The sequence below is a fragment of the Bacillus cereus group sp. BceL291 genome, from assembly GCF_051776705.1.
Lineage (GTDB): Bacteria > Bacillota > Bacilli > Bacillales > Bacillaceae_G > Bacillus_A > Bacillus_A cereus.
In genome coordinates this window covers 1-114,106 of sequence record NZ_JBPWAP010000002.1, presented here as the reverse complement: position 1 = coordinate 114,106, position 114,106 = coordinate 1, and the positions used below count along the sequence as shown (strand labels likewise).

Below are 114,106 nucleotides of genomic sequence, written 5' to 3'. Positions count from 1 at the left end.
ATCTGCAATGCCCATCACATTAGAATCTTGCCCAGTTACAACGCAACAATCACACCCTTGTGCATCCTGTTCTGAGTTAAGTGTAACAACTTCATGACCTTGTTGTTGAAGAGCTTGTTGAACGTCTGTTAATGAGTTTTCAACGCCAATTCTAGCCATAATTATCACCTCCTACCATCTAATTGCTAGTATGCTCAAGTTCACTGCATATATTTATGAAAAGACGGTAGGAAGTAAATCTTTGTTTAGTCGTTATATACGCCAGTAAGCATTTGACTAACGAATTGATCGTTTAATGTATCTTGTGCTGAAGAAGTATTTGAATGGATGTCGATTGAAGCAATAAAATGATTATGTTCTTTCGTATTTGGTTCTACCTCTACGTAATTATCGAATTTACAAAAACCTTTCGTATCCATTAGATCAAATAATTGCAGCATTTCTACTACCTCTTGTCTCGTTCCTTTAATTTGTACACACGCCATATTTATTTCCTCCTTTATTTTGACAAATTGTTTTTTAAAAATAGGATTATGATTACGAAATGAAAAATATGAATGTTATTTTTAGACAGCGCTATTTTTGTTATTTTCCCCCTTTTTCAGCAAAAGTCGTTATATATCCCCGGATTTATAAAATCGGACGTCCGTTTATTGAATACAATAGATTCGTATCAATTGATGAAAATCCTTCTTTTAAACAAATATTTTTTTAGTGGAAATTGGCGAAAAAAATTTTTTGACTTTTTGTAAACGTTAACAATGTTGTTAAATCAGTATAAGCAAAGAAGTACGTATGATTAAAAATTATAAATTTTCTAAAAATTCACTTGATTTATTTAGAAAGGAGAGTAAACTAGGAAACAATAAAAAATTCATAGAACATAGGAGGCGCTTCTAGTGAATGAGCAATGGATTTTCTTAAATGGAGAATTTGTTCCAAAAGATGAGGCAAAAGTTTCAGTATATGATCATGGCTATTTATATGGCGATGGAGTGTTTGAAGGAATTAGAGTTTATAGCGGTAATGTTTTCCGTTTGAGAGAGCATCTTGTCCGGCTGTATGAATCAGCAAAATCAATCCTTTTAGAAATTCCATATTCATTAGATGAAGTAACAAATATTGTTGTTGAGACGATTCGACAAAATAAATTATCTAATGGATACATTCGCCTTGTTGTATCAAGAGGAGCAGGAAATCTTGGATTGGATCCCGATTCATGTAAGAAGCCGAATGTAGTAGTAATTGCAGAACAATTATCTTTATTCCCACAAGAATATTATGAGAAAGGGATTCCAGTTGTAACAGTTGCAACGCGCCGAAATCGTCCCGATGTTTTATCCCCTCAAGTAAAATCTTTAAATTACTTAAACAATATTTTAGTTCGTATTGAAGCGAAATTAGCTGGAGTACAAGAAGCACTTATGTTAAATGATCAAGGATATGTAGCTGAAGGATCAGGAGATAACGTGTTTATTGTTAAAGGAAATAAATTAATTACACCACCAAGTTCTGCTGGAGCGTTAGAAGGTATTACACGAAACGCCATTTTAGAAATCGGCGAAAAACTTGGGTATGACGTAAGAGAAGAGTTATTTACAAGACATGATGTATATGTAGCTGATGAAGTGTTTTTAACAGGAACAGCTGCTGAAGTGATTGCTGTTACGACAGTAGATGGTAGAACGATTGGCTTAGGGCAAACAGGTCCACATACGAACCGTTTATTAAAAGAGTTTCGTAAGTTAGTTGTAGAAGATGGAGAGAAAATTTACGAAGAAAATAAAGTTGGATAACAACTTTTTTAACATAAGAAAGCGTTGATAGGGAGGAGTAGTTGATTGTGAAGCCTCACAGAGAGTCGGTGGTTGCTGAAAACCGATGGTTCACGTCGACGAACATCGCCCTTGAGTGCTAAGCTAAAGCATTTGTCTAGGCTTAGACGGTAGCTCCGTTATTAGCTAGATCCATTTATGGATCACTGAGGCAAGAGTATTCTTGCGAAGAAGGGTGGTACCGCGAAATCTTTCGTCCCTTCAGCACATAGCTGGAGTGTGGACGTAGGATTTTTTTATTGTATAAAAGTTTGAAAAAGGGGGCTTATAAGAACAATGTCTTCAAAAACGGAAGAGAAACTGGCAACTGGTGCACAGCTATTGTTAGAAGCGCTAGAAAAGGAAGGCGTAGAAGTGATTTTCGGTTATCCGGGTGGTGCCGTTTTACCTCTCTATGATGCATTGTATGATTGTGAAATTCCGCATATTTTAACAAGGCATGAGCAAGGGGCAATTCACGCTGCTGAAGGGTATGCCAGAATTACAGGGCATCCAGGGGTTGTAATTGCAACGAGTGGGCCAGGTGCTACAAATGTAATTACGGGTCTAGCTGATGCGATGATTGATTCATTGCCACTTGTAGTATTTACAGGCCAAGTAGCAACAACGTTAATTGGGAGCGATGCTTTTCAAGAGGCAGATATTATGGGACTTACGATGCCAGTGACAAAACATAACTATCAAGTGCGAAAGGCCTCAGATTTACCTCGAATTATTAAAGAAGCATTTCATATTGCTAAAACTGGAAGACCAGGACCAGTCGTTATTGACCTTCCGAAAGATATGGTAGTCGAGAAAGGTGAGCAATGTAGCAATGTACAAATGGATTTACCGGGATATAACCCTAATTATGAACCGAATCTACTTCAAATAAACAAATTACTCAAAGTAATTGAAACCGCAAAAAAACCGTTAATTTTAGCTGGAGCGGGTATATTGCATGCGAAAGCTTCGAAAGAATTGACAAATTTTGCTCGTAAATATGAAATCCCTGTTGTGCATACATTACTTGGTCTTGGTGGTTTTCCACCAGATGATGAACTATTTCTAGGGATGGGAGGAATGCATGGTTCTTATACAGCCAATATGGCGTTATATGAATGTGACTTACTCATTAATATAGGCGCGAGATTTGATGATCGGCTTACAGGGAATTTAGCTTATTTTGCTAAAGGGGCTACTGTTGCGCATATCGATATCGATCCAGCAGAAATCGGGAAAAATGTGCCAACTGAAATTCCTATTGTTGCAAGTGCTAAGCGGGCATTGGAAGTATTACTTGAACCAGAAGGGGGAAAAGAAAATCATCATGAATGGATCACTTTATTAAAGGGGAGAAAAGAACAATATCCATTCTCTTATAAAAGAAATTCTGAAAGTATTAAGCCCCAATACGCAATTGATATGTTATATGAAATTACGAAGGGAGAAGCGATTGTAACAACAGACGTTGGGCAACACCAAATGTGGGCAGCCCAATATTATCCGCTGAAAAATCCAGATAAATGGGTAACTTCTGGTGGATTAGGAACGATGGGGTTTGGATTTCCAGCAGCAATCGGTGCGCAAATTGCAAAGCCTGAAGAATTAGTTATTGCAATTGTTGGTGATGCTGGGTTTCAAATGACTCTACAAGAATTAAGTGTATTAAAAGAACACGCTTTACCCGTTAAAGTATTTATTTTAAATAATGAAGCTTTAGGAATGGTAAGACAATGGCAAGATGAATTTTACAATCAAAGATATTCACATTCTTTATTACCATGCCAACCAGATTTCGTCGCTCTTGCGAATGCATATGGCATAAAAGGTGTTCGTATTGACGATCCACTTCTTGCAAAGAAGCAAATCCAGCATGTTATTGAATTACAAGAGCCAGTCGTAATTGATTGTCGTGTACTTCAATCAGAGAAGGTTATGCCGATGGTTGCGCCAGGAAAAGGTGTTCACCAAATGGAGGGAGTGGAAAAAGGGTGAAGAGAATTGTTACAGCGACAGTTCGAAATCAAAGTGGTGTTTTAAACCGAATTACAGGGGTTATGACACGAAGACATTTTAATATTGAAAGTATTTCAGTAGGTCATACAGAATCATCAGATATATCGCGAATGACGATTGTTGTACACGTTGAAAGTGAACAGCAAGTGGAGCAGTTAATTAAACAACTGCATAAGCAAATTGACGTACTGAAAGTATCAGATATTACAGAAGAAGCGATGATTGCTAGAGAGCTTGCTCTTATTAAAGTAGCAACTTCTGTAGCGAGGGCAGAATTATATAGTTTAATTGAACCGTTTCGAGCCGCTGTAATAGATGTTGGGAAGGATTCCATAGTTGTGCAAGTAACAGGTACGCAAGACAAAGTAGAAGCGTTAATTGAATTACTTCGTCCATACGGTTTGAAAGAAATTGCTAGAACAGGTGTAACAGCATTTACACGTAGTATGAAAAAACAAGATAAGCAAGTTATGTTAATTCAATAATCATTTAAATATAGGGGGAAATGAAAATGGCAAAAGTTTATTATGAGAAAGATGTAACAGTAAATGTATTAAAGGAAAAGAAAGTAGCAATCATCGGATATGGCTCGCAAGGTCATGCACATGCGCAAAATTTACGTGATAACGGATTTGATGTAGTAGTAGGTTTAAGAAAAGGTAAGTCTTGGAATAAAGCGAATGAAGATGGATTTTCTGTATATACAGTAGCAGAAGCAGCGGAAAAAGCTGATGTAGTAATGATTCTACTGCCTGATGAATTACAACCAGAAGTATATGAAGCTGAAATTGCACCAAATTTACAGGCTGGAAACTCCCTCGTGTTCGCACATGGATTTAATGTTCACTTTGATCAAGTAAAACCACCAGCTAATGTAGATGTATTTCTAGTAGCGCCAAAAGGACCGGGGCATCTCGTACGCCGTACGTTCGCCGAGGGCGGGGCTGTTCCTGCATTATTTGCAGTATATCAAGATGCAACAGGAGTTGCGACTGAAAAAGCACTTTCTTATGCTGACGGAATTGGAGCAACGAGAGCTGGTGTACTAGAAACGACGTTTAAAGAAGAAACAGAAACAGATTTATTTGGAGAGCAAGCTGTACTCTGCGGCGGAGTGACTGCACTTGTAAAAGCAGGGTTTGAAACGTTAGTTGATGCAGGATATCAGCCTGAACTTGCATATTTTGAATGTTTACATGAACTGAAGCTAATCGTTGACCTTATGTACGAAGGTGGACTTGAAAATATGAGATATTCAGTTTCAGATACAGCGCAGTGGGGAGACTTCGTATCAGGACCACGCGTTGTTACTGAAGATACGAAGAAAGCGATGGGGGCAGTATTAGCAGAAATTCAAGATGGTACATTTGCAAGAGGCTGGATTGCAGAGCATAAAGCAGGAAGACCAAATTTCCATGCGACAAATGAGAAAGAGAATAAACATGAAATCGAAGTAGTTGGACGTAAATTACGTGAAATGATGCCTTTCGTACAGCCGCGAGTAAAGGTAGGGGTTAAATAATATGAAGCAGGTTTTGTTCATGGATACAACGCTTCGTGATGGCGAACAATCACCAGGAGTAAATTTAAATGAACAAGAGAAATTACAAATTGCTAGGCAATTAGAGAGGCTTGGTATTCATGTAATGGAAGCTGGATTCGCGGCAGCTTCCGAAGGTGACTTTCAATCGGTAAAACGTATTGCGAATACAATTCAAAATGCTACGGTTATGAGTTTAGCTAGAGCGAAAGAAAGTGACATTCGAAGAGCATATGAAGCTGTGAAAGGTGCTGTATCTCCTCGTCTACACGTATTTTTAGCTACGAGTGATATTCATATGAAATATAAACTTTGTATGTCAAAAGAAGATGTGTTAAATAGTATTCATCGCTCGGTTACGCTTGGAAAATCATTATTTCCGACAGTACAATTTTCTGCAGAAGATGCGACAAGAACATCGAGAGCATTTTTAGCTGAAGCAGTAGAAATTGCAATTCGAGCAGGAGCGAATGTAATTAATATTCCGGATACAGTTGGATATACGAATCCAGAAGAGTATTATTCTCTTTTTAAATACTTACAAGAATCCGTTCCATCATATGAAAAAGCGATTTTTTCTTGTCATTGTCACGATGATCTTGGTATGGCAGTAGCAAATTCGTTAGCTGCGGTTGAAGGAGGAGCATTGCAAGTAGAAGGAACGATTAATGGCATTGGAGAAAGAGCAGGGAATGCAGCGTTAGAAGAAGTTGCGGTAGCTCTTCATATTAGAAAAGATTTTTATAAAGCAGAGCCTTCAATGACTTTAAAAGAAATTAAGGCGACGAGTATATTAGTAAGCAGGTTAACGGGTATGGTTGTACCGAAAAATAAAGCAATCGTTGGAGCGAATGCATTTGCTCATGAATCGGGCATTCACCAAGACGGGGTTTTAAAAGAAGTAACAACTTATGAAATTATCGAACCAGCGCTTATAGGAGAATCTCAAAATCTCTTTGTACTTGGGAAACATTCTGGCCGTCATGCGTTTACGGAAAAAATGAAAGAGCTTGGTTATGAATTTACAAATGAAGAGCGAGATGCGGCATTCGAAGCATTTAAAAAGTTGGCTGATCGTAAAAAGGAAATTACTGAAGAAGATTTACGCGCACTTATGCTTGGTGAAGCAGCATTTGCAGCTCAGCAATATAACATTATGCAATTACAAGTGCATTTCGTATCAAATAGTACACAATGCGCAACAGTTGTGCTGAAGGATGAGGAAGGAAATGTATATGAAGATGCAGCCACTGGTTCTGGTAGTATTGAAGCGATATACAATGCGATTCAAAGAATTTTAGGATTAGAATGTGAATTGGCAGATTATCGCATACAATCTATTACACAAGGTCAAGATGCACTTGCTCACGTTCATGTTGAATTAAAAGAAGGTAGTCACCAAATATCAGGTTTCGGAGTTGCGCAAGACGTATTGGAAGCGTCGGCGAGAGCTTATGTCCATGCAGCAGGGAAATTAAAATCTCTTATAGCGCTTGTGAAATAAATATTTGATAGGTGAGAGAAGCTTTCCTCACCTATCAAATTAAAGTTCTGAAAATTCAGTTAAAAGGAGTGTTAAAAATGGAAAAACGTATCGTTTGTTTAGCTGGTGATGGTGTTGGTCCAGAAGTAATGGAAAGTGCGAAGGAAGTATTGCATATGGTAGAAAGGCTATATGGACATCATTTTCATTTGCAAGATGAGTACTTTGGTGGTGTTGCTATCGATTTAACTGGGCAACCATTACCACAGCGAACACTTGCCGCCTGTTTAGCGAGTGATGCGGTTTTACTTGGAGCAGTAGGTGGACCAAGGTGGGATAGTGCGAAAGAAAGGCCTGAGAAAGGATTATTAGCATTAAGAAAAGGACTCGGTGTATTTGCGAATGTTCGCCCTGTAACGGTAGAAAGTGCAACTGCACATTTATCACCATTAAAAAACGCTGATGAAATTGATTTCGTTGTCGTTCGTGAATTAACAGGCGGAATTTATTTTTCTTATCCGAAAGAGCGAACGGAAGAAGTGGCGACAGATACACTTACGTATCATCGCCATGAAATTGAACGTATCGTTTCGTATGCTTTTCAATTAGCGAATAAGAGGAAGAAAAAAGTAACATCTATTGATAAAGCGAATGTTTTAGAGTCTAGTAAATTATGGAGAACTGTGACAGAAGAAGTAGCACTTCGCTACCCAAATGTGGAAGTAGAACACATTTTAGTAGATGCAGCAGCTATGGAATTAATTCGGAATCCAGGAAGATTTGACGTTATTGTAACGGAAAATTTATTTGGTGATATTTTAAGTGATGAGGCTTCAGTATTAGCTGGATCATTAGGAATGCTTCCATCAGCAAGTCACGCTGAAAAGGGGCCTTCATTATACGAGCCTATTCACGGATCAGCACCGGATATTGCGGGGAAAAATAAGGCGAATCCAATTGCGATGATGCGTTCTGTTGCAATGATGCTTGGGCAATCGTTCGGATTAACGAGAGAAGGATATGCAATTGAAGAAGCAGTTTCTGCAGTCCTTAAATCAGGAAAATGTACAGCAGATATCGGGGGGACTGAAACGACAACTTCATTTACAAAGGCAGTTATTCAAGAAATGGAAGAGCAAGCGTTAGTAGGGAGAGGAAGATAATGGGGAAAAGGTTACTAGATAAGCTTTGGGAAAGACATGTAGTTGCGACTAATGAAAATGGATTGGATTTATTATATATCGATCTACATCTTGTTCATGAAGTAACGTCACCGCAAGCCTTTGAAGGCTTGCGGCTTACAAATCGAACAGTCCGCAGACCAGATTTAACATTTGCAACGATGGATCATAATATTCCAACGAAAGATGTTTGGAATATTACCGACCGCATTGCGAAGCAGCAACTAGATACACTTCGGGAAAACTGTAAACAATTTCAGGTGCCATTAGCGGATATCGGAGATGAAGAGCAAGGGATCGTTCATGTAATAGGACCAGAACTTGGACTCACACAGCCAGGAAAAACGATTGTTTGTGGTGATAGTCATACAGCAACACACGGTGCTTTTGGCGCACTAGCGTTTGGTATTGGTACGAGTGAAGTGGAACATGTATTGGCGACGCAAACGTTATGGCAACGAAAGCCGAAAGCGATGGGCATTGAGTTAAAAGGAAAGTTACCGCAAGGTGTTTATGCGAAAGATATTATTTTACACCTTCTTTCAAAGTACGGAGTAGCAGTTGGAACAGGTTACGTAATGGAATTTTACGGAGAGGCCATTCATGCTATGGATATGGAAGAGAGGATGACGCTTTGCAATATGGCAATTGAAGGGGGAGCAAAGGCTGGCATTATTGCACCAGATGAAAAAACGGTTGCTTACGTAAAAGGGCGTAAATATGCACCGAAAGACTATGAATCTATTAAGAAAAAATGGTCAGAACTTTATACAGATTTAGATGCAGTTTATGATTTGCATATTCTAGTAGATGTTACGGATTTAGCACCGTACGTTACGTGGGGAACAAATCCTAGTATGGGTGTTCGGATCGATGAGAAATTGCCAGAAAAGCATGATGCAAATGACGAAAGAGCGTTTTCTTATATGGGATTGAGTCCCGGACAAAGTACGTATGACATTCCAGTTCAACATGTTTTCATTGGATCTTGTACAAATTCCAGGCTTTCTGACTTAGAAATTGCTGCATCTGTCGTGAAAGGTAAAAAAGTAAAAGAAGGTGTGCGAGCACTTGTTGTACCTGGATCTCAAAGGGTAAGAGAAGCAGCAATGCATAAAGGATTACATCGCATATTTGAAGAAGCTGGATTTGAATGGAGAGAGCCCGGATGCTCAATGTGTCTAGGTATGAATCCAGATCAAGTGCCTGAAGGGGAACATTGTGCCTCTACGTCAAATCGCAATTTTGAAGGAAGACAAGGAAAGGGAGCACGAACGCATTTAGTTAGCCCTGCAATGGCGGCAGCGGCTGCGTTATATGGTCATTTTGTTGATATTAGAAAGGAGAGTTATGATGGAGCCATTTCGTATTCATAAAGGTACTGCCGCAGTACTGATGAATGATAACATTGATACAGATCAAATTATTCCGAAGCAATATTTAAAGAGAATTGAAAGAACTGGGTTTGGGAAGTTTTTATTTGATGAGTGGCGATATGATAATAATCGCCAAGAAAACCCTAATTTCCCGCTTAATGCACAAGAAAGAAAAGGAGCCAGTATATTAATCACAGGCGATAATTTTGGATGTGGCTCGTCAAGAGAACATGCTCCATGGGCACTTGCTGATTATGGTTTCCGCGTTATTATCGCTGGAGGATTTGCCGATATCTTTTATATGAATTGTATGAAAAATGGCATGTTACCGATTGTAATGGATAAAGATATGCGTGAACAACTTGCTAAAACAGATGCGAGAGAACAAATCATAGTTGATTTAGAAAATGAAATAATGACAACGAATACGCATAGATTCCATTTTACAATCGAGAAAATGTGGAAAGAGAAGTTATTAAATGGTTTAGATGAAATTAGTATTACAATGCAATATGAACAAGAAATAAAAGAGTATGAAAGAAAAGTGGCTTTACATTAAAAAAATGACGGAATATTAAAAATGTATTTACATTCAAAATTAACTGTTATATACTATGTGAAAATCAGAGGAGAAAGGGAGTAAGTATTATGAATATCGTGCAATCTATTACAATGCTTACACAACTACATCATCATACATGAAACCCTTGAACCTAGCGTGAAAACGTGTAGGTACAAGGGTTATTCCCGTTGTACCTACACTCTACTGAAGAGCCTTGTAGGTATTTTGTCTACAAGGCTCTTTTTATTTTCGGCTTAGGGGAATGAAATAGGCATACATTAGAAGGGGAAAGGTGTGAAAATTTAGATGACAAAATGGAAACGGGCAAATCCGAATGGAACGAGAGATTATTTATTCGAAGAATGTACGTTAATTGAAGAAGTAGAACAAAAATTAAGGCTTACTTTTTTAGAGAGAGGTTATGAAGAAATAAGAACACCTACAATTGAATTTTATGACGTTTTTGCATTTCAAAATAGACCGATAGATGAAGAGAAGATGTATAAATTTTTTGATGAAAAGGGAAGGATTATCGTTTTACGTCCAGATATGACAATTCCTTTAGCGAGAGTTATTGGAACACAGAGATGGGATACGCCACTTAAAGTGACGTATAGCGGGAATGTATTTCGAGCGAATGAATCCCATTCTGGAAAATATAATGAAATCGTACAAAGTGGTATTGAAGTTATCGGGATTGATAATGTAAGAGCTGAAATTGAATGTGTAATAAGTGTCATTCAAGCACTTCAAAAGTTGAAGGTGCAATCTTTTACAATTGAGATTGGGCAAGTACAGTTATATAAATGTATTGTAAAAAAACTCTCCATCCATGATGAAGAAGAAAGGGTACTTAGAACGTATATAGAAAGTAAAAATTATGCAGCCCTCTCAAATTTTATCGGAGAAAAGAAATTAAATCGATGCGATGAGACAGTAAGGTTACTTGAGAAATTGCCAAGGCTATTTGGAAATTTAGAAGTTATTGAGGAAGCAGAAAAGCTTGCTTCAAGTAATGAAATGAAAATGGCAATTGCAAGAATAAAAGAAATGTATGAAACAATTGAAACGTTAGGATATGGTTCTTACATATCAATTGATTTGGGCATGATTCAACACTTAGATTACTATACGGGTGTTATTTTCAAAGGATATATATATGAAATTGGAGAAGAAATCGTTAGTGGCGGAAGATACGATGAGCTAATTGGCAATTTTGGAGAAATGCTGCCAGCTGTTGGACTCGCGGTACAAGTAAATCAAATTGTGAAGGCGCTGCAAGAGCAGCAAGAACCATATGAACGAAATCAAATTGATATTGTGATTCATTATGAGTTAAATAGATTAGCGGAAGCAGAAAGGCTACGAAATTTACTTCGAAAGGATGGGAAAAATGCTTGGTTATCTCTATTCTCTAATTTAAGCGATACCCTTCAATTCGCAAGAAAAAATAAAATAGGAACGGTCGTTGAGGCAAAGAATGAATACTTAGTGGAATATGTATGGAATGAGAAATGGGTAGTCCAGAAAGAAGGAGAGGCTTCATGCGTAACATTCAAATTGCGTTAACGAAAGGAAGATTAGAAAAACATGTCATTCCACTTTTTGAGCAGATTGGAATTGATTGTTCCGAGCTCAAAAATAAAGGTCGGAAGCTTGTATTTCAAAGTAAAAATACAAATATTTCATTTATTTTAGTAAAAGCGGTTGATGTTGCTACTTATGTAGAACATGGGGTAGCTGATATTGGCATCGTTGGAAAAGATATTTTAATGGAAAACGAGAAAGATATTTATGAGATGCTGGATTTAGGAGTGGGGATTTGTAAGTTTTGTGTGGCTTCTATTCCTACGTATAATCCGAAGAGTTACCGAAAAAAAAGAATTGCTACGAAATACCCGCATATTACTTCTACTTATTTTCATGATAAGGGAGAGGATGTAGAAATTATTAAAATAGAAGGTTCTGTAGAAATCGCTCCTCTTCTTGGATTGGCGGATGCAATTGTAGATATTGTTGAAACAGGAAAAACATTACAAGAGAATGGACTCATTGTATTTGAGGAAATGCACTCTATATCAGCTCGGATGATTGTGAATAAGGCAGCTTTAAAAACTAAAAAAGACGAAATATTCAGTATTATAAATATGATGGAGCAAGAAATCTTATCAGGGAAATAGGAGGATTTAAAGTGGAAATCATTTATGAAGATTTTAAGGAGGCATTATCTAAAATAAAAGTGCTAAGAGAAAACGCTAATATAATAGAAGAAACTGTTCAAAGAAGTGTAAGAGAAATCATTAGAAATGTAAGGGAAGGAAAAGATGAGGCTTTATCTTTCTATACAAAAAAGTTTGATGGTGTAGAGATGAAAGATTTTCGTGTAAGTGAAGAAGAAATACAGCAAGCGAGTATGTTTGTAGAGAATTCATTTTTAGAAGCTTTAAAAGAGGCGAAGAAAAACATTGTTTCGTATCACGAAAAACAAAAGAAGTATTCAATCCTCGATTGTGAAAGTAAAGGCATAATTAGAGGGCAGCTTATTCGGCCATTAGAAAATGTAGGTGTATATGTACCAGGTGGGACAGCTTCATATCCTTCTTCAGTATTAATGAATGTATTGCCGGCGAAACTTGCAGGTGTGAAAAAAATTGTAATGGTAACACCGCCGAGGAAAGGGGGAATTGATCCTCATATATTAGCTGCTGCAAATCTTGCGGGAGTAGATGAAATTTATACGATAGGTGGCGCACAAGCAATTGCTGCTTTAGCATACGGGACGGAATCGATTCCGAAAGTGGATAAAATAGTTGGACCGGGAAATTTGTACGTCGCTCTAGCGAAACGAGAAGTATACGGGATAGTAAATATCGATATGATTGCTGGTCCATCAGAAATTGTAGTTGTCGCGGATGAAACAGGTAATGCAAAATATATCGCAGCGGATTTATTATCGCAAGCAGAGCATGATGAGAGAGCAACGGCGATTTGTATTACAACGAATGTGGAACTAGCTAAAGAAGTAGAAAAAGAGGTAGAAAGACAGTTAGAAACGTTACCAAGAAGTGAAATTGCACGTGAATCAATAAATAGAAATGGAGCCATCTTTATTGTTGCTTCTTTAGAGGAGGCACTAAAGTTATCAAATGAAATTGCTCCAGAACATTTAGAGTTACATATAAAAGAACCGATGAATGCTCTAGATTATGTGAAACATGCAGGCTCTATTTTCCTTGGGCCATATGCACCTGAACCGCTCGGGGATTATTTGGCGGGACCGAATCATGTATTACCAACGAGCGGAACGGCAAGATTTTTTTCTCCGTTATCAGTCGATGATTTCGTGAAAAAATCAAGTTTTATTTCTTATACAGAGGAAGCGTTAAAAAATGTACAGCATCATATTGTAGAGCTTGCAAATAAAGAAGGGTTACATGCACATGCGAGAGCAATCCAAATAAGGTTTGAGGAGGAAAAATAATGCGTCAGTCCAGTCAAGCACGTGAGACGACAGAAACAAAAATTAAATTAAGTTTGCAGCTTGATGAAAGTACGAGTGTATCTATTCAAACGGGGGTTGGTTTTTTCGATCATATGCTGACTTTATTTGCTAGACATGGAAGATTTGGATTGCAAGTTGAGGCAGAAGGTGATGTATTTGTCGATGCACATCACACCGTTGAAGATGTTGGAATTGTACTCGGAAATTGCTTGAAAGAAGCATTGCAAAATAAAGAAGGAATTAATCGTTACGGTTCCGCGTATGTACCGATGGATGAATCTTTAGGATTTGTTGCAATTGATATAAGTGGACGCTCATATTGTGTATTTCAAGGGGAATTAACAAATCCGAAGCTCGGGGATTTTGATACAGAATTGACGGAAGAATTTTTTAGAGCAGTTGCACATGCTGCCAATATTACATTACATGCGCGCGTTCTATACGGAAGTAATACACATCACAAAATTGAAGCATTATTTAAAGCTTTTGGTAGAGCGCTTAGAGAAGCGGTCGAAAAAAATGCCAACATTACTGGTGTAAATTCAACGAAAGGGATGTTGTAATTGATTGCCATTATAGATTATGGAATGGGGAATATTCGCAGTGTAGAGCAAGCATTAAAATATATTGGCGCAGAGTACATTGTAACGAGTGATAAAGAAGAGATATTGAGAAGCGATGGCGTGATTCTACCGGGAGTAGGTGCATTTCCGAAAGCGATGGACGTATTAGAAGAAAGAGATTTAGTGTGTGTACTAAAAGAAGTTTGTGACATAGGAAAACCACTCCTTGGTATATGTTTGGGCATGCAACTTTTATTTGAACGAAGTGAGGAACTAAAAGATTGTAGCGGGTTAGGTTTACTACCAGGGGAAATTCGTAAGTTAAAAGTTTCTTATAAAATTCCTCATATGGGATGGAATGAATTAAGGAAGGAAAGAGAATTTCCGCTTTGGAATGGATTAGTGGATGGTTCTTTCGTGTATTATGTTCACTCATATTACGCGGATTGTCCAGATGAAATTGTATGCGGAGTAAGTGATTATGGCATGCAAATACCAGGGTTTGTCGCGAAAGGAAATGTATTTGGTGCACAGTTTCATCCAGAAAAAAGTGGCGAAATTGGCATGCAAATATTAAAAAATTTTCAAGGAGTGGTAGAAGCATGGAAATCTTCCCAGCTATCGATTTAAAAGAAGGGCGATGCGTTAGACTTTATCAAGGAGAGTTTAGTAAAGAAACGGTGATGAATGAAGATCCGGTAGCGCAGGCGATCATATTTGAAAAGCTTGGAGCGGAAATACTACACATTGTTGATTTAGACGGTGCAATTGCTGGCGAGTCGTTAAATTTGCCCGTCATTGAAAAAATCTGCAAGGCGGTACCTATTCCTGTGCAAGTGGGAGGAGGAATTCGTTCACTTGTAACGGTGGAGAAGTTATTGTCAGCAGGTGTAGAAAAAGTGATTTTAGGAACAGCAGCTCTTTATGATAAGTCATTTTTAGAGGAAGCAGTTCGTCTATATAAAGAGAAAATCATTGTTGGAATTGATGCGAAAAATGGTTTCGTAGCAACGAGAGGTTGGCTTGATCTGTCTGAAATTTCTTACGTTAGTTTAGCGAAACAAATGGAAAGTTTAGGTGTTCAAACGATTGTGTTTACAGACATTTCGAAAGACGGGACGCTTGCAGGTCCAAATTTTGAACAATTAGCGATACTTCAAAAAATTGTGGGCATTCGTCTCATCGCCTCTGGAGGAGTGGCATCTATTCAAGATGTGAAAAAGTTAAATGATATGAATATATATGGTGTCATAATTGGAAAGGCGCTTTACGAGAAAACGATTGATTTAGAAGAAGTGTTACAGGTAACGAAGTTATGTTAGCGAAACGAATCATTCCATGTCTAGATGTGAAAGAAGGGCGAGTCGTAAAGGGTGTAAATTTTATAGGATTACAAGATGTCGGTGATCCGGTTGAAATAGCTGAAGCATATAACGAGGCAGGGGCAGATGAAATCGTATTTTTAGATATTACAGCGACTCATGAAGGAAGAAAAACGATTATAGATGTTGTAGAAAAAACAGCAGCTAAAGTATTTATTCCTCTTACGGTTGGCGGGGGGATTTCAAGTGTGAAAGATATGTACAATTTACTAAGAGCTGGAGCAGACAAAGTTTCAATAAACTCAGCGGCAGTGCGAAACCCGAAGCTTATAGAAGAAGGGGCAGAACACTTTGGATCACAATGTATTGTCGTGGCAATTGATGCTAGAAAAGTAGCAGAAGGTAAATGGAACGTATACGTCAACGGCGGAAGAGTTGACACAGGAATGGATGCCATAGAATGGGCGAAGCGTGTTGTTAAACTTGGGGCAGGTGAAATTTTGTTAACGAGTATGGATGCAGATGGAACGAAAAGCGGATATGACCTTCGTTTAACAGAAGAAATTTCAAAAAGTGTTTCCATTCCAGTCATCGCATCAGGGGGCTGTGGTCATACGGATCACATTATAGAAGTTTTTCAAAAGACAACAGTTGATGCAGCGTTAGCGGCATCCATCTTTCATTATGGTGAGGCGACAGTGCAGAGTGTAAAGCGAAAATTAAGAGATGCAAATGTTGAGGTGCGGTTATGAAACCTAATTTTTCAAAAGGATTAATACCAGCAATTGTCATCGAAGAAGGTACGAAAGAAGTTTTAATGCTAGCTTATATGAATGAAGAAGCATATGAAAAAACGTTAGAGACGAAAAGGACATGGTTTTATTCTCGTTCGAGGCAGTCGTTATGGAATAAGGGGGAAACATCAGGGAATCTTCAATATGTGCAATCTTTATATTTGGATTGTGATCAAGATTCAATTGTTGTGAATGTGAAACAAGTAGGACCTGCTTGTCATACGGGAGAGAAGACATGTTTTCACTATCAAATTATATAGGGGGATACATATGGAAAATGCCTTTAAGTTGCTGTATAAAACAATTGAAGAACGAAAGGAAAGCCCACTTCCTGAATCGTATACAAATTATTTATTTTCAAAAGGAGAAGATAAAATTTTAAAGAAAATTGGTGAAGAGTGTGCTGAAGTAATTATCGCATGTAAAAATAATGATAAAGAAGAAGTAGTGAAAGAAATGGTTGATGTATTTTATCACTGTTTCGTTTTATTAGCTGAAAAAAATATTACATTGGAAGATGTCATGCGAGAGGTGAAAGAACGAAATGGAAAGCTTTCGAGAGTTGGGGATAGAAGGGAAATAGATACATTATAAGGGGGAATGTATATGAAAGTAGATTATCATCTTCACTTAGAAGAAGGACCGTATTCAATAGGATGGCTTGCTAAAATAAATGAAGCGCTGGAACGTTATGAACCGCTTCAAGAAAGGCATTCTATTGATTGGCTTATGAAAACACAAGAGCGTTTGCAAAAGCGTGTGAAGGAAGGGCCATTTACAACAGAATGGATGGACCTCTATTTAGAAGAAGCTGTGCGAAAAGGTATAACAGAAGTTGGGATTGTTGATCATTTATATCGTTTTCATGAAGCGAAAGGATATTATGAAAAATATGTAGATATTAGTGATTCTAAGCTCGGTCGTATACAGAAGGAATGGTTAGATCAAGTAAGGGTAGTTTCACTGTATGATTTTACAAAGGTCATTGAAGAGGCGAAAGAACGATGGAGTAAAAGAGGTGTCACACTTAAACTTGGAATTGAAGCGGATTATTTTATTGGTTGTGAAGGAGAGTTAAAAGAATTATTAGCGCTAGGAGACTTTGATTATATAATTGGTTCCGTTCATTTTCTAAATGGCTGGGGATTTGATAATCCAGATACGAAAGAATATTTTGAGAAGCATGACCTACGCGCATTATATGATATGTTTTTTAAAACAGTTGAGAGTGCGATTCGTACCGAGTTATTTGATATTATCGCTCATCTTGATAATATAAAGGTATTTAATTATCGATTGGATGAGAATGAACAGCTTTCTTATTATGAGGAAATTGCCTGTGCGTTAGTAGAAACGAATACGGCAACAGAAATAAATGCAGGATTATACTATCGTTATCCTGTTCGTGAAATGTGCCCAAGTCCACTATATTTACAAGTATTAGCTAAGTATGGTGTTCCAATTACGATTTCTTCGGATGCCCATTATCCAAATGATTTAGGGAATTATGTACAAGAAAATGTACAAACATTACTAGCTCACGGTGTTACTCAGGTTGCAACATTTACGAAGCGAGCAAGAGTAATGAGGTCGCTTGAAGAAGAAGTAACAAATTCAAAATGAAACGCAATTTTTTGATGAAAACCGTCCTTTTTGTTCAAAATAAGAAAGAATGAAAAGGAGGGTAAGAAATGGCGAAACAACAAAATAAACAAAATGTACAAGGTGCACAGCAACAAGCTTATACTTCTGAAACGAATGCTGAATCTCAATCGGTTATTGAGGAGCAAATTAGCGATACGGTTGCAGAAGGAACGATTGATGTGAAGCTTGGAAAAGAATCGCAGGAAAAATCGTAAGAAAAGGGGAGAGTTGCATCTCCTCTTTTTTCATGGAAAAGTGTCGATTTTTAAAACTATAATCAAATTCCTTGGTTTTTATATGTGGATTTCTTACAATGAAATATAAGAGATATCTTATTTTCTATAGAAGAGGTGTTAGTAGTGGCAAAAATATTAGTAGCGGGAAAAATTCCGGAAATTGGATTAGAACTATTAAAAGATCATGATGTAGAAATGTACGATAAAGAGGAGTTAATTTCTATAGATGAATTAACAGAGCGTGTAAAAGATAAAGATGCATTGTTAAGTTTACTTTCGACAAAGGTGCCAAAAGAAGTTATTGATGCAGCGCCTCATTTAAAGATTGTTGCAAACTATGGTGCTGGTTACGACAATATTGATTACACGTATGCGGGCGAAAAAGGAATTGCAGTTACGAATACACCGAAAGTATCAACGGAAGCGACTGCAGAATTAACATTTGCACTTCTTTTAGCAGCGGCGCGTAGAATTCCTGAAGGGGATACGTTATGTCGTACGACTGGATTTAACGGATGGGCACCGTTATTTTTCTTAGGACGAGAAGTTCATGGTAAGACAATCGGAATTATAGGTCTTGGAGAAATCGGGAAGGCTGTTGCAAAACGTGCGAAAGCATTTGGAATGGATGTTTTATATACAGGGCCAAATCGTAAGCTTGAAGCTGAAAGTGAGCTGGGGGCAACGTATGTGATGTTGGAAGAATTATTACAAACAGCAGACTTTATTACAATTAACTGTGCTTATAATCCAAAATTACATCATATGATTGATGAAGAGCAGTTTAAAATGATGAAGAAAACAGCGTATATTGTAAATGCTTCACGTGGACCAATTATGAATGAAGCAGCACTTGCTCATGCATTAAAAACGAATGAAATTGAAGGAGCAGCTCTTGACGTGTTTGAATTTGAACCGAAAATTACAGAAGAGCTAAAAGAATTAAAGAATGTAGTACTTGCTCCACACGTAGGGAATGCAACATTTGAAACTCGTGATGCGATGGCTGAAATGGCTGTCAGAAATATTTTAGCTGTATTAAACGGCGAAGAGCCAGTAACACCTGTAAATCAAAAGGTATTAGTTACAAAATAAAAAGAAACCTTCCGGACTCGGAAGGTTTTCTTATTTTTCTTTATTCGCTTTTTTAGACGGTCTTTGTCTAATGAATTGAGATAACATGTACAAAATATATAGTGGAATGGCAATGAATAAGAAAACAGAAAAATTTCCAAATCCTGTTTGATACATTGTAATAATGATTCCAACTAAAAATAGTGTAATAATGATGCTATATCGTGGAATTGGTACATCTTTTAAACTTGGGATACGAATGCGGCTCACCATTAAAAATGCGAACGTTACAAATACGGTAATAAGAACGATTTTTGGAATGGTATGTGAAAATAATGTTAAGAAAGCAACAAGCCCTCCCGCTGCTGTAATCGGTACTCCAGTGAAATATTTCATTGAAGTAGAAGATGGTGTTACATTAAATCGTGCTAAACGATATGCTCCGAAAAGAGGGAATAATCCCGCTATGTATAATCCGATGATTCCGTAGTTTGAGAAAGATGTGTAATACATTAAAACAGCTGGTGCTGCACCAAATGTTACGACATCTGCAAGCGAGTCGAGCTCTTTTCCCATTTGTGAATCAACACGTAATAAACGAGCAACACGACCATCAAGACTATCTAACATCATCCCGATAAGTACTAAAATAGCAGCTGATTTATAATATCCTAAAGATGCATAGCCGATTGATAAAAATCCGCTATATAAATTTCCGAGCGTAAATAAGTTTGGAATAGCTGCTCTATACAAAATCTGATCCCTTGCTTTCTGTAATAAATTCTTAATTAGTGTATGAAAGTTTACTTATTTTATCATACCATAAATTTATTCCTCATACGAAAGAAATTACCAATTTGTGAAAGAGTTCATAGAAGGATGGTTTGAAAATTAAGTGAAAATAAAAAGAGGAAGCAACTTGTATAAAGTTGCTTCCTTTACTATTCAAATTTCGTTGTCATCGTTCCAGTTTTATATCGATTATTAGGATCGAAGCGTAATAAATCTCCATAAATTAATTTATCGGAGAGTTTTAATTCTGTTTTTGCTTTTTCAATATACGGCTGACATAGCGTCATGTCAGCTTCTTCACCCGTACTTCTTTTGTAGCACATATTTTTTGTATAAACATACTCTTCAGAAACAAAGCTACCATCACGCATTACCATAAGCGGGTCTTTCTCTTTAATAAATAAGTCAGTTCCAAATTCAACGGATTTATTTGTTTTAATACCAAGTAAATGAAGGAGCGTTGGCTTAATATCAATTTGACCGGATACTTTAGAAACAACTTTTCCTTCTTGGCCAGGCACATGAATAATAAGAGGGACTCGTTGTAATTGCATAGAATCGAATGGTGTAATAGTATCTTTTCCTAGGAACTGTGCCATAGCTGCGTTATGGTTTTCGGAAATACCGTAATGATCACCATAGATGACAATAACGGAATTATCATACAATCCTTCTTCTTTTAATTGTTTAATAAATAATTTAAGAGCTTCATCTGTGTAACGAACAGTTGGGAAGTAGCGGTTTACAACACCACTTTCCGAGTTGAATTCATCAACATATTGATCTTCCGGATTTAGAAGAAATGGAAAATGATTTGTTAATGTAATAAATTTTGTATAGAACGGTTGCGGTAAAGATTTTAACTTTGGAATAGATTGTTCAAAGAACTCTTTATCTTTTAATCCCCAACCGACAGACATTTGCTCCGTTCCTGCGTAATCATTTAAATTAAAGTAACGATCATATCCAAGCGCAGGATACATTACATCCCGATTCCAAAACGTTTTATCATTTGAATGGAAGACGGCAGAAGAATATCCGTATTTCTTTAATTGTTCTGGTGTCGCTGTGTATTCATTTGTTGCATGAGTAAAGAATACAGAACCACGATCTAGCGGATAAAGTGAGTTTTCAACGATAAATTCAGCATCAGAAGTTTTACCTTGTCCAGTTTGATGATAGAAGTTATCGAAATAGAAACTATCCTTAATAAATTCATTTAAAAATGGTGTAATTTCTTTTCCATTTATTTTTTTATTAATAACAAAGCTTTGTGTAGATTCCATTGAAATTAAAATTACATTTTTACCTTTTGCAGCTCCAAATAAGTTTTTATCAACTTGTTTGTCTTTTGAGTCTGTATAGTTTTTAATTTCAGAAAACCCATCCCCACTTGCAAATACACGCTCAGCTGAGGACTTGGATTGAAGCGTAATATCAAATAGATGATATGTGTATAAACCTAAATTCTTCACGACAGTTTGACGGTCAAATGAGCGTGAGAACATTTGTGGTTTATAAATAACTGATACAACAATTTGTAGTGCTAATAAAGCTGTTACACCGCTAAAGAAAGTTCGCTTCTCTGAGCGGGAAAGTGGTGTTTTGTCGCCAAATGATGGGAATTTACGCGAAATAAACATTAAAATAATTGCATCTGCAAATAAAAGTAATGTTTTGTACGTAAAGAGTTCTTTTATACTTGTCCCTAAATCAGCCATATTGTTTGTTTGGAATAAAACTGGGAAAGTAACGAAATCGTTATAGAACCCATAAAACATTGCGTTTCCAAATAAAATAAATGACAGTATAAAACTGATTCCAATTATAATTCGGTTTCGGTGCTTAGATGCAAGTAAAGCTAAGCCGAAAAATAAAAGTAACGCAGCTAGTGGATTGATAAAAAGCATGAATTCTTCAAAGAAATTATCAATTTTAATATCAAATGCTAGCTTGTACACAATATATGTTTTAATCCATAGTAAAACGACTGCAACGAGTGCAAATCGCAGTTTTGGAAACAGATGTTGTAGCATAATATACTCCTCTCCTAAAAAGCATGACAGTTCTTGAGAGTCAGTTTGCTAAACGACTCATTTTATATATACGAACAGTCCTTTGTTATTATGATTATTATACTATGAGTATCATTATACGAAAATAAAAGAAGGTTGTGGGCTTTTTTATAATAATCGAGTAGAAAAAGAGTGGTGGGAGACAATAAAACAGAATTTCTATGTATGATAATTATCGTACGCAGAAAGAATCGCGTGATAATACGGAGGTTATAATGCGAAAATTATTATATTTTATAGCATGCAGTAGTGTTATACTTTTCACTTCACCGAGTGTGTCGGTAGCCCAATATGATGCACCTCTTATGGAAGATGCACTTTATTCTGTTTTATTTCCAAAAATAAATAAAGCAATTGAAAAACAATATGGAAGTTTGAAACCTTATCAATGTCCTAAAATTATTAGTTTAAAAAAAGTGTATAGCGGTACATATTTATTTCAAGCAAGTATTGAAGTGACAAAGTATGAACGTGTTGCTGGGAAAATTGCTCCACCATTTGAGAAGGTAACGATTACATTTAATAACGAAGAAGGCGAATGGGAAGTAACAAAGGTATTAGTAAAGCGCTTACCAGACGATACGAAATTAAACTGCAAAAAAACAATATAAAAAATTGTTTGACAAATAAAATGGTCCTTTGGTATTGTTAATAGCAACAATTAGATGTTTGAAAATTAAATAGACTTACCTCATCTACTCTCAAAGGTAGAGGCCGCGATAGGAAAGAGTAAGCTATGGGAGATTTAATGGAATCTGTGATCATAGGTTGAAAGGGACTATTGCCGAAATATAAGAATAACCATCTTATTCATATATTGGGACTGCATTGAATAAATGTAGTACTGTCATAAGATTTATTTTATGGAGAGCTATTTGGAGATGTTGATGCGGTTTCTTATTTTGAGGAGATAACAACTCGTTTATTTTTTCAATATATATTTTTCCTAATAAGAAACGCGTGTGAACATTGTTCCGCGCGTTTTTTGTCTATCTAAAAGCGTGCTGCAATGAATAGAAGATTGGGGTTATGAGTTTTAGAGGAAATAAGGGAGGAATTTAAATGTATTTACACGGCACAAGCCGAATTAATGGGCAAGGACACTTAGAAATTGGAGGGTGCGATACGACGCAGCTAGCAAAGCAATACGGAACACCACTTTATGTATACGATGAAGAGTCTATTCGAGGAAAATGCCGAGCATTTCATCGTGCTTTTAAAGAAAGTGGTTTCTCTTATCAAGTAGCATATGCAAGCAAGGCGTTCTTGTGCATGGAGATGTGCCGAGTAGCTCGTGAAGAGAATATGTCATTAGACGTTGTCTCTGGGGGAGAATTATATACTGCGCTCCAAGCAGGATTTCCGGCATCACGTATTCATTTTCATGGAAATAATAAAACAGAAGAAGAAATAGTGATGGCTCTTCAGGCGAATATCGGTTGTTTTGTCGTAGATAATTTCTTTGAATTAGAAGTTTTACACGATTTAGCGATGCAACATGGAAAGTTTGTGAACATATTAATTCGTGTAACGCCTGGAGTAGAGGCGCACACACATGAATATATTACGACAGGCCAAGATGATTCGAAATTTGGATTTGGCGTTTCAAACGGTCAAGCGATGCAGGCAATTAGATTTGCTTTACAAAAATCCAATTATAATGTGCTAGGGATCCATTCACATATTGGATCGCAAATATTTGAAACAGCTGGTTTTGTTCGAGCGATTGAAGTTCTTCGCCAATTTTTAGTAGAAGTGAGAGAGCAAACAAACTATGTAGTAAAAGTGTTAAATGTAGGCGGGGGATTTGGAATACGCTACACAGAGTCAGATACACCATTAACTCTTGAGACATATGTGCGAGCTGTAACAAGTGCAGTGAGAGAACAATTTACTGTATGTGAATATCCATTGCCAGAAATATGGATTGAACCAGGACGTAGCATTGTAGGTGATGCTGGGACAACAATTTATACAGTTGGATCTGTGAAAGATATTCCTGGTATTCGGAAATATGTATCAGTCGATGGTGGAATGACAGATAATTTAAGACCTGCTTTATATAGCGCGCGTTATGAAGCGATGTTAGCGAATCGAGGGAATGATGAGAATGAGGAACTCGTTTCGATTGCCGGGAAATGCTGTGAGAGTGGAGACATGTTGATTTGGGATATTCATTTACCGAAAGTCGTTGCTTCTGATTTACTAGCAGTTTCCTGTACAGGAGCATACGGGTACTCGATGGCGAATAATTACAATCGGATTCGAAGACCAGCCGTTGTCTTTGCAAAAGGCGGAACATCGCAAGTAGTTGTGGAACGCGAAACATATGAAAATATTATTGGGAACGATCGCATACGTATTAAAGAACTTGTCTAAATAGGAAAAGGAGTTGTTCGTATGGGCAATTCCTTTTTTATAAAATAAAATAATTAAAATATATCGGAAAACTAGGATTGAAAAAAATCAGAATTGTGATAAAATACAAATACAAAGCTTATCAAGAGAAGCGGAGGGAACTGGCCCGAAGAAGCTCGGCAACCTGCTTATAGAAAGCAAGGTGCTAAATCCAGCAAAATGGGATCCATTTTGAAAGATAAGGTAAAATATATTACCGAACAGTCTTTTCGAAATGGGAAAGATTTTTTTTATGAATAAAAAGGGGGGGCTGTTCGCGTGAGTGTACGGGAACATTTTGATGAAGTATCCGAGAAGATTGAAGCGATGCTTGCTGATATGAAATATGGTTCAATTACAATTGTTGTGCAAGATGGAAAAGTAATTCAGTTAGAGAAAAGTGAAAAAGTACGTTTAAAGTGAAAAGCGCTGACTAGAAAAACTAGAGGCGGTTTTAACCTATTTTCATTAGGTTAAAACCGTCTTTTTGCCTTTACAGGGGGAAAAAACATGTTGACGTATGAAACGTGGGAAGAAAATGTTGTTTCGTTTTCGGAAGAAGATGAAACAAAAGGCGCGCTATCAGTATTAAAGTGGGCTTATAAAGAATATAAAGATGAAATCGTCTACGCATGTAGCTTTGGGGTGGAAGGTATGGTATTGCTGCACCTTATAAACCAAGTAAATCCATCTGCTAAAGTTGTATTTTTGGATACAAATGTTCATTTTCAAGAAACATATGAATTAATTCAAAAAGTGCGGAGGCGATTTCCTTCATTAAATATTATAGAAAAACAACCGGAACTTACGCTTGATGAACAAGAGAAGTTGCATGGTGAGAAATTATGGGAAAGTAATCCGAATCTTTGTTGTAAGATTAGAAAAATTTTACCGTTAGAAAAATCATTAGCAGCGGAAAAAGCGTGGATATCGGGCTTAAGAAGGGAACAATCAGAAACACGTAAGCATACAAAGTTTATAAATCAAGATCATCGTTTTCAATCTATTAAAGTTTGTCCACTCATTCATTGGACGTGGAAAGAAGTTTGGCGATATGTATACAAACATAGCTTGCCGTATAACCCGTTGCATGATGTTGGCTATCCAAGTATTGGGTGTGAGAAATGTACGTTACCTGTAGGGGATGGTGGCGATTCAAGAGATGGTAGATGGGCTGGGAAAGTGAAAACCGAATGTGGTCTTCATTACCAATAAGATGAATCTTGAAATAAAGCTAAGAGAGGATATAGAAAAATGAGCATAGTAAACGAATTAGTAAACCGTATAGATGAGACATATGACGTATCACAAATTGAAAAAGAAATTAAATTAGACAATATTGCGTTAAGTGATTTAGAACTATTGGCGACAGGTGGATATAGCCCCCTTACTGGTTTTTTAGGGAAGGAAGATTATGATTCAGTTGTAGAAACGCTTCGTTTAGCAAATGGTAGTGTGTGGAGTATACCGATTACATTACCAGTAACAGAAAAAGTCGCAGAAAGCCTGAAGGTTGGAGAGGAAGTAAAGCTTGTCAACAATGGAAATATATACGGTGTCATTCAAATAGAAGATATTTTTGTACCAGATAAAGAAAAAGAAGCGTTACTTGTATATAAAACAACGGATGAGGCTCATCCAGGAGTGAAAAAATTATATGAACGACCAAACGTTTACGTTGGAGGAACTATTATTCTAACAAAACGCTTTGAAAATAATCAATTTCCTTCTTATCATTTAGACCCAATTGAAACGAGGGAAGCATTTAAAAAACGTGGGTGGAAAACAGTGGTCGGATTTCAAACGAGAAACCCGGTACATCGTGCCCATGAGTATATTCAAAAATCTGCTCTTGAAATTGTAGATGGTCTCTTTTTAAATCCGCTCGTCGGAGAAACGAAATCGGATGATATTCCTGCTGATGTAAGAATGGAAAGCTATGAAGTACTTCTTCAAAAATATTATCCGAAAAATCGTGTCTTTTTAAGTGTATTTCCTGCTGCCATGCGTTACGCAGGACCAAGGGAAGCGATATTTCATGCGTTAGTAAGAAAGAATTTTGGATGTACCCACTTTATAGTAGGGCGTGATCATGCTGGAGTAGGAGATTATTACGGAACGTATGAAGCGCAAGAAATCTTCACAAATTTTACGATAGAAGAGTTAGGAATTACACCACTATTCTTTGAACATAGTTTTTACTGCACGAAATGTGAAGCGATGGCTTCAACGAAAACATGTCCGCACGGAAAAGAAGATCATGTTATTTTATCGGGTACAAAAGTAAGAGAATTATTAAGAAACGGTGAGATTCCGCCAAGTACATTTAGTCGTAAAGAAGTAGTGGAAGTGCTAATTAAAGGATTGAAAAAAGAAGTAGTAACAGAATAGGGAGAGAACGAGATGGATACGAATATTACTTGGCATACAGCTTCGGTTTCAAAAGATGAGAGAAGAGCGAAGAATGGACATCATAGTTTTGTAATTTGGTTTACTGGTTTATCAGCTTCGGGTAAATCTACAGTAGCGAATGCGGTCGCTCGTAAACTGTTTGAAAGGAATATTGGAAATTATGTGCTGGATGGGGATAACATTCGTCACGGTTTAAATAAAGACTTAGGATTTTCTGAAAGTGATCGCATGGAAAATATAAGACGTATTGGCGAAGTGGCAAAGTTATTTGTAGATCAAGGAACAGTTGTCCTTACAGCATTTATTTCACCATTTCGAGTGGACCGTAAACAAGTAAGAGATTTATTAGCGGCAGATGAATTTATTGAAATTTTTGTGAAGTGTCCGATTGAAGAGTGTGAGAAACGTGATCCGAAAGGACTTTATAAAAAGGCAAGAAAAGGTGACATTAAGGATTTCACAGGTATTGATTCGCCTTATGAAGAGCCAGCACAAGCGGAATTAATTGTAGAAACGCACAAATATTCTATTGAAGAATGTGCGGAACAAATCGTGAAGTATTTACAAGAGCGTAGTTTTATATAGGGGGATAAACAATGAGTTATGAAAAAGTATGGGCTAACAATGAAAAATTAAATCAGACGGAGAAAAATAAATTAGAAAAAGATGGCTTAGAAATTTTTAATGATATTCCTTACTATGCGGAAAATGGATTCGAATCTATTCCAAAAGAAGAGTGGGATGCCTTTAAATGGGCAGGATTGTATTTACAACGTCCAAAAGAAGCTGGTTATTTTATGATGCGGGTAAATATTCCGTCAGGGATTATTACAAATGCACAGGCAGAAGTGCTTGCTTCTATCGCTGAAGATTATGGACGTGATGTAATAGATATTACGACGAGACAAGCGATTCAGTTTCACTGGTTGGAAATTCAGCAAATTCCAGATATTTTTAATAGATTAGCGAGAGTTGGATTGTCTTCAGCTGGAGCGTGTGGTGATATAACGCGTAATATTACAGGTAATCCGCTTGCTGGCATTGATGCAAATGAATTATTTGATACAACGCATATTGTAAAAGAAGTATACGATTACTTCCAGCATAATGAAGAGTTTTCTAATTTACCACGTAAATTTAAAATGTCTATTAGTTCTAATATTTATAACTCAGCAAACGCAGAGATTAACTGTGTTGCATTTACACCTGCTACGAAAGAAATAGATGGTGAGAAAAAAGTTGGTTTTCATATAAAAGTAGGTGGAGGATTATCAGCCCGTCCGTATTTAGCTGAGGAATTAGATGTATTCGTTTTACCAGAAGAAGTGAAGGCGGTGGCGATTGCAATTGCTACTATATTCCGTGATTTTGGATATCGTGAGAAACGTCATTTAGCGCGTTTGAAATTTCTTGTTGCGGACTGGGGAGCAGAGAAATTTAAAGAGAAACTAATAGAGTATACAGGGCCTTTACAAAGTAAAGGGGAAAGTGCACTCAAAGGATGGAATGCAGGCTATTTTTATGGTGTTCAAGACCAAAAACAAGAGGGATTAAAATATGTAGGTTTTAATGTACCGGTAGGTCGTTTACATGCAGAAGAAATGTTTGAGGTTGCAAGAATCGCAAAGCAATATGGAAATGGACAAATTCGTACATGTAATTCACAAAATTTCATTATTTCGAACGTTCCTCCGGAAAATGTAAAAGGATTACTTAGTGAACCGCTGTTTGAAGCGATATCTGCAAGCCCGAAATCATTTATTGGTCATGCGGTTTCATGTACCGGTATTGAATATTGTAATCTTGCACTAGTAGAAACGAAAGAAAGATTACGTCAAATTGCAGAATACTTAGATACACAAATTGTACTCGATGTTCCAGTTCGAATTCATATGGTAGGCTGCCCGAATTCATGTGGTCAACGTCAAATTGCTGACATTGGGTTACAAGGGGTGAAAATGAAAACGAAGGAAAAAGGCATTGTTGAAGCGTTTGAAATATACGTAGGTGGAACATTGTTAGATGGCGGTGCCTACAATCAAAAGTTAAAAGGAAAAATAGATGGCGAGGATTTACCTGATGTACTTGCATCATTTATAAGTTATTTCAAAGAGAATAAATTACCAGCCGAGACATTTTATGATTTTGTAGGTCGTGTTGGTGTAGATACATTACAAATAGCGTTAAATAACGTGTTAGAAGAAGTCATAGCGTCTTAGGAGGGACGATATGGATTTATATCGATTTGAAGCTGTATTAGTGAGTGATATTGTTCCGATAGTTGTTGTTGCTCAAGGTGAAGAACAGGCATTTAAGCTTGCGGAGATTGAGCTTGAAAAGCATTTTTTACCGTTGCCAGAGGTAAAAGAGATTTCTTTGTTTGAAAAAAAGAAGATTCGAAAAGGTGCGGCATTTGTTATTCATGAGTAGAGATCAGTAATACGAAAAAATAAAAACTTCCATTCTTATATACGAATGGAAGTTTCATTTTAATAGAAGAAATGAGGAGAGATGATGGGAAAGGTTTATATTGTTGGAGCGGGTCCTGGCGATCCAGATTTAATTACTGTTAAAGGGTTGAAATGTATTGAGAAGGCAGATGTTATTTTATACGACCGACTTGTGAATAAAGAGCTGCTTTCACACGCAAAGCCTGACGCGGATTTAATTTATTGCGGAAAACTCCCGAATTATCACACGATGAAGCAAGAGACAATTAACACGTTTCTTATTAAGTATGCGAAAAAAGGAAAAGTTGTAACGAGGCTTAAGGGCGGCGATCCATTTGTGTTTGGTAGAGGGGGAGAAGAAGCTGAAGCATTAGCAAAGCAAGGTGTACCATTTGAAATCATTCCTGGTATTTCAGCTGGAATAGCTGCTCCTGCTTATGCGGGCATTCCAGTGACGCACCGTGATGCAAGTGCAAGTTTTGCTATTGTGACTGGGCATAGGAAAGAAGGTGCTGAAGAAGAAGTGAAATGGGAGAGTTTAGCGAAAGGTGTAGAGACTTTAGCGGTATATATGGGGGTTAGTAATTTGCCCTACATATGTGAGCAACTTATGAAGCATGGAAAAGATAAAAGTACGCCAGCTGCTATTATTGAGCAGGGGACGACGTCTATGCAACGCACAGTTGTTGGAACGTTAGGGACAATTGTAGATGTTGCGAAAAAAGAGCAAATTCAAAATCCGAGTATGATTGTAATTGGAGAGGTTGTCCGTTTTAGAGAAAAAATTCATTGGTTTGAGAAGCAGACAGAAAATGCTTATCAAGTAAGTGGAGTGTTGTAAAATGAAAGCCGTCTTATATATATGTCATGGAAGTCGTTTGAAGACAGCGAAAGAAGAGGCGATTCAATTTATTACATCGTGTATGAGCCGTATAGAAGCGACTATTCAAGAAGTTTGTTTTTTAGAGTTAGCGAATCCTTCTATTGAAGATGGTTTTCGTACATGTGTGAAGCGTGGGGCCACTGAGATTATTGCTATCCCTGTTTTTTTATTAGCGGCAGGGCATGTAAAAAAAGATATCCCTTTTGAATTGGAAAAGTTAACTAATCAATTTTCGGATGTTAAAGTGACCTATGGTAATCCGTTTGGTGTATCAAAAACACTTGTTAAATCGGTGTATAGCGGAAGTGGCATCGAACAGGAAGATAAAAATGAAGTGACGTTACTTCTTGTTGCAAGAGGGAGCAGTGATCCTGAAGTATTAAGAGATATAAACTGGATTGCTTCTTTATTTCAAACAAAAGAGAAGGTTAAAAAAGTAGAAGTTTGTTATTTAGCGGCTGCAGAGCCAAAATTTGAGGAGAAGTTAAAGGAAGTTGTAGAACAAAAAGAAAAGAACATCGTTGTACTGCCTTACTTGTTATTTACAGGTTTACTTATGAAACATATTGAGAAAGAAGTGCGCCAATATGAATTGGGAGAGATAAAAATCAGTCCATATTTAGGGAAGAATGAAGCGTTTCAAGATATGTTAATTCAGAAAACGACGGAGTTATTGAAAGGAGATCAGTATGTATCCACTTACAGTGCGAGTTAATGAGAAACGCGTTGTTGTTATTGGTGGGGGAAAAGTTGCAGGATTTAAAATTATTCCTTTACTCAAACAGGGTGCGGATATAGTTGTGATAAGTCCAGAATTAGATGCGAATTTAGTAAAACTTGTGGAAGAAAAGAAAATTCGTTGGTATCAAAGAGAATATGAGAAAAGTGATATTAAAAGTGCTTTTTTAGTTGTTGCAGCGAGTAGTGATTCAATATTAAATGAACAAGTTGCTGAAGATGCCGCCGAGAATCAATTAGTAAATGTTATTACAAATCCGGAAAGTGGTAATGTTCATTTTCCGGCAGCAATTCATCGTGGTTTACTTAATATAGCAGTTTCTACTGGGGGAGCGAGCCCTAAGCTCGCAAAAAAAATTCGAGATGAGATTGCAAATAAATATGATGAGACATATGAATCGTATTTAGATTTTTTATATGAAGTAAGGGTGAAGTTAAAAGATTTACAGTTAGAAAAGAGAGAGCGAAATATATTGCTCCAAGAAGTGTTGAAATCAGTATATGTGCAAAACGAGGGGAAAAGAGAAAGTTTTTTACGAGAATTAGAGGAAAAGGTTTTAAAATAATAAAAGATAAAGTGAGCTTTACAAATATAAAAATATAATTTATAATCACAAGTAACTTCAATAGATAAAATCGATGAGCAAGAAGAGTACGTATATTTGATGCGTTCAGAGAGCTGGGGTTAGGTGGGAGCCCGGTACGATAAAATATACAGAATGGGCTTGCGAGAGGTATGTTGAACATTGTAGTAGGCAACCCGGGTTCCGCCGTTAAAAGGATAGAGTATCGGAATTATTCCTGTACTTGAACAAGTGGGATTTATCAATCCAATTGAGGTGGTACCACGGTATTTATATTACATATATCGTCCTCTACATGCATATTTGCGTGTAGGGGACTTTTTTATTTTCTAAAGGAGGTGTGCGAGTATGAAATGAAAGTGTATAATTAACAAAAGTTTAAATATTCAGAAAAGGAGAATTTATGATGAAAGAAACACAGCAATGGACGTCGAAAATAGGCTTTGTACTCGCAGCAGCCGGAGCCGCAGTAGGTCTTGGTGCGATATGGAAATTTCCATATGTTGCAGGTAATGGCGGGGGAGGCGCATTCTTCCTTGTATTTTTACTATTAACTTTATTTATAGGTATGCCTCTTTTAATAGCGGAGTTTGTTATTGGACGTAGCACGCAAAAAGAGGCCGTTACAGCTTATAAAGTACTAGTGCCAAATAGCAAAGTATATCCTTGGATTGGTCGTATGGGAGTTGTTACTTGTTTTAGTGTACTATCTTTTTATAGTGTTGTAGGTGGATGGATTTTACTTTATTTATATTATAGTGTGACAGGAAGTTTCTGGAATGGAGCAGCTGATTATGGACAATTGTTCGGTGAAACGATTTCAAATCCGTTAAGTGCGATTGGAGCACAATTTATCTTTATGCTTTGTACAATTTTTGTCGTAAGTAAAGGTGTAGAGAAAGGTATAGAAAAGGCAAGTAAGTACATGATGCCGCTATTATTTATTTTATTTATTGCGATTATTGTTCGTGCGTTAACACTCGATGGTGCTTTTGCTGGAGTAGAGTTCTTCTTAAAGCCAGATTTTTCAAAGCTTACAGCAGATACGATTTTATACGCGATGGGACAATCTTTCTTCTCACTAACAGTAGGTGCCTCAGTAATGGTCACGTATAGTTCGTATTTAAAGAAAGAGGAACATTTAGCGAAATCAGCAACATCTATTGTAAGTTTAACTGTTTTTGTTACAGTACTTGCAGGATTAGCAATTTTCCCAGCGATTTTCGCATTAGGAGTAAAACCAACTGAAGGACCAGGATTACTGTTTATCGTCCTTCCAGCAGTATTTGCAAAAATACCATTTGGTCAATTTTTCTTTATTATGTTTTTAATTTTATTCTTCTTTGCGACTTTAACATCAGCAATTTCAATGCTTGAAATTGTAGTAGCATCTGTTGCGAAAGGTAATGAGAAGAAGCGTCCGTCAGCATCATTATTAATCGGTATTCTTATTTTTGCAGTCGGTATTCCATCAGCTTTATCATTTGGGATTATGAGTGACGTGAAAATATTCGGGAAAACATTCTTTGATTTAGTTGACTTTTCGGTAAGTAACGTATTGCTGCCGTTAGGAGTACTAGCTATTTCATTATTTGTACCAAATAAAATGAGTAAAGAGTTATTGATGAAAGAATTAGAAGTGACGGAAACGAAGGGGAAAACGTTATTTAACATTTGGTTCTTCTTACTTCGTTATGTTATTCCGGTAACTGTAATAATTGTATTTTTAAATGCGATAGGTGTATTTAAAATGTTTGCATAAAAAAAGGCGGGGATCTCCCGTCTTTTTTTATGTGGATGTTGATGAGTGTAATAAACGATTATATGCTTTATAGGCTGTAGTGACTGCAAGGAATGAACCGATTAAAAATAATACTGAGCCGCCAAATGTAAATATCCGGCCAATATACGTCTCTCTAGCTTCTTCTATTTTTTGTTGTAATTGCGTATTCATATTGATCACCCCGTAAACTATAGGCATTTAGTTATAGTCTATGTAGAATGCCTATATTGTGTGAAGTGTAAATAAAAAACCTCGGTAGGTACCGAGGTTTTTTATAATCCGATATAAGGAGATGGGTCAACTGCGTTTGTCTTGCCGACATTCCATTCTCCAAGATGAAGTTCAAAGTGTAAATGTTGTCCGTATGATTGGCCCGTATTCCCCATAAATCCAAGCTGATCGCCTTGTTTTACAGTTTGTCCATTCGATACAGAACGGCTATTCATATGAGCATATACTGTCGTATATGTTTTTCCGTTTATACGGTGAGATAAATACACTACGTTTCCGTAACTAGATGATAATTCTGAGCGAATAACAACGCCATCTGCAGCAGCGATAATTGGAACCGTTCCCGAAGCGGCGATGTCAATTCCTTTATGATTATCTAAAGAACGTACACCAAATCCGGAAGTTTTTGATCCAGCTGCTGGTTTGATAAAGCCACCGATATTTGTATCATGTGGTGTTGGGGCCGCTTGAGTTGCTTGAGCAGATTTAGTAGCTTGTTGTTTGCGAGCCTCTTCTGCCTGGCGAGCTTCTTCCGCTTTACGAGCTTCTTCGGCACGTTTTTCTTCTTCAATTGCTTTTTGAACAGCTTGACGTTGATTTTCTAAAATGCCTTTGGATTCTTCTAATCCTTCAATCTCTGAATCTACTTTTGCTACTTTCGTATGTAGATCGTTAATAAGAGTTTGCTGCTGCTGTTGGTTATTTTGTAATTCTTGCTGTTTTTGTTCTAGTTTTTGTTCAGATTCTTTCAGTTGTTGTTCTTTTTTCTCAACAGCCTCTTTTTCTGACGTTACAGCATTTTGATCAGATGTTTGTTTTTTTACAATATCTGTATCGTTGTTTAATATTAAACTTACGGAGTACATATTATCAACAAGATCAGCAATGTTTGTAGAGTTTGTTAATACTTCTGTAATGATATTGGTACGCGGTTTTTCTTGCATAGATTGTAACCGTTGTTTAATAACTTCCTGACGTGTATCTATGTTTGTTTGTAATTGTTCTATATGTTTCTTTTTGTCAGTAATTACTTGTTGTGTTTTGCTAATTTCTTTTTTTGTATCATTTAATTCAGTCTCGTTTTTATTAATAGAAGTAGTTAATTCATCAATTTTCTTCTGTAATTCTTGAATTTCTTTTTCTATTTGTTCTTTCTCGACTGATTTATTTTGTAAGTCACTTTGTTTGCCTTCTAATTCAGATTGAATGTTAGATAATTTATCTTGATTCGTTTCAGCGTATGCAGGTGAAAGTAACGGGGAAGCAAAAATCGTTCCTGCTGCTAAAACACTAAACGCTGCAAATTTCTTTTTCATTGTTGTCTGACTCCTTTCCCTATGAATGTTATATATCATAAGAAGAGGGGTGTCTATCGTTGTAATCATAATGTAAAGAAAAATTTATAAAATTGCTAAGTTTTGTCGGAATTTATCATTTTTCAACTGTAATTGTCATAGTACATACATTTTATTCATATGTGTAACAAAGGTATATTTTGGAATTAATCTGTAAAATGAAGAAGGAAAGTAATCGTTTTTATGAGGTGAAATATTACTTGGAAAGCTAATAAAACACTAGTGAGGAATCGTTCTCATGTTAGGTTTTCTGACATGGGTCTGCTTTTTGTCAAGAAAATTATTTGTGTTCGGGCAAAGTTATTTTGTTGTCAGATTTAAATTTTTGATTTATGATTTTTAACAGGGACAAAATGTAGTGAATTGTCGAATAATATGTAATACTCTTAATTTCTTAGTTTTATAGAGATAGAATGAGAGATAGAGTGACACATCGAAGAGGGGGTTACAACAAATATGAAAAGAATAGGACTTGCATGGCAAATATTAATAGGGCTTGCGCTTGGTATTGCGGTTGGGGCGATTTTCTTTGATAATCCAGCTGTTGTGAAGTACTTACAACCAATTGGTGATATTTTCATCCGATTAATTAAAATGATCGTTGTACCGATTGTTGTAGCAAGTATTGTTGTTGGGGTTGCTGGTGTTGGCGATGTTAAAAAACTAGGTCGACTAGGCGGAAAAACAATTCTTTACTTTGAAATTATTACAACAATTGCAATTATTGTTGGTCTATTAATAGCGAATATTTTCCAACCAGGAAAAGGCGTAAATATGGAGCAGTTAACAAAGACAGATATTTCGAAATATACACATACGACAGAACAAGTACAAAGTCATTCATTTGCAGATACATTTGTAAATATTGTTCCAACGAACATTATGAAGTCGTTAGCTGACGGAGATATGCTTGCTATTATCTTCTTCTCTGTACTATTTGGTTTAGGTGTAGCAGCAATTGGTGAAAGAGGAAGACCAGTTCTTCAATTTTTCCAAGGTGTAGCTGACGCAATGTTTTACGTAACAAACCAAGTTATGAAATTTGCACCATTTGGTGTGTTTGCACTAATTGGTGTTACAGTTTCTACATTTGGTCTTGCTTCATTAATTCCATTAGGGAAATTACTAATTGTCGTATATGGAGCAATGATCTTCTTCGTCGTAGTTGTCTTAGGACTTACAGCGAAAATATTTGGAATCAACATTTTCCAATTCTTTAAGATTTTAAAAGACGAGCTGATCTTAGCGTATTCTACAGCAAGCTCAGAAACAGTTTTACCAAAAATCATGGAGAAAATGGAGAAATTCGGTTGTCCGAAAGCAATTACATCTTTCGTTATTCCGACAGGTTATTCATTTAACTTAGATGGATCAACTTTATATCAAGCAATTGCGGCTCTTTTCTTAGCACAAATGTACGGTATTGATTTATCTATTACACAACAAATTACATTATTGCTTGTATTAATGGTTACATCAAAAGGTATCGCAGGTGTACCGGGCGTATCATTCGTTGTATTATTAGCGACACTTGGTACAGTAGGTATTCCACCTGAAGGCTTAGCGTTCATTGCTGGTATTGACCGTATTTTAGATATGGCTCGTACAGCAGTTAACGTTGTAGGAAACTCTTTAGCAGCTGTAGTTATGTCTAAGTGGGAAGGTCAATATGACGCTGAAAAAGGACAAGCTTATTTAAAAGAGATTTCTGAAAAGGGTCAAGCGGCTTAATTATAATATGAACAAGCTCTCACATAATATGTGGGAGCTTTTCTGTATATAGAAGAGGAGCAGACATAATGAAACGTAAATATGGTGACGGTTCTTCGTGGAAGAGGCTAATAGAAAAGAGTTATACGGTTAAGCAAGTGGAAGAGGGAATGCTCGGAATACTGGATATAAAAAAAGTGAGAGAGCCTAGTTGTAAAGAATATGATGGTGAAGAACTTTGTATTGCAGCGGATCAGTATACGTGGATTCAATATTTCATAGACGGGAAAAACTTTGCGATTACCGCTATGTTAGATGATCAGAAAAAATTAGTGCAATATTATATCGATGTGGCGAAAGAATATAAAATAGACGATCGTGGTTTACCGTATTTTGATGATTTATATTTAGATGTAGTATTATTACCTAGCGGTAAGGTGTATGTATTAGATGAAGAGGAGCTAGAGGATGCTTATAAAAGTGGTGATGTCACGAAGGAAGAGTATGAGTTAGCTTGGTACACTACGAAATGGATATTAGCAACAATAAAAAATAATGAATTTTATTGGATTTCAATGTTGAAAGAAGAAATAGAAAAGTTAAAATGATTGTTGTATTCGAATTTTTGTATAATTACCAAAAAAATCTATACAAAAAATAATTGACTTTTGTTTTGTAAGCGAGTAAAGTTAGGAAAGAAATTATTATTAAAAAATAAATATGAAACCTTCTTATAAAGAGAGGCGGAGGGACTGGCCCTACGATGCCTCGGCAGCGGACTCGATTTCAGAGTGCTGTGCCAAATCCAGCAAGCGTGTGCTTGAAAGATGAGAAGAGTGTTTCTTATAGATGTATAAGACCTCTTCTCATCGGAAGAGGTCTTTTGTTATTCATTAGAAAAAGGTTGAAACTAGGGAGAGATGATACTTTGAAAGAAACGAGAGGAAATGGTTTAGCTTTATTACCACTTGGGATATTTTTGGCGCTATTTATTGGTTCTGGAATTATTACAGGTGATTTCTATAAATTGCCGATACTTGTAGCGATCTCAATTGCTGTAGGAGTCGCTTTAATGATGAATCGTAAAGAAAGTTTTAATGTGAAAGTAGAGCGGTTCGCTAAAGGTGCAGGGAATCCGGATATTATGATTATGGTATTAATTTTTGTGCTTGCAGGTGCATTTTCTGAAACTGCTAAAGGAATGGGCGGAGTAGACTCAACTGTTAATTTAGCATTAACTATTTTACCGCCAGGATTTATCGTAGCTGGAATCTTTGTTATTGGTGCATTTATTTCATTAGCGATGGGAACTTCAATGGGAACAATTGCAGCATTAGCGCCGATTGCTGTAGGTATTAGTGGTCAAACTGATATCTCAATTGCGCTTGCAATGGCTACTGTTGTTGGCGGAGCGATGTTTGGTGATAATTTATCATTTATTTCAGATACAACAATCGCAGCTGTTCGTTCACAAGGAACAGAAATGAAAGATAAGTTTAAAACGAACTTTTTAATTGTGTTACCAGCGGCTATTATTACAATTGTGCTATTAGTAATAGTTACTTCAGGAAGTGACACGCAAATTAAAGCACATAGCTTTGATTGGATAAAGATTTTACCGTACGCAGGAGTACTTATTACAGCGCTACTTGGCTGGAATGTACTTATTGTATTAACTGGTGGAACTGTACTATCTGGTGTTATCGGTCTTATAGATGGAAGTTACACGTTAGAAAGTTTCTTTAAAAGTGTAACGACTGGAATGGGCGGTATGATGGAGTTAGTATTACTTGCTATATTAATTGGCGGTATGGTTGAATTAATCCAATATAATGGTGGTATTCAATATTTAATGAATGTATTAACACGTAATATTCGTTCGAAAAAAGGAGCGGAATTTGGTATTGCTGGTTTAGTGAGTATGACGAATATGTGTACAGCGAATAATACGATTTCAATTATTTTTACAGGCCCGCTTGCAAAAAATATTGCAGATCAATATGAAATAGACCCTCGTAAATCAGCGAGTGTATTAGATCTTTTCTCATGTTGTGTGCAAGGATTAATTCCGTACGGTGCCCAAATGTTAACGGCAGCAGGATTTGCAGCGTTATCTCCAGTTGAATTGTTACCGTATGCATTTTATCCAATTTTAGTTGGAGTATGTGGGATTGTTTCTATTTTAATTGGGTTTCCAAGGTTTTCGAAAGTAGCTAAGAAAAAAGAGTATCATAAAACTGCTTAATTTAATATGAATGTTAGTAATTAAAAAACGTGCAGAGAATAGACTCTGCACGTTTTTTGCGTAAAGGGCTGAATATGACTCGGTCTTAAGTCTGAGTAGAAAACGGTTCTTAAGCTCGTTATGGAAAGATGAAAAAATAGTTAAGATAAGAGTATCAAATCGAAGGGAGGCAAGCACAAGATGAAACAATTTCTAGCGTTTATCGCAGCCGGTATTTTGGCTTTAATTGCTCTTGGTAGTCTTGCTGGTATTGTAGGATTCGCAATCGGAGCAGGAGTTGTATATTGGAGCTATAAATCATTTGTGCGAGCTAAATCATTTTTTGGAAAGTTAGCTTGGGGTATTGTTGGTTTAATCGGTTTATCCATTGCACTTTCTCATTCGCCAGCATTAATCGGTATCGCTGCTTTAGTGGTTTTATACTACGGATACCGTGAGTGGAAAAAAGAAAAAGATGTAGTTGTTGAATCTGCTCCAGAAAGTTCTAAATCATATAGCAACTTTGAAGATGAGTGGAACAAATTAATGAAAAACTAAAACAATAAATCAAATTATAATTAAAGTAGAAGAGAGGAAGATTTATAATGAAACAATCTTTATTCGGACGTGTACGCGATGCAATTTTAGCTGATTTTCATAACGTGTTAGATGAGAAGGAAAGAAAAAATCCAATTGCGATGTTAAACCAATATTTACGTGATAGTGAGCGTGAAATAACAAAAATTGAGAAGTTAATTGAGCGTCATAAAACATTAAAATCTAACTTTGCTCGTGAGCTTGAGCAAGCACGTTATTTCGTTAATAAAAGATCAAAGCAAGCTATCATTGCTCAAGAAGCAGGTGAATTACAATTGCACGAACGTGCGTTAGAAGAGGTAGCTTATTATGAAGGGCAAGTAACTCGATTAGAAGAAATGTATGCAGGTGTTGTAGAGCAAATTGATGAGTTAGAGCGTCGTCTTTCTGAAATGAAAAATAAATTAAAAGAAATGCACGCAAAGCGTATGGAACTAATGGCACGTGAAAATATGGCACATGCAAATCGTCGTATGAATACTGCGATGCATAAAATGGATGAAAATAATCCATTCTTACGATTTGAAGAGATTGAAGATCATATTCGTGACTTAGAAACTCGTATGAATGAAGAGCATGAGCGTGACACATTTGATATGAAAATTGCAAAACTTGAGCGTGAAATGAAAGAAAAGAATGATGTATCGTTAACGAAAGAGTTAACAAAATAATAGTAGTATATTATAAAACAGGCTTATGATATAGTGATAGGAGAAAAGGTGTTGGAAAGCAATGCCTTTTCTTCTATGTATATGTGACAAGAAGGGGGGAGCTGAAATGAAGAAACATTTTTCAAAGACACAATTAATGGGGATGCTCCTCATCATATTTGGGTTCGGTCTTTTTCTTGATATGATACTTGGACATTTTGAACCAGGTGGTCTCATTTTTGCATTTATTATGCTTATGTTTGGAAGGCATTATCGTAAAAAGAATCGTTATGTACGGGGAAATGTATTTTTATTTGTTGGTGGTATCGTATTTTTATTCTTCTTATTTTCATCAGCAGCATTTGTTCTTGTCGTATTTGCTTGTTTAGCTTTAATTGGTTATCAATTGATTCAACAAGGGCATCAGCAAAAAGCAATGAAGGTTGAAATTAAAGAAAAAGGGATGATAGACGAAGAGAAGCAAATATATCGTACAGAACCATATTTGAAAAATATGTTTGTAGGCAATGTGCGAATGATGGATCATATTTATGAACTTGAGGATATTAATGTTCAATATGGTGCTTGTGATGTGGAAATAGATTTAACAACTGCTATGATTCCAGAAGGGGAAACGGTAATTGTTATTCGAGGTGTCGTTGGTAATATTCGTTTATATGTGCCATATGATATTGAACTTTCTTTAAATCATTCTGTTATTGTCGGGCGTGTGCTCTTGCCAGGTCATGAAGAGACAGGGTTTAACCGCAATGTTACATTTAGAACAGAGCAGTATAAAGAGGCTCCTCGACGTATTAAAATTATTTCTTCGCTTGTCGTAGGCGACACGGAAGTGAGGAAAGTATAATGAAGAAACAAAAAAATATTTCGTGGATGTATATTCGTTATTCTATGTTGTCCTCTGTTAGTATCGCACTCATTTGTACAATTGTATATGTATGGAAAAGCGAGCAACAAGTGTATGATTTATTATGGAAGGAATCCATCGCTTCTGTTCCAATTGGCTTGTTTATTATGACTACAAGTTTACTTATCGGGGGAATTGTAGGATATGCAATCGGTTACTATATAGAGCAGCGTATACAAGGATTAAATACGTTTCTATTTGAAGTAGAGCGAGGGAATTTTCCGAGCGATGTTTCGTTTACTGCAGATGATGAATTTCATGAAGTGGAACGAAAAGTAATCGTTCTGGCTCGTCGATTAGAGGAGCAAGCTGGACTCTTTCAAAAAGTAACGAATGAACGAGCTCATTGGAATGAAGAGATGAGACAAGAAGCGATTTCTCAAGAAAGGCATCGTTTAGCAAGGGAGTTGCATGATTCAGTAAGTCAGCAGCTTTTCGCAATGTCGATGATGATGTCAGCGATTAATGAACAAATAACTGAATTTCCAGATGTGACAAAAAAACAATTGCAACTTGTTGAAAATATGGTTGTAAATGCTCAATCAGAAATGAGAGCATTGCTCCTTCATTTACGTCCTGTACAATTGGAAGGTAAGAAACTGACAGAAGGTATAGAGGAATTATTAACGGAATTATCGCGAAAACAACATATGAAAATTGAATGGCTTATTGAGCCAATAGAATTAAAAAAAGGTGTAGAAGATCATTTATTCCGTATTGTGCAAGAAGCGCTATCAAACACGTTGCGACACGCGAAGGCAAAGAAAACAGAAGTGCGCCTTCGAAAAATTGATCAATATGCGATTTTAAAAATCATTGATGACGGCGTTGGGTTTGAAGTAGGGGTTAATAAGGCTGGTTCATATGGCCTAAGATCGATGCAAGAGCGTGTTCATGAAATTGGTGGGACACTCAAGGTACTTAGTTTCCCGGCCAAAGGTACACAAATAGAAGTAAAAGTACCGATTATGATTGAGAGAGGAGGAGAAGTATGATAAAAGTATTGCTTGTCGATGATCATGAAATGGTTCGTATGGGTGTATCGGCATATTTATCTACACAGCCAGATATTGAAGTAGTAGGGGAAGCTGAGAATGGAAGAAAAGGATCAGAATTAGCATTGCAATTAAGGCCGGATATTATTTTAATGGACCTTGTTATGGATGAGATGGACGGTGTCGAAGCAACACGTGCTATTATTCAAGAATGGCCAGAAGCAAAAATTGTAGTTGTAACAAGCTTTTTAGATGACGAAAAATTGTATCCTGTTATTGAGGCTGGGGCGACCAGTTACTTATTAAAAACATCAAGAGCAAGTGATATTGCTGATGCTGTACGAGCTACTTATGATGGAGAAACAGTATTAGAGCCGAAAGTTACCGGGAAAATGATGTCCCGTATGCGTCAAAAGAAAGAGCAACCTTTGCATGATGATTTAACGGAAAGAGAGTTTGAGATTTTGTTATTAATCGCAGAGGGAAAAAGTAATCAAGAGATTGCGGACGAGTTATTTATTGCACTGAAAACGGTAAAGACACATGTGAGTAATATATTAAATAAATTGAATGTAAGTGACCGTACTCAGGCGGTTATTTATGCATTTAGGCATCAATTAACGAAGTGATAAAGTGAAACTTTAATCAGTGGGGAGGTTGTTCCTCCCCCACTGATTATCAGCCCTCACCAATCGGGCTTTTACGGGCAGTTAATGCGGGATAAAGTGAAACTTTAATTGGCGGGGAATTCCTCGCTGATTATTGGCTCGATACAATATAGATTTGGCGTTAAAACTATTGAATGTTTTTATTGACGATAAATAATGTAAGCGTTATCATTGAGGTGTTAACAGTACATATAAAGGGGAGAATGTATATGTTAGTTCAAACTATATTCGGAATGGATAAGTCTAAAAAATTAGGGGATTATGTGAACGCATTACAAGCGCTTTGTGAACAATATAATGTTGAAACAGATAAAATTGCGATTATTGAGGCTACAGAGGAATACTATTTATTTTTAGTAAAGCAAGAAGAGCACTATGATGTTGTCAAGGTAGAAACAGTTGATACGAATATTGAATATTATACGAAGGCTTATAAAATAAGCAGTTTTAATCATACTGCGTATCAAATGTAAAAAAACTCCCTTTTGGGAGTTTTTTTAGGAGGCTTTTACTTCGTGAGATTCGGTTACTAATGGAACTTTTTTCGTACCGCTTAACTTAGCCATTGCAAGACCAATAAGAGCTCCTGCTAATGCTGGTATTAGCCAGCCGATTCCTTCATTATATAAAGGGATAAATTCAAAATATGGTGTGATAAATGAAACTGAAATACCACCTTGTTTTAATCCATCAAATACGCTCACTACAGCTGCTCCAATTAAAGCACCTACATAAACAGAGCGATATCCACCGAAGTATTTATGAAGTAATGATAGTAGTACGAGTACAATCGCAATTGGATACACAACAAGTAGAATTGGAACAGAGATTGCGATAATTTTCGTTAAACCTAAGTTGGCAACTAGTAATCCTAATGCGCAAATGATACTCGCGAACGTTTTGTATGAAAATGTAGTCAATAATGTTGAAAAATATTGGCTGCACGCAGATACGAGTCCAACGCATGTCGTTAAACAAGCGAGTGTAACGATAAGAGATAATAGGAGCAAACCGTATGGACCGAATAATTGTTGTACGATAACAGTAAGTAGCTGTCCGCCATTTTTTGCATATCCGAGCGAGACGCTAGTTGCCCCAAGCCAGCCGAGTGCACCGTATACAAGTACGAGCCCTGTAGCGGCAATAAGCCCTGCTTTTGCTGTGGCGATGGCAATGGACTTACGATCATTCACACCTTTAGAGCGAATTGCATTTACAACGATAATTCCGAATGCAAGTGCTGAAATAGTGTCCATTGTTAAGTAGCCTTCCATAAAGCCTTTGAAGATTGGAGAAGTTTGATACTCTTGCATTGCTGGTCCTGATTGCCCAAGTGGTGTAAATACACTTTTAACAAACAATAAGAAAATAGAGAGTAATAAAATAGGTGTTAATACATTTCCAATACGATCAACAAGTTTAGATGGATTCAAACTCAGCCAAAATACGATAGTAAAGAAGATGATTGTATATACAAATAGCACTAGGCTGCTAGAGCGGATTGTTTCTGGTAAGAAAGAACTAACACCCATTTCATAAGCGACATTTGCAACACGTGGGATGCCCATAGATGGACCGATAGCAATGTATACAATTACTGTAAAGAAAATTCCGAATAATGGATGAACATGACTTGCAAGTTGCTGCATTCCATTTCCAGATAGAGAAATTGCGATAACAGTTAGTAGTGGTAAGCCAACTCCTGTTAGTAAAAATCCAATCATTGCTGGCCAAAAGTTTTCACCTGCATTTTGGCCAAGCATGGGAGGGAAAATTAAATTACCTGCCCCAAAAAATAAAGAAAATAGCATAAGACCCGTGAAAAAAATATGTTTTTTTGATACAGTGTTCATTGTTTTTCCTCCTTTTTTAAATTCATTTGTAAGAACACAAAAAACTCGTCCCTAAAGAAAGGGACGAGTTATATTTACCCGCGATACCACCCTAATTTACACATGTAGAAATAAATCTATATGTATACGGCTTTGCAACGTACAACATGATACGTGTTCCTTGTAACGGGGGACGGCCGGTAAGAACTTACTGTAACATTCGGTTCTACTTCTCGGAGATGATTTTCGGTTACGCGCTGAACGTTGGCTTTCAGCAAATCGCCAACTCTCTGGGGAACAGTTCTATAACGTACTCGTTCTCGTCAATGAATTTTTATTCAAGTATTCTGACAGTATTGTTGCATGTTTTTTTTAGAAAGTCAATATGTTTTTTGAAAGATATATTTATATACGGAAATATCGAAAGTGATATTCGTTGTTGTAAAGGAAATGATGAATTGTAAAATGGGAGTGAAAATTTGCGGAGAATTGTAAATTTTATAGAGAAAATTGATATTTATAGGAGTGAAGAAGGGATTGTTTGAATTTATAGAGAATAATACAACAATCCACTTGCTGGAAAGAACAAACCAAAAGAGGTGACTGAAATGCTTGCGATGGGAGTATTATTTGGCATTATTGCTATAATTGGTTTTATGTGGTTATATTATTCGCGTTCGTTTAAACAAGCAGAAGTTTTACTCTTTCAAAAAGGTAGTTTGTTGACAAATCAGTCTAGATATTTAGTATGTCCGAAGTGTGGAAGTGCACAGGCCAGAAGTGGAGGATATCAAGAGTGTTGCAAAATTAGATTATGAAAGAAAGGAAGCCTCACATTATTTTGTGAGGCTTCCTTCCTTACAACTTCATGGCGCTCCAAATTGTCCATCGATCTCTTTCAATAATAGGAGAGACGTTTTGTAATGCGGTCTGTATATGTTGTAGAAGTTGAGAAAGTTCATCATCTGTTAACTCATATAGAATGGATCGACCTGTTCGAGGAGATAAATCTTGCAATAATGTTTCTACAGAATCATGTATTTTTCGTATTTCCCATTGTGTTTGTGTGGGAAGTACATGAAGAGAATGTTTTTGTAATTCTGTCTGTATAGTGTTGGTTTTTGGACGTCTTTTTGACTCTATTTCAATAAGTTTTGGAAATAGAGAGAAAAAATATCCGCGAATGTGTTCGGGACTTCCTGGAATTGTACAATCTTCAATTGTTCGATCTTGTAAAATAAGTACACCGTTTTTATTTAATATACGAGAAGCTTCACGTAAAAATGTAGGAATGTCTTGTAAATGATGAATAACTGCACGCGAAATAACTATGTCGAATGTTTCATTAGGGTATGGGATATTATGTGCATCACCGTGGATGAATGAAATGTTTGAAAAGTTGTTACAATTTTCTTTTGCAGCTTGTAATATTTCTTTTGAAAAATCAAGTCCCACAACATTATTGGCTCCCATAAGAGCGAGTTCTTTCGTATAAATCCCACCACCACAGCCGATATCAATTATTTGCTTGTTTTGTATTTCTGTAATGTTTTTTACCATTTCAGCCCAAGAAATATGAGCGTTTCTTGTTGCATATGTGTACTTATTATTTTCATCATGAAAATTAATGGACATGATAAAGACCTCCTTTCAATGATTAGTATAGCGTATTTAATAGGATGTCACGTTTTTGTTTTATGTATGAAGATTATAAGGATTTCTTATCGTAAGAGGAGGATTAATTTGAAAGGGAAATATGTATTGGTGTTGTTGTTTGTTATGTTACTAGCAGCTTGTGGTCAAGTTGAACCGAAAAAAGAAACAAAAAAAGTAGAAGAGACGGTGAATGAAGTGAAAGAAACAATAGGGATAACCGTTATACAAAAAAAACATAAAGAGAAAAAGTTGCAGGAATCAGAAGCGAAGTTAGTAATAGACATTTTGAATAAAGCTGAGAAACAAGAAATAACAGGAAGCTTCGGTGAACCTGAATATGAAATACAAATTAGTAGAGATGGGAAAAAAGAAACTTATTATGCATGGTTAAGGGGAGAAGATAGACGAGGATGGGTGCAATATAAGAAAGCTATGTATATGTTGAATGAAAAAGATACGGAAAAGCTTTTGGATATATTTCCAAATGTCTCAGAACAAAAAGAAGATGAGATGCAGGTAAGCCCTTTAACGGAAGTAACAAAAAAAGATTTGCAGATTACCGCGTTTCATATTAAAACAGGCGATCAAAACGTGAATTATACGGTACGGTATACGATTTCACAATCACTATACAATAAGTTAGTGAAGGAGCAAGAATATTATTTGCAACTCAATTTTCCAGAAAAAGTTCAAAAATTAATTGGAGCAAAAGAGAGTGAAATGATTTTAGGTGAAAAAGTAAAGGAAGGGTATAAGCAATATGAATTACATGCTACTGTTCCGATAAAAAGCGCTTCAGAATCACAATTAAAATCATTAGAAACATATTACGAAAGTTATGATTTGAAAATATTAAACAGTAAAAAAGAAAAAATAGGTGTGTTTCAAAATATAATTCAGATTGTTAAAGATTATGGTGAAAAAATGAATTTTCAAAGATAAAGTGAGACTTTAATTAGCCCTTACGGATTGGAATGAATATAAACTCGTCAAATCTATATGACCTTTCCTAGGAAATGATAATAGAGAGGGGAAAGCACCCCTCTCTATTACTTTGCTTTTGCAGATGGCTCATTCATTGATTTTCGTGTAATAAGAAAAGAAATCATAAGAGCGGAAAGGATGACAAGGGCAATAAATACGTGATTGGGCAACAAATCTAATAATAATACGTAACTAACGGTATAAAAAATAAGAGTTGAAGCTAAAAACGATAGAGCACCTATTATAAGAGATTGTAAATTCATTTTTGTACACCTCCTTTTATTTATATTTTTGGCTGAAAATGGATTATATAAACATTATTTCTAACAATAGAAAAAAATATGTCATAATAGAGAAAAGAACAAGCTTTAATGAATGAATATGATTCATTAATGAGAGATAAAGGAGAGGAATATGAAAAATAATAAAAAAGGATTATGGGGAATTATTGTTGCGATAGGTCTATTTTTACTGTCTAAGTTAAAGTGGGTATTTGCAATTTTTAAATTAGCAAAGTTTTCAACGGTATTTAGTATGTTTCTATCGCTTGGCGCATACGCAGTTCTATATGGTTGGAAATTTGGAGTGGCGCTCATTTATTTGTTGTTTGTTCATGAAATGGGCCATTTATGGGCTGCGAAAAGAAAGGGGATCCCAACATCGCCAGCAATCTTTATTCCATTTATGGGGGCCCTTATTGGAATGAAAGAGATGCCGAAAAATGCGAAAGATGAAGCTTACATTGCCTATATGGGTCCGCTTTTCGGACTTCTGTCATTTTTACCCGCGATACCGCTTTATATAATGACGAAAGAGCCATTTTGGGCGCTTGTTATTTTGCTTGGAAGTATGATTAATTTCTTTAATTTAATTCCCGTTTCGCCGCTAGATGGTGGGCGAATTATTTCAGTTGTCAGTACTAAAATTTGGGGAGCAGGCCTTATTTTATTACTTGGCTATTCAATTTACTTTAAAAGTATTTTGGGAGGATTTATTGTTATTATCGGTTGTATGGAGTTATATAGAGTAATAAAGAGAGATGAGCCGATTAAGGAATTAGGGCATAAAATTGATGGGATGAAAGAATATGTTACTAGGCTTGAAGAGGAATTAAAAGAAACGGGTGCTGTACATCGGACTATATACGTGATGCATCATGAGATGAATGCATTAAGACAAAGAGAACGGGAAAAAGAGTTACAAATAGGTGAACTTCAAAAAATGGAAGTGTTAGAGTATCTTTTACCGAAGTTCGAACCGTTAGATTATGTTCCATATGAAGATGAAAAAGATGAGTATACAATTCACATAAGGGAAGCATTTGAAGCGTCAGAAAGAAAATTAAATGAATGGAAAACAGAAAAGGAACAACAAGAAAACTATTATAAAGTGGATGCGAAAACGAAATGGACAGTATTTGCTTGTTATATCGGATTAATGGCTATACTCGGTTACACTGCTTATGAAGGATATATTGTTTTACAAGAACATTTGCCAACGAGAAATGTATAGAAAAATATTGTCGAAATGATAGGAAGAATTTATACAGGAATTATATTTCTACGAGAGAAAGTTACAAGTATAGTCATACATTGTAATATTTTTAGTAGAGAAGGAGTTCTGTATATGAAGAAATTGTTAAGTGTATTCGGGATTATTATCGTGATGATCATTGCAAGCTATAGTCTTATGAAAGTGCTGTTACATTATGCGAATAAGCCTGCTGAGGTAAATACAATAGCTCAAATAGAAGATGTGCAAGAAGAGACAAAAGTGCTAAATTTTATTCGAATGACACATGAAAGCTATAATAATTTCTTAAATTACGGTAAAGCAGAGAATTATACAGACGGGGATTGGAATCAATTTAAGCAATGGTTTCAACAACAAGAATCATCGTTAAAAAATATACATACAGACATAAAGAGTGAAAAAATAAAACGTGATGTAAATAGAAGCTATGAAATTGTAAAAAAAGGTGTGGAACTTCAAAATATTGAGTATGTAGTGTATGCCCACCGTGTATATCATGACTTGGATATTATCGTAAATAAATATAGAGGTGAAACGAATATCTGGGGATATACGGAGTTTGGCGATGGGAAAGATATAAAAGTAATTGAACAAGCTATACAAACAAAATAATAAGCTAGCTAGAATTCTAGTTAGCTTATTTTCTTTTCTTTTGTAAATACAATGTTCATATATTATTCACAAAAACACCGTGTTAATAGTGATTAAAATCACAATCTGCATTATAAGATTCAGTTAAACTAAAAACAGTTAAGGAAATAGAGGAGTGGGATACAATGTTAAGTGCAAAAACAATTGAAATCGTAAAGTCAACAGTACCATTATTACAAGAAAAAGGCGTTGAAATTACAACGAGATTTTATGAAATTTTATTTTCGGAACATCCGGAGTTATTGAATATTTTCAACCATACAAATCAGAAAAAGGGAAGACAACAACAAGCGTTAGCGAATGCTGTTTATGCAGCTGCAACGTACATTGATAATTTAGAAGCTATTATTCCAGTTGTAAAACAAATTGGTCATAAGCATAGAAGTTTAGGTATTAAAGCAGAGCATTACCCGATTGTAGGTACATGTTTACTACGTGCCATTAAAGAGGTCGCAGGTGCACCTGATGAAGTTTTAAATGCATGGGGAGAAGCGTATGGTGTCATTGCTGATGCATTCATTAGCATTGAAGCAGACATGTATGAAGAAGCTGCACATAAAGAAGGTGGATGGAAAGACTTCCGCAACTTTGTGATTGTTAAAAAAGTGAAGGAAAGCGATGTTATTACGTCATTTTATTTGAAACCTGAAGATGGAGGGAAAGTTTCTTCATTCATCCCAGGTCAATATGTAACGATTCAAATCAATATTGAAGGTGAGACATATACACATAATCGTCAATACAGTTTATCCGATGCTCCTGGGAAAGAATATTATCGTATTAGTGTAAAAAAAGAAAAAGGTGTAGATACACCAGACGGTAAAGTGTCTAATTACTTACATGAACATGTAAAAGAAGGAGATGTTTTACCAGTAAGTGCACCAGCGGGAGATTTCGTGTTAAATATGGATTCAACATTACCAGTTGTACTAATTAGTGGTGGAGTAGGGATTACACCGATGATGAGTATGTTAAATACGTTAATTGAACAAGATTCAAAACGTAATGTATATTTTGTTCATGCAGCAATAAATAGTAATACACATGCAATGAAAGAACACGTTAAGGCAGTAGAAAATGAATATGAACAAGTTAAAGCATATACTTGTTATTCTGCACCGACTGAAAAAGATTTAGAAATGAAGAACTTTGATAAAGAAGGTTTCATTGAAAGTGAATGGTTAAAAACTATTATTCCGACAACTGAAGCAGAGTTTTATTTCTGTGGTCCAGTAGCATTTATGAAGCATATAAATGCTGCACTAACTGATTTAGGTGTGAAACAAGAGCATATTCATTATGAATTTTTCGGCCCAGCAACAAGCTTACAATAAGCAAAAAAACGAGGTATTTACTTTACCTCGTTTTTTATTTGTTCTCGTAATAAACGATTTACTGTTTCACGACGTATACCTATCAGTTGACCAATTTCGGTTTGTGTTAATATTTCATATATAGGAATGTCACCTAAATATAGGGTGAACCATTCTTGTAAACGATGAAGACGTTCTTTCGGAGAGACGGTTGTCAATTGATCAATTCGTTGTTGCATCATTCTTAATTTAGATTGTAATTGCATAGCGATGTTAGCATACGATTCGGGATTTGCTTGAAGTCTCTCGTACCATTCACTACTAGTGATCGGTTCCACTTCTGTTTTTATTAAAGCGATAGCTGTACCGTGATATTCTTTCGGTGAAATTAAAGAATGATGAGGTATCGTTTCACCTGGAACGATAATGTTGAATAAAAATGGTGTTCCGTCTTCTTCTAGCCGAACTACTTTTAATAAGCCTGTTTTTATAAAGTATAAAGGACCGTCCTCGCCTTGACGGAATAGTACATCTCCTTTGTGTAGAATCAATGTTAGCCCCCCATTAATATGTTTCTATTTCTTCTATTTTAGCGTATATGTATATAGACAATATGCTATTTCAACAGCAATTTCATTGACGAAATGTATGCTATTACAGTAGTATACTATTTAGTGTGTAATAGTACTAGCAATGAATACGCTGTAGGGGGTTTAGTATATTGTTAGATGCGATGAGAATGACGGATATGAGAATTCCGGCGAATGCTATCATTCATGTAGAAGAGATGAAAGGTGGAGTCGTTTTATCCGTTGAAGTAGACGGCCAAATTATTTATACGATGGCTTATGATGAAGAAACAGATAGCTATGCTGAATTATATGATCGAAACGATAAGAGGGCGTGCCAAGTACATGAAGACTTCATGGGGTGGTCACTTCTTCATTAAAAAAGATGTCAATATGACATCTTTTTTTATTAAATCGATAGAATATACAAAGAAATGAAATATAAGGATAAAATTTGTAATAATTGATTTTGCATTGTTAGCACTCTGTAACTGCAAGTGAACTATTTTTTCGCTATCATAAAGATAACAGTCGCAGTTATAGGAGTGGTCAACTTGAAGAAAGTACATATTTCAAATTATATGTTATTATGTGTTTGTTTAATTTTATTTGTTCTCCTCGGAGGATTTTTATATTCATGTGTATAAGAAAAACGCATTCTAAAAAGAATACGTTATAAAAGGGAAATAATGATTAATCTAGTTCCAAGAATAATCAACGTAATACGTAATAAATTAATTACGGCGTTACCACTTAGTTTTGTATTAATGTAAGCCCCGATTTTTCCGCCAATCCATGCACCCGGAATCAGGATTAATGCATAAATCCAGCTGACATTTCCAAGTGAGATGTGAGTTGCAGAACTTACAATTGCTGATAGAAATACGATGAACATTGAAGTTGCTACTGCAATATGTGCTGGGAATGCAAAAAGAAGCATCATTGCTGGAACAAGTAAGGCACCGCCACCAATTCCAAATAATCCAGATATAAACCCAACTATAAAGGCGATAAAGATAGCAAGAAACGGTGGGAATTGGTAGTGTACAGTATTTCCATCATTATCTGTAAAAGAACGCTTAATTACAGACGTATTTGAGAGGGAAAGAGGTTTTAATTTGTCTCGAAGCATAAGTAGAATTGAGACGAATATAAGGAAAATCCCAAAGTATAAAGAAAATGTGTCTTGGTTTAAAAATTTATTTGCCCATGATCCGATAATACCACCAGGGCCGCTTCCGATAAATAAAATAAGTCCACTTTTATAATCTACTCGCTTATGCTTCATGTAAGTAAGGGTGGAAGATAGTCCTGTGAAAACGACTGTTACCATAGAAGTCCCTACTGCAAGTTGTGGTGATAAACTGTGTAATCCAATTAATAACGGAACAATAATAATTCCGCCTCCAAGCCCAACTAGGCTGCCGACTGTTCCGGCGATTAGTCCGATGAAAAGTAACATGATGTATTCCAAAATTGCCAACTCCTCTAAATAACTTATCCACCAATTATTATACACGCTTTTTAATGAGAAATAGGCTTGTTCACAAAAAAGTCGTCTTCCTAGAAAAATAAGGAAGACGACTTTTGATTAGAAAACAAAATGTAATAGGTAGTAAAACAGAGCAGCTAAAGAAGCTGAAATAGGAAGTGTAATAACCCATGTAATTAACATGCGTTTTGCAGTTCCCCATTTTACCCCTTTCACACGGTGAGAAGCACCAACCCCTAAAATAGAAGAAGAGATAACGTGCGTCGTACTAACCGGTAAGTGAATGAATGTTGCACCGAAAATAACAAGTGATGATGATAAATCGGCAGCTACACCATTTACAGGACGAATTTTCATAATTTGTCCACCGACAGTTTTAATAATTTTCCATCCGCCGACAGAAGTACCAAGCCCCATTGCGATAGCACAAGATAATTGTACCCAGAACGGGATATCGCTAGAAGTATGATAGTTATTAGCCATAAGAGCCATCGTAATGATTCCCATTGCTTTTTGTGCATCATTCGTACCGTGTGTGTAGGCTTGTAATGCTGCAGTGAAAATCTGGAATATACGGAAGTTCTTATTCGTTTTTGTTAAGTTAAAGTTTTTAAATACTACTTTAAAAATACTGTATACGGTATAACCAATAACGAAAGCGATAATCGGTGAAATGATTAAAGCTTCAATAATTTTAATAAATCCTTTAAGATTTAGCGAGCTAATCCCAGCGGCCGCAATTGCTGCACCTGCGATTGAGCCGATAATTGCATGCGAAGAACTACTTGGAATACCGTAGTACCAAGTAATTAAGTTCCAAGCTATCGCCGCAAGCAAAGCAGCTAAAATTACAAGAGAACCATTTTGTAAGGCGAATGGATCAACGATATCTTTTGTAATCGTTTTTGCTACACCTGTAAATGTCATTGCGCCCAAAAAGTTCATAATAGCCGCCATAATAATGGCATGTCTAGGCTTTAGAGCTTTCGTTGAAACAGCCGTTGCAATAGCGTTTGCTGTATCGTGAAATCCATTGATAAAGTCAAAAGCTAAAGCGCAAATGACTACTAAAACGGTCAGTATCAAGAGTGTATCCATGATCAAACTCCTTACGCGTTCTTCATAATAATTGTTTCTAATACGTTTGCAACGCTTTGACAGCTATCAGCTACTTCTTCAAGCTCTTCGTAAATCTCTTTAAATTGAATAATCTTAATCGGATCTTTTTCACGAGAGAATAAGTTCTTAATCGCATGACGGCGAATATCATCACACTGTGATTCATAATCCTTAATCTTAATCGCATTTGTACGAATGTCGACTAATTTTTTGTTAGACATTAATTCAACAGAGTTTGCAATCTCAATCGCACATTGATTAATTGCTTCTACGAATTTAATCATGTATTCATCTGCTTCTGTAATAGAATACATTTCGAACAGACCAGCACTGTGATCTAATCCGTCTAATACATCATCCATACTCATTGCAAGTTGTAGGATGTCCTCACGCTCAATCGGAGTGATAAACGCTTTGTTTAACTCCATAATGATTTCGTGAATAAATGAGTCACCTTTTGACTCATACTCTTTCATGCGCATAGAAAACTCTTTTAAATCGCTAGCATTTTTAATTTTATACTCCACGAAAAACTGCGCGCCTTCTTTTAAATTTTCGGAAACATTCATTAACATTTCAGAAAATTTATCTTTTTTTGATTTAAAGACCATTATTGTTACCCCCACAAAAGTAATATATGTAAAATATATTGGCTAATCAATTCTAACAAAAAACTGTCGTTTTTTAAAACATTTTATCGAAAAGTTTACAAAAACTTAACATAACTCTCGTTGTTCTATTAATAATATTAATATCCAATAGTGAATATCTTACTTGTAGAATGTCCTTTTCTTGCAAAAAGTATGAATGTAAAAGAAAAGCTTTACACTATAGGAATGACTACGTTATTATAATAAATTTAAAAGGCGGTATATTCTTCCTTTTAAAAAGAAGAGTGTAAATAAATGAAGGAAGTGAACGAATGAAATTGAAGAACACTCATTTTAAAAAAATGCTTGAGTGGTTCAATAAGAGGAAGAAACTTCGTAATTCATTAATTGTATTGGGAAGTGTATTCGTTACTCTATTTATTGCTGTAAATATAATAATTTCCATTCAAGACATATCTGAACTAAAACAAGCTGTTCCACAACCGACTTTAATTTATGATGCAAATAATGAGGTCGCAACTAAATTAGCTTCTTCGAAAACAGAAGGCGTTAAAAGAAAAGATATTCCTGATATTATGGTTCAGGCAATTGTTGCAGTAGAAGATAAGGAGTTTTTTAACCATCATGGTATTTATTATAGTGGAATTATAAGTGCGGTTTTTAAAAATATTACAGCAGGAGAAGTTGTAGCTGGGGGAAGTACAATTACACAGCAGCTTGCGAAGAATGTATTTCTGACACAAGATCGTACATTTTCTCGTAAAATAAAGGAATACTTTTTAACAAAAAAAATAGAACGTACTTATACAAAAGATGAAATTATTGAAATGTATATGAATCAAATTTATTTTGGGGAAGGTGCTTGGGGTATAAAAAGGGCAGCAAAATCTTATTTTGATAAAGATGTAAAAGATTTAACAATTTCAGAAGCTGCAACGATTGCAGGCTTAATTAAAGCACCATCTGCATATTCACCTTATAAAAACTTTAACAAGTCAATTGAAAGACGTAATGTCGTATTAAGCTTAATGAAAGAGCAAGGGTATATTTCTGACGAACAGTATAATAAAGAAAAAGAGAGCGGTCTTGTATTAAAACGTGGTGTGGATGATAAATACAAGGGAAAATATTCTCAATATGTAGACTATATTGTTAGAGAAGCAATGGACAAGTACGAATTGACACAAAATGAAATTTTAGCGGGTGGTTATCGTATTTATACAGAGCTTGACCCGAAAAAACAACAAGCTGTAGAAGACGTTGTGAATAATGATAGTTATTTCAAAGATAATGGCTCAGACCAACTGATGCAAACGGGTGTAGTTCTTATGAATCCAAAAACAGGTGGTGTACCAGCTTTAGTTGGAGGGAGAGGACCGTATCAGTTTTTACAGTTTAATCATGCAACCCAATTAAAAAGACAACCTGGCTCAACGTTAAAGCCTTTAGCTGTATATGTACCCGCGTTAGAGCAAGGGTATGAAGTATACGATATATTGAAAGATGAACCATTTAATATTAAAGAATATAAACCACAAAATAGCGATCATACTTTTCACGGTGATGTGACAATGTATGAAGCTGTGGCAAAGTCGTACAATGTTTCGGCTGTTTGGCTATTGGAACAGATTGGATTAGATAAAGGATTGAAATCTTTAGAGCGATTTGGTATTCCATTAGTGCCAGAAGATCGTACGTATCCAATCGCTTTAGGCGGTATGCATGTAGGAACATCCCCATTTGTAATGGCTCAAGCGTATAGTACATTTGCAAATGATGGTGTTCAAGTGGAAGCTCATGCGATTAGAGAGATACAAAATGCGGAAGGTGAAACGATTGGAAAGTGGTATAAGAAAGAGACACGAGTGACAAGCGAGAAAATTTCTCAAAAGATGACATATTTATTAAAAGGCGTTGTCGAAAAGGGAACGGGCGAAAAGGCGAAAGTTAATAATGTTGATACGGCCGGTAAGACAGGAACTACTCAAATTGTAAATGGCCCAAGCACCGGTGCAAAGGATTCATGGTTTGTTGGATACACACCAGATTTGGTAGGTGCGATTTGGGTAGGATATGATAAAACAGATAGCGATCATTATGTTCCGGGTGGTAGTCAAATTACGACGACAATGTTCCGGGATATTATGAAAAAAGCGAACGCAAATCCAGCTCAAAAAGCATTTCAGTTATCGCTCATATCTGAGGCTGATTATAAAAAACAATTGACTACAATAGAAGAGGAAAAACGAAGAAAAGAAGAAGAGAAGAGAAGGAAAGAAGAGGAACAACAAAGAAAAAAAGAGCAACAAGAGTGGATTGATAAAGTGAAAGAATGGATTCCTTCATTTTGGTAAAAGAAAGAGGCGAATAATGAAATTCGCCTCTTTTTTGTATGAAAAACAAAATGAAACTTTAAACGATTGAAATTATCCCTTCTCCGTACTAGTTACTACTCGTTAAGTATAATGTTCGTATTGCCAAAGGATTGAGAATCGTATGTGACAATTATTTTTCCTTTACTAATAGGTTCGTAAGGTAATTCTTCTTCGTAATTACCATTATTTTCATTGTGGATAGAAAGTGTAATTTCATCGATTTTTTTATTTGTATACTGATCTTTAATCGTTTCAGCAATTTGAAGTAACGCTTCGGAACTAGAAGCTTTCGTAATAAGCATTCCCGTTATAACTTTCTTTTCATTTTTTGTTGCATTGGAATAAGGGATGTTGCTTTGTTTCGTATACAAAATTTTGTATGGAACAGTTTTTCTATCTGCTTTTGAAATAGTGGAATATTTTAGAGTTAAAAAAAATCCTACACATAAAATAATGCATACCATAAGAGCAATCCAAATGCGTATCGGTGACATAACTCTCATTTTTCATCCCTCTTTCATATCTTTGACTTCATTATTTATCATACAAAATGAGGATTAAGATAGAGTAAATTTGAGGTAAAGAAACGTAAAGAAGGAGCACTTATCCTCCCAAACAAGTGCTCCTTTTTATTAAAAGAGAGATTTAATAGACAATCAAAATCACATCTATTACTTATAAATGTGCTTAGTCCTCCCAAAATATTTTCGGAAATTGTGGTTAGTAAATTCGGAAGACAGATAGTGTCGCAGTTGTATCGCCCGCAGGTCCTTGAGCGCCTTGAGGCCCTTGAGCACCAGTAGTCCCCGTAGTTCCTCCGCCTAGGCAACCAAATCCATATTGAACTAGAATAGCTTGGCCAAGAGCTTGAAGAAGTCTAACGAATTCTGTAAGTTCGGACTTAGAAATGTTAATATGACTGCAAGCTCTGACTTCGCAACAATCATTACCATAAAATACTTTTCCTTTATTTTTATTGTTCATCTTTTCATTCTTTTCTTTCATAGAATCATTAGTCATTACTATATATTAAAATGAAATTTATACTAAATTCGTGATGGACAAACTACCATTTCTAAAAAAATAAGAAATTGGCCCACCTAGAAAGAAATAAGTAAGATATAGAGAAAGGTTTATGTAATGTAAAAAAGAAAAGTGCAACATAAAAAACTACATGCTAATTGTTGGGAGTGTTTAACAATTGGCATGTAGTTCGTGGATTAGTCCTTTATTTACATTGATTTAATTTTTCAAGGGTTGTTTTAGGTAAGATTGGAATTGAAATAGTGAAAGTTGTACCATCTTCATTACTAGTCATTTTTAATGTGCCGTTATGATTTTGGATGATTTTTTTTGTTACTGACAAGCCTAGTCCTGTTCCCGAATCCTTCGTTGAGAAGAATGGATCAAAGATATATTCTTGAATAGCTGGATGAATACCAATTCCATTATCTGTGAAAGTAATCCGAACGAAGTTATTAAGGCGATAACTAGTAATTTGAATAGAAAGAGGTTTGTCGCCTTGAGCATCGACGGCATTTTGAAATAGATTTAAAAACACTTGAACAAGTTCATGTCGATCAATATTGACTAAAATATCATCTAATTCATTAGAGAAGTTATAATCAATTGAAATATTATGCAAGGAGACTTCACTAGCTAGTAACTGTTGAATATAGTCACGTAAAAATGTATTGATGGGAAACGGTTCTCTTGTAAATTCCCGTGTTTTTGAAATGGCTAAAAATTTTGTAATAATATTATTTGCACGATCTAATTCAGGGATAAGCAAGTTTTTAAATAACTCTTTATTTGATGGAGAAATGCTTTCTTGTAAAAATTGTAAGTATCCTCGTACTGTTGTAAGAGGATTTCGTACTTCGTGTGCAATTCCAGCTGCGATTCGCCCTGCTAACGAAAACTTCTCAGCATCACGTTCTGTATTTAAATAATGAAAGACACTAATAACTCTAAAAATCTCCCCGTTATAATCGCGAATAATTCGGTTATTTATAATGCCATAGTTTTTGTCTAAAACTTCTTCATTATATATTTCTGTTCCCGTTTTTAATGTTTCAATTGCTTTAATTTTTTCTTCCGGCAAGTTTAGTAATTGTTGAATCGGTTTTCCGATAATATCATTTCGTATCACACCGAAATCATCTGCAGCAACTTGATTACATAAAGTAATATTCCCTTTACTATCGATAAAGGTTACATGATGTGAAAAGGCATCAAAAATATGTACAAAGTGTTTTTCAAGTTGTTCAAATAAAAATAATGAATCACAAGTAAGTTGAAAATGAGCCTCTTTATTCTCTTTTGGTATTTCTTGAATGGAATGAGTCGTTCTAGTTTTCTTTATTCGTAAACCAATATGTGGATTTTTGTATGTGAAATGATGTGGTAATTGATTCACAAGTTCTTCATAAAAACGTACTTTATTTTCTAGTTCTTCAATTCGTTTTTCATGAGATACAGTAGCATCGTTTGGAAGCATAAATAAATAACCCCTCATTTTAAAAATTCTTCCATATAGTATATCATATTTTTATAAGGATACTCTTAAAGAAAAGGCTACATGATGCAAAGTGTTTGGAAAGTGAATTGAAGATGAAGTTAAAAGGGAGGGGTATATGTGCTGTTTATTGGAGTGACAGGATGGGGAGATCATGATTCTTTATACATAAATCCCTATGAAAATAGAAATAAATTACGAACATATAGCGAGTATTTTCCTATTGTGGAAGTGGATAGTTCATTTTACGCAATGCAACCTGCACGAAATTATATAAAATGGGCAATGGAAACGCCGAAAGATTTTTCTTTTGTCGTAAAAGCGTATCAAGGAATGACAGGACATATGAAAGGTGAAATTCCTTTTTCTACGTTCGATGAGATGTTTGATGTGTATAAACAGTCTATTCTTCCTTTAATAGAAGCTGATAAATTAAAAACAATTTTATTTCAATATCCACCATGGTTTGATTGCAAAAAGAAAAATGTAGATTTTCTTCGATATACGAAAGAAAAAATGGAAGGTTTACCATGTGCAATAGAATTTCGAAATCAAACATGGTTTTATCCAGAAATGAGAGATAAGACGTTACAGTTTCTAGAACAGGAGAAATGGATTCATACAATTTGTGATGAACCACAGGCTGGGATAGGTTCTGTGCCACTCGTGTTAGAGGTTACGAATTCAGACATGGCATTAATACGTTTTCACGGTCGAAATGTTCATGGTTGGCTTGATAAAGGGGAAAATTGGAGAGCGGTTCGCTGTTTATATCGCTACAACAATAAAGAACTGGAAGAATGGGTTGAACGACTAGAGCAATTAAAAAAGAAAACAAAGGATATATACGTACTGTTTAACAACAATTCAGGTGGGGATGCAGCAGATAATGCGAAACAGCTTATGAAAATGATGAACATTACATATGGTGAGCCGAAGCCGGAGCAATTAAATTTTTTTGAATGATAATAAACAAGAAAGGCACTGTACAAACAGGGGGAATGTACAGTGCCTTTCTATATGAAAAAGAGGGGTAACAATGTTACTGAGCGTTTGGTTGATTCATCAATTGTTGGCTTCATAATAAATGATAATGGTTATCATTATCATTGTCAATGGTTTTTCTAAAAATATATAAAAAACTTTGTGTATTTTAAATAGAGATAAAAAAAGAACAGCGATTAATGCTGTTCTTTTCCATTGACGAATTGTTGTAAATCAAAAGGAGTTATCGCTTGGATAAATTCTTTTGAGATAAGTGTTTGAACGAGAGTGCTCTCAGAGATAGAAGCACCTGTTTTCTTTTCATAAGCTTGTTTTAATAAATCAAGTTTTTCAGCCGTTTCTTTTGGTAATTCAATTGTAAGTGTGTTCATAATTTCTCCCCCTTATTATTAGAGTACCACTACAGTATAGGAGAGACAAGAAAAGAGAATATGAAATATAAAAAAGGTTACCAAATTTTAAAATGGTAACCTTTTTTATGTATAAGAGTTATTAAGCAATACCGATATACTTTAAAGTTTTTGATGGAGTACTGTGATCAAAGAAGTGTTGTAAAAACGCAATATCAACACCTGATTTGTATGCACAATAACCCCAAGTTTTTCGAAGTGTATGTGAGCTAATCCCTTCTAATCCAACTTCTTTTGCGGCTTTGTTTAAAATGTACCATGCATGTTGTCTCGTAATAGATTTTGTTCCTTTTTGAGATTTTAACAATGGTTCATTACGTTTCCAAGTTTTACGTTCTTTCATGTAGTCTTCGATTGCGTGCTGTAAGTCTTCATTTACAGCAAACCATTTATGTTTCTTCACTTTTTCATTGTAAAATAAAATGGAATGGCGAACATTTTCATTTTCATCGATTACATCACTAACTTTTAATTGTAAGATTTCACTTACTTTTAAGCCAGAATTTACAGCTAATACGAATAATAAGCCATCACGTTTCGAAGATTGTAAAAGTATATTTTTGATAGTTTCTAATTGTTTTTCATTTTGAATAGGTTGTCCTGCTTGTTTCATTTCACGCACTCTCCTCTTTTATATGTGTAAAGGAAAGGATTAACTTGTTTCTTACTATAAAGGGAGAGTGTGAATTTCATGTGAACTCCTAGTGAAATTAAGACAAATTATTTGACTTCTTTTACTTTTTGTAAATTGAAATAGAATACAACACTGTTAGTCGTATTATACACACCATACTCGGCATGATGGAGGTCTAAAATGTTTTTTACAATAGATAATCCGAGACCGGTACCTCCGGTGTGACGGCTACGTGATGCATCTAGACGATAGAAGCGATCCCAAATTTTTTCAAGGCTTTCTTCAGGGATAGGGTTTCCTGTATTCTCGATTTCGACTTTTACGGTATCTTCTGCTTCTATAATGGAGACTTGTATTTTTTCTCCCTCTGGCGTATAACGGATTGCATTACTTAGTAAGTTCACAACTACTTGTTCAATGCGACTGCGATTTGCTTTAACAAGTATAGAAGGGTCTGCATCGATGTTCACTTGTAAATGTTTTTCTTCCATGCTAAATAATAATTTTGTGTAGACTTGTTGCGTTAATTCACCGATTGAGAACGTCGTCATATCTAGTTTGTAAGTACCAGATTCCAACTTTGCTAATTCTAACATTTCAACAATCAGCCTGTTCATATTTTCTGTTTCTTCTAAAATAACATCAGTATAATACGAAGTATCCTTACTAACACCATCTTTAATTCCTTCTGCAAAACTTCTAATTACACTTAGCGGTGTTTTTAATTCGTGTGATACGCCAGAAATGAATTCTTTTCTTGTTTTTTCTAATTGACGTTCACGTTCAATATCTTGTTGTAACTTTGTATTAGCAACATTTAATCGATCGATTCGATCTTTTAAATTTACAGATAATGTATTGATACTGCCAGAAAGCCCGCCAATTTCATCGTCAGCTGTAACAGGTAATTTCTCGCTGAAATCAAAATTAGCCATTTTTTTTGTAACACGATTTATTTTAATTAATGGCTTTACAATAATTTTTGAGTAGTAGAAGGATAACAAAATAATTACGAGAAACACGATGATTAAGGCATAGACATAATAATCTTTTAAAACGAGCATCGCTTCATTAACAGGCTGCAAAGATGCTATCGCAAAAGCATATTCTGTAATCCTTCCATTTTCTATAATCGGTTTTACAAAGATACTATTTTTTATATTTTCTCCGCCATCTAATATGAAAGTACTTAATTGGTTCGAGTTAGAAGTGCCCTCTCTAATCATATCAGCAAAATATTGAACGGCTTGTAATGTTTCAATATCATTTGCAAGGCGAACCTCAGCTTTGGATGGGAGCTGTAACTTAGTTATAACACCTGTAAAGACGATTCGAGTTGTAGATTTGTATCGGCTCGCAAGTCTATTCTTAGAAGGATTTCCATTAATTGATTGAAAATCCGAATAGAAATGTTCGTTTTGCCATTGATTATAATTCGTTCCTAATTTTTGTGGTGTGATTATATTATTCTCTTGCACGACTCCATCAACATTGATTATTACATCTTTTTTTAAACCTAAATTTTCGAATTTATTATATTCTTCTGGTGTTAAAAGATTATTGAGTGGAATGGAATACTGTTTATTATTGTTGGGATTAAATACATCGATATAGTAATTGTTATCACTTTTAATAATACCGTTAGAATCTAAAAACTGCATATCGGCATTTGTTTTATCATGAAATTCTTGTTTTAGTTTTCTAACCTTCTCATAACTTTTATCACTTTTATCATAATTATCTACGAATTTTTCAAAAGCAGTTTGGACTGTTTTTACTTTCTTATTAATATAAAATTTCTCTAAAAATAGAGATTGTCCTAGGAAAAAAAGTAGGAATATGATTGTAAATAAAGTGGATGTTAATAAAAATAGTTTAAAGACGATACTTCTGTTTTTCACTGCGTCACCTCTTATGAGAAATACTGTAAATGATTTCTTTATCCCGCTTTAACGGGCAATAAGACTCCCACTTCAAAATTCGGCGAATACAAGGGAGTTAAGTGGGAGATCAATTGCCCGTAAAATCCGATTGGTTCAACTAATAATCAGTGGGGGATGGAAAAAAACCCCACTGATTAAAGTTTCACTTTATTATAACAAACGTTACAAGAAAGTAGAGGGGAGAAATCTGTCTCTTTATAAAGTAGTTATTTATAAAAAGTCACATAAAAAGAACTCGCCAGACGTATGACAAGTTCTTTAGTGTACTATTGTTGAATTGCTGCATCTAAAGCGATTTCAATCATTTCGTTAAATGTAGTTTGACGCTCTTCAGATGTTGTTTCTTCGCCAGTGAAGATGTGATCGCTAACTGTTAATACTGATAATGCATTTACACCGTATTTCGCTGCTAATGTGTAAAGAGCAGTTGTTTCCATTTCTACTGCTAATACACCGTAATCTCCAAGTTTTTTAACCATGTCCATGCTTTCACGATAAAACACATCTGCTGTTAAAACGTTACCGACACGAACGTGTAATCCTTTTTCAGTTCCAGCATCATAAGCTTTCTTTAAAAGGTCAAAGTTTGCAGCTGGTGCAAAATCAAATCCTGGGAATGTTAAACGGTTCATATTAGAATCAGTACAAGCCGTCATTGCGATAATAACATCACGAACTTTTACATCTTTTTGAATTGCACCGCAAGTTCCAACGCGAATTAAATTTTTAACTCCGTAGCTTTGGATTAATTCGTTTACATAAATAGAAATAGAAGGAACACCCATACCTGTACCTTGAACAGATACACGTTTTCCTTTATAAGTTCCAGTGAAACCTAACATACCACGCACATTATTATAGCAAGTAACGTCCTCTAGAAATGTTTCAGCGATATATTTTGCACGTAATGGATCACCAGGTAATAGAATAGATTCAGCGATTTCACCTTGTTTTGCTTCGATATGTACACTCATAAAAAAGTCCTCCTTATAATGTATTGATAGAAATCAATATCATTTGCATTATACACTACGAATCCTTTCAATTAAAATCTTTTTATTATTTGTAATATGTGCAAAATAGGAGGATTTCATAAATCATAATCCAGAATATATATCTTAAGAAGTTTTGTATGAATAGAGACAATAAAAATGGTAGGTGATGTTTTGAAAAATCTTGTCATCGGGCTTATTGCGTTAGTACTTATTGTGGCAGGAGGATTTTACATAAAAAAATATCAAGAAAACGAAGAGACTGTAGGAGATGTTCAGGAAGTAAAGTGGGATGTTTCGAATGGAAAGGGAAATGAGAAAGTAGATATTGTATTTCAGTTGTTAAACAACAAGAATAATGAAATTCGTGGTGTAAATGATCAAATGCGGGCAGTGATTGTAGATGGACAGTTAAAAAACATACAACAAATTAAACCCACATTTGCAGGGAACGGGTCATATAAGTTATCTTCCAAAATAGCGAAAGACGAAGAATATACAATATTTTTATACGAAGACAAAAATAAGTCCGTAGAGTCATTCGCTAGGAAGAATTTTGGTAGAACGAAAGAGGAGAACAATAAGAAAAAAGTGAAATTTCCAATCGACAGTGTACTTACAAAAAAAATAGGAGAGTATGAAGTTTCTCTTTTATTTGGTGCATTACATCCGAATGAACCAGTTACGTTAACATTTCAGTTTCAAGCGAAAAAGGGTGAAAAATTGAAATTACATTCAGAGAGAGGAGAAGTAGAGTCACTCTATATAGTGGATGAAACGAAGGAGAATTTTTTATACGCTATGCCTGTAGATACGGATGAACAATTACAATACCGAATTACATTTCCTGCCGAGGGCACGTATAAAATGTGGGGGAATTTCTATATAAATGGTAAGAAGTATGAAAAAGAATTTATTGTACAAGTTCAAAAAAGAAAAAACAGCTAAGAATTTAGCTGTTTTTTCTTTTTCCTATTAATTTTGTTACAGAGAGCATTGTAATTGGTAAAGAATGATTCTTCCTAAATGCTAAATATTTACCGCTCCATGCTGGTTTATATTTTTCTTTAAAATGTCGTAATCCGCTGAAACTATACGTATAACGAACGTTATTAAAGATTGCAGCAGCCACTCGTTCAGACCAGAAAGACTGTGTGGATAAACCAACATTTGAAAGTGGTGCCATACCGATATTAAAGGAGTGGTATTCATTTTCTTTTGCCCACTGGAATAAGTGGATGAAAATTGCGTCCATAATGCCGCTAGGCGCATCTGGATAATATCGCATTAAATCGACAGATAATGATCCGTTTTGATATACAGGCATGAATGTTGTGAATGCAATAATTTTTCCATCCGCATCAGATAATGTTGCGATAGGAGCGCGACTAATATATTCACGATCGAAGTATCCGAGTGAAAAACCTTTCTCTTTTTTTCCACCAAGCCATGCATCTGAAACTTTTCTTAACTCTTCATATAATTCGTCGGAGAAAGGTGGCTCATGAATAGAGAATGTATAGCCTTCTCTTTCAAAACGGTTGAAAGTAGCTCGCATGCCAGCGCGTTTCTTTCCTGTTATTGTAAAGGTATTTAAATCAACAACAGCTTCTTCACCAAGCTTAAAGAAGTTATAACCAAAATCGTGGTATAAACTCATCCATTTACTTTCAATTTGATAGAATACACAAATGTATCCAAATCGATCAGCCTCAGCTAAAAACTCTTGCAATACAGTACGATAGGAGGAAGGGTCCCCAATTGGATCACCTAGTACAATAAGTCGTTTTCCAGTTATTGAGAAGAGAATGAGTGCTTTTCCATCACTACTGAAAAAGAACTGTTTATCTCCTAAAAAACCTAAATGACTAAGTACATTTCCACCATGTTCATCTAAGAAGTTGTGTAATCGTTTATCATTAGCTGGTTGCCCGGGAAATTCATTTCGATAACGATTTGCAATGAGTGAACCAATTAGTAAAAAAGTAGGAACAAAAAAGGCAGCTGCTAATGCACTTCGTTTCACTTGTGTAATATTACGAACGACAAAATCAGGTTTGAAAGCTTCTTTTGCACCTGCAAATAAAATACCTAAGTTTTTATATAAATATAACGTTACAAGTAGGAATATAAAAACTTTTACGATATCGGAAAGTGAGACTTCCATTTTCTCACGTACAAACCTTTTACGAAGCATATACAATACAGCGAGTACGATTAATAAAATAAAAGTTTCTTCAACATCAATTCCTTTTAGTGTGTTAAAAATAGCCGCTCCAATTAAAGAAACAATCGTCATATAATAAGAACGTTTTGTTCCGTAATATATCCCCCGCGAAAGAATGAGGAGGAGAATACCGAATGTTAGCGATAAGCTAAAAGAAAATTGAATAAGATGTTTTGGAGCTAGAATATGTAAGGCGTGTGCCCGATTTATACTTGTCGGTAGAATGGTTGATAAAATAACCATTAAGCCAGCAAATACTGTTAAAGCAGCAGATGCCCAAGAACCTAACTTTCCTAGAAAGTCACGCTGCAAAGTCCATATAACACCAGTTGTCTCTAATGCAGGCGCAATAAAAGGTTTATCTTCAAACTTTTTAATGGCTACTCCTGTCATTTCAAAAGCTGCAAAAATGAGACCAAGGCAGAAGGGCAAGATGTAATAGACGAGACGATATAATAACATAGCAGGGAGTAAAACACCTGTATCGATGCCGTATTGCCCAAGCCCAGTTAAGAAGACAAGATCAAATGATCCAAGGCCACCAGGAACAAGACTAACGACACCAGCTAAAGCAGCAATAACATATACGCCTAAAAACTTTTGGAATTCGATTTCAATGCCAAATAATAGTAATATGACGTACATAACAATACCAGCAGATACCCATTCGACTAATGAAACTAATGAGTATAAAACAGTTGGGTTTTTCTCCTCTTCTTCTTGTTCCTCTGTTTGCGTCGCTTTTCTATTTTTAAATTTAGAAAATCCGATATATATAGGGACGAAAAGAGCGAAGAAGATAAGAACAGGCCATAGCCATGGTTTTTCATGCAAAATAAATCTCGTGTCTAATATTCCGATGAGACCAAGAAATGAAAGAATGGCTAATCCATTAATAAAGGCAGTTGTCATCCAAGCGATACTTTTAATAAGTTTTCCATTTTCTTTTATATATGGACGATAAAGCATTGTGCGTACGCCGGCTCCAACAAGACCACCAAACCCGATAAATCCATTTAAAGTATTAGCAATCCACGAGATACGGAAAATCTTTTGGACAGGGATATCAGCTTTTAAGTAACGAAGCATAACATAGTCATAAAAGAACATTGTTGATACAGCGAATGCACCAAGTGTAATTGCTAAAAAGACTCCTCCAGTTGGAATGTTTTTAATTGTATCAATCGCTTCTAAAAAAGAAATGCCCGCTAATTCTTTTTTTGCTTGAAAGAATACAATTGTTAATACAACAAATGGGAAGACAATTTTCCCGATTTGTAAGAAACGTTTCCATGAAAACGACATAAATACAACTCTCCTTGTATAAGAAAACTGAGACAATAATATTATTATGACAAACTTCAAGAAAAATAAAAAGGTAAATTCCTGTATAGGCGAGCTATTTTTTATATAGGTATATTTAAAAGAATATTTTGTTTGTCAGAAAATTAAGTTAGAATAAGATGAAAGAGGGGGAGGGGAGTATATGATTATAAAAGGTTACGTAGGATATGAGTTAGAAAAAGCGAAACCTAATACATCAGAAGATTTTTTTAACAGATCTGAAGTGACATATATATTAAATGGTAAAGAGAAAACTTTTTCGGTTTTATACGTTCGATATTTTGAAGAAGTTTTACAAGAAATTACTCCTTTTGAAGGAAATCCAGTGTATAAAGTAGAAGAACAAAACATATATTTGCGTGATATTGTAGCGATATGTTGTTTAGTGAAAGATAAGGAGCTTCGTGCGCAAAAACGTTTGTATTTAAATAATATGGAAGAATTTCAACAATATTTTGATGAGGGAACGGTGTCGAAAGTACAAGAAATATTGGCTGAATTACATAAAAATAAAAGAGTAGAAATAGCGTGAAATGGCAAAGGAGAGAGAAAAATGTCTAATTTGATGGTTGAAAATCAAACAGAACAAGTTTCTATATTTTTAGAAGATGCTATTAATTTGATAACCAATTATGTAAATTATCATACGTTACCTTCTTTATTAGAGGAAACACCAGCAGGGAATGAGCAATATTATAAAGGGGTATTAGCATCAATGAGACGACTTCTCGTTTTTTGCGAAGAAGGACAGGATGCATGTTTTGTTTTGTTGAATAGCCAGCCATTTCGAAAAACAGCAGCTGAAAAAATTTTATATAAGATTTACCATCAAGTAATTGCAGAGTTTTTTTCACCGAAGAGTGATCATTGGTATGAAAATAGTCGGTCTGCATATACAGGGAAAAATTCTATCGTTTTTCAACAAACACCACCTGCATCTTTGGAGCAAGTGATGAAGAGTTTAGAAGGTAAATTTCAATTGATGCGTGAAGAACTAGAATATTATGAGACGGATTATCAGACAAAGATGTTACACAAATATTGATTGAGGAAAAGAAGCTAAGGTTACTTAGCTTCTTTTCCTTTTGTACAGTTATATAAGGGATTTTCATTGAATATAGTTAAGTGGATAGCATTAGGGAGGTGCAACATGAATCAGCAAGGTGTATTTACAGATTACTTTCATGAAGTAGAAAATTGGTGTGAAAGTGTTCTTCACGTATTAGATAGCCGCGCAATGGAAGTGTATGATGTCCATATGCTTGCCTATAAAATTCAGACGTTATTAGAGCGTATGAAAGAGCATGAGTATGAAACAGATGCAGAGTTTATGTATGAAATAAGCGATGATGTAGAACATATTCAGCATCACTTGCAGGAAGTATTTATGCAAGAAGAAGAGGAATATGAATTATATGAAAGAGGGGATAGTGAACGAGCTGTCCCAATTGGAGGACATACACTCCCGCCATTACCTTATCCGTATAATGCATTAGAACCGTATATTTCTAAAGAAATTATGATGTTACATCATGATAAACATCATCGGAGTTACGTGGAAGGGTTAAATAAAGCAGAGAAGATGATGGAAGAAGCGAGAAAAACAAATAAATTTGATTTAATTAAGCATTGGGAAAGGGAAGCGGCTTTTCATGGGTCAGGTCATTACTTACACACGATATTTTGGAATAACATGAAAAAAGACGGTGGTGGAAGTCCAAGAGGAGCTTTTTCACAACAAATTGAACAAGATTTTGGGAGCTTTTTACGTTTCCAAAAACATTTTACAGAAGCGGCCTCTAAAGTAGAAGGTTCAGGCTGGGCAATTCTCGTTTGGGTACCCCGGTCTGGAAGGTTAGAAATTTTGCAAAGTACACTTCATCAATTATTTACACAATGGGATACGATACCGCTCCTTGTACTAGATGTCTGGGAACATGCGTATTATTTACAATACCAAAATCGAAAAGATGAATATATTAAAAACTGGTGGAATGTTGTAAATTGGCCTGATGTAGAAAAAAGGTTTGAAACTGCGAAACAAATTGAATGGACACCATATTAGACGCAAATTCTCTGCGTCTTTTTTAATGGAAGTAGAAGGAAGATTTCGTTCATATTTTAAAAGGCCAAGCATACACTTGTACAAAAAGTGCCAAAAGGACGTGGGGGGAAATATGAGACGAATTTGTGTAATCATTACGCTTCTTATGATGTATGCAAGCGTTATGCCGATTCCTACATATGCAAAGATGAACAGCAATGTCAGTGCTCGAAATGCTGTATTAATGGAGCAACAGTCTGGTCGTGTATTATACGAAAAAGCAGAACATGAGCCTCAAAAAATTGCTAGTATAACAAAAATTATGACCGCTTTATTAGCTGCTGAATCAGGGAAGATGAAAGAAATGGTATCAGTTAGTAATGAAGCGGTGAGGGTGGAAGGATCGGCAATCTATTTAAAGCCTGGACAAAAAGTGAAGTTAGAAGATTTAGTATACGGACTCATGCTTAGATCTGGTAATGACGCAGCGCAAGTAATTGCTGAAAGTGTGGGTGGGAGTATAGATGGATTCGTATATTTAATGAATCAAAAAGCGAAAGAAATTGGAATGAAAGATACGCACTTCTCAAACCCTCATGGCTTAGATGGAGATGGATCACATTATTCGTCGGCTTACGATATGGCATTATTAACGAAATATGCAATGGGAAACGAGACATTTAAGAAAATCTTTGGAACCAAAACATATAAATCAGATTCTTGGGATTACCCGTGGAAAAATAAACATAAGCTGGTAACGTCTTATTATGAATTTGCAACAGGAGGAAAAACAGGCTTTACGAAGAAAGCTGGGCGAACGCTTGTGACAACGGCATCAAAAGATGGACTAGATTTAATTGTCGTAACTTTGAGTGCCTCTAGTGATTGGGATGATCATATGAATTTGTTTGATAAAGGTTTTGAACGTTTCAAACAAACGAAAGTTTTAGGACAAGGAGCAATTGCTGAAATAAATGAAAAGAAGTATGCCAACCATGTTTATACGAAAAATAGTTTTTCGGTACCGTTAACTGAAGAAGAAAAAAAGAACGTAGTATTAAAAGTTGAACTCCATAAAAGTATAAAACTTACGGATGGAGTAAAGGTTGGGAAGACAGACATTTATGTTGGTAATGAAAAAGTTGGAGAACGGAATTTATTTTATAGTAAACGGAAGTTAGTAGCTACAACGGGACTTTACTGGAATAATGTGAAAGAAATTTTTTCTTACATGATAGGTGTTGGGAACGATGGTTAATCTCGTATGGGTAGCGATGGCTGTCATTGGGATTGTATACGCCATGATAAATGGCACGATGGAAGAAGTGAATAAAGCTGTATTTGACGGAGCAAAAGATGCGGTAACGATTTGTATAGGACTTATTAGTGTTTTAGTATTTTGGCTCGGTTTAATGAAAATTGCAGAGGAAGCCGGATTGTTAAAAAAATTAGTTACACTTTTTATGCCGATAGTAAAAAGGTTGTTTCCAGAAATACCAAAGGATCATCCGTCTATGGGATTTATTCTATCAAATATGATGGCAAACTTTTTTGGTCTAGGTAATGCAGCAACCCCTCTTGGTATTAAAGCGATGGAACAACTGAAAGAGTTAAATGGAGGAAAGGATTCGGCGAGCCGTTCTATGGTGACGTTTCTAGCATTAAATACATCAGCCATTACATTAATTCCTACGACAGTCATTTCCATTCGAATGACGTATGAATCAGCGAATCCTACTGAAATTGTTGGGGTAACATTTATTGCACAAGTACTTTCTATGATTGGAGCAATTTGGATTGACCGCTATTTTTACCGAAGAAGGAGTAGAAAGGGGCGGAAAAAATGAGTATTGTAAATACAATTTCCTTATGGGTAATTCCTTGTGTAATTGGTTTTATCCTTTTATATGGCACAGTAAAGAAAGTACCGACGTATGAATCGTTCGTTGAGGGAGGAAAAGAAGGGATTCAAATTGCAATTTCCATCTTACCGTTTATGGTTGGAATGCTTGTGTCTATTTCTATATTCCGGTCTTCAGGTGCATTAGACGCAATGATATCGGTAATGAAGCCAATGTTAGATTTGATCCATGTTCCAGCAGAAATTGTTCCACTAGCACTTATACGCCCTATTTCAGGCTCTGCTGGTTTAAGTATTACGACCGATTTAATTGCCACATATGGGCCAGATTCGTTTATTGGGAGATTGGCTTCTACGATGCAAGGGAGTACAGATACGACTTTCTATATTTTAACTGTATATTTTGGAGCGGTTGGGATCAGAAAAATGGGGGATGCACTAAAAGTAGGACTTTTTGCAGATTTAATCGGGATTATATGCTCAATTGTGTTCGTTTCTTTATTGTTTCAGTAATACTATTCATTTTTTACGCTATTTCGCTTATAATACGTATACGACCACTATTAAGGTGTAGCTTAATAGTGGTTTTTTTATGTGGTATTTTTGACAAAATGATGAACTTTTATTGTGAGAAATATGAAAAATATGGACAATAATAAAGGGTAAAAACATGATTTGACCTTTATATGTTTATTATCATCGCTATGTTGTTTAAGTAAGATGAAGCGAATAGCCGTAAAGCGTATGCGGTTGCCAAGTCTTTCTAATGTAAGGTAAGATAAATTCGAGGTGAAAAAAAGAAATGGAACGATTACAAAAAGTGATTGCGCAAGCAGGTATTGCATCGAGAAGAAAGGCTGAGGAATTAATTCAGCAAGGAAAAGTGAAAGTTAATGGAAAAATAGTGAAGGAGTTAGGGACAAAAGTAACTCCTCAAGATAAAGTAGAAGTAAATAACATCCCTCTTGAAAAAGAAGAACCTGTTTATTTTTTACTATATAAACCAACTGGCGTAATTTCAAGTGTATCAGACGATAAAGGAAGAAGTGTTGTAACGGACTTTTTCCCGGAAATTACACAACGTTTATTCCCAATCGGACGCTTAGATTATGATACGTCTGGCGTATTATTAATGACAAACGATGGGGACTTCGCAAACGTATTAATGCATCCTAGATATAAAGTTGAAAAAACATATGTTGCAAAAATAAAAGGGCCATTAACAGGTGAGAAAATTCGCATGTTAGAACGCGGTGTTACGTTAGAAGACGGTAAAACAGCACCAGCACGTGTGAAAATTATTTCTTGGGACAAGCGTAAAGAAATGGCTATTGTACAATTAACAATTCATGAAGGACGTAATCGTCAAGTACGTCGTATGTTTGAAGCGTTAGACTGTAAAGTAGTGAAATTAAAACGTGAACGTTATGCTTTCTTAGAAGTAGGAAGCCTGCGACCTGGTGATGCGAGAGAATTGACACCACATGAGGTGAAACAATTACGCGCGCTTGCTTCTACAAAGCCAAGATAAGCTATAGAGTTAAAAATTCACCAGTGGAGTGCTCTGCTGGTGATTTATTCAATACAACATTTACAGAAGATAATACATAACATTTATCGAGGAGAGGAGAAGTAATATGAAGAAAAATCGCTTATTATTTCGCGTTATTATTCTACTCATTTTATGTGGTGCTGTAGGATTTACCCTTTATCAAGGATTCTTTGCTAATAAAGAGAAAATGCAAATCGGAAAAGAAGCACCTAACTTTGTTGTGACGGATTTAGAAGGGAAGAAAATTGAACTAAAAGATTTAAAGGGAAAAGGTGTATTTTTAAACTTTTGGGGCACGTGGTGTAAACCTTGTGAAAAAGAAATGCCTTATATGAATGAATTATATCCAAAGTATAAAGAAAAAGGTGTTGAAATCATAGCGTTAGATGCAGATGAAACGGATATTGCAATAAAGAACTTTGTGAACCAGTATGGTTTGAAATTCCCAGTTGCCATTGATAAAGGACAAAAGATTATAGGGACATATGGAGTAGGTCCATTACCGACAAGCTTTTTGATTGATAAAGATGGAAAAGTAGTGGAGCAAATTATAGGTGAACAAACGAAAGAACAGTTAGAAGGGTATTTAAAGAAAATTACTCCGTAATAAAGAAAGCCTTTACATAAGGGGTGCGTGTCTATAGTGCCTCTGGTTTAAAAATTCTGAGTATTGCGGTAACTTGAGGTTAGAATATACAATAGTACATATAGATACAGGGGCGGTGAGAGTGTTGAAAGAAATTAAATGTGAATGTGGACATGTTAATCCGATAGGAACCGTTTTTTGTGAAGCTTGCGGGAAACCATTTGAAAGCAATGAAAATACAAAACTATTGGATATGCGCTATGAGGGGAGTGCACGGAGATCTCTCACGCAGACAAAAACGATAATCGATAAAATTTGGAGCTTTTTCTCTTCTGTAAAAGTGGGTGTATGGCTAATCGTAATAACTTTAGCTGCATCAGCGATAGGAACTATTTTTCCGCAAGAAATGTACATAACTCCAGGGATTGCACCAGCTGAATATTATAAACAAGAATACGGATTTTTAGGACAATTATACTATCAATTAGGGTTTAATAATTTATACGGTTCATGGTGGTATATGATTTTGATTGCTTCTATCGGTATTTCACTTGTGATATGTAGTTTAGACCGTGTTATTCCACTTTATAAAGCTTTAAAAAAGCAAGGCGTAAAAAGACATCCTAGCTTTTTAAAGAGACAGAGATTATATGGGACTGGTACACCGCAAGAAGGTGACCTGGAAAGAGTGCAAAAGAATTTAAAGAAAAGAAACTATAACGTGAAAGTGGAAGACGGAAACGTTTTAGCAGAAAAGGGACGCTTCTCGCGTTGGGGTCCATATGTAAATCATATCGGTCTTATTATCTTTTTATTCGGTGCGATGCTTCGTTTTTTACCGAGTATGTACGTAGACGAAGCACTTTGGTTACGTGACGGTGAAACGAAAGAGATACCAGGGACGGATGGACAATACTACTTAAAAAACGAGAAATTTATAAAAGAAGTTTATGATAAAAGTAAGGACAAGGAAGTTTTTGATGAAGCGATTGATCGTGTAGGCGATAAAATGATTGCGAAAAACTTCCAAACGAATGCCGTATTATATAAAGCAGTAGGAGAAAATATAGCAGGACAAAAACCGAAATTAGAAAAAGTAAAAGAAGCAGAAATTCGAGTGAATGAACCACTGAAATTTGATCAATTTGCAGTGTATCAAGTGGATTATAAAGAAAGTGAATTTAAAAGTATGTCCTTTAACTTACAAAATAAAGAAAATAATCAAAAGTGGGGACCGATTAAAGTAGATTTAACGAATCCTAAGGAAAAATATGATTTAGGAACTGGTTATTCTCTAGAACTATTAAGCTATTTTCCTGATTTTTATTTTGATGAGAATGGAAAACCAAATACGAAAACGAAATTACCAAACAATCCTGCATTTGTATTTAAAATGTTTACACCTGAAACACCAGATGGCGAAGTGAGTTTTGTTGGTATTCAGCAAAATATAGAACCAGATGGAAACAACAAATATAAAATGTCGTTTGCAGGTGTTGAAATGCAAAATGCAACAGCACTTACTGTAAGAAAAGATTTAACGCTTTGGATTCTCGGCATTGGAGGATTTATATTTATGGTTGGTGTCATTCAAGGTATGTATTGGAATCATCGCCGTATTTGGATACAACGTGTTAATGATGAATGGTGGATTGCAGGGCATACAAATAAAAATTGGTTCGGTTTAAAGAAAGATATTGAAAGAGTAATAGAAGGTACAGCAATTCCACAGCCAAATGATAAAGTAATTGATAAAAAAATTAGTTAAGGTGGGGAAACGATATGGTGCAAATAAGTAGTAACTTTCTCTTTACCGCATTTATTTTATATTTAATTGCGACTCTATTTTTTGGAGGAGCCATTAAAGAAAAGGGTCATAAATGGGCAAATGTAGGAATAACGATTACAATTTTAGGGTTTATAGCACAAACAGTATATTTTGTTACAAGGTGGATTGCATCAGGGCATGCGCCAGTTAGTAACTTTTTTGAATTCGGTACATTTTTCGGCATGATGCTTGTAGGAGCATTTATTGTCATGTATTTTATGTACCGTGTAAGCATAATCGGACTATTTGCATTACCAGTTGCGCTTTTATTAATTGCCTATGCAAGTATGTTTCCGAGGGAAATATCTCCGCTTATTCCATCTTTAAAAAGTAATTGGTTACATATTCACGTGACGACGGCAGCAGCAGGACAAGCCATTTTAGCGATTAGTTTTATTACAGGCGTTATGTATTTATTGAAAAATGTAGATCAATCGACGAGAAGTAAACGTACATTTTGGCTAGAGACGGTAGTATTTACACTTGTTTGTACAGTTGGATTTATTGGAGTAACAACGGTATTTTCTAGTATGAAATATGAAGCGAAGTTTCAATGGATTGATAAAAATGAACAACAACTGGAAATGAAGTACAATCTTCCGGCTTTAGTTGGACCGCATGAAGGGAAGTTACTGACAGAAAATAAATTAGAACCGGCAGTTGAAGTTCCAGCAATTGTAAATGCAAAAAAATTAAATACTGTTATTTGGTCAGTGTTAGTTGGAACATTACTGTATATTGTATTAAGACTCGTTTTACGGAAGCGAGTATCGGCGGCACTTCAGCCGTTAGTAAAGAATACGAATAGTGATTTACTAGATGAAATCGGATATCGATCTATTGCAATTGGATTCCCAGTTTTCACATTAGGTGCATTAATTTTTGCGATGATTTGGGCTCAAATAGCGTGGACGCGCTTTTGGGGCTGGGATCCGAAAGAGGTTTGGGCACTTATAACGTGGCTCTTTTATGCTGCAGTACTACATTTACGATTATCTAAAGGGTGGCATGGAGAGAAATCAGCTTGGCTTGCAGTAATTGGTTTTGCAATCATTATGTTTAACTTTATTGTAGTAAACTTAATTATTGCCGGTTTACATTCATATGCATAGAGAAATAAAATAGGAGAGTGCATGTCACTTTCCTATTTTATTTTTGTCAACTTTTCTTCTTTTTTGAGAAAAACATGACAAAGTAGCGGTTGATTTTGTAAAATGATGTCGAGGACATTATATACAGTTCAAAAAAAATACATAGTTTTGGAAAAAAATTGAACAAAATTTATTATTCTTGTGAAGCATAATATGGGAAGTGAAACATTTAGAAGATTGCTTAAATAAACGAGAATAGCGCAACATAATAGTTAAAGAAGGGTAGGTGTGAACCGCTGAGGTGAGAGTACGCAGCGGGTAGAGATGGAAAATGAATCAAGAATTTTAATTGTAGATGATGAGGATCGTATTCGTCGTTTATTGAAAATGTACTTAGAAAGAGAACAATATACGATTGAAGAAGCAGATAATGGTGATACAGCTTTAGAAATGGCGTTGCAAAATGATTACGATTTAATCTTATTAGATCTTATGATGCCTGGTAAAGATGGCATTGAAGTATGTAAAGGGGTTCGTGAGAAGAAAGCGACACCAATTATTATGCTGACAGCAAAAGGTGAAGAAGTAAATAGAGTACAAGGATTTGAAGTTGGAACAGATGATTATATTGTAAAGCCGTTTAGTCCACGTGAGGTCGTGCTACGTGTGAAAGCGGTATTACGTCGTGCTGTACCAACAACATTCTTTACACAAGATACAACGACAAAAGATGTTACTGTATTCCCTCACTTAACAATTGATAACGATGCACACCGTGTTACTGCAGATGGCAATGAAGTAAACTTAACGCCGAAAGAATATGAGTTACTATTATTTTTAGCGAAAGCTCCTGATAAAGTATTCGATCGTGAGCAGCTGTTAAAAGAAGTATGGCAATATGAATTCTTCGGAGATTTACGTACAGTTGATACACATGTAAAGCGTTTACGTGAGAAGTTAAGCAAAAAATCACCAGATGCAGCGAAAATGATTGTTACTGTTTGGGGTGTAGGTTACAAATTTGAGGTTGTGAACGACTGATGCTTTGGAGAAGTGTAGTAGGGAAGTTATGGATGACCATATTACTTCTCGTTTCGTTTGTTCTTGGATTTGTTGCGATTTTACTTTCACAATTTTTTAGAACGTATTATGTTGATATGAGTGAAAATAGACTTCAAAAAGTCGCAACAAGTGTTACGGAATTAATTGAAGAAGGTGCTGATGTAAAAACGATTGAGAACATCGCGTACAAATTCTCTGATCCACTTTCAAGGATTATTATTGTAGAAGATGGCAAGGAAATCTCTTCTTCACCGAAACAAGAAGGGTTAGTCACCCTTACAATGGATAATTTAAAAGAAGATAAAGAATTAGCCGCTGTTTTTACGGACAAAAAAGAAATTAAGAACAACATTAGAAAAGCTTCTGATAATAGAAAGAATAAAAGCACTGAAAATGATATTGTGATCGTTGGGAAACCAGTGCAATCAAAAAATCAAAGCGCAGTGTTCGTATATGAATCTTTACAAGTGCCAATAAAAGATATGGAGAGAACGACTGATTTCATTTTCTTAGCCGCTGGGATTGCGATTATATTAACAACTTTCTTTGCGTTCTTCTTATCTACTCGGATTACAGCACCGCTTCGTAAAATGCGTGAGGTTGCTTTTGAAGTGTCACGTGGGAAATTTGATGCAAAGGCTCCTATGGTATCTCAGGACGAAATTGGTGAGCTGGCAACGGCCTTAAATCAAATGGGTAAACAGTTGAAGTTTAATATGAATGCTTTGCAGCAAGAAAAAGAACAGTTAGCTAGTATTTTGAGTAGTATGGCAGATGGAGTTATTACGTTAAATCAAGAAGGTGAAGTCGTAGTTATTAATCCACCGGCTGAACATTTCTTACAAGTTTGGCAAGAAGAAAAAGAGATAGAGTTAAGTAAAAAATTACCTTCTGAACTTGTGGAACTATTCCATCTCGTTGTAGAAAGCGAGCAACAACAAGTTGTTGAAATTAATTTACAAAAAGGGAACTATGTAGTTCTTATGACACCACTTTACAATCAAACGAAAATTCGTGGGGCTGTAGCGGTACTGCGAGATATGACGGAAGAACGTCGTCTTGAGAAAATGCGTCAAGACTTTATTGCGAATGTATCACATGAACTTCGTACACCGATGGTCATGCTGCAAGGGTATAGTGAAGCGATTTTAGATGATATTGTGCAAACGAAAGAGGAAATAGATGAGTTTGTTCAAATCATTTATGATGAATCCGTTCGTTTAGGTAAACTTGTAAATGAATTGTTAGATTTAGCTCGTATGGAAAGCGGTCACGTAGAGTTACATATTGGTGAAGTGGACATACATCCGTTTGTGGAAAAAATTGGTCGTAAATTCCAAGGGATTGCAAAGGATAAAGAAGTTGAACTAACAGTTGATTTCCGGAATCAGATTGAAGAATATGCGTTTGATGCAGATCGGATGGAACAAGTGTTGACGAACTTGATTGATAACGCAATTCGTCATACGAATGCGGGTGGACATGTAACGCTTGTAATTGATAAGAAAAATAATGGCCTCATTTTTGAAGTACAAGATTCGGGTGTAGGCATTCCAGAAGAGGATATTCCATTTTTATTTGATCGTTTCTATAAAGCTGATAAAGCGAGAACACGTGGGAAAAAGGGTGGAACAGGACTCGGGCTTGCAATTGCGAAAAATATTGTTCAAGGCCATGACGGTAAAATTTCTGTATCAAGTGTTGTTGGAGAAGGAACTACATTCTCTGTATATTTACCGAATCGTATAATTTAGATATGCTTTTTTAAAGTTGATAATGAATAAAGTTCTGCTGTTTTTTATTTTTTTGTAAACTCAATTAAATAAAGAATGGTAGAACTTTTTTCTATCTTGGTCGAATCAAGAATAACAAGAGAGGGTGCTGTGAAGAAATGAAATTATATACAAAAACAGGAGATAAAGGAACGACAAGTGTAATAGGTGGCAGGGTTGATAAAGATGATATCCGTGTGGAAGCGTATGGAACAATAGACGAGGCAAATTCTCATATTGGATATGCAATGACTAAGGTTCAAGGCGGGGCTTTTAGAGATATTTACAATGAGCTCGAAAATATTCAACATGAACTATTTGATTGCGGAGGAGACTTGGCAATAGTGGAACAAAAAATTCCTTATAAAGTGACAATTGAGATGGTTGAAAGTTTAGAAAGAAAGATTGATTTATATATAGAAGAAGCCCCGCCATTAGAACGCTTTATTTTGCCAGGTGGTAGCGAGGCGGCGGCTACTATTCATATTGCACGTACTGTTGTAAGGAGAGCAGAACGCTCTATAGTATCATTGCAAAAAGAAGTGAAAATAAATGAAGTTGTCTTAAAGTATGTAAATAGATTATCTGATTATTTGTTTGCGATAGCTCGAGTAATAAATGCCCGATTACAAGTGAAAGATGTGGAGTATAACCGTAGTGCATTAGTTTTTCGTGATAAGAAAGAGAAGGAAGTGGAGTAATTCACTTTCTTTTTTTGTATACTTTTTTCTGTAATATACCAAAATAGAGAAGGTATGGTGGTAATTAGAAAACGGAGGATGTATATGAAAGTTTTAAAATGCGGCGTCATGTTATTGAGTATGCTGTTTGTATCTCAATTACATGTTTATGCAGAAGAAAATCGATGGACATGGCCTGTTGAAGGTCAGATAAGTGATTATTTTGGGACAAGGCATGGAAAACACTATGGTATTGATGTAGCTGCGCCGATTGGAACGCCTGTGGCAGCTATTCAAGATGGTAGGGTAACGAAGTCTTATTATTCAAGTAGTTATGGAAATGTTGTATTTATTAAACACGGAGAATATGAGGCTGTATATGCACATTTAAATAAGAGATATGTGGGTCAAGGAGATTATATTTCCAAAGGAGAAAAAATTGGAGAAGTAGGGAACACGGGAGAATCGCGAGGTGCACACTTACATCTAGAACTTCATCAAGGAAGATGGACGATGGCGAAAAAGAATGCGATGAACCCATTGCTTGTTTTAAATGAACAAAGAAATGAAGTTGTTTCTTCATCATTATATGTCGTACAAAAAGGGGATACTTTAGTTAGTATTGCACGGAAATTTAGTATGACACTTAAGGAAATTAAAGAAAAAAATGGATTGCAGCAAGAGCTAATTTATCCTAATCAACAATTATATGTTAAGTAAAGGAAACATTTCAAAAATTAAACTTTGAACAAATTTATGTTCTTCTTAAATAAGGTTCAATGTAAATGAAATTATATGGGCGCTTTTGCTAGAACTATTGAGTGAATTAGAGCATCTATATCTAAAAGAAAACCGTCCCAAAATTTATTTTGGGACGGCTTCTTTTACCAAAAAATAAAGACACATATAAATCCAGAAATAGCTATATAGCTATATAAGTAAAAAACTTTTGTTCTTGTTTTCTCTTTTGTTCGAAACAGTACGATAGTCGGTTCAATTAAACCGATTGTCAAACAAAGTAGGCCAAGAAGCATACAACCAATCGAAATAGAATACAGGGCGATTTGTGGTGCTTGAAATGGAATCATCCATTTTAATAAAAATGCAATAAGTGCAGTGTAACAAATACTACCGATGTATTTATTCAGTGGTGTATTAGAACGAAAACCAGGAAGTTTTTTTAAGAAAGAGCGGGAAACAACTTCTGTTTGTAAAGATGTATGCTCTTCAATAATTTTTTGAGCTTCTTTTCCTTTTTGAAAAAGAGATAAGATCCAATTTCGCTCACCCTGAAAAATAAATTGAGAAGTTGTCAAATAGTGATCAATCTTCACTTTATTCCAACTCTTCCACGGATGACGCTCACACAATTTTAATTTACTTTCTGTTTTTTTATCATACTGATAAATACTAATGCCATCTTCATCGAAAGTAGCATAGTATGTCTCGTTTGAGAATGTGCCTAAATCAATTGGGCAGTAGAAAAGTAATTCTTTTTTTAAGTAAAAGTATTCTTTTCTTAAGTTTTTTTTCATTGCTTCTCGAATAGAATGTCTCTTGTCTTTTTTCATGACATTTCCTCCATAACTCAGAAAATGTTCTTATCTTAACAATTCAATATCTTATCACTTTTAATTATATATGACTAGGTAATTCAAAAGAGAAATGCCGAATAATAAAAAATATGGATTGTATTGTAAAATATCTCGCAATTTATTCGTTGTTACGAAAAATAAATAACTAATTTTAAATAAGTTACAATTTTTTAGTTCACAATGTTATGAGGTTGTTGTATAATGAAGGGGAAAATAGAATATCGGTCTATCTTCGGGGCAGGGTGAAAATCCCGACCGGCGGTGATGAACTATTTATGATTTTGTTCTAAGCCCGCGAGCCGTTAAGGCAGGATTTGGTGTGATTCCAAAGCCGACAGTATAGTCTGGATGGGAGAAGATGGAGGTTCAAGCGTTCAAAAAAGATATGGATTTGAACGTCTGTTTGATGTGCCTTAAACTCTCCCTTTGTGTAAAACACAAAGGGTTTTTTCGTTCTATGAAAAAATAGGCATAGCAGAACCTTTCCACTTTCCATGAGATGATCGATGGAAAAGGAGAGAGAAAGATGAAACAAAAAAACAGTGTAGTGCAGATGGTGAGTGTAGCGATGCTAAGTAGTATTGCATATTTACTAATGATGTTAGATTTCCCGTTCCCAGGGCTTCCGCCATTTTTGAAAATTGATTTTAGTGATGTACCAGCTCTAATTGCAGCAATTATCTTTGGACCAGTAGCAGGAGTGATTGTAGAGGCGATAAAGAACATTTTACATTACGGGATTCAAGGAAGTTTAACGGGAGTACCAGTTGGAGAAATTGCAAACTTTATTGCAGGATGTTTATTTATTGGACCAGCAGCTTTCTTATTTAGAAAGTACCGTACTGTGAAGAGTTTAACTACAGGATTAATGCTAGGGACAATTACAATGGCACTTATTATGAGTGTATTAAACTACATCATCATATTCCCGGCTTACACTTGGTTTTTAAATTCACCGGCTATGTCTAGCGAAGCTATAAGAACAACGGTTGTAACGGCAATCTTACCATTTAATTTAATTAAAGGAATTGTTGTAACAATTGTATTTGTAGCATTATTCTCACGCCTGAAAGTATGGGTGTTTGCAAAAATGAAAAATGCATAATATATATTAAAACCATTAGTAGTGTGAAACTACTAATGGTTTTTTATTACGGAAAATAAAATTTAGATACAAAAAATGCCCCTCATCAATATGAGGGGCATTTTTTGAAGTTAATAAAAGACTATTCGAATTTTAAAGCGTCTCCGTCGAATGATTCGTCAGCAACTTTAATTGAGTCAGTTGGACAGCCTTCGAATGCATCCATCATATCTTCAATTAATACATCTGGAATTTCAACGATACCTTGGTTATCATCTAATGTTACAAATGCAATACCTTCATCATCATAGTCATAAATGTCTGGTGCAGCAGCGCCACAAGCACCACATGCAATACAAGTATCTTTATCAACGATTGTATATTTTGCCATCTTTTTTCCCTCCTGATAATATGTATGTGAAAAGCTCGCCATAAAAATTATAACCTTATTGTAAAACGGTTTGTAAAACTTTTCAACATAAAATTATAATGATAATGCTTATCAATTAGAGTGTCAACTCATTTTTGAATTATGTCATAAGATTTTCAAAATACGTAAATATGATTTCGTTTGATACAATAGAATATATACAAGTATATAGTTCTTATATGATAAGTTTAATGAGCGAAAGTAGATAGTGTAATTGTACTGAAAAGAATGAAATTAAGATTGGAAGGTGGAAGCGGTCATGCAAATACAATATACTTTGTTGCATTGTTTAAAACAATTGAATGGTGAAAGAACCGTTTCTTCTATTTATTATTTACTAAAGGGCAAACGTTCTTCGCAAACTTTACAAGATGGAAATATGTTCCGAATTTCTTTTTTGTTCGGAATATATAAATCATTGAATAGAAATGACTATGATGGTGAAGTTGCAAAGTTGTTGCAAGCGAATTTTATTCAAGAAATACATGAAAATACATATGTGTTAACACCTACGGGTAAAATGCAGTTACATAAATGGGGGAAAGTTTATGCTTTTCCGGCGCATTTGCATGGTTTACATTATGGTGAATTAGGTGAAACATTTTGGAAAAGATTATCATTAATTATTCAAACCATATCAAATTTACAACAGAATAATACGAAGTTTATCCCAATTCAGCAAGATACAGAAATAATGATGTGGGTGAAACGTTTTCTAACAGGAATACCATATAAGAGAAGTGAGTTGGCGAGAAAACTATGGACGGAAGTACATAATCTTTTAGAAAAGAGCAATACGATAGAAGCGACGATTGTAACATATCGACTAACGGGTTATGAACGTATTGGTTGTACATTGCAACAATTAGCAGAAATTACGAAACAAGATATATTCAGGGTGTATTTTTTATTTTGGGGTACAATGCATTTCTTTATACAAGAAGTTCGTGATAAAGAAAATGAATTTCCACTATTAGCTGAAATTATATCTTATCCAAATGAGAGAGCTGAATTATTTAGTTTATCCACGAAAAAAACATATAATTTTTGGAGACAAGGACGTTCTTTAGAAGAAATAGCGACGATTCGGAATTTAAAGGTTGCAACGATAGAAGATCATTTTGTTGAAATTGCTTTGCGAGAAAAAGATTTTTCTATTGAAATGTTTATGGAAAAAGAAAAGATAGACAAAGTAATAAAAGTAATTGAAGCATTGCAAACGCGGAAGTTACGTGTTTTGAAACAAGCGGTTGGAGAAGATATCTCTTATTTTGAAGTTCGTCTTGTATTAGCGCGGATGGAGGGTGTAAATGAAACTTGAAGAATATTTATATAAGTGGTTTGGATATTCTGAATTTCGTCCAGGTCAAAAAGGAGTTATTACAGATTTATTAGAAGGAAAAGATGTGATAGCAATGCTTCCGACTGGAAGAGGGAAATCTATGTGCTATCAGTTTCCGGGGCTTATGCGAGAAGGAACAGTGCTTGTTGTATCACCGTTATTATCTTTAATGGAAGATCAAGTGACACAATTAAAGTATGTTGTGAAAAACCGAGTAATAGCATTTAATAGTTTTCGGACATTAAATGAAAAAAGAGAAGCGATGAAAAAATTATCTTCATATAAATTTATTTTTGTTTCACCAGAGATGTTACAGTCGGAGTTATTAATTAGGGAATTGAAGAAAATTCATATTTCATTATTTGTTGTTGATGAGGCTCATTGTATTTCTCAATGGGGTTATGATTTTAGACCGGACTATAAAAAACTAAATGTAGTTATTGAAAATATTGGTTCTCCTACAGTATTAGCATTGACAGCCACAGCGACAAAAGGGGTACTGCAGGATATCGCAAATAGTTTAAATTTAAAGGGTGCCGCGGAACATGTATACTCTATTGATCGTCCTAATATTGCAATGGATGTGCAATTTGTAGAGACGATAGAAGAAAAGAAAGAGGCGCTTTTAGAGCAGGTGATGTATTTACAAGGGCCGGGGATTGTATATTGCTCAAGTAGAGCGTGGACAGAAAGGTTAACGGAATACTTGAGAGGGAAAGGTGTTACTGGTGTAGCTTTTTATCATGGTGGTATGGAACATGAAGAGCGTATGTTAATTCAACAGCAGTTTATGAACGATCAATTGCAACTTGTAATATGCACAAGTGCATTTGGTATGGGGGTAAATAAGGCGAATACACGATATATTATTCATTTTCATTATCCAACTAATATAGCTTCTTACTTACAAGAAATCGGAAGAGCTGGAAGAGATGGCGAACCGAGTATAGCTATTTTATTATGTAGTCCGTTGGATCATGATTTACCAATTTCAATCATTGAGGATGAATTGCCAAGTAAGTCACAAATACAATTTTTATTTTCTTTACTACAAGAAAGAATGTTTCAAACGAAAGAATTACCAATAGAAGATGTAGAAGAAATTTGTTATAATGCAGCAAGATTTAATGAGCAATATTGGCGTTTCGTTCGTTATCATCTCGAACAGGTTGGAATTATACAACAACGAAGATTATTATTAGAAGGTTTGTCAGATGAAATTATGAACCGATTAATAGCTGAAGTAGAAATAAGGTTGCGTAATAAATATAGTGAGCTAGAAAATATGAAATCATGGATACAAGTTAAAGGGTGTAGACGTGAATATGTGCTGCAACAGTTCGGTTATAGGAAAGAGCAAGAGTTAATTAATTGCTGCGATTATTGCGGTATTATAAAAGAAGATTATAAAAAAAGACGAGCGCAACAATCGGATTTCGACTATAATTGGGAAACAGAGTTACAAAAGCTTTTCGGCCTAGAAAAGATGGAGGAATGATGAACATTCAAAGGCATAATGTTGAAGATATGAGTCCGCAGGAAATAAGGCTGAATCTATATATAACACAGTTAATTATTATCGGTATTGGCTGTTTACTGGCATATATATTATTTCAAGATGTAAAAGAAGTCTTTAATTTATGGAAATGGGAACCAGTATCTATACTTATTATAGGTGGTTTGTTAGCGATTGGTATTGTGTTATTAGATTATGTTGCAATGCGAGTGTTTCCGGAGTCTTGGTTTGATGATGGTGGTATTAACGATAAGATGTTTCGAGGAATGTCCGTTCTACACTTACTCGTTATTACGTTCTTAATTGGTTTTGCAGAAGAATTTTTATTTAGAGGTGTAGTACAGACTCATTTTGGAATTGTAATTGCGAGCTTCGTATTTGCAGTGTTACATATTCGTTATATAACAAAGCCATTTTTGTTTTGTTTCGTCTGTTTCATTAGTTTTGTCTTTGGTTATGTATTTGAATGGACAGGAAATTTGTTTATAACAATCTTTGCACACTTTCTTGTTGATTTTATAATGGGACTCCAATTAAGAAAATAAATGGAAGGTGGTGGTGAACAACATGAGGAAACGAATTCCTGATTTTGAAGAGGAATTAGAAGTTGAGCGAGTGGAAGAAAAAGAAAGTTTACCGCCGCGTAGTGAAATTCATAGAAATAAAGAAAAAAAACAAAAGTTTAAAATAAATCACATTTTCGTCCGGGTTTTAACATTTCTATTCATTCTGCTGCCGATTAGTATTTTGTGGTACACGGATAAATATATTCAGGTGAAGGGTGATAGTAATAATGCCGGAAAAAGTGCGTTTGAAGTAATCTTCTTTGATTCAGCTAAATCTGAGTCGCAGAAACATTCTGAAAAAGTAATAACGCATACTGTGAAAGAGGGAGAAACTTTAGAAAGTATAGCGAAGCAATATTTTTCAGATGGAAATGGAATTGAAGTAATTAAAAAGTATAATAACTTGCAAGAAGATGAAGTGAGTGCAGGTCAAGAATTAAAAATTCCGATAAAAGATAAGTCCACAAAGCAAGAAAGCTAGTGAGTTAAGCGATCACCGTTTGTTATAAAAGCCTAGGATTATCTTTATGAGGAGGGGAGTCAAAAATATGATATGGATTATATTATTCAGTACTCTCATAGGCATGGGGATTTTATTGCTTCTTGTGATGTATAAAGAAGCGATGCGTAATACGGTGTTGGAACATACTTTAGTATTTAAAGAATTTCCGAAAAGTTTTCAAAAAGTAAATGTGTTTTTTATTTCTGATATTCATAGAAGAGTCATTTCGAATTTGTTAATTGAACAAGTAAAAGGAAAAGTAGATCTCGTAATTATCGGAGGAGATTTAGCAGAGAAAGGTGTCTCTTTATCAAAAATCTCTGCGAATATTCAAAAGTTAAGAGAGATAGCTCCTGTATATTTTGTGTGGGGAAACAATGATTATGAGATAGAATATCATGAATTAGATGCGTTATTATTAGAAAATAACGTAAAAGTTTTAGATAATACAAGAGTGGTATTTGAGTCTGAATTAGGCGAGAAAATTTGTTTGCTCGGTATAGATGATGTTGGATTGCACCGTGATCGTCTAGATTTGGCATTGGCGGATTGTAAAGAAGATGGTTTTCGTATCCTAGTTAGTCACAACCCTGATATAATAAAAAAAATGTCTGGAAATGAACAGATTTCACTTGTGTTAAGTGGCCATACGCATGGAGGGCAAATCCGATTATTCCCATCTAAAAAATATTTAAAAGGTGGCGTATATAACCATTTAAATACGATTCTCTTTGTTAGTAATGGGTATGGAACAACATTGATACCACTTCGTTTCCGAGCACCTGCTCAAACACACATCATTACATTGTGCGGAGGGAAATGATGCCAACTCTTAATGGGAAATACAATATAAAAGCCGTTTCGAATATAATTGGAGTTCAGCCGAGTACGCTTCGTGCATGGGAAAGACGATATCAAATTATTGCCCCAAAGCGGAATCAAGCTGGGCATCGTTTATATACAGAAGAGCATATTCAAATTTTAAAATGGTTAATGGAAAAAGTTTCTTCCGGTATGATGATTGGACAAGCAGTTCGATTATTAGAAGAGAATCGTTTGCAGAGTACAGTTCAAAAAGAGATACATTTCGATAAAGAAGTTGTTTTAGTGGACGATTTGCTACAAGCTTTGTTAAAATTTGATGAAATTACAATTGCTGCATTATTAAACGAAGCTTTTAGTATATATTCAACAGAGAAGGTTGTTGCCAGTATTGTTCTTCGAGTGACAGACAAATTATTAACGTCAAAAAATAATAATGAGATTTCAATGGTGCAATTTCAATATGCACTATCATTTTTACAAACGCGTCTAGGGATGGTGTATCACAATGCCTCAATGTTTTCCTCTTTACACAAAGTTATTGTGTTAGAAAAGGATGCATTGAAAGGATTTATTTTTTCAACTTATTTACGCTTAAAAGGATATGAGGCGATATATATTAGGACAAGCTTAGCTGAAGATGGTATGTTATCAGCGGTAGAGGAAATACAGCCGAAATATGTATTTGTATCTCTTGCTGACGAACAAGAAATGAAAAAGACGATGAACTTTATAAATTTATTACAAGAAAAAAGGGAATCTCTTTTAGTTGGATTTATCGGAAAGCTAGGCGTTCTAAACCAGTTGGACATTGAAACAATCTTAATTGGTGATACGAAAGAAGAATGGGATGGATGGTTAAAAATGTCGGAATAGTTGTTCGAAAAGAACCATCTATTTTCTATTTCATATAATAAAAATTAGATGCATTGGTTACGTAGGGAGGGTATGAGATGAGGCTGGAACGATTAAATTACAATAAGATAAAAATTTTTCTAACATTTGATGATTTATCTGAACGAGGATTAACGAAAGAAGATTTATGGAGAAATGCACCGAAAGTGCAGCAATTATTTCGTGATATGATGCAAGAAGCAAATAAGGAATTAGGGTTTGAAGCAGATGGTCCGATTGCAGTTGAAGTGTTTTCTCTACAAGCACAAGGGATGGTTGTAATTGTAACGAAAGAAAATCAAGAAATGGATACAGATGATGAGTTCCGTGACGAGTTTATTGAAATGCAAGTGACTCTAGATGAAAGTGAGCATATATTATATGAGTTTGCTACGCTAGATGACGTAATTAACCTGTCGAATCGCTTATATAACCTTGGTGTAACTGGCGGAAAGCTATATACGTGGGATGAGCGCTTCTATCTTTGGGTGGAAGAAGAGGAACAAATTCAATTGTTAAAGGCGGATTTTATAGCTATTTTAGCGGAATACGGTAATCCGTCTACAGCAACCATTTATCGCATCATGGAGTACGGTAAAGAATTAATGGATGTTAACGCGATAGAGCAAATACACAATTACTTCGTGAAAAAACAAAACCTCAGCTAATACAACATAGCTGAGGTTTTGTTTTTATTTGGAGAAGGGAAGGGATGATTGTAAATACTCGAACATACTTTTTGAAAATAAAATATGCAGTTTTATGGGAGTGTGGTTGATGAAAATAAAAAATATTTAAATATTTAAGTATTTTACTTTTCTAAAAGTAATAAAAGGACTATAATAATAGTGAAAACGCTTGCAACAGAAAATAGTTTGTATATATTTGTTAGCGTTTTCTATTGCATTCCAAATTTAAGGGTGTATACTAGGCAATGAAGGTTTACTAAACAAGTGAAATTACAGGGGGTTTACTTACTATGGTAGCCGAAAAGGGAACTCAAACAAAAACACAACAACAAAGGGAACAACATTTTGAACTATTGAATTCAACACAAATTGTTATTAGTGAAGCGTTAGAAAAATTGGGTTATCCAAACGAAGTATATGAATTATTAAAAGAACCAATTCGTATGATGACAGTGAAAATACCAGTTCGTATGGATGACGGGACTGTTAAAATATTTACAGGATATCGTGCGCAACATAATGATGCTGTTGGTCCAACGAAAGGTGGAATTCGCTTCCATCCGAATGTAACAGAAAATGAAGTGAAAGCACTTTCAATCTGGATGAGTTTAAAATGTGGTATTGTTGATTTACCATATGGTGGAGGTAAGGGTGGAATTATTTGTGATCCACGTGAAATGTCATTCCGTGAGTTAGAAAGATTAAGCCGCGGTTATGTACGAGCAATTAGCCAAATCGTAGGACCGACGAAAGATATTCCAGCTCCAGATGTATTCACAAACTCTCAAATTATGGCATGGATGATGGATGAGTATAGCCGTATTGATGAATTTAATTCACCAGGATTTATTACAGGTAAACCGCTTGTACTAGGTGGATCACATGGACGTGAAACAGCAACAGCGAAAGGTGTAACAATTTGTATTCGCGAAGCTGCGAAAAAACGTGGCATTGATATTAAGGGTGCACGCGTTGTTGTTCAAGGATTCGGTAATGCTGGTAGCTTCTTAGCTAAATTTATGCATGATGCAGGTGCGAAAGTTATTGCAATCTCAGATGCTTACGGCGCGTTACATGATCCAAACGGATTAGATATTGATTATTTATTAGACCGTCGTGATAGCTTCGGTACAGTAACAAAGTTATTTAACAATACAATTTCAAACAAAGAATTGTTAGAACTTGATTGCGATATTTTAGTTCCAGCTGCAATTGAGAACCAAATTACAGAAGAAAATGCTAATGATATTAAAGCGAAAATCGTTGTTGAAGCTGCAAATGGTCCAACAACATTAGAAGCGACTAAAATTTTAACAGATCGCGGAATTTTACTTGTTCCAGACGTGTTAGCAAGTGCTGGTGGTGTAACAGTATCTTACTTTGAGTGGGTACAAAATAACCAAGGTTACTACTGGACTGAAGAAGAAGTAGAACAACGTTTAGAAAAAGTAATGGTAAGATCATTTGATTCTATTTATGAAACAGCACAAGTTCGTAAAGTGAACATGCGCTTAGCGGCGTACATGGTTGGTGTTCGTAAAATGGCTGAAGCAAGCCGCTTCAGAGGTTGGGTATAAAATATTATATCTTGAGAAAACGTGATTTCCTTTCGAGGGAATCACGTTTTTTTGTTGAAGTATTAAATGAGGTGTTGTATATGGAGAATGAAATGTTGGAACGAGTAGAACAATTAGAAGAAAAGGTTAATAGGTTAGAGGGAGAACTCGCAAGAACGATGAAAGCTCGCAAAATAAGTACCGTTCGGATGTTCGGGGAAGGGCTATTGTTTCTGATATTTGGTGTGGTTGTAGTAGGGCCGATTATTGCCGTTGTAATCTCAATTTTTACTTGGCTTGCTGAAAAATAAAATAAAAATAAAAAAAGAACGCTTGTTCTACACGAACAAACGTGCTATACTCTCCTTAGATAAACAAAACGGAAATGATTTTAAGGAGAGATAAATGATGAAAATGACAGTAGACCAAAGATTTATGATGCCAGCAGATGTTGTAGAGCGAGTGGAAGTATTACGAAACAAACAAAGCAAGCGTGGCACATTATTACAATCGGTAAATAAATTTTTCGGTTTAGATACGAAAGAAGATTGTGTTTGGTTTTACGGTTTTTATGGAGTGGCTGTAAGTATCTTGTTGTTTATGGTGTTCACTTCAAATATTTTCGATTTTCTCTTCGCGTAAGAAATATGCGATAAGGACATTGCTACCGAATACATATATAAGGAAGTAAGGTAATCTTCTAGAGCGGGAGTTGGTAGCAATGGCGATGTTTCCTATAGAGCGCAATTATATTGGATATGGAAGTTCACGACCGGGGATTCCTCTGACTAAAGTGAGATTTATCGTAAGCCATGATACGGGGAATCCTGGAAGCAATGCGATAGGCAATCGAGATTACTTTAATGAATTACAACCGAAAGCTTCGGCACATACATTTATAGATGATAAAACAATATTGGAGATTATTCCTATAAATGAAGTTGCGTATCATGTTCGATATGGTGTGCCGACGGATAATGACTTATATGGCTATGACGCGAATAAGGCGGCCATTGGAGTGGAACTTTGTTATGGTGGTGATGTTAACTTTTGGGAAGCGTATAATCGTTTTACATGGTATCATGCGTATTTATGCCAAAACTTTGGCTTAAATCCGAAAAAAGATATCGTGTCACATAAAACGCTTGATCCAGCTAGAAAGATTGATCCTGAGAATGTATTAGGGAAACAAGGTATTAAATTTCAGCAGTTTTTAGCAGATGTCTATCGGATGTACGTTTCGTTTAGATGACAAATATATGAAAAATGAATACAATAAAGATAGGTGCCTACTGCTGTAAGTAGGTTTTTTCTTGTTTTTATAAATAGTGCATTGGTAGAAGACTAGGAGTGGACGAGTATGCAGAAAGAAACAGTTATTATAATCGGAGGCGGTCCGTGCGGATTAGCGGCTGCAATTTCGTTGCAAAAGGTAGGGATAAATCCGTTAGTAATTGAAAAAGGAAACATTGTAAATGCCATTTATAATTATCCAACTCATCAAACATTTTTCTCTTCTAGTGAAAAATTAGAAATTGGTGATGTAGCTTTTATTACAGAAAATCGTAAGCCATTTCGAAATCAAGCGCTTGCGTATTATCGTGAAGTAGTAAAACGTAAATCTGTACGTGTAAATGCTTTTGAGCGAGTGGAGAAAGTTCAAAAAGATGGAGAAGTTTTTCAGGTTGAGACGACAAAGCGTGATGGAAGTAAGGAAATGTATATAGGGAAATATATTGTTGTAGCAACTGGATATTATGATAATCCAAATTATATGAATGTTCCAGGTGAGGAATTGAAGAAAGTAGCTCACTATTTTAAAGAGGGGCATCCTTATTTTGATCGAGATGTAGTAGTTATAGGTGGGAAAAACTCGAGTGTAGATGCCGCGTTAGAACTTGTTAAATCTGGTGCACGTGTAACGGTACTGTATCGTGGAAGTGAGTATTCACCAAGCATAAAGCCTTGGATTTTGCCGGAATTTGAGGCGTTAGTACGAAACGGTACAATTCAAATGCATTTTGGAGCTCATGTGAAAGAGATTACTGAGCATACATTAACGTTTACAGTTGATGGTGAAGCTTTTACAATCAAAAACGATTTTGTATTTGCGATGACTGGTTATCATCCTGATCATAGCTTCTTAACGAAGATGGGTGTTCAGATTGATGAAGAAACAGGACGTCCAATTTATACAGAGGATAGAATGGAAACGAATGCTGAAAATATTTTCATTGCAGGTGTCATTGCTGCTGGAAATAATGCAAATGAAATATTTATCGAGAACGGTAGATTTCATGGAGATGTGATTGCGCAAACCATTGCATCAAGAGAAAAATAAAAAGGAGCTGTCGGGAAAATCTCGACAGCTCCTTTTTATTCGTGCATAAACATATTTTGAATGGATTCATGAGAATTTGTATTCTCTAATGCAACAAGTAATTTAATGCGTGCTTTTTGTGCATTTAAGCCGTATGTGAATACAATGCCCATATCTTTTAAGTGTTTACCGCCACCTTCATACGAATATACGTCTTGAACGATACCGTTGAAACAGCGAGAAACCAATACGACAGGAATACCTTTATTTAATAATCTTTCTAGGCTAGGTAGTGTTCTTGGAGGGAGATTACCTTGTCCAAGAGCTTCGATAACAATGCCGTCTACAGGAAGATTTTCGATTGCTGCTAATAATGTATCATCCATGCCAGCATATGCTTTTAGAACAACTACATTTTTAGACACTTTATTTATCGTATATGATTCGCGATGTACTAAAGCGTGATGGAAGACAACGCCGCGTTTTGTTACCATTCCAATTGGTCCGTATTGTGGACTTTGGAATGTTGCGACATTACTTGTATGTGTTTTCGTTACATTTGTAGCGCAATGAATTTCGTCGTTTAATACGACTAAAACACCTTTTTCTGCAGCTTCATCACAACTAGCAACTTTTACAGCTGATAAGAAGTTATATAGACCATCAGCACCTAACTCATTGCTAGAGCGCATTGCACCTGTCACTACGATCGGAATAGTTGCTTGTACTGTTAAATCTAAGAAATAAGCTGTTTCTTCTAATGTATCCGTACCATGCGTAATAACTACGCCATGAATGTTGTCTTGTTTTACTCTTTCATCAATGATGACTTGTAATTGTAACATTTCGCTCGGTGTCATATGAGGAGATGGTAGATGGAACACATCTTCAACGATTAAATCAACATCGCCTTCTAAATCAGGAATGAATTTTAAAAGAGGATTTTTTTTACCTGGTTGTACGACCCCAGTTTCTTTATCTTCCTCCATTGCAATTGTTCCACCTGTGTGTAAAACTAGGATTCTTTTCAATGCTTATACCCCTTTCAAGTAAAAAAATACATTTAGAACATAACATGTTTTGAGTAAATTCGACAATGGAAATGTATAAAAGTATGCCTCGAAAATGACAATAAAATTAACTGCTATATGTACGATGTATAAAATTACGAAACGAAATGTGCAAATATAGTATAGAAGGGAGAAATTACGGTGAAAAAGATGGAGAGAATTTTTATTCGTATATTAATAATACAATTCATTTGTCTTTCTGTTGTACAATTGTTATTTATACATAAGTCATCAGTGAAATATTTATCTAAAATTGTTTATTATGAGGGTGTTATGGTAAAAAACAAAGTGGAAATCTTGCAGGTGAATCGGTAGTTTTCATTTTCTTCTATGAAGGATTATGCTACAATAATTGAGGATTTAATGACGCGAAGCAAATGAGAAGAAGCAGGGTGAACACCTGCTTTTCGTTTTGTTTTATAAGTGAAAAAATGAGGTGTTACAATGGATAAACGAATTTCAATTGCTATAGATGGTCCAGCAGCTGCAGGGAAAAGTACAGTGGCAAAAGTTGTTGCGAAGGAACTTTCTTATGTTTATATTGATACAGGCGCAATGTACCGTACGCTTACATATGCAGCCTTTCAACAAAAAGTAGACATTGAAAATGAAGAGCAGTTAATGGAAGTTGTAAAGAATGTAAATATTGAGTTTCAGCAAGGAGAAAATACACAGCTTGTATTTTTAAATGGACAAGATGTTTCTGAAGTAATTCGTACACCTGATGTGACGAATCGAGTATCTATTGTAGCGAAACATCGCCTTGTTCGTGAAGAAATGGTACGTCGTCAGCAAGAGTTAGCGAAAAAAGGCGGCGTTGTAATGGACGGACGTGATATTGGTACACATGTATTACCGGATGCTGAAGTGAAAATCTTTATGCTTGCTTCTGTTGAAGAAAGAGCGGAAAGAAGGCATTTAGAAAATTTAAATAAAGGTTTCGATTCTAATTTAGAGCAGCTAAAAGAAGAAATTGCTCAGCGTGATAAATTAGATTCAGAACGCGAAGTTTCTCCACTAAAAAAGGCTGATGATGCATTGGAATTAGATACGACTTCTTTATCAATTGAAGAAGTTGTCCAAAAAATTATGAGCATTGTTTCTGGAGTGTTTGCGAAATAAAGAAAGGGGATAATCCTCTTTCTTTTTTTGTTTAAATAGAAATGTAAAGGATACGTGAATTGTGAGTCTCTTTCCTTGACAAATGAGCTGATTTGTAAGAAGTTAGTTAAAGAGGAATAAAACTGTCAGAATATATTCGCTATTATATTTCAAAACATACTTTTTTCAAGCTGGTTTTGCTGTATACTATTTATATAGGTTTAATATATTTTCTTGTGAATGTTATTGAAAAAGAGTATGTGATGAGAAATTCTTAAACATGCAAATGAAAACTTTGTTTTCATTTCGTATATACATAAAAAATGCTTTGTCAATTCTGTAGGGAGGTATTTCCATGGTAGAGAAAATGAATGAAGAAGTTATGGATTCAAAAGAATTACAAGTTGGTGACGTTGTTACAGGTTCTGTAACGAAGGTTGAAGAGAAACAAGTGCTTGTAAATGTTGGATACAAAACAGATGGCGTAATTCCAATTAGTGAATTAGCTAACGTTCATATTGAAAAAGCAAGCGATGTTGTAGAATTAGATCAAACACTAGAGTTGAAAATTATTAAATTAGAAGAAGATGATCTTGTCTTATCTAAACGTGCTGTTGATGCAGAAAAAGCATGGGTAGAACTACAAGAGAAATTTACTTCTGGTCATGTATTTGATGTTACTGTAAAAGATATTGTGAATGGCGGATTAGTTGTGGACCTTGGTGTTCGCGGTTTTATTCCAGCTTCACTTGTAGAAGTACATTATGTAGAAGACTTTACTGACTATAAAGGTAAAACATTAGCGGTGAAAATTGTTGAATTAGACCGTGAAAAAAATCGTGTAATCCTTTCGCATAAAGCGGTAGTAGAATTAGAACTAGATTCTAAGAAAAAAGAAGCAATTTCTTCATTAAAAGAAGGGGACGTTGTTGAAGGAACAGTACAACGATTAACTGACTTTGGAGCATTCGTTAATGTTGGTGGAGTGGACGGTTTAGTTCACATTTCACAAATTTCACACGAACGTGTAGAGCAACCTTCTGAAGTGTTAGAGCAAGGTCAAAAGGTTAAGGTAAAGGTGTTATCTGTTGATGCTGATACACAACGTATTTCTTTATCAATTAAAGCAGCTCAACCAGGACCTTGGGAAAACGTTGCTGGCGAAATAAAAGCTGGAGATATTCGAGAGGGAGTAGTAAAACGCCTTGTTACATTTGGTGCATTCGTTGAGATTTTACCGGGCGTTGAAGGACTTGTACACGTATCTCAAATTGCAAATCGTCACGTGAAAAATCCGAATGAAGTATTGGAAATGGGACAAGAAGTAAAAGTGAAAGTACTTGAAGTTCACGTAGCAGAGAAACGTATTTCTTTAAGTATAAAAGAAGCGCTTGAGGAAAATAATGTAACTGAAGATTATAGTCAGTATGAGCCAAATGCTGATTCTGCTACTTTCCAATTAAGTGATATTATTGGTGAACAACTGAAAAAATTAAAGAAATAATGAGGGGTACAAGTGGTAAGGGCAAAACGTAAATTAGATCATATTGAATACGCTCTTTCTACTGGTCAGTCTCGTACGCATGGCTTTCATGATATTGATTTTGTGCATCAAAGCTTGCCAAATTCAAATTATGACACAATAACATGTGAAACAAAAATCGGCGAACTTTCACTAAGTTCGCCGATTTTTATCAATGCGATGACTGGTGGTGGAGGAGAGAAAACGTTACATATTAATGAGCAATTAGCATATGTAGCGAAACATCATAACCTTGCTATGGCTGTAGGTTCGCAAATGGCGGCGTTAAAAGATGAAAGTGAAGCTGCTTCTTATAAGGTGATCAGAAAGGTAAATCCAAATGGTATTTTCTTTGCTAATTTAGGTAGTGAGGCAACTATCGAACAGGCAGAGCGTGCCGTTGATATGATTGAAGCGAATGCATTGCAAATTCATTTAAATGTCATACAAGAGTTAACGATGCCAGAAGGAGACCGTGATTTTACTGGAGTACTTCAGCGCATTGAGAAAATTGTTTTAAATAGTAAAGTTCCTATCATTGTAAAAGAAGTTGGATTTGGGATGAGTAAGGAAACAGTGCAGCAGTTAGCGAACGTAGGTGTAACAGCAATTGATATTGGTGGGCAAGGTGGTACGAATTTTGCTGCTGTTGAAAATGAAAGAAGACAGCGAATGCTTTCTTATTTTAATAACTGGGGCATACAAACAGCAACCTCGATTATTGAAGCAACCTCTACAAATAATAACCTCTCTTTTATTGCATCTGGGGGCATACAAACAGCGCTTGACGTAGCGAAAGCGATCGCATTAGGGGCGAATACAACTGCGTTTGCTGGTTACTTTTTACGTATTTTAATGCAAGATGGTATCGAGAAGTTAGTGGATGAAATTGAGCTCCTACATACAGATTTGAAATTTATAATGACAGCTCTTGGTGCGAAAACGATAGAAGAGTTGCAATCTGTACCTCTTGTTGTAAAGGGTGAAACGTATCATTGGTTAATGCAGCGTGGTATTGATACTGCGCATTATAGTAGGAGATAAAAAATCAACCGTTCGGTTGATTTTTTTTGTTCTATTCTTTTTCGTAATATAAAGTGGAGAAAGGAATTAGTATTATATAAAAATATCATTTCGTAAAAATTGCAATTGAAAAAGGGTTGAAAAATGTAGATGGTGTGTTGTCGAATTACTGGAGAGAACTTAATTTTTAATAGGAATAGGTGAAGATAATAAGAAGTAATGGGAGGATATAGTGTGTGAAATATTATTTCAATATAAATAGAAAACATTAAACTGATTATGTAAAAGACGGTTTCGTACAATATCGAAACCGTCTTTTTGCATTAATTAGTGCTGGTTTTGTTTTCGAGCCTGTTCTGGTGTATCAAGTCCAGTTGCACCTGGATATTGTAGTGATTGATCACGATCGGATTCAACGCGGCGTGATTCTCGTAGTTTTCGTTCTTGGCGATCTTTACCCATAATGAATAACACCTCCTTGTTAAAAGTGTTGCTGTTATAAGAAAAAACTATGCGTAAATAAAGTGGATTAACTTTCATAAAAAGTTCCCATAATGGAAAACATAGGAGGTGAAGTTGATGGATGGAAGTACTTTTTATTTTGTAGCTTGGATAGGGTGGATCATTGTAACCTTTTTTATGAAAAAGGACCTTATTCGGTGGAAGTTAGGCGCTTGTATACTGATTTTTATAATTTGCTCTCCGTTACATGTAACGATCGCCTCATTCGTGGTATCAGTAAATGCTCTTTTACTTTGTATTATTTCTTTTATAGGGATCACGCTATATTCTGTCTGGAAAAAATTATATAGCTTACTTTCGGCGCTTATTATTGCAATGTTATATACAAGTTTTCATCTGTTAGAAATATATGATCCGATTTGGATTGTGGTGGATAGAGTGTTTCTGCTAAGTAGTGGTCTTGTGTATGCATCGGTGTTATTGCATGGAGATCGCATATTACGATTATGTTCTCTATATGTAGGGATGTTACAAGGAGAGCTGCTAGTGACATTTATTTTTAGGAAATTGAATTTTCCATATGATTACGGTAGTTTAGCATTTTTTGATATCGTCGCCATTTCTACATTATTCATGGCAATATTGTTTTGGATTGCAAAAGCATCAGTATACATGGAACGGTTTAAGAGAAAAACACGTAAAAGAAAGGCGAGGGTAATACATGACTGAATATACACCAGCCATTTTATGCGGCGTAATAGCGGGGACAGTTACAAGGGTGCTAATGCTTCGGACGGATACACGGCAATATCCGACGAGGCTACATGGGAAAATTATTCATATTGCAATGGGGTTAATTGCAGCTGCTTTAGGAGCGATTGCAATCCCGTCTATTTTGAAAAAAGATTTTTCTGCCATTACATTTCTTACATTAGCAGCGACACAATTTCGTGATGTACGTAATATGGAAAGAAATACGCTTCAACAATTAGATGGGTATGAGCTCGTACCGCGTGGAAATACATACATTGAAGGAATTGCATTGGTTTTTGAAAGTCGCAACTATTTGGCAATGTTAACGTCGTTTGCAACGACGTTTGCGTATATAGGATTCCGTTCATGGATTGCAGGAGTAATTATGGCTATAATCGCATTTTTTATTGCGAAAAAATTAATGTCTGGTAAAAGGCTACATGATCTTGTTGAAATTGAGCACGTTCCGCTTCGTTTTGAAGGAGCGGGGCTTTATATTGACAATATTTACATTATGAATATTGGATTGCCAGCAAGACAAGAAGAAATTATGAAATATGGTATGGGTTTTATTTTAAAGCCGAAATCAATTGATGCGATGGTTACAATCTCAAATTTAGGGCAACGACAAGCTATTTTACACGATGTTTCAGTAGCGTTAGGGATTTATAGAGATTCTGGTACACCAGCGCTTGTACCGTTAGCAAAGCGTGATTTAGAGGATGGCAGGGTTGGGATTTTTGTCCTGCCGCAAGATCAAAATGCAGAGAAAGCGATAGGTGTCATAGGAAATGTACCAACGTTAGAAAGTGCTGTCCATATGTCATCGGAAGCCCCGAAAGGAAGGGGAGATAAGAGATGATGTTAGAAAGTGTTATTCTGGCAGTTATAACAACGACTCCAGAAAAATTTGCAGGTGGTGCTCCTTTATTCGTTTGCGAATCGACAGAGGAACTAGAATTTGTTGCAAATAATTTAGAGGCAATTTTAGATGGTATTGCACATCGCTTACAAGAGAATGTATATATTATTGTGAAACATTAGCAACGTGTGTTATAATGTGAGGTGTTTTGATACGTTGAGAAATATTCTGGAATGCAAATCCCTTCTTGCACAAAGAAGGGTTTTTTACATAATAAACAGAAGCAAGTTGAAAGGATGAAAGTATATGCCGAAACCAGTAATAGCGATAGTAGGTCGCCCGAACGTAGGGAAATCTACTATTTTCAATAGAATTGTTGGAGAAAGAGTTTCAATCGTAGAAGATATTCCAGGTGTAACGCGCGATCGTATTTATAGCGCTGGAGAATGGTTAAATCATGAATTTAACATTATTGATACGGGCGGAATTGATATTGGAGACGAGCCGTTTTTGACACAAATTCGTCAACAAGCTGAAGTAGCAATTGATGAAGCGGATGTTATCATTTTTATGACAAACGGTCGTGACGGTGTAACAGCAGCTGATGAAGAAGTTGCAAAAATTTTATATCGTTCAAATAAACCGGTTGTACTTGCAGTAAATAAAGTGGACAATCCGGAAATGCGCAGTGACATTTATGACTTTTATGCATTAGGATTTGGCGAACCATTCCCAATTTCAGGTACACACGGATTAGGGTTAGGTGACTTACTAGACGAAGCTGCACAACATTTTCCAAAGATTGAAGAAGACGGATATGATGAAGACACAATTCGTTTCTCTTTAATTGGACGTCCAAACGTAGGAAAATCATCACTTGTAAATGCTCTTCTTGGTCAAGAGCGTGTAATTGTTAGTAATGTAGCAGGAACAACTCGTGATGCTGTCGATACACCATATAGTAAAGATGGAAAAGATTATGTAATTATTGATACAGCTGGTATGCGTAAAAAAGGAAAAGTGTATGAAAGTACAGAAAAATATAGTGTACTTCGTGCGCTAAGAGCGATTGAACGTTCTGACGTTGTTTTAGTCGTTTTAGATGGTGAAGAAGGAATTATTGAGCAAGATAAAAAAATCGCTGGATATGCTCATGATTCAGGGCGAGCTGTTGTTATCGTTGTAAATAAATGGGATGCAGTGAAAAAAGACGAAAAAACAATGAAAGCATTTGAAGAAAATATCCGTGCTCATTTCCAATTCTTAGAATACGCACCAATTGTTTTCTTATCTGCAAAAACAAGAAAACGTACACAAACATTAATACCGGTTATCGATGAGGTAAATGAAAGTCATAGTATCCGTATTCAAACGAACGTATTAAACGATGTAATTATGGATGCGGTAGCGATGAATCCGACGCCAACTCATAATGGTAGCCGTCTGAAAATTTTCTATGCAACACAAGTTGCGGTAAAACCACCGACATTTGTTGTGTTTGTAAACGATCCAGAATTATTGCACTTCTCATATGAGCGTTTCTTAAAGAATCGCTTACGTGAATCATTTGGCTTCGTAGGAACGCCGATTCACATTATCGCTAGAGCAAGAGACTAATGGAGAGGATGTGATTTTATGACAAAAATCACAGTAGTAGGAGCAGGTAGCTGGGGAACAGCGTTAGCGATGGTATTAGCTGACAATGGACATGATGTACGTATTTGGGGAAATCGCCCAGAACTTATGGATGAAATTAATACGAAACATGAGAATAGTCGATATCTCCCAGGCATTACATTGCCAAGCACAATCGTAGCCTACTCTTCTTTAGAAGAAGCATTAGTAGATGTAAATACAGTATTGTTAGTAGTACCAACGAAAGCGTACAGAGATGTATTACAAGAGATGAAAGAAATTGTTACTGAACCAATTACTTGGATTCATGCGAGCAAAGGAATTGAACCTGGTACGTCAAAACGTATTTCGGAAGTGATTGAGGAAGAAATTCCAGAGCACTTAATTAAAGATGTTGTTGTACTGTCTGGACCGAGTCATGCTGAAGAAGTCGGTTTACGACAAGCGACAACAGTTACGTCTGCAGCAAAGCGTATGGAAGCGGCTGAGGAAGTACAAGATTTATTTATGAATAGTTATTTCCGTGTATACACAAATCCAGATATCGTTGGAGTTGAACTTGGTGGTGCGTTAAAAAATATTATCGCATTAGCTGCTGGTATAACTGATGGTCTTGGATTAGGTGATAATGCAAAGGCGGCATTGATGACACGTGGTTTAACAGAGATTGCTCGTTTAGGAAGAAAAATGGGCGGGAATCCGTTAACGTTTGCTGGTCTAACTGGTATGGGAGACTTAATTGTAACGTGTACAAGTGTTCATAGCCGAAATTGGCGCGCTGGAAATATGCTTGGAAAAGGACACTCTTTAGAAGAAGTGTTAGAAAGCATGGGTATGGTTGTGGAAGGTGTAAGAACAACGAAAGCTGCTCATGAATTGGCAGAGAAAATGGAAGTTGAAATGCCGATTACAGCTGCTTTATATGACGTGCTGTTCAATGGGAATAACGTAAAAGATGCGGTAGGCTCATTGATGGGGCGTGTTCGAAAACATGAAGTGGAAGCTATACCTGATTTACTGTAAAGAAAAGCGACAGAAGTACATTTGTACTTCTGTCGCTTTTTTATTTTTTGGGTCTTTTCACCATTTTTTCATTTTTGCATAGGATGAAGAGTAACTTGAGGAGAGGGTGAAAAGAATGGATAATAACATTTTTAATAATATTGAGAAGGAAGCGAAAGTAAATAAAGAGGATATTTTTAAATTAGCATCATCTGTGCAAAATGCGAATTTACGTGATGAAACTGTACTTCGTCAATTAATTCATCAAGTGGCTCTTATGGCGGGACGTGAAGTGCCGAAAGAGCAAGAGGATCAAATTGTAAAAGCGATTATTAATAATAATATGCCAACAGATTTTGGCTCGTTAAGCAAAATGTTTAAAAAATAAATTATGAGAAACAAAGAGTTTGTAGATTGCATATGATAGCCATGAAAGAATGGGAATAGAGCTGTTTTTGGGCATATTTGGTCAACCGAAGCGAGAGATACAATCGCTTCGGTTTTATTTTTGTCTAGATTGGTGAGAAATGCTGGAAAACCTATTGATTAAAGTTACATATTCGCAATTTGTAGTAAAAAGTTCTTTTTGTATTTGTTTAAAGATTTTAATTTGTTAAAATAGTATAAAAATAGATTGATAAAAAGGGGTGTGTATATGTCAGAAGGGCTTATGAAAATGTGGTTAGCTTTAGGGGCAATTGGATTTATGTTTTTTGCAGTAAGTTTTATTTTATTAAGTAGACATAAAATAAAGAATAAATTTTTGAAAGGGATTACAGCGTTAGTAGCGTACACCCTTATGATTGTGTCAGGAATTGTTATTTTTCTTGTTGTATTTAGTGGACCTGTACAGCAGTAAATGGAATGGTCTGGAAAATACTACATACGGAGCAAGTTAGATTAGTATGAAAAGGTGATGGTAGTGAAAAAATTACATATTATTTTAATATTTTGTTGTATGAGCCTTTTAACGGGGTGTCTGTATCCGAAAGAAAATATGAAGCAAAATGCGGTTCCTTATGAAGATCAGCTACAGGTTGTTCAAAAAGCTGTTGTGACATTTAAGGAGCAAAATGATGGGATATTGCCAATTAAGACGAGGGATATGAGTACACCTATTTATCAAAAGTATCCGATCGATTTTCAACAGATTGCCCCGCGTTACATACAAGAAGCGCCAGGGAATGCGTATGAAAGTGGAGGAGTATACCAATACGTATTAATAGACGTTGAAACAAATCCAACAGTAAAGTTAATTGATGTTAGGATAGCTGAACAAATTCAGGAACTATCTTTAAAGCTTAGGATGTATCGTGATGAACATCAATATCCACCTTTTAAAAAAGTAATTTCAGATGGTGTATATGAATTGGATTTCAAAAAACTAGGATATAAAGATGTGCCACAAGTGACAAGTCCATATTCTGGTAAAGGACTTCCTTTTGTAATTAATGAAAAAGGAGAAGTTTTTGTTGATTATAGAATCGACTTATATGACGCTTTGAAAAGAAATGAAGGGCAGTTTACGGAGGGAGAAGATATTCGAAATATGCTTTCGAAAGGTTCCCCGTTTGTACCAGCTTATTCTTTACCGTACACAGTAAAGGACGGAGAACCAATTTTTTTAAAATGATAAGTCATGAACCTTTCTTTTAGTGAATAAGTTCTAGAAGAAAGGTTTTTTATGTTATACAACTTACGATGCAAACAAAAGATATTTTTTAATAGTCATATGAAATTGGACAAAATTATATGATATATTGTCCGAACTTCTAGAATACCATTATATTATATCAGATATTATAGGCAACGTTAGAGAAGGTATTAGTTGACTATAAACGCGGAATTATTCCCAAAAATTTTGAGGGAGGGAATCACTTGGAAAAGGTAGATATTTTTAAAGATATTGCAGAACGAACAGGCGGTGATATTTATTTTGGAGTTGTAGGAGCTGTTCGAACAGGGAAATCAACATTCATTAAAAAATTTATGGAACTTGTAGTTATTCCAAACATTGAGAATGAGTCTGACCGTCAAAGAGCGCAGGATGAATTGCCTCAAAGTGCTGCTGGTCGTACAATTATGACGACGGAACCGAAGTTTGTTCCAAACCAAGCGGTTTCTATCGAAGTAGATGAAGGACTTGAAGTAAATATTCGATTAGTAGATTGTGTTGGATATACGGTTCCTGGAGCGAAGGGCTATGAAGATGAGAATGGCCCGCGCATGATTAATACCCCTTGGTATGAAGAACCTATTCCATTCCATGAAGCTGCAGAAATCGGCACGCGTAAAGTAATTCAAGAACATTCAACAATTGGTGTTGTAATTACAACAGATGGAACAATTGGTGAAATTCCAAGAAGAGATTATATAGAGGCAGAAGAACGCGTTGTAAATGAGTTGAAAGAAGTAGGAAAACCTTTCATTATGATAATTAATACGGTACAGCCGTATCATCCAGATACAGAGCAATTACGCCAAAGTTTATCAGAAGAATATGATATCCCGGTTATTGCAATGAGTGTGGAGAGTTTAAGAGAAACAGATGTATATAATGTACTTCGTGAAGCGCTATTTGAATTCCCTGTATTAGAAGTGAATGTGAACCTTCCGAGCTGGGTAATGGTGCTAAATGAAGGGCATTGGTTGCGTCAAAGTTATCAAGAAGCAGTTCAAGAAACTGTGAAGGATATAAAACGTCTTCGTGATGTGGATCGCGTTGTTTGGCAGTTTAGTCAATATGAATTTATTGATCGAGCGAGCCTAGCTGGCATTGATATGGGGCAAGGTGTGGCGGAGATTGATTTATATGCGCCAGATGAATTATATGATCAGATTTTAAAAGAAGTAGTAGGAGTAGAAATTCGAGGGAAAGATCATTTATTAAAGCTTATGCTCGATTTATCTCATGCGAAAATAGAGTACGATCAAGTGGCGGATGCACTGCGTATGGTTAAGCAAACAGGATATGGTGTAGCAGCGCCTGCATTAGCGGATATGAGCTTAGATGAGCCAGAAATTATTCGTCACGGTTCAAGGTTTGGTGTGAAGTTAAAAGCAGTAGCGCCATCTATTCATATGATTAAAGTAGATGTAGAGTCAACGTTTGAGCCGATTATTGGTACTGAAAAGCAAAGTGAAGAATTAGTTCGTTATTTAATGCAAGATTTTGAAGATGACCCGTTATCAATTTGGAATTCTGATATATTTGGACGTTCACTTAGCTCGATTGTTCGAGAAGGAATTCAAGCGAAATTATCTTTAATGCCAGAAAATGCTAGATATAAATTAAAAGAAACGCTAGAAAGAATTATTAATGAAGGATCTGGCGGATTAATTGCGATTATACTATAAGAAAAAATCCCTCTCACTGTAGAGGGATTTTTTGTTTTTTTGATTATAAAATAGAAAAATAAACAGTCATTATCTAATACATTGTTGTAAATTGTCAAGTTTCATCAGATTTTCACATTTTCAGAGTAACAATTTCCTTAAAAATATTGAATTATAAAGGAGAATCGTATAATATAGGCGTTGATAATGATTTATCTACATCTTTGTAGTATAGAATTTGCAAAAATTGCCTACAAATGAAAGTAAGACTCATTTTATGATCATTATACAGTCTTATCTTTGGGAGGAGGTGAATGGCATGAACAAGACAGATTTAATCAATGCTGTTGCAGAAGCAAGTTCCCTTTCTAAAAAGGACGCAACAAAAGCAGTAGACGCTGTTTTTGATTCTATCTTAGAAGCTTTAAAACAAGGTGATAAAGTACAACTGATCGGATTCGGTAACTTCGAAGTTCGTGAGCGTGCGGCTCGTAAAGGTCGTAACCCACAAACAGGTGAGGAGATTGAAATCGCTGCAAGTAAAGTACCTGCATTCAAACCTGGTAAAGCGTTAAAAGATGCGGTTAAATAATCCTTACATATTAACAGGGAAGAAGAGTTTCCTTTTTGGGAACTCTTCTTTTTGCTTTTAAAAACATAAATATGCTAGAATGTGTTCGTATCACTTTTAGGTTTTCGGGAGGGCTAGCGGATGGCAAAAGTTAATTTAGAACAAATTGAACATGCAGTACGCCTTATTTTAGAGGCGATTGGGGATGACCCAAATCGTGAGGGAGTACTTGATACACCAAAGCGTGTTGCAAAAATGTACGCAGAAGTGTTCTCAGGTATGCATGAAGATCCGAAAGAGCATTTGCATAAAGTATTCGGAGAAGATCACGAAGAGCTTGTACTAGTAAAAGATATACCATTTTATTCGATGTGTGAGCATCATTTAGTTCCATTCTATGGAGTTGCTCACGTTGCATATATTCCGCAAGGTGGAAAGGTGACAGGGTTAAGTAAATTAGCTCGTACCGTAGATACAATTGCACGTCGCCCACAACTGCAAGAACGTATTACATCAACAGTAGCGAACTCTATTATGGAAGTACTAGAGCCTCATGGTGTAATGGTAGTAGTAGAAGCAGAACATATGTGTATGACGATGCGTGGTGTAAAAAAACCAGGTGCGAAAACAGTAACGACAGCAGTGCGTGGTGTGCTTGAAAATGATGCTGCAGCGCGCAGTGAAATTTTATCGTTTATTAAAACGAAGTAAAGAAAAGCGGGAAACTGCTTTTCTTTTTTTTTAGTAAATAAATGATATAGTTTTAACTAGACAGAGTGAGATTAGAAAGATTGCTTACATGAATGGTAGGTGTAGCCAAGTTTTGGTTATAGAAAATAGAGTGTATGTGTTATAATAAGTTTTATGAATTAGAAAACAAGGGTGATTTTTTGTGTGTGACATCTACGGAGGGTATGCGGGTATAAAAGAAAAATTGATGGAGAAATTACGCCATCCTTACTTTATAAACTATATTGAAGAACCATTTATTGATGAAGAAAAGATAGCATTGTTATATGGTGCTTTAAAGAGTGCAAACTTACATATAGAACAAATTGAGCATTACGTAGTAACAATTATGCTTGTACAAATTGCGCTTGATACGCATGAAAGGGTATCAAATAAAGCAGGCGAGGAAGAGATTGAATTCCATAAATGTCGTCAATTAACAGTACTTGCAGGCGATTACTATAGTGGACTATATTATTATTTATTGTCTATGAATCGTGATATTGTTTTAATTCGTGCACTTGCTGAAGGAATTAAAGAGATAAATGAACACAAAATTATGTTATACCAAAAAGCGCATGAAACGACGGATGACATAATGAAAAGCATAGTAATGATTGAGTCTGCGCTCCTTCAAAAAACATGTGATCATTTTCAGTTATCACATTGGAAGCCATTTATCACATACGTATTAGGTGGAAATCGCCTTCAAAAAGAAATTCAATTGTATGCTGATAAGCAATATTCGCCTGTTTTTCAAGCTATGCAAGATGCTTTAGGGGATAAAGCAGAAGTAGTGATTAATGGTTGGATGAAGGAATTGAGAAAGAAAGAAAAACAATTTTTAGAAAATCATACAGACATAAATGAAATAAATTCTGTGTTAAGGAATAAATAGAAGACATAAGCAATTTTACATTGGAAGAAGGTACGAGCATGCAACAATCAAAAGAAGAAAGAGTACATGACGTATTTGAAAAGATTTCTGATAAATACGATGTGATGAATTCTGTAATTAGTTTTCAAAGACATAAAGCGTGGCGTAAAGAAACGATGCGAATTATGGATGTACAACCAGGCAGTCAAGCGCTTGATGTATGCTGTGGAACCGCAGATTGGACAATTGCGCTAGCTGGAGCCGTAGGTGAACAAGGAAAGGTTGTTGGCTTAGACTTCAGTGAAAATATGTTATCTGTCGGTAAGCAAAAGGTAGAGGCGTTACAATTAAAACAAGTAGAACTTCTACATGGGAATGCAATGGAACTTCCGTTTGAAGATAATACGTTTGATTATGTGACGATTGGGTTTGGTTTACGTAACGTACCGGATTATATGCACGTATTAAAAGAAATGACGCGTGTAGTAAAACCAGGTGGAAAAGTAATCTGTTTAGAAACATCTCAACCAACAATGATTGGTTTTCGACAAGGGTATATTTTATACTTTAAATATATCATGCCGTTATTTGGAAAGATGTTTGCGAAAAGTTATAAAGAGTATTCATGGCTTCAAGAATCTGCTAGTACGTTCCCAGGGATGAAAGAATTGGCTCAAATGTTTGAGCAAGCTGGACTTGAACGTGTGCAAGTGAAACCATTTACTTTTGGGGTAGCAGCGATGCATTTAGGTATTAAACCAGAATCAAAATAGAAAAAAGAAGTTTTAGGTTAAGGTGAACAATATGAAGTTACAACTTATGTACTCTTTTTTACGATCGGATATTAATGTGATAGAAAAAGAATTAAAAAAGACAGTCGCTTCTGAACAGCCATTAGTAGAAGAGGCAGCATTACAGCTTATTGAAGCTGGTGGGAAACGAATTCGTCCTGTATTTGTGTTGCTTGCAGGGAAATTTGGAGATTATAAGTTAGATGCGATTAAGCATGTTGCTGTTGCGTTAGAACTTATTCATATGGCTTCTCTTGTTCACGATGATGTTATTGATGCTGCATTTTTACGACGCGGCAGTGCGACTGTGAATGCGAAATGGGGAGATCGTATTGCGATGTATACAGGGGACTATCTGTTCGCTAAGTCTCTTGAATGTATAACAAATATCGAAATTCCAGAGGCGCATCAAGCGTTATCACATACTATTTTAGAAGTCTGTAAAGGTGAAATTGAACAAATTAAAGATAAATACAATTATGACCAAAATTTAAGAACGTATTTAAGAAGAATAAAGCGAAAAACAGCATTATTAATTGCCGCGAGTTGTCAATTGGGAGCGATTGCTGCTGGTGCTAATCGTGATACGGTAAATCGTCTATTTTGGTATGGGTATTTTGTAGGAATGTCTTATCAAATTATTGATGACATTTTAGACTTCGTTTCTACAGAAGAGAAACTTGGAAAACCTGCTGGCGGAGATTTACTACAAGGGAATATTACACTTCCTGCTTTATATGCGATGGAAGATCCAGTACTTCGTCAGAAAATCACATCTGTACATGAAAATTCAACAGCAAGTGAAATACAAGAAATTATTGATGCTGTAAAAAATAGTACAGCAATTGATCAAGCATTTGCATTTAGTGAACGTTATTTACATAAAGCTTTAGAAATAATAAAACCACTCCCACGTGGAAAAGCAAAGTACGCATTACAAAATGTTGCAAAGTATATTGGAAAACGAAAATTTTAATGTTTATTCTAAAAAATAAAATAATCTCTCTATTTCAAAACTATTGCACAATTGTGATAAGGGTGATAATATGTGTGTGGGGATATACAATTACATACATAATTCAGAAGTGGAGAGATTTTTTATGGAAAAAACATTTCTAATGGTAAAACCAGACGGTGTACAACGTGCCTTCATTGGGGAAATTGTAGCTCGTTTTGAGAAAAAAGGCTTTCAATTAGTTGGTGCAAAATTAATGCAAGTCACTCCGGAAATTGCTGGACAACACTACGCTGAGCATAAGGAAAAACCTTTCTTTGGTGAGTTAGTAGACTTTATTACATCTGGACCTGTGTTCGCAATGGTATGGCAAGGTGAAGGTGTAGTAGATACAGCGCGTAACATGATGGGGAAAACAAGACCACATGAAGCAGCTCCTGGAACAATTCGTGGAGATTTCGGTGTAACTGTTGCGAAAAACATTATCCATGGTTCTGATTCTTTAGAAAGCGCAGAGCGCGAGATTGCTATTTTCTTTAAAGAAGAAGAATTAGTTGACTACTCAAAATTAATGAATGAATGGATTTACTAATTATTTTGAAATAATTTGTAAACGCTTTAATCACTGTGATAATAGTAAAAAGTGCAAGGAGAATAGGGGTATTCTTCTTGCACTTTTTTTATTTTCAGTTAGTTACGAAGTTTGAGCTGTTATGATATGTTGATATTTAAATTAGGCCTATCGGAAATATAGAATAAGAAAATGGTCGATTTATGATATAATTTCTTTAATATTTTTAGAATGATAAAAGTTAATATAGTGAGATAAATACATATACGAAAAGAGGAATAACGTATGCGATATATTACAGCTGGTGAATCTCATGGTCCACAACTTACAACGATTATAGAAGGTGTTCCGGCAGGATTGTCTTTAGTAGCAGATGATATAAACGAAGAGTTAGCTAGAAGGCAAAAGGGATATGGGCGCGGTAGACGCATGCAAATTGAAACGGATCAAGTGCAAATTTTAAGTGGTGTTAGACATGGAGAAACATTAGGTTCCCCTATTGCACTTGTTGTTGAAAATCGTGATTTTGCACACTGGACAAAAATTATGGGGGCGGAGCCTTTAACTGAGCAAGAAGAAAAAGAGATGAAAAGGAAAGTGACAAAACCAAGGCCTGGGCATGCTGATTTAAATGGTGCGATTAAATATGGTCATAGAGATATGAGGAATGTACTGGAACGTTCGTCAGCGCGCGAAACGACGGTGCGTGTTGCTGCTGGTGCGGTTGCTAAAAAGGTGTTAGCAGAACTTGGTATTAAAGTGGCGGGCCATGTAATTGAAATTGGCGGTGTACAAGCTAAGGAGATTACGTATAGTTCAATTGAAGAATTAAAGAGTATTACAGAAGCATCTCCTGTACGTTGCTTAGATGAAGAAGCTGGTAACCAAATGATGAAAGCGATTGATGATGCGAAAGCAAATGGTGATTCAATTGGTGGAATCGTTGAAGTAATTGTGGAAGGGATGCCAATTGGAGTAGGTAGCTACGTGCATTATGATCGAAAACTGGATGCGAAATTAGCAGCTGCAATTATGAGTATTAATGCTTTTAAAGGTGTCGAGATTGGAATTGGTTTTGAAGCAGCACATAGACCAGGAAGTGAAGTTCATGATGAAATTCTGTGGGATGAGGAGCATGGATATACACGAAGAACAAATAATGCAGGTGGACTAGAAGGCGGTATGACGACTGGAATGCCAATTGTTGTGCGCGGTGTGATGAAACCGATACCTACACTTTATAAACCTCTTCAAAGTGTAGATATTGATACGAAAGAGCCTTTTACAGCGAGTATTGAACGTTCAGATAGTTGTGCAGTGCCAGCAGCTAGTGTCGTTGCAGAAGCGGTTGTGGCTTGGGAATTAGCGACAGCTTTAATAGAACAATTCGGATTAGATCGTATGGAACTAATTCGTGAAAATATTGAGAAACATAATGAATATGCGAGGGGATTTTAATGGGAAACATACATATTCAAACGAAATCAAAAGAATATGATGTACATGTTGGTAAAGAAGCGTTGTCAAACTTAACAACGATCGTTCAAAATATGCAGCCAGCGGTATCTAACGTAATGATCATTTCAGATGAAGCTGTTGCATCACTACATTTACAGACAGTTATCGATGCATTACAAGTAGAGCAGCACGTGTTTTCGTTTGTTGTACCAAGTGGCGAAAAAGAGAAGTCTTTCGAAAATTTCTATGCGGCTCATACGTCAGCTCTTGAAAATAAATTAGATAGAAATTCTTTAATTCTTGCACTTGGAGGCGGAATGATTGGAGATTTAGCTGGTTTTGTTGCTGCATCGTTTATGCGTGGTATTCGCTTTGTGCAGGTTCCGACAACTTTATTAGCGCACGATAGCGCAGTGGGTGGGAAAGTAGCGATTAACCATCCGTTAGGTAAAAATATGATTGGTGCATTCCATCAGCCAGAAGCAGTTGTATATCATACACCGTTTTTACAGTCTCTTCCTGAAAAAGAGTGGCGTTCAGGTTATGCAGAGGTGATAAAGCATGCTCTTATTGGTGATGTGGAGCTATACCATTGGTTAAAAGAAGAAGTGCAAACATTAGCGGATCTTCATGATGAGAAGTTAATCCATATATTAACGAAGGCGATTCCTGTAAAGGCAAATGTTGTGTCACAAGATGAAACAGAGAAGGGTGTACGTGCTCATTTGAACTTTGGACATACGTTAGGACATGCTCTTGAAAAAGAGCTAGGGTATGGAAATATTACTCACGGTGACGGTGTAGCGGTTGGAATGTTATTCGCCATATTTTTAAGTGAGCAAGTGTACAAGGTTGATCTTGCTTATGAAGATATGAAGCAGTGGTTCTTGAAATACGGCTATCCAAAAATGCCAAGGGATTTGAATGTAGAGCGCCTCGTTCAATTGATGAAACAAGATAAGAAAGCAAATGCAGGAGCAATTCATATGGTGCTTATGCAGGAATATGGGGTAGTGAATGTCGTATCTATTTCAGATGAGACTGTTCATATTGCGTTAGAGGCATTTCAAAAAGATATGGTTTAAAATGATAGCGAAGTGCTGTGAAGTGCTCATTTAGAGGTATTCTCGTAATAGTGACGGTTATGACAAAAGATTACAGTAAGGGGCTATAACCCATGCCCATCAACTTAAGGATAGAAACTCTACGGTTTTCCATTAATTGAAATGAACAAACTTTTAAACAGTATAATCCTCTTAAAAATGAGCATACGAAATAAACCCTAACGGGTTTCATTTTTTTCTTATGCAGCTTTCTTTTGTTTTCTCAATCCATTATACTCATAGACAACACCCATAATATCAAAGATAGTTTTCTTCTCATATCGATGGGATTTCCGGCCATTTTTCTTTAGTAGGGTAAACAGGCGGATTAAAACCTTTGTTATTATACGGGTGTTTCTCTGTATCGCTTGATATAACAGGGATAGATGATCTTGAATCATCCCAATTGCTTTATATTCGCTTAGTTCTCTTTTGTGCTTTTGCAACAGAAGTTGGCGCATCTTAAACATCGTGGAAGAACATATAAAAATGGCAATGAGTTTTCCATACACATGGCATTCTAATCGCTCTTGTTTGATAGTTTGCCAATGATGAATTTGAAATAGAGATTTCCACGTTTTAAATATGATTTCGATCTGCCAGCGGAGGGAGTAAAAATCATGGATTTGTTCCATCGGAACCACTTCCCAAGGCGTATTCGTAACATATATGTTGATACCCGTTAATCGTTTACTCTTTTCTG

General features: G+C 35.6%; 124 protein-coding genes, 4 riboswitches and 3 other annotated features (1 of these 131 cut by a window edge). Of the genes, 98 read left to right on the top strand and 26 right to left on the bottom strand.

The window, feature by feature from the left end; genetic code table 11:
- Both ACS2CR_RS02435 and ACS2CR_RS02430 read right to left on the bottom strand, forming a co-directional pair.
- A protein-coding gene (locus ACS2CR_RS02435) for a YkuS family protein (RefSeq protein ID WP_000101022.1) crosses the window boundary here: on the bottom strand, positions 1-159 show its 5' portion. 81 nt of this gene lie to the left of the window's left edge; 159 of the gene's 240 nt are visible here — the first part of the coding sequence; it begins with the start codon at positions 157-159; its stop codon lies off the left edge, out of view.
- Between the two features lie 86 nt (positions 160-245).
- Complete coding sequence (locus ACS2CR_RS02430) at positions 246-485, bottom strand: DUF3911 family protein (RefSeq protein ID WP_000752512.1); 240 nt, start codon at positions 483-485, stop codon at positions 246-248.
- Positions 486-899: 414 nt separating this feature from the next.
- Between ACS2CR_RS02430 and ilvE the strand changes: the two genes are divergently transcribed.
- The 20 genes from ilvE to ACS2CR_RS02330 all read left to right on the top strand — a co-directional run bounded on the left by ilvE (position 900) and on the right by ACS2CR_RS02330 (position 19,131).
- Positions 900-1,796 (top strand): branched-chain-amino-acid transaminase, encoded by an 897-nt coding sequence (gene ilvE / locus ACS2CR_RS02425; RefSeq protein ID WP_001005487.1) that lies wholly within the window; start codon positions 900-902, stop codon positions 1,794-1,796.
- A gap of 15 nt (positions 1,797-1,811) precedes the next feature.
- Positions 1,812-2,039: a binding site (T-box leader), on the top strand.
- 72 nt (positions 2,040-2,111) lie between these two features.
- Positions 2,112-3,812, top strand: a complete 1,701-nt coding sequence (ilvB, locus tag ACS2CR_RS02420; RefSeq protein ID WP_053512837.1) for an acetolactate synthase large subunit — start codon at positions 2,112-2,114, stop codon at positions 3,810-3,812.
- Positions 3,809-4,318 (top strand): acetolactate synthase small subunit, encoded by a 510-nt coding sequence (gene ilvN / locus ACS2CR_RS02415; protein WP_000822952.1) that lies wholly within the window; start codon positions 3,809-3,811, stop codon positions 4,316-4,318. Before ilvB ends, ilvN begins: the two co-directional genes overlap by 4 nt.
- A 26-nt stretch (positions 4,319-4,344) precedes the next feature.
- Positions 4,345-5,355: a ketol-acid reductoisomerase gene (gene ilvC / locus ACS2CR_RS02410; RefSeq protein WP_001151747.1), complete on the top strand. Its 1,011-nt coding sequence runs from the start codon at positions 4,345-4,347 to the stop codon at positions 5,353-5,355.
- 1 nt (position 5,356) lies between these two features.
- Positions 5,357-6,877 carry a 2-isopropylmalate synthase gene (gene leuA, locus ACS2CR_RS02405; protein WP_000815751.1) on the top strand — a complete coding sequence of 507 codons (1,521 nt, stop codon included), beginning with the start codon at positions 5,357-5,359 and terminating at the stop codon, positions 6,875-6,877.
- A 77-nt stretch (positions 6,878-6,954) separates the two neighbouring features.
- Positions 6,955-8,019, top strand: a complete 1,065-nt coding sequence (gene leuB, locus ACS2CR_RS02400; RefSeq protein ID WP_000415384.1) for a 3-isopropylmalate dehydrogenase — start codon at positions 6,955-6,957, stop codon at positions 8,017-8,019.
- Positions 8,019-9,413, top strand: a complete 1,395-nt coding sequence (gene leuC, locus ACS2CR_RS02395; RefSeq protein ID WP_000518102.1) for a 3-isopropylmalate dehydratase large subunit — start codon at positions 8,019-8,021, stop codon at positions 9,411-9,413. Before leuB ends, leuC begins: the two co-directional genes overlap by 1 nt.
- Positions 9,391-9,972, top strand: a complete 582-nt coding sequence (leuD, locus tag ACS2CR_RS02390) for a 3-isopropylmalate dehydratase small subunit (RefSeq protein ID WP_000433186.1) — start codon at positions 9,391-9,393, stop codon at positions 9,970-9,972. The genes leuC and leuD overlap by 23 nt, the downstream gene beginning before the upstream one ends.
- A 309-nt stretch (positions 9,973-10,281) precedes the next feature.
- Positions 10,282-11,544 (top strand): ATP phosphoribosyltransferase regulatory subunit, encoded by a 1,263-nt coding sequence (locus ACS2CR_RS02385; protein WP_016109652.1) that lies wholly within the window; start codon positions 10,282-10,284, stop codon positions 11,542-11,544.
- The gene (hisG, locus tag ACS2CR_RS02380) at positions 11,520-12,155 is read left to right on the top strand and encodes an ATP phosphoribosyltransferase (RefSeq protein ID WP_001244485.1); all 636 of its coding nucleotides are present in this window, start codon (positions 11,520-11,522) and stop codon (positions 12,153-12,155) included. Before ACS2CR_RS02385 ends, hisG begins: the two co-directional genes overlap by 25 nt.
- An 11-nt stretch (positions 12,156-12,166) precedes the next feature.
- Entirely contained in the window at positions 12,167-13,456 is a 1,290-nt protein-coding gene (gene hisD / locus ACS2CR_RS02375) for a histidinol dehydrogenase (RefSeq protein ID WP_309567864.1), read from the top strand.
- Positions 13,456-14,040 carry an imidazoleglycerol-phosphate dehydratase HisB gene (hisB, locus tag ACS2CR_RS02370; RefSeq protein WP_001249951.1) on the top strand — a complete coding sequence of 195 codons (585 nt, stop codon included), beginning with the start codon at positions 13,456-13,458 and terminating at the stop codon, positions 14,038-14,040. Before hisD ends, hisB begins: the two co-directional genes overlap by 1 nt.
- On the top strand, positions 14,041-14,670 hold the full coding sequence (gene hisH / locus ACS2CR_RS02365; RefSeq protein WP_000560353.1) for an imidazole glycerol phosphate synthase subunit HisH: 630 nt from the start codon (positions 14,041-14,043) through the stop codon (positions 14,668-14,670). It begins immediately after the preceding gene.
- On the top strand, positions 14,643-15,362 hold the full coding sequence (gene hisA / locus ACS2CR_RS02360) for a 1-(5-phosphoribosyl)-5-[(5-phosphoribosylamino)methylideneamino]imidazole-4-carboxamide isomerase (RefSeq protein WP_000402291.1): 720 nt from the start codon (positions 14,643-14,645) through the stop codon (positions 15,360-15,362). The genes hisH and hisA overlap by 28 nt, the downstream gene beginning before the upstream one ends.
- On the top strand, positions 15,356-16,114 hold the full coding sequence (gene hisF / locus ACS2CR_RS02355; RefSeq protein ID WP_000880109.1) for an imidazoleglycerol phosphate synthase cyclase subunit: 759 nt from the start codon (positions 15,356-15,358) through the stop codon (positions 16,112-16,114). The genes hisA and hisF overlap by 7 nt, the downstream gene beginning before the upstream one ends.
- On the top strand, positions 16,111-16,416 hold the full coding sequence (gene hisI, locus ACS2CR_RS02350; protein WP_000803961.1) for a phosphoribosyl-AMP cyclohydrolase: 306 nt from the start codon (positions 16,111-16,113) through the stop codon (positions 16,414-16,416). Before hisF ends, hisI begins: the two co-directional genes overlap by 4 nt.
- A gap of 10 nt (positions 16,417-16,426) precedes the next feature.
- Positions 16,427-16,750, top strand: a complete 324-nt coding sequence (gene hisE / locus ACS2CR_RS02345; protein WP_000426357.1) for a phosphoribosyl-ATP diphosphatase — start codon at positions 16,427-16,429, stop codon at positions 16,748-16,750.
- A 12-nt stretch (positions 16,751-16,762) separates the two neighbouring features.
- Entirely contained in the window at positions 16,763-17,779 is a 1,017-nt protein-coding gene (locus ACS2CR_RS02340; protein WP_000861846.1) for a histidinol phosphate phosphatase domain-containing protein, read from the top strand.
- A gap of 68 nt (positions 17,780-17,847) precedes the next feature.
- A complete protein-coding gene (locus ACS2CR_RS02335; RefSeq protein ID WP_153602474.1) occupies positions 17,848-18,015 on the top strand; it encodes a YozQ family protein in 168 nt (55 codons plus the stop codon).
- A gap of 144 nt (positions 18,016-18,159) precedes the next feature.
- Complete coding sequence (locus tag ACS2CR_RS02330; protein ID WP_001062835.1) at positions 18,160-19,131, top strand: NAD(P)-dependent oxidoreductase; 972 nt, start codon at positions 18,160-18,162, stop codon at positions 19,129-19,131.
- Between the two features lie 30 nt (positions 19,132-19,161).
- Here the strand turns inward: ACS2CR_RS02330 and pssA are convergent, their stop codons facing one another.
- Both pssA and ACS2CR_RS02320 read right to left on the bottom strand, forming a co-directional pair.
- Positions 19,162-19,863 (bottom strand): CDP-diacylglycerol--serine O-phosphatidyltransferase, encoded by a 702-nt coding sequence (gene pssA, locus ACS2CR_RS02325; RefSeq protein WP_000285417.1) that lies wholly within the window; start codon positions 19,861-19,863, stop codon positions 19,162-19,164.
- Between the two features lie 188 nt (positions 19,864-20,051).
- A complete protein-coding gene (locus ACS2CR_RS02320; RefSeq protein ID WP_000939082.1) occupies positions 20,052-21,938 on the bottom strand; it encodes an LTA synthase family protein in 1,887 nt (628 codons plus the stop codon).
- 254 nt (positions 21,939-22,192) lie between these two features.
- On the opposite strand from ACS2CR_RS02320, the gene ACS2CR_RS02315 reads away from it, so the two are divergent.
- From ACS2CR_RS02315 to ACS2CR_RS02260, 12 genes are all read left to right on the top strand, one after another.
- On the top strand, positions 22,193-22,588 hold the full coding sequence (locus ACS2CR_RS02315; RefSeq protein WP_001228824.1) for a DUF3888 domain-containing protein: 396 nt from the start codon (positions 22,193-22,195) through the stop codon (positions 22,586-22,588).
- A gap of 89 nt (positions 22,589-22,677) precedes the next feature.
- Positions 22,678-22,859: riboswitch (Lysine riboswitch) on the top strand.
- Positions 22,860-23,039: 180 nt separating this feature from the next.
- Positions 23,040-24,356, top strand: a complete 1,317-nt coding sequence (lysA, locus tag ACS2CR_RS02310) for a diaminopimelate decarboxylase (RefSeq protein ID WP_053512839.1) — start codon at positions 23,040-23,042, stop codon at positions 24,354-24,356.
- Positions 24,357-24,471: 115 nt separating this feature from the next.
- Positions 24,472-24,580, top strand: a riboswitch (SAM riboswitch).
- 73 nt (positions 24,581-24,653) lie between these two features.
- Entirely contained in the window at positions 24,654-24,797 is a 144-nt protein-coding gene (locus ACS2CR_RS02305) for a YezD family protein (RefSeq protein WP_000116158.1), read from the top strand.
- Positions 24,798-24,884: 87 nt separating this feature from the next.
- Positions 24,885-25,589 (top strand): phosphoadenylyl-sulfate reductase, encoded by a 705-nt coding sequence (locus ACS2CR_RS02300; protein ID WP_000959013.1) that lies wholly within the window; start codon positions 24,885-24,887, stop codon positions 25,587-25,589.
- Positions 25,590-25,628: 39 nt separating this feature from the next.
- Positions 25,629-26,765 (top strand): sulfate adenylyltransferase, encoded by a 1,137-nt coding sequence (sat, locus tag ACS2CR_RS02295; RefSeq protein ID WP_000029494.1) that lies wholly within the window; start codon positions 25,629-25,631, stop codon positions 26,763-26,765.
- 12 nt (positions 26,766-26,777) lie between these two features.
- The gene (gene cysC / locus ACS2CR_RS02290) at positions 26,778-27,371 is read left to right on the top strand and encodes an adenylyl-sulfate kinase (protein ID WP_016109658.1); all 594 of its coding nucleotides are present in this window, start codon (positions 26,778-26,780) and stop codon (positions 27,369-27,371) included.
- 11 nt (positions 27,372-27,382) lie between these two features.
- Positions 27,383-29,005 carry a nitrite/sulfite reductase gene (locus ACS2CR_RS02285; protein WP_016109659.1) on the top strand — a complete coding sequence of 541 codons (1,623 nt, stop codon included), beginning with the start codon at positions 27,383-27,385 and terminating at the stop codon, positions 29,003-29,005.
- Positions 29,006-29,015: 10 nt separating this feature from the next.
- The gene (locus ACS2CR_RS02280; protein ID WP_053512840.1) at positions 29,016-29,216 is read left to right on the top strand and encodes a DUF3906 family protein; all 201 of its coding nucleotides are present in this window, start codon (positions 29,016-29,018) and stop codon (positions 29,214-29,216) included.
- Positions 29,217-29,300: 84 nt separating this feature from the next.
- Positions 29,301-30,077, top strand: coding sequence for a uroporphyrinogen-III C-methyltransferase (gene cobA / locus ACS2CR_RS02275; RefSeq protein ID WP_000521255.1), 777 nt, complete (start codon positions 29,301-29,303; stop codon positions 30,075-30,077).
- Between the two features lies 1 nt (position 30,078).
- Positions 30,079-30,834 carry a sirohydrochlorin chelatase gene (locus tag ACS2CR_RS02270; RefSeq protein ID WP_053512841.1) on the top strand — a complete coding sequence of 252 codons (756 nt, stop codon included), beginning with the start codon at positions 30,079-30,081 and terminating at the stop codon, positions 30,832-30,834.
- The gene (locus tag ACS2CR_RS02265) at positions 30,809-31,423 is read left to right on the top strand and encodes an NAD(P)-binding protein (RefSeq protein ID WP_000283363.1); all 615 of its coding nucleotides are present in this window, start codon (positions 30,809-30,811) and stop codon (positions 31,421-31,423) included. Before ACS2CR_RS02270 ends, ACS2CR_RS02265 begins: the two co-directional genes overlap by 26 nt.
- Before the next feature lie 64 nt (positions 31,424-31,487).
- Positions 31,488-31,736, top strand: a binding site (T-box leader).
- A gap of 111 nt (positions 31,737-31,847) precedes the next feature.
- Positions 31,848-33,203, top strand: coding sequence for a sodium-dependent transporter (locus ACS2CR_RS02260; RefSeq protein WP_000665440.1), 1,356 nt, complete (start codon positions 31,848-31,850; stop codon positions 33,201-33,203).
- A gap of 27 nt (positions 33,204-33,230) precedes the next feature.
- On the opposite strand, the gene ACS2CR_RS02255 is transcribed toward ACS2CR_RS02260, so the two are convergent.
- The gene (locus ACS2CR_RS02255) at positions 33,231-33,395 is read right to left on the bottom strand and encodes a hypothetical protein (protein WP_001096002.1); all 165 of its coding nucleotides are present in this window, start codon (positions 33,393-33,395) and stop codon (positions 33,231-33,233) included.
- Between the two features lie 101 nt (positions 33,396-33,496).
- On the bottom strand, positions 33,497-34,771 hold the full coding sequence (locus ACS2CR_RS02250; RefSeq protein WP_000726071.1) for a murein hydrolase activator EnvC family protein: 1,275 nt from the start codon (positions 34,769-34,771) through the stop codon (positions 33,497-33,499).
- 495 nt (positions 34,772-35,266) lie between these two features.
- On the opposite strand from ACS2CR_RS02250, the gene gltP reads away from it, so the two are divergent.
- The 9 genes from gltP (at position 35,267) to ACS2CR_RS02205 (ending at position 43,055) form a co-directional block, all read left to right on the top strand.
- Entirely contained in the window at positions 35,267-36,541 is a 1,275-nt protein-coding gene (gene gltP, locus ACS2CR_RS02245; protein ID WP_000821131.1) for a glutamate/aspartate:proton symporter GltP, read from the top strand.
- A gap of 68 nt (positions 36,542-36,609) precedes the next feature.
- Positions 36,610-37,128, top strand: a complete 519-nt coding sequence (locus ACS2CR_RS02240) for a DUF402 domain-containing protein (protein WP_000824661.1) — start codon at positions 36,610-36,612, stop codon at positions 37,126-37,128.
- A 120-nt stretch (positions 37,129-37,248) separates the two neighbouring features.
- A riboswitch (SAM riboswitch) is annotated at positions 37,249-37,354 on the top strand.
- A 94-nt stretch (positions 37,355-37,448) separates the two neighbouring features.
- Positions 37,449-38,765, top strand: coding sequence for a Na+/H+ antiporter NhaC family protein (locus ACS2CR_RS02235; protein ID WP_000665486.1), 1,317 nt, complete (start codon positions 37,449-37,451; stop codon positions 38,763-38,765).
- Positions 38,766-38,945: 180 nt separating this feature from the next.
- Positions 38,946-39,302, top strand: coding sequence for a lmo0954 family membrane protein (locus ACS2CR_RS02230; RefSeq protein WP_000808641.1), 357 nt, complete (start codon positions 38,946-38,948; stop codon positions 39,300-39,302).
- A gap of 47 nt (positions 39,303-39,349) precedes the next feature.
- Positions 39,350-40,012: a PspA/IM30 family protein gene (locus ACS2CR_RS02225; protein WP_000814127.1), complete on the top strand. Its 663-nt coding sequence runs from the start codon at positions 39,350-39,352 to the stop codon at positions 40,010-40,012.
- A 106-nt stretch (positions 40,013-40,118) separates the two neighbouring features.
- The gene (gene liaF / locus ACS2CR_RS02220) at positions 40,119-40,859 is read left to right on the top strand and encodes a cell wall-active antibiotics response protein LiaF (protein ID WP_000716096.1); all 741 of its coding nucleotides are present in this window, start codon (positions 40,119-40,121) and stop codon (positions 40,857-40,859) included.
- Positions 40,859-41,914, top strand: coding sequence for a sensor histidine kinase (locus ACS2CR_RS02215; protein WP_000744326.1), 1,056 nt, complete (start codon positions 40,859-40,861; stop codon positions 41,912-41,914). Before liaF ends, ACS2CR_RS02215 begins: the two co-directional genes overlap by 1 nt.
- Positions 41,911-42,543 (top strand): response regulator, encoded by a 633-nt coding sequence (locus ACS2CR_RS02210; RefSeq protein ID WP_000598707.1) that lies wholly within the window; start codon positions 41,911-41,913, stop codon positions 42,541-42,543. Before ACS2CR_RS02215 ends, ACS2CR_RS02210 begins: the two co-directional genes overlap by 4 nt.
- Before the next feature lie 173 nt (positions 42,544-42,716).
- Positions 42,717-43,055 (top strand): DUF3922 domain-containing protein, encoded by a 339-nt coding sequence (locus ACS2CR_RS02205; RefSeq protein ID WP_002061028.1) that lies wholly within the window; start codon positions 42,717-42,719, stop codon positions 43,053-43,055.
- Positions 43,056-43,079: 24 nt separating this feature from the next.
- On the opposite strand, the gene brnQ3 is transcribed toward ACS2CR_RS02205, so the two are convergent.
- Positions 43,080-44,435, bottom strand: coding sequence for a branched-chain amino acid transport system II carrier protein BrnQ3 (gene brnQ3, locus ACS2CR_RS02200; protein WP_001099140.1), 1,356 nt, complete (start codon positions 44,433-44,435; stop codon positions 43,080-43,082).
- A gap of 56 nt (positions 44,436-44,491) precedes the next feature.
- Positions 44,492-44,750, bottom strand: a binding site (T-box leader).
- A 272-nt stretch (positions 44,751-45,022) separates the two neighbouring features.
- On the opposite strand from brnQ3, the gene ACS2CR_RS02195 reads away from it, so the two are divergent.
- A complete protein-coding gene (locus ACS2CR_RS02195) occupies positions 45,023-45,232 on the top strand; it encodes a hypothetical protein (protein ID WP_000880630.1) in 210 nt (69 codons plus the stop codon).
- Positions 45,233-45,272: 40 nt separating this feature from the next.
- Here ACS2CR_RS02195 and ACS2CR_RS02190 read toward each other — a convergent pair whose 3' ends face one another.
- Complete coding sequence (locus ACS2CR_RS02190; protein WP_000026286.1) at positions 45,273-46,049, bottom strand: class I SAM-dependent methyltransferase; 777 nt, start codon at positions 46,047-46,049, stop codon at positions 45,273-45,275.
- A 108-nt stretch (positions 46,050-46,157) separates the two neighbouring features.
- Here ACS2CR_RS02190 and ACS2CR_RS02185 point away from each other — a divergent pair, with 108 nt between their 5' ends.
- Positions 46,158-47,012, top strand: coding sequence for a hypothetical protein (locus ACS2CR_RS02185; protein ID WP_053512842.1), 855 nt, complete (start codon positions 46,158-46,160; stop codon positions 47,010-47,012).
- Between the two features lie 107 nt (positions 47,013-47,119).
- On the opposite strand, the gene ACS2CR_RS02180 is transcribed toward ACS2CR_RS02185, so the two are convergent.
- Positions 47,120-47,317 carry a hypothetical protein gene (locus tag ACS2CR_RS02180; protein ID WP_001053356.1) on the bottom strand — a complete coding sequence of 66 codons (198 nt, stop codon included), beginning with the start codon at positions 47,315-47,317 and terminating at the stop codon, positions 47,120-47,122.
- Between the two features lie 151 nt (positions 47,318-47,468).
- On the opposite strand from ACS2CR_RS02180, the gene ACS2CR_RS02175 reads away from it, so the two are divergent.
- The 3 genes from ACS2CR_RS02175 to hmpA all read left to right on the top strand — a co-directional run bounded on the left by ACS2CR_RS02175 (position 47,469) and on the right by hmpA (position 50,572).
- Positions 47,469-48,566: a site-2 protease family protein gene (locus tag ACS2CR_RS02175; RefSeq protein ID WP_000794491.1), complete on the top strand. Its 1,098-nt coding sequence runs from the start codon at positions 47,469-47,471 to the stop codon at positions 48,564-48,566.
- A gap of 114 nt (positions 48,567-48,680) precedes the next feature.
- Complete coding sequence (locus ACS2CR_RS02170) at positions 48,681-49,199, top strand: hypothetical protein (protein WP_153602475.1); 519 nt, start codon at positions 48,681-48,683, stop codon at positions 49,197-49,199.
- A 164-nt stretch (positions 49,200-49,363) separates the two neighbouring features.
- Positions 49,364-50,572, top strand: a complete 1,209-nt coding sequence (gene hmpA / locus ACS2CR_RS02165; RefSeq protein WP_053512844.1) for an NO-inducible flavohemoprotein — start codon at positions 49,364-49,366, stop codon at positions 50,570-50,572.
- Between the two features lie 17 nt (positions 50,573-50,589).
- Here the strand turns inward: hmpA and ACS2CR_RS02160 are convergent, their stop codons facing one another.
- The gene (locus tag ACS2CR_RS02160) at positions 50,590-51,102 is read right to left on the bottom strand and encodes a Crp/Fnr family transcriptional regulator (RefSeq protein ID WP_000600585.1); all 513 of its coding nucleotides are present in this window, start codon (positions 51,100-51,102) and stop codon (positions 50,590-50,592) included.
- A 170-nt stretch (positions 51,103-51,272) separates the two neighbouring features.
- Here ACS2CR_RS02160 and ACS2CR_RS02155 point away from each other — a divergent pair, with 170 nt between their 5' ends.
- Positions 51,273-51,500 (top strand): hypothetical protein, encoded by a 228-nt coding sequence (locus tag ACS2CR_RS02155; protein WP_000883009.1) that lies wholly within the window; start codon positions 51,273-51,275, stop codon positions 51,498-51,500.
- A 293-nt stretch (positions 51,501-51,793) separates the two neighbouring features.
- On the opposite strand, the gene ACS2CR_RS02150 is transcribed toward ACS2CR_RS02155, so the two are convergent.
- The 3 genes from ACS2CR_RS02150 to ACS2CR_RS02140 all read right to left on the bottom strand — a co-directional run bounded on the left by ACS2CR_RS02150 (position 51,794) and on the right by ACS2CR_RS02140 (position 54,342).
- On the bottom strand, positions 51,794-52,594 hold the full coding sequence (locus ACS2CR_RS02150; RefSeq protein ID WP_000455762.1) for a sulfite exporter TauE/SafE family protein: 801 nt from the start codon (positions 52,592-52,594) through the stop codon (positions 51,794-51,796).
- A gap of 117 nt (positions 52,595-52,711) precedes the next feature.
- The gene (locus ACS2CR_RS02145) at positions 52,712-53,710 is read right to left on the bottom strand and encodes an inorganic phosphate transporter (RefSeq protein ID WP_000380273.1); all 999 of its coding nucleotides are present in this window, start codon (positions 53,708-53,710) and stop codon (positions 52,712-52,714) included.
- Between the two features lie 11 nt (positions 53,711-53,721).
- Positions 53,722-54,342 carry a DUF47 domain-containing protein gene (locus tag ACS2CR_RS02140; RefSeq protein WP_000231449.1) on the bottom strand — a complete coding sequence of 207 codons (621 nt, stop codon included), beginning with the start codon at positions 54,340-54,342 and terminating at the stop codon, positions 53,722-53,724.
- A 311-nt stretch (positions 54,343-54,653) separates the two neighbouring features.
- Here ACS2CR_RS02140 and ACS2CR_RS02135 point away from each other — a divergent pair, with 311 nt between their 5' ends.
- A complete protein-coding gene (locus tag ACS2CR_RS02135; RefSeq protein ID WP_000769232.1) occupies positions 54,654-56,696 on the top strand; it encodes a transglycosylase domain-containing protein in 2,043 nt (680 codons plus the stop codon).
- Between the two features lie 95 nt (positions 56,697-56,791).
- Here ACS2CR_RS02135 and ACS2CR_RS02130 read toward each other — a convergent pair whose 3' ends face one another.
- The 3 genes from ACS2CR_RS02130 to ACS2CR_RS02120 all read right to left on the bottom strand — a co-directional run bounded on the left by ACS2CR_RS02130 (position 56,792) and on the right by ACS2CR_RS02120 (position 59,217).
- Positions 56,792-57,220: a hypothetical protein gene (locus tag ACS2CR_RS02130; RefSeq protein WP_001265589.1), complete on the bottom strand. Its 429-nt coding sequence runs from the start codon at positions 57,218-57,220 to the stop codon at positions 56,792-56,794.
- A 217-nt stretch (positions 57,221-57,437) separates the two neighbouring features.
- Positions 57,438-57,722 carry a hypothetical protein gene (locus ACS2CR_RS02125; RefSeq protein ID WP_002100864.1) on the bottom strand — a complete coding sequence of 95 codons (285 nt, stop codon included), beginning with the start codon at positions 57,720-57,722 and terminating at the stop codon, positions 57,438-57,440.
- 223 nt (positions 57,723-57,945) lie between these two features.
- Entirely contained in the window at positions 57,946-59,217 is a 1,272-nt protein-coding gene (locus ACS2CR_RS02120) for an ATP-binding protein (protein ID WP_000937241.1), read from the bottom strand.
- Positions 59,218-59,355: 138 nt separating this feature from the next.
- Between ACS2CR_RS02120 and ACS2CR_RS02115 the strand changes: the two genes are divergently transcribed.
- Positions 59,356-60,201, top strand: a complete 846-nt coding sequence (locus ACS2CR_RS02115; protein ID WP_000897354.1) for a DUF72 domain-containing protein — start codon at positions 59,356-59,358, stop codon at positions 60,199-60,201.
- Positions 60,202-60,416: 215 nt separating this feature from the next.
- On the opposite strand, the gene ACS2CR_RS02110 is transcribed toward ACS2CR_RS02115, so the two are convergent.
- From ACS2CR_RS02110 to deoD, 4 genes are all read right to left on the bottom strand, one after another.
- Complete coding sequence (locus tag ACS2CR_RS02110; protein WP_001094860.1) at positions 60,417-60,611, bottom strand: DUF3924 domain-containing protein; 195 nt, start codon at positions 60,609-60,611, stop codon at positions 60,417-60,419.
- 121 nt (positions 60,612-60,732) lie between these two features.
- A complete protein-coding gene (locus ACS2CR_RS02105; RefSeq protein ID WP_000806236.1) occupies positions 60,733-61,263 on the bottom strand; it encodes a tyrosine-type recombinase/integrase in 531 nt (176 codons plus the stop codon).
- 107 nt (positions 61,264-61,370) lie between these two features.
- Positions 61,371-63,185, bottom strand: coding sequence for a sensor histidine kinase (locus tag ACS2CR_RS02100; protein ID WP_000797507.1), 1,815 nt, complete (start codon positions 63,183-63,185; stop codon positions 61,371-61,373).
- A gap of 308 nt (positions 63,186-63,493) precedes the next feature.
- Positions 63,494-64,201, bottom strand: coding sequence for a purine-nucleoside phosphorylase (gene deoD / locus ACS2CR_RS02095; RefSeq protein WP_000110707.1), 708 nt, complete (start codon positions 64,199-64,201; stop codon positions 63,494-63,496).
- 177 nt (positions 64,202-64,378) lie between these two features.
- On the opposite strand from deoD, the gene ACS2CR_RS02090 reads away from it, so the two are divergent.
- Entirely contained in the window at positions 64,379-65,167 is a 789-nt protein-coding gene (locus tag ACS2CR_RS02090; protein ID WP_000232610.1) for a hypothetical protein, read from the top strand.
- A 4-nt stretch (positions 65,168-65,171) separates the two neighbouring features.
- Here ACS2CR_RS02090 and mprF read toward each other — a convergent pair whose 3' ends face one another.
- Positions 65,172-67,751, bottom strand: a complete 2,580-nt coding sequence (gene mprF, locus ACS2CR_RS02085) for a bifunctional lysylphosphatidylglycerol flippase/synthetase MprF (RefSeq protein WP_053512845.1) — start codon at positions 67,749-67,751, stop codon at positions 65,172-65,174.
- Positions 67,752-67,932: 181 nt separating this feature from the next.
- Between mprF and ACS2CR_RS02080 the strand changes: the two genes are divergently transcribed.
- The 14 genes from ACS2CR_RS02080 to ACS2CR_RS02015 all read left to right on the top strand — a co-directional run bounded on the left by ACS2CR_RS02080 (position 67,933) and on the right by ACS2CR_RS02015 (position 80,986).
- A complete protein-coding gene (locus tag ACS2CR_RS02080; RefSeq protein ID WP_000584363.1) occupies positions 67,933-68,322 on the top strand; it encodes a hypothetical protein in 390 nt (129 codons plus the stop codon).
- Between the two features lie 21 nt (positions 68,323-68,343).
- A complete protein-coding gene (locus ACS2CR_RS02075) occupies positions 68,344-68,835 on the top strand; it encodes a YpuI family protein (protein WP_000067556.1) in 492 nt (163 codons plus the stop codon).
- 105 nt (positions 68,836-68,940) lie between these two features.
- Entirely contained in the window at positions 68,941-69,855 is a 915-nt protein-coding gene (locus ACS2CR_RS02070) for a superoxide dismutase (protein WP_001075739.1), read from the top strand.
- 112 nt (positions 69,856-69,967) lie between these two features.
- Positions 69,968-71,092: a D-alanyl-D-alanine carboxypeptidase family protein gene (locus ACS2CR_RS02065; RefSeq protein WP_153602476.1), complete on the top strand. Its 1,125-nt coding sequence runs from the start codon at positions 69,968-69,970 to the stop codon at positions 71,090-71,092.
- Complete coding sequence (gene spmA, locus ACS2CR_RS02060) at positions 71,085-71,681, top strand: spore maturation protein SpmA (RefSeq protein WP_000247811.1); 597 nt, start codon at positions 71,085-71,087, stop codon at positions 71,679-71,681. The genes ACS2CR_RS02065 and spmA overlap by 8 nt, the downstream gene beginning before the upstream one ends.
- Positions 71,678-72,208 carry a spore maturation protein SpmB gene (spmB, locus tag ACS2CR_RS02055; RefSeq protein ID WP_000029516.1) on the top strand — a complete coding sequence of 177 codons (531 nt, stop codon included), beginning with the start codon at positions 71,678-71,680 and terminating at the stop codon, positions 72,206-72,208. Before spmA ends, spmB begins: the two co-directional genes overlap by 4 nt.
- Positions 72,209-72,497: 289 nt before the next feature.
- Entirely contained in the window at positions 72,498-73,226 is a 729-nt protein-coding gene (rluB, locus tag ACS2CR_RS02050; protein ID WP_000440556.1) for a 23S rRNA pseudouridine(2605) synthase RluB, read from the top strand.
- Positions 73,227-73,332: 106 nt separating this feature from the next.
- Positions 73,333-73,854 carry a thiol-disulfide oxidoreductase ResA gene (gene resA, locus ACS2CR_RS02045; RefSeq protein ID WP_053512846.1) on the top strand — a complete coding sequence of 174 codons (522 nt, stop codon included), beginning with the start codon at positions 73,333-73,335 and terminating at the stop codon, positions 73,852-73,854.
- 121 nt (positions 73,855-73,975) lie between these two features.
- Positions 73,976-75,601: a cytochrome c biogenesis protein ResB gene (gene resB, locus ACS2CR_RS02040; RefSeq protein WP_000910547.1), complete on the top strand. Its 1,626-nt coding sequence runs from the start codon at positions 73,976-73,978 to the stop codon at positions 75,599-75,601.
- Between the two features lie 14 nt (positions 75,602-75,615).
- On the top strand, positions 75,616-76,773 hold the full coding sequence (gene resC / locus ACS2CR_RS02035; protein WP_000250081.1) for a cytochrome c biogenesis protein ResC: 1,158 nt from the start codon (positions 75,616-75,618) through the stop codon (positions 76,771-76,773).
- A 303-nt stretch (positions 76,774-77,076) separates the two neighbouring features.
- The gene (resD, locus tag ACS2CR_RS02030; RefSeq protein WP_000426861.1) at positions 77,077-77,793 is read left to right on the top strand and encodes a DNA-binding response regulator ResD; all 717 of its coding nucleotides are present in this window, start codon (positions 77,077-77,079) and stop codon (positions 77,791-77,793) included.
- Positions 77,793-79,568, top strand: coding sequence for a sensor histidine kinase ResE (gene resE / locus ACS2CR_RS02025; RefSeq protein WP_074643651.1), 1,776 nt, complete (start codon positions 77,793-77,795; stop codon positions 79,566-79,568). Before resD ends, resE begins: the two co-directional genes overlap by 1 nt.
- A gap of 137 nt (positions 79,569-79,705) precedes the next feature.
- The gene (locus tag ACS2CR_RS02020; protein WP_000781277.1) at positions 79,706-80,287 is read left to right on the top strand and encodes a cob(I)yrinic acid a,c-diamide adenosyltransferase; all 582 of its coding nucleotides are present in this window, start codon (positions 79,706-79,708) and stop codon (positions 80,285-80,287) included.
- An 84-nt stretch (positions 80,288-80,371) separates the two neighbouring features.
- On the top strand, positions 80,372-80,986 hold the full coding sequence (locus ACS2CR_RS02015) for a peptidoglycan DD-metalloendopeptidase family protein (protein WP_000866125.1): 615 nt from the start codon (positions 80,372-80,374) through the stop codon (positions 80,984-80,986).
- A gap of 164 nt (positions 80,987-81,150) precedes the next feature.
- Here the strand turns inward: ACS2CR_RS02015 and ACS2CR_RS02010 are convergent, their stop codons facing one another.
- Positions 81,151-81,837, bottom strand: a complete 687-nt coding sequence (locus ACS2CR_RS02010; RefSeq protein ID WP_053512848.1) for a hypothetical protein — start codon at positions 81,835-81,837, stop codon at positions 81,151-81,153.
- Positions 81,838-82,085: 248 nt separating this feature from the next.
- Positions 82,086-82,225, top strand: a riboswitch (FMN riboswitch).
- 162 nt (positions 82,226-82,387) lie between these two features.
- Between ACS2CR_RS02010 and ACS2CR_RS02005 the strand changes: the two genes are divergently transcribed.
- On the top strand, positions 82,388-82,966 hold the full coding sequence (locus tag ACS2CR_RS02005; protein WP_000810856.1) for an ECF transporter S component: 579 nt from the start codon (positions 82,388-82,390) through the stop codon (positions 82,964-82,966).
- Between the two features lie 121 nt (positions 82,967-83,087).
- Here ACS2CR_RS02005 and ACS2CR_RS02000 read toward each other — a convergent pair whose 3' ends face one another.
- On the bottom strand, positions 83,088-83,336 hold the full coding sequence (locus ACS2CR_RS02000) for a ferredoxin (RefSeq protein WP_001151993.1): 249 nt from the start codon (positions 83,334-83,336) through the stop codon (positions 83,088-83,090).
- A gap of 298 nt (positions 83,337-83,634) precedes the next feature.
- On the opposite strand from ACS2CR_RS02000, the gene ACS2CR_RS01995 reads away from it, so the two are divergent.
- From ACS2CR_RS01995 to ACS2CR_RS01940, 12 genes are all read left to right on the top strand, one after another.
- Positions 83,635-84,696, top strand: coding sequence for a helix-turn-helix domain-containing protein (locus tag ACS2CR_RS01995; protein ID WP_048568845.1), 1,062 nt, complete (start codon positions 83,635-83,637; stop codon positions 84,694-84,696).
- Complete coding sequence (recQ, locus tag ACS2CR_RS01990; RefSeq protein ID WP_000762979.1) at positions 84,686-86,215, top strand: ATP-dependent DNA helicase RecQ; 1,530 nt, start codon at positions 84,686-84,688, stop codon at positions 86,213-86,215. The genes ACS2CR_RS01995 and recQ overlap by 11 nt, the downstream gene beginning before the upstream one ends.
- Positions 86,215-86,778 carry a CPBP family intramembrane glutamic endopeptidase gene (locus ACS2CR_RS01985; RefSeq protein ID WP_001025780.1) on the top strand — a complete coding sequence of 188 codons (564 nt, stop codon included), beginning with the start codon at positions 86,215-86,217 and terminating at the stop codon, positions 86,776-86,778. The genes recQ and ACS2CR_RS01985 overlap by 1 nt, the downstream gene beginning before the upstream one ends.
- 22 nt (positions 86,779-86,800) lie before the next feature.
- The gene (locus ACS2CR_RS01980; RefSeq protein ID WP_001231553.1) at positions 86,801-87,280 is read left to right on the top strand and encodes a LysM peptidoglycan-binding domain-containing protein; all 480 of its coding nucleotides are present in this window, start codon (positions 86,801-86,803) and stop codon (positions 87,278-87,280) included.
- Between the two features lie 67 nt (positions 87,281-87,347).
- Positions 87,348-88,124 (top strand): metallophosphoesterase, encoded by a 777-nt coding sequence (locus tag ACS2CR_RS01975; RefSeq protein WP_000637796.1) that lies wholly within the window; start codon positions 87,348-87,350, stop codon positions 88,122-88,124.
- On the top strand, positions 88,124-88,999 hold the full coding sequence (locus ACS2CR_RS01970) for a MerR family transcriptional regulator (protein WP_153602477.1): 876 nt from the start codon (positions 88,124-88,126) through the stop codon (positions 88,997-88,999). Before ACS2CR_RS01975 ends, ACS2CR_RS01970 begins: the two co-directional genes overlap by 1 nt.
- Positions 89,000-89,076: 77 nt before the next feature.
- Positions 89,077-89,685 carry a genetic competence negative regulator gene (locus ACS2CR_RS01965; RefSeq protein WP_001235402.1) on the top strand — a complete coding sequence of 203 codons (609 nt, stop codon included), beginning with the start codon at positions 89,077-89,079 and terminating at the stop codon, positions 89,683-89,685.
- A gap of 311 nt (positions 89,686-89,996) precedes the next feature.
- Entirely contained in the window at positions 89,997-91,283 is a 1,287-nt protein-coding gene (gudB, locus tag ACS2CR_RS01960) for an NAD-specific glutamate dehydrogenase (RefSeq protein ID WP_000225173.1), read from the top strand.
- 80 nt (positions 91,284-91,363) lie between these two features.
- A complete protein-coding gene (locus ACS2CR_RS01955) occupies positions 91,364-91,573 on the top strand; it encodes a hypothetical protein (RefSeq protein WP_000426768.1) in 210 nt (69 codons plus the stop codon).
- A 94-nt stretch (positions 91,574-91,667) separates the two neighbouring features.
- Entirely contained in the window at positions 91,668-91,904 is a 237-nt protein-coding gene (locus tag ACS2CR_RS01950) for a DUF3961 domain-containing protein (RefSeq protein WP_001983018.1), read from the top strand.
- A gap of 79 nt (positions 91,905-91,983) precedes the next feature.
- Positions 91,984-92,514: a peptidoglycan recognition protein family protein gene (locus ACS2CR_RS01945; protein ID WP_001240655.1), complete on the top strand. Its 531-nt coding sequence runs from the start codon at positions 91,984-91,986 to the stop codon at positions 92,512-92,514.
- Between the two features lie 108 nt (positions 92,515-92,622).
- Positions 92,623-93,603, top strand: coding sequence for a YpdA family putative bacillithiol disulfide reductase (locus ACS2CR_RS01940; RefSeq protein ID WP_053512849.1), 981 nt, complete (start codon positions 92,623-92,625; stop codon positions 93,601-93,603).
- A gap of 35 nt (positions 93,604-93,638) precedes the next feature.
- Here ACS2CR_RS01940 and ansA read toward each other — a convergent pair whose 3' ends face one another.
- A complete protein-coding gene (gene ansA / locus ACS2CR_RS01935; RefSeq protein ID WP_000822026.1) occupies positions 93,639-94,613 on the bottom strand; it encodes an asparaginase in 975 nt (324 codons plus the stop codon).
- Between the two features lie 180 nt (positions 94,614-94,793).
- Between ansA and ACS2CR_RS01930 the strand changes: the two genes are divergently transcribed.
- From ACS2CR_RS01930 to ACS2CR_RS01915, 4 genes are all read left to right on the top strand, one after another.
- A complete protein-coding gene (locus ACS2CR_RS01930) occupies positions 94,794-94,967 on the top strand; it encodes a YpfB family protein (protein ID WP_000738057.1) in 174 nt (57 codons plus the stop codon).
- Positions 94,968-95,096: 129 nt separating this feature from the next.
- Positions 95,097-95,774 (top strand): (d)CMP kinase, encoded by a 678-nt coding sequence (gene cmk / locus ACS2CR_RS01925; RefSeq protein WP_053512850.1) that lies wholly within the window; start codon positions 95,097-95,099, stop codon positions 95,772-95,774.
- 334 nt (positions 95,775-96,108) lie between these two features.
- On the top strand, positions 96,109-97,257 hold the full coding sequence (rpsA, locus tag ACS2CR_RS01920; RefSeq protein WP_000229559.1) for a 30S ribosomal protein S1: 1,149 nt from the start codon (positions 96,109-96,111) through the stop codon (positions 97,255-97,257).
- 12 nt (positions 97,258-97,269) lie between these two features.
- Positions 97,270-98,319: a type 2 isopentenyl-diphosphate Delta-isomerase gene (locus tag ACS2CR_RS01915; RefSeq protein ID WP_000251037.1), complete on the top strand. Its 1,050-nt coding sequence runs from the start codon at positions 97,270-97,272 to the stop codon at positions 98,317-98,319.
- A 306-nt stretch (positions 98,320-98,625) separates the two neighbouring features.
- On the opposite strand, the gene ACS2CR_RS01910 is transcribed toward ACS2CR_RS01915, so the two are convergent.
- Positions 98,626-98,760 carry a YpzI family protein gene (locus ACS2CR_RS01910; protein WP_000513900.1) on the bottom strand — a complete coding sequence of 45 codons (135 nt, stop codon included), beginning with the start codon at positions 98,758-98,760 and terminating at the stop codon, positions 98,626-98,628.
- Between the two features lie 117 nt (positions 98,761-98,877).
- On the opposite strand from ACS2CR_RS01910, the gene ACS2CR_RS01905 reads away from it, so the two are divergent.
- The 17 genes from ACS2CR_RS01905 (at position 98,878) to aroB (ending at position 113,385) form a co-directional block, all read left to right on the top strand.
- Positions 98,878-99,489, top strand: coding sequence for a YphA family membrane protein (locus ACS2CR_RS01905; protein WP_000349098.1), 612 nt, complete (start codon positions 98,878-98,880; stop codon positions 99,487-99,489).
- The gene (locus tag ACS2CR_RS01900) at positions 99,482-100,375 is read left to right on the top strand and encodes a YIEGIA family protein (protein WP_053512851.1); all 894 of its coding nucleotides are present in this window, start codon (positions 99,482-99,484) and stop codon (positions 100,373-100,375) included. The genes ACS2CR_RS01905 and ACS2CR_RS01900 overlap by 8 nt, the downstream gene beginning before the upstream one ends.
- Positions 100,372-100,557, top strand: coding sequence for a capping complex subunit for YIEGIA (locus ACS2CR_RS01895; RefSeq protein ID WP_000979059.1), 186 nt, complete (start codon positions 100,372-100,374; stop codon positions 100,555-100,557). The genes ACS2CR_RS01900 and ACS2CR_RS01895 overlap by 4 nt, the downstream gene beginning before the upstream one ends.
- A gap of 124 nt (positions 100,558-100,681) precedes the next feature.
- Positions 100,682-101,992 carry a ribosome biogenesis GTPase Der gene (gene der / locus ACS2CR_RS01890; RefSeq protein WP_001125893.1) on the top strand — a complete coding sequence of 437 codons (1,311 nt, stop codon included), beginning with the start codon at positions 100,682-100,684 and terminating at the stop codon, positions 101,990-101,992.
- A gap of 18 nt (positions 101,993-102,010) precedes the next feature.
- Positions 102,011-103,033: an NAD(P)H-dependent glycerol-3-phosphate dehydrogenase gene (locus ACS2CR_RS01885; protein ID WP_000161763.1), complete on the top strand. Its 1,023-nt coding sequence runs from the start codon at positions 102,011-102,013 to the stop codon at positions 103,031-103,033.
- A gap of 115 nt (positions 103,034-103,148) precedes the next feature.
- Positions 103,149-103,400, top strand: coding sequence for a stage VI sporulation protein F (locus ACS2CR_RS01880; RefSeq protein ID WP_000369754.1), 252 nt, complete (start codon positions 103,149-103,151; stop codon positions 103,398-103,400).
- A 267-nt stretch (positions 103,401-103,667) separates the two neighbouring features.
- Positions 103,668-103,871, top strand: a complete 204-nt coding sequence (locus ACS2CR_RS01875) for a DUF2768 domain-containing protein (protein WP_001289004.1) — start codon at positions 103,668-103,670, stop codon at positions 103,869-103,871.
- A 63-nt stretch (positions 103,872-103,934) separates the two neighbouring features.
- The gene (locus tag ACS2CR_RS01870) at positions 103,935-104,645 is read left to right on the top strand and encodes a hypothetical protein (RefSeq protein WP_000733109.1); all 711 of its coding nucleotides are present in this window, start codon (positions 103,935-103,937) and stop codon (positions 104,643-104,645) included.
- 245 nt (positions 104,646-104,890) lie between these two features.
- Complete coding sequence (spoIVA, locus tag ACS2CR_RS01865) at positions 104,891-106,369, top strand: stage IV sporulation protein A (RefSeq protein ID WP_000416519.1); 1,479 nt, start codon at positions 104,891-104,893, stop codon at positions 106,367-106,369.
- 298 nt (positions 106,370-106,667) lie between these two features.
- Entirely contained in the window at positions 106,668-106,940 is a 273-nt protein-coding gene (locus ACS2CR_RS01860; protein ID WP_001043860.1) for an HU family DNA-binding protein, read from the top strand.
- A gap of 120 nt (positions 106,941-107,060) precedes the next feature.
- Positions 107,061-107,630 (top strand): GTP cyclohydrolase I FolE, encoded by a 570-nt coding sequence (gene folE / locus ACS2CR_RS01855; protein ID WP_001151482.1) that lies wholly within the window; start codon positions 107,061-107,063, stop codon positions 107,628-107,630.
- Between the two features lie 181 nt (positions 107,631-107,811).
- Complete coding sequence (locus ACS2CR_RS01850; RefSeq protein ID WP_053512852.1) at positions 107,812-108,546, top strand: heptaprenyl diphosphate synthase component 1; 735 nt, start codon at positions 107,812-107,814, stop codon at positions 108,544-108,546.
- Between the two features lie 38 nt (positions 108,547-108,584).
- Entirely contained in the window at positions 108,585-109,298 is a 714-nt protein-coding gene (gene menG / locus ACS2CR_RS01845) for a 2-heptaprenyl-1,4-naphthoquinone methyltransferase (RefSeq protein ID WP_001187674.1), read from the top strand.
- A gap of 31 nt (positions 109,299-109,329) precedes the next feature.
- Entirely contained in the window at positions 109,330-110,292 is a 963-nt protein-coding gene (gene hepT, locus ACS2CR_RS01840) for a heptaprenyl diphosphate synthase component II (RefSeq protein ID WP_000776076.1), read from the top strand.
- A 124-nt stretch (positions 110,293-110,416) separates the two neighbouring features.
- Entirely contained in the window at positions 110,417-110,863 is a 447-nt protein-coding gene (gene ndk / locus ACS2CR_RS01835) for a nucleoside-diphosphate kinase (protein ID WP_000415883.1), read from the top strand.
- Between the two features lie 264 nt (positions 110,864-111,127).
- On the top strand, positions 111,128-112,300 hold the full coding sequence (gene aroC, locus ACS2CR_RS01830) for a chorismate synthase (RefSeq protein WP_001269386.1): 1,173 nt from the start codon (positions 111,128-111,130) through the stop codon (positions 112,298-112,300).
- Positions 112,300-113,385: a 3-dehydroquinate synthase gene (aroB, locus tag ACS2CR_RS01825; protein ID WP_000526812.1), complete on the top strand. Its 1,086-nt coding sequence runs from the start codon at positions 112,300-112,302 to the stop codon at positions 113,383-113,385. The genes aroC and aroB overlap by 1 nt, the downstream gene beginning before the upstream one ends.
- Before the next feature lie 218 nt (positions 113,386-113,603).
- Here aroB and ACS2CR_RS01820 read toward each other — a convergent pair.
- Positions 113,604-114,106, bottom strand: a 503-nt coding sequence (locus tag ACS2CR_RS01820) for a transposase (protein WP_438905923.1), incomplete at its 5' end; no start/stop codon positions are given.

What these genes read in the sequence shown, in the direction of transcription:
- ACS2CR_RS02430 (WP_000752512.1), bottom strand. Translation starts at nt 485, where the DNA reads ATGGCGTGTGTACAAATTAAAGGAACGAGACAAGAGGTAGTAGAAATG.
- ilvB (WP_053512837.1), top strand. Translation starts at nt 2,112, where the DNA reads ATGTCTTCAAAAACGGAAGAGAAACTGGCAACTGGTGCACAGCTATTG.
- ilvC (WP_001151747.1), top strand. Translation starts at nt 4,345, where the DNA reads ATGGCAAAAGTTTATTATGAGAAAGATGTAACAGTAAATGTATTAAAG.
- leuA (WP_000815751.1), top strand. Translation starts at nt 5,357, where the DNA reads ATGAAGCAGGTTTTGTTCATGGATACAACGCTTCGTGATGGCGAACAA.
- leuB (WP_000415384.1), top strand. Translation starts at nt 6,955, where the DNA reads ATGGAAAAACGTATCGTTTGTTTAGCTGGTGATGGTGTTGGTCCAGAA.
- leuC (WP_000518102.1), top strand. Translation starts at nt 8,019, where the DNA reads ATGGGGAAAAGGTTACTAGATAAGCTTTGGGAAAGACATGTAGTTGCG.
- leuD (WP_000433186.1), top strand. Translation starts at nt 9,391, where the DNA reads ATGGAGCCATTTCGTATTCATAAAGGTACTGCCGCAGTACTGATGAAT.
- ACS2CR_RS02385 (WP_016109652.1), top strand. Translation starts at nt 10,282, where the DNA reads ATGACAAAATGGAAACGGGCAAATCCGAATGGAACGAGAGATTATTTA.
- hisG (WP_001244485.1), top strand. Translation starts at nt 11,520, where the DNA reads ATGCGTAACATTCAAATTGCGTTAACGAAAGGAAGATTAGAAAAACAT.
- hisB (WP_001249951.1), top strand. Translation starts at nt 13,456, where the DNA reads ATGCGTCAGTCCAGTCAAGCACGTGAGACGACAGAAACAAAAATTAAA.
- hisA (WP_000402291.1), top strand. Translation starts at nt 14,643, where the DNA reads ATGGAAATCTTCCCAGCTATCGATTTAAAAGAAGGGCGATGCGTTAGA.
- hisF (WP_000880109.1), top strand. Translation starts at nt 15,356, where the DNA reads ATGTTAGCGAAACGAATCATTCCATGTCTAGATGTGAAAGAAGGGCGA.
- hisI (WP_000803961.1), top strand. Translation starts at nt 16,111, where the DNA reads ATGAAACCTAATTTTTCAAAAGGATTAATACCAGCAATTGTCATCGAA.
- hisE (WP_000426357.1), top strand. Translation starts at nt 16,427, where the DNA reads ATGGAAAATGCCTTTAAGTTGCTGTATAAAACAATTGAAGAACGAAAG.
- ACS2CR_RS02340 (WP_000861846.1), top strand. Translation starts at nt 16,763, where the DNA reads ATGAAAGTAGATTATCATCTTCACTTAGAAGAAGGACCGTATTCAATA.
- ACS2CR_RS02335 (WP_153602474.1), top strand. Translation starts at nt 17,848, where the DNA reads ATGGCGAAACAACAAAATAAACAAAATGTACAAGGTGCACAGCAACAA.
- ACS2CR_RS02320 (WP_000939082.1), bottom strand. Translation starts at nt 21,938, where the DNA reads ATGCTACAACATCTGTTTCCAAAACTGCGATTTGCACTCGTTGCAGTC.
- ACS2CR_RS02315 (WP_001228824.1), top strand. Translation starts at nt 22,193, where the DNA reads ATGCGAAAATTATTATATTTTATAGCATGCAGTAGTGTTATACTTTTC.
- lysA (WP_053512839.1), top strand. Translation starts at nt 23,040, where the DNA reads ATGTATTTACACGGCACAAGCCGAATTAATGGGCAAGGACACTTAGAA.
- ACS2CR_RS02300 (WP_000959013.1), top strand. Translation starts at nt 24,885, where the DNA reads ATGTTGACGTATGAAACGTGGGAAGAAAATGTTGTTTCGTTTTCGGAA.
- sat (WP_000029494.1), top strand. Translation starts at nt 25,629, where the DNA reads ATGAGCATAGTAAACGAATTAGTAAACCGTATAGATGAGACATATGAC.
- cysC (WP_016109658.1), top strand. Translation starts at nt 26,778, where the DNA reads ATGGATACGAATATTACTTGGCATACAGCTTCGGTTTCAAAAGATGAG.
- ACS2CR_RS02285 (WP_016109659.1), top strand. Translation starts at nt 27,383, where the DNA reads ATGAGTTATGAAAAAGTATGGGCTAACAATGAAAAATTAAATCAGACG.
- ACS2CR_RS02280 (WP_053512840.1), top strand. Translation starts at nt 29,016, where the DNA reads ATGGATTTATATCGATTTGAAGCTGTATTAGTGAGTGATATTGTTCCG.
- cobA (WP_000521255.1), top strand. Translation starts at nt 29,301, where the DNA reads ATGGGAAAGGTTTATATTGTTGGAGCGGGTCCTGGCGATCCAGATTTA.
- ACS2CR_RS02270 (WP_053512841.1), top strand. Translation starts at nt 30,079, where the DNA reads ATGAAAGCCGTCTTATATATATGTCATGGAAGTCGTTTGAAGACAGCG.
- ACS2CR_RS02265 (WP_000283363.1), top strand. Translation starts at nt 30,809, where the DNA reads ATGTATCCACTTACAGTGCGAGTTAATGAGAAACGCGTTGTTGTTATT.
- ACS2CR_RS02260 (WP_000665440.1), top strand. Translation starts at nt 31,848, where the DNA reads ATGAAAGAAACACAGCAATGGACGTCGAAAATAGGCTTTGTACTCGCA.
- ACS2CR_RS02255 (WP_001096002.1), bottom strand. Translation starts at nt 33,395, where the DNA reads ATGAATACGCAATTACAACAAAAAATAGAAGAAGCTAGAGAGACGTAT.
- ACS2CR_RS02250 (WP_000726071.1), bottom strand. Translation starts at nt 34,771, where the DNA reads ATGAAAAAGAAATTTGCAGCGTTTAGTGTTTTAGCAGCAGGAACGATT.
- gltP (WP_000821131.1), top strand. Translation starts at nt 35,267, where the DNA reads ATGAAAAGAATAGGACTTGCATGGCAAATATTAATAGGGCTTGCGCTT.
- ACS2CR_RS02240 (WP_000824661.1), top strand. Translation starts at nt 36,610, where the DNA reads ATGAAACGTAAATATGGTGACGGTTCTTCGTGGAAGAGGCTAATAGAA.
- ACS2CR_RS02230 (WP_000808641.1), top strand. Translation starts at nt 38,946, where the DNA reads ATGAAACAATTTCTAGCGTTTATCGCAGCCGGTATTTTGGCTTTAATT.
- ACS2CR_RS02225 (WP_000814127.1), top strand. Translation starts at nt 39,350, where the DNA reads ATGAAACAATCTTTATTCGGACGTGTACGCGATGCAATTTTAGCTGAT.
- liaF (WP_000716096.1), top strand. Translation starts at nt 40,119, where the DNA reads ATGAAGAAACATTTTTCAAAGACACAATTAATGGGGATGCTCCTCATC.
- ACS2CR_RS02215 (WP_000744326.1), top strand. Translation starts at nt 40,859, where the DNA reads ATGAAGAAACAAAAAAATATTTCGTGGATGTATATTCGTTATTCTATG.
- ACS2CR_RS02210 (WP_000598707.1), top strand. Translation starts at nt 41,911, where the DNA reads ATGATAAAAGTATTGCTTGTCGATGATCATGAAATGGTTCGTATGGGT.
- ACS2CR_RS02205 (WP_002061028.1), top strand. Translation starts at nt 42,717, where the DNA reads ATGTTTTTATTGACGATAAATAATGTAAGCGTTATCATTGAGGTGTTA.
- brnQ3 (WP_001099140.1), bottom strand. Translation starts at nt 44,435, where the DNA reads ATGAACACTGTATCAAAAAAACATATTTTTTTCACGGGTCTTATGCTA.
- ACS2CR_RS02195 (WP_000880630.1), top strand. Translation starts at nt 45,023, where the DNA reads ATGCTTGCGATGGGAGTATTATTTGGCATTATTGCTATAATTGGTTTT.
- ACS2CR_RS02190 (WP_000026286.1), bottom strand. Translation starts at nt 46,049, where the DNA reads ATGTCCATTAATTTTCATGATGAAAATAATAAGTACACATATGCAACA.
- ACS2CR_RS02180 (WP_001053356.1), bottom strand. Translation starts at nt 47,317, where the DNA reads ATGAATTTACAATCTCTTATAATAGGTGCTCTATCGTTTTTAGCTTCA.
- ACS2CR_RS02175 (WP_000794491.1), top strand. Translation starts at nt 47,469, where the DNA reads ATGAAAAATAATAAAAAAGGATTATGGGGAATTATTGTTGCGATAGGT.
- ACS2CR_RS02170 (WP_153602475.1), top strand. Translation starts at nt 48,681, where the DNA reads ATGAAGAAATTGTTAAGTGTATTCGGGATTATTATCGTGATGATCATT.
- hmpA (WP_053512844.1), top strand. Translation starts at nt 49,364, where the DNA reads ATGTTAAGTGCAAAAACAATTGAAATCGTAAAGTCAACAGTACCATTA.
- ACS2CR_RS02145 (WP_000380273.1), bottom strand. Translation starts at nt 53,710, where the DNA reads ATGGATACACTCTTGATACTGACCGTTTTAGTAGTCATTTGCGCTTTA.
- ACS2CR_RS02140 (WP_000231449.1), bottom strand. Translation starts at nt 54,342, where the DNA reads ATGGTCTTTAAATCAAAAAAAGATAAATTTTCTGAAATGTTAATGAAT.
- ACS2CR_RS02135 (WP_000769232.1), top strand. Translation starts at nt 54,654, where the DNA reads ATGAAATTGAAGAACACTCATTTTAAAAAAATGCTTGAGTGGTTCAAT.
- ACS2CR_RS02130 (WP_001265589.1), bottom strand. Translation starts at nt 57,220, where the DNA reads ATGAGAGTTATGTCACCGATACGCATTTGGATTGCTCTTATGGTATGC.
- ACS2CR_RS02125 (WP_002100864.1), bottom strand. Translation starts at nt 57,722, where the DNA reads ATGAAAGAAAAGAATGAAAAGATGAACAATAAAAATAAAGGAAAAGTA.
- ACS2CR_RS02120 (WP_000937241.1), bottom strand. Translation starts at nt 59,217, where the DNA reads ATGCTTCCAAACGATGCTACTGTATCTCATGAAAAACGAATTGAAGAA.
- ACS2CR_RS02110 (WP_001094860.1), bottom strand. Translation starts at nt 60,611, where the DNA reads ATGAACACACTTACAATTGAATTACCAAAAGAAACGGCTGAAAAACTT.
- ACS2CR_RS02105 (WP_000806236.1), bottom strand. Translation starts at nt 61,263, where the DNA reads ATGAAACAAGCAGGACAACCTATTCAAAATGAAAAACAATTAGAAACT.
- deoD (WP_000110707.1), bottom strand. Translation starts at nt 64,201, where the DNA reads ATGAGTGTACATATCGAAGCAAAACAAGGTGAAATCGCTGAATCTATT.
- ACS2CR_RS02090 (WP_000232610.1), top strand. Translation starts at nt 64,379, where the DNA reads ATGGTAGGTGATGTTTTGAAAAATCTTGTCATCGGGCTTATTGCGTTA.
- mprF (WP_053512845.1), bottom strand. Translation starts at nt 67,751, where the DNA reads ATGTCGTTTTCATGGAAACGTTTCTTACAAATCGGGAAAATTGTCTTC.
- ACS2CR_RS02080 (WP_000584363.1), top strand. Translation starts at nt 67,933, where the DNA reads ATGATTATAAAAGGTTACGTAGGATATGAGTTAGAAAAAGCGAAACCT.
- ACS2CR_RS02075 (WP_000067556.1), top strand. Translation starts at nt 68,344, where the DNA reads ATGTCTAATTTGATGGTTGAAAATCAAACAGAACAAGTTTCTATATTT.
- ACS2CR_RS02070 (WP_001075739.1), top strand. Translation starts at nt 68,941, where the DNA reads ATGAATCAGCAAGGTGTATTTACAGATTACTTTCATGAAGTAGAAAAT.
- ACS2CR_RS02065 (WP_153602476.1), top strand. Translation starts at nt 69,968, where the DNA reads ATGAGACGAATTTGTGTAATCATTACGCTTCTTATGATGTATGCAAGC.
- spmA (WP_000247811.1), top strand. Translation starts at nt 71,085, where the DNA reads ATGGTTAATCTCGTATGGGTAGCGATGGCTGTCATTGGGATTGTATAC.
- spmB (WP_000029516.1), top strand. Translation starts at nt 71,678, where the DNA reads ATGAGTATTGTAAATACAATTTCCTTATGGGTAATTCCTTGTGTAATT.
- rluB (WP_000440556.1), top strand. Translation starts at nt 72,498, where the DNA reads ATGGAACGATTACAAAAAGTGATTGCGCAAGCAGGTATTGCATCGAGA.
- resA (WP_053512846.1), top strand. Translation starts at nt 73,333, where the DNA reads ATGAAGAAAAATCGCTTATTATTTCGCGTTATTATTCTACTCATTTTA.
- resC (WP_000250081.1), top strand. Translation starts at nt 75,616, where the DNA reads ATGGTGCAAATAAGTAGTAACTTTCTCTTTACCGCATTTATTTTATAT.
- resD (WP_000426861.1), top strand. Translation starts at nt 77,077, where the DNA reads ATGGAAAATGAATCAAGAATTTTAATTGTAGATGATGAGGATCGTATT.
- resE (WP_074643651.1), top strand. Translation starts at nt 77,793, where the DNA reads ATGCTTTGGAGAAGTGTAGTAGGGAAGTTATGGATGACCATATTACTT.
- ACS2CR_RS02020 (WP_000781277.1), top strand. Translation starts at nt 79,706, where the DNA reads ATGAAATTATATACAAAAACAGGAGATAAAGGAACGACAAGTGTAATA.
- ACS2CR_RS02015 (WP_000866125.1), top strand. Translation starts at nt 80,372, where the DNA reads ATGAAAGTTTTAAAATGCGGCGTCATGTTATTGAGTATGCTGTTTGTA.
- ACS2CR_RS02010 (WP_053512848.1), bottom strand. Translation starts at nt 81,837, where the DNA reads ATGAAAAAAGACAAGAGACATTCTATTCGAGAAGCAATGAAAAAAAAC.
- ACS2CR_RS02005 (WP_000810856.1), top strand. Translation starts at nt 82,388, where the DNA reads ATGAAACAAAAAAACAGTGTAGTGCAGATGGTGAGTGTAGCGATGCTA.
- ACS2CR_RS02000 (WP_001151993.1), bottom strand. Translation starts at nt 83,336, where the DNA reads ATGGCAAAATATACAATCGTTGATAAAGATACTTGTATTGCATGTGGT.
- ACS2CR_RS01995 (WP_048568845.1), top strand. Translation starts at nt 83,635, where the DNA reads ATGCAAATACAATATACTTTGTTGCATTGTTTAAAACAATTGAATGGT.
- recQ (WP_000762979.1), top strand. Translation starts at nt 84,686, where the DNA reads ATGAAACTTGAAGAATATTTATATAAGTGGTTTGGATATTCTGAATTT.
- ACS2CR_RS01985 (WP_001025780.1), top strand. Translation starts at nt 86,215, where the DNA reads ATGAACATTCAAAGGCATAATGTTGAAGATATGAGTCCGCAGGAAATA.
- ACS2CR_RS01980 (WP_001231553.1), top strand. Translation starts at nt 86,801, where the DNA reads ATGAGGAAACGAATTCCTGATTTTGAAGAGGAATTAGAAGTTGAGCGA.
- ACS2CR_RS01975 (WP_000637796.1), top strand. Translation starts at nt 87,348, where the DNA reads ATGATATGGATTATATTATTCAGTACTCTCATAGGCATGGGGATTTTA.
- ACS2CR_RS01970 (WP_153602477.1), top strand. Translation starts at nt 88,124, where the DNA reads ATGCCAACTCTTAATGGGAAATACAATATAAAAGCCGTTTCGAATATA.
- ACS2CR_RS01965 (WP_001235402.1), top strand. Translation starts at nt 89,077, where the DNA reads ATGAGGCTGGAACGATTAAATTACAATAAGATAAAAATTTTTCTAACA.
- gudB (WP_000225173.1), top strand. Translation starts at nt 89,997, where the DNA reads ATGGTAGCCGAAAAGGGAACTCAAACAAAAACACAACAACAAAGGGAA.
- ACS2CR_RS01955 (WP_000426768.1), top strand. Translation starts at nt 91,364, where the DNA reads ATGGAGAATGAAATGTTGGAACGAGTAGAACAATTAGAAGAAAAGGTT.
- ACS2CR_RS01950 (WP_001983018.1), top strand. Translation starts at nt 91,668, where the DNA reads ATGATGAAAATGACAGTAGACCAAAGATTTATGATGCCAGCAGATGTT.
- ACS2CR_RS01945 (WP_001240655.1), top strand. Translation starts at nt 91,984, where the DNA reads ATGGCGATGTTTCCTATAGAGCGCAATTATATTGGATATGGAAGTTCA.
- ACS2CR_RS01940 (WP_053512849.1), top strand. Translation starts at nt 92,623, where the DNA reads ATGCAGAAAGAAACAGTTATTATAATCGGAGGCGGTCCGTGCGGATTA.
- cmk (WP_053512850.1), top strand. Translation starts at nt 95,097, where the DNA reads ATGGATAAACGAATTTCAATTGCTATAGATGGTCCAGCAGCTGCAGGG.
- rpsA (WP_000229559.1), top strand. Translation starts at nt 96,109, where the DNA reads ATGGTAGAGAAAATGAATGAAGAAGTTATGGATTCAAAAGAATTACAA.
- ACS2CR_RS01910 (WP_000513900.1), bottom strand. Translation starts at nt 98,760, where the DNA reads ATGGGTAAAGATCGCCAAGAACGAAAACTACGAGAATCACGCCGCGTT.
- ACS2CR_RS01905 (WP_000349098.1), top strand. Translation starts at nt 98,878, where the DNA reads ATGGATGGAAGTACTTTTTATTTTGTAGCTTGGATAGGGTGGATCATT.
- ACS2CR_RS01900 (WP_053512851.1), top strand. Translation starts at nt 99,482, where the DNA reads ATGACTGAATATACACCAGCCATTTTATGCGGCGTAATAGCGGGGACA.
- ACS2CR_RS01895 (WP_000979059.1), top strand. Translation starts at nt 100,372, where the DNA reads ATGATGTTAGAAAGTGTTATTCTGGCAGTTATAACAACGACTCCAGAA.
- der (WP_001125893.1), top strand. Translation starts at nt 100,682, where the DNA reads ATGCCGAAACCAGTAATAGCGATAGTAGGTCGCCCGAACGTAGGGAAA.
- ACS2CR_RS01885 (WP_000161763.1), top strand. Translation starts at nt 102,011, where the DNA reads ATGACAAAAATCACAGTAGTAGGAGCAGGTAGCTGGGGAACAGCGTTA.
- ACS2CR_RS01880 (WP_000369754.1), top strand. Translation starts at nt 103,149, where the DNA reads ATGGATAATAACATTTTTAATAATATTGAGAAGGAAGCGAAAGTAAAT.
- ACS2CR_RS01875 (WP_001289004.1), top strand. Translation starts at nt 103,668, where the DNA reads ATGTCAGAAGGGCTTATGAAAATGTGGTTAGCTTTAGGGGCAATTGGA.
- ACS2CR_RS01860 (WP_001043860.1), top strand. Translation starts at nt 106,668, where the DNA reads ATGAACAAGACAGATTTAATCAATGCTGTTGCAGAAGCAAGTTCCCTT.
- folE (WP_001151482.1), top strand. Translation starts at nt 107,061, where the DNA reads ATGGCAAAAGTTAATTTAGAACAAATTGAACATGCAGTACGCCTTATT.
- menG (WP_001187674.1), top strand. Translation starts at nt 108,585, where the DNA reads ATGCAACAATCAAAAGAAGAAAGAGTACATGACGTATTTGAAAAGATT.
- hepT (WP_000776076.1), top strand. Translation starts at nt 109,330, where the DNA reads ATGAAGTTACAACTTATGTACTCTTTTTTACGATCGGATATTAATGTG.
- ndk (WP_000415883.1), top strand. Translation starts at nt 110,417, where the DNA reads ATGGAAAAAACATTTCTAATGGTAAAACCAGACGGTGTACAACGTGCC.
- aroC (WP_001269386.1), top strand. Translation starts at nt 111,128, where the DNA reads ATGCGATATATTACAGCTGGTGAATCTCATGGTCCACAACTTACAACG.
- aroB (WP_000526812.1), top strand. Translation starts at nt 112,300, where the DNA reads ATGGGAAACATACATATTCAAACGAAATCAAAAGAATATGATGTACAT.